The 115,343-nt window shown below is 55.2% G+C and carries 90 protein-coding genes (2 of these 90 running past the window's edge); 37 read left to right on the forward strand and 53 right to left on the reverse strand.

What is annotated here, in order from left to right:
- From SH661x_RS13590 to SH661x_RS13610, 5 genes are all read right to left on the reverse strand, one after another.
- Positions 1-277, reverse strand: the 5' end (the start) of a protein-coding gene (locus SH661x_RS13590) for a DUF1559 family PulG-like putative transporter (RefSeq protein ID WP_437222301.1). The gene continues 668 nt to the left of window position 1, outside the view; 277 of the gene's 945 nt are visible here — the first part of the coding sequence; it begins with the start codon at positions 275-277; its stop codon lies beyond the left edge, outside the window.
- A gap of 437 nt (positions 278-714) precedes the next feature.
- Positions 715-1,896 (reverse strand): transposase, encoded by a 1,182-nt coding sequence (locus SH661x_RS13595; RefSeq protein WP_437222303.1) that lies wholly within the window; start codon positions 1,894-1,896, stop codon positions 715-717.
- A gap of 85 nt (positions 1,897-1,981) precedes the next feature.
- Positions 1,982-3,418, reverse strand: coding sequence for a transposase (locus SH661x_RS13600; RefSeq protein ID WP_437222305.1), 1,437 nt, complete (start codon positions 3,416-3,418; stop codon positions 1,982-1,984).
- A 74-nt stretch (positions 3,419-3,492) separates the two neighbouring features.
- Entirely contained in the window at positions 3,493-4,476 is a 984-nt protein-coding gene (locus SH661x_RS13605) for a DEAD/DEAH box helicase (protein ID WP_437222307.1), read from the reverse strand.
- Entirely contained in the window at positions 4,461-5,315 is an 855-nt protein-coding gene (locus SH661x_RS13610) for a HamA C-terminal domain-containing protein (RefSeq protein ID WP_437222309.1), read from the reverse strand. The genes SH661x_RS13605 and SH661x_RS13610 overlap by 16 nt, the downstream gene beginning before the upstream one ends.
- A gap of 155 nt (positions 5,316-5,470) precedes the next feature.
- Here SH661x_RS13610 and SH661x_RS13615 point away from each other — a divergent pair, with 155 nt between their 5' ends.
- The 5 genes from SH661x_RS13615 (at position 5,471) to SH661x_RS13635 (ending at position 10,054) form a co-directional block, all read left to right on the forward strand.
- Positions 5,471-5,731, forward strand: a complete 261-nt coding sequence (locus SH661x_RS13615; protein ID WP_437222311.1) for a hypothetical protein — start codon at positions 5,471-5,473, stop codon at positions 5,729-5,731.
- Positions 5,732-5,980: a hypothetical protein gene (locus tag SH661x_RS13620; protein ID WP_437222313.1), complete on the forward strand. Its 249-nt coding sequence runs from the start codon at positions 5,732-5,734 to the stop codon at positions 5,978-5,980.
- A gap of 525 nt (positions 5,981-6,505) precedes the next feature.
- Positions 6,506-7,966: a UbiD family decarboxylase gene (locus SH661x_RS13625; protein ID WP_437222315.1), complete on the forward strand. Its 1,461-nt coding sequence runs from the start codon at positions 6,506-6,508 to the stop codon at positions 7,964-7,966.
- A gap of 18 nt (positions 7,967-7,984) precedes the next feature.
- Positions 7,985-8,404 carry an SRPBCC family protein gene (locus SH661x_RS13630; protein WP_437222318.1) on the forward strand — a complete coding sequence of 140 codons (420 nt, stop codon included), beginning with the start codon at positions 7,985-7,987 and terminating at the stop codon, positions 8,402-8,404.
- Positions 8,405-8,419: 15 nt separating this feature from the next.
- Positions 8,420-10,054: a UbiD family decarboxylase gene (locus tag SH661x_RS13635; protein WP_437222320.1), complete on the forward strand. Its 1,635-nt coding sequence runs from the start codon at positions 8,420-8,422 to the stop codon at positions 10,052-10,054.
- A 6-nt stretch (positions 10,055-10,060) separates the two neighbouring features.
- Here the strand turns inward: SH661x_RS13635 and SH661x_RS13640 are convergent, their stop codons facing one another.
- Positions 10,061-11,023: an antibiotic biosynthesis monooxygenase gene (locus tag SH661x_RS13640; RefSeq protein WP_437222323.1), complete on the reverse strand. Its 963-nt coding sequence runs from the start codon at positions 11,021-11,023 to the stop codon at positions 10,061-10,063.
- Positions 11,024-11,213: 190 nt separating this feature from the next.
- Between SH661x_RS13640 and SH661x_RS13645 the strand changes: the two genes are divergently transcribed.
- The gene (locus SH661x_RS13645) at positions 11,214-11,705 is read left to right on the forward strand and encodes a hypothetical protein (RefSeq protein WP_437222325.1); all 492 of its coding nucleotides are present in this window, start codon (positions 11,214-11,216) and stop codon (positions 11,703-11,705) included.
- Positions 11,706-12,906: 1,201 nt separating this feature from the next.
- Here the strand turns inward: SH661x_RS13645 and SH661x_RS13650 are convergent.
- From SH661x_RS13650 to SH661x_RS13680, 7 genes are all read right to left on the reverse strand, one after another.
- Positions 12,907-13,845 (reverse strand): DUF1559 family PulG-like putative transporter, encoded by a 939-nt coding sequence (locus tag SH661x_RS13650; RefSeq protein WP_437222327.1) that lies wholly within the window; start codon positions 13,843-13,845, stop codon positions 12,907-12,909.
- A gap of 200 nt (positions 13,846-14,045) precedes the next feature.
- Entirely contained in the window at positions 14,046-14,996 is a 951-nt protein-coding gene (locus tag SH661x_RS13655) for an ABC transporter permease (protein ID WP_437222329.1), read from the reverse strand.
- Entirely contained in the window at positions 14,993-16,555 is a 1,563-nt protein-coding gene (locus tag SH661x_RS13660) for a sugar ABC transporter ATP-binding protein (RefSeq protein ID WP_437222332.1), read from the reverse strand. Before SH661x_RS13660 ends, SH661x_RS13655 begins: the two co-directional genes overlap by 4 nt.
- Positions 16,552-17,520: a sugar ABC transporter substrate-binding protein gene (locus SH661x_RS13665; RefSeq protein WP_437222335.1), complete on the reverse strand. Its 969-nt coding sequence runs from the start codon at positions 17,518-17,520 to the stop codon at positions 16,552-16,554. The genes SH661x_RS13660 and SH661x_RS13665 overlap by 4 nt, the downstream gene beginning before the upstream one ends.
- The gene (gene rbsK / locus SH661x_RS13670; protein WP_437222337.1) at positions 17,517-18,455 is read right to left on the reverse strand and encodes a ribokinase; all 939 of its coding nucleotides are present in this window, start codon (positions 18,453-18,455) and stop codon (positions 17,517-17,519) included. Before rbsK ends, SH661x_RS13665 begins: the two co-directional genes overlap by 4 nt.
- Positions 18,452-19,528: a nucleoside hydrolase gene (locus tag SH661x_RS13675; protein ID WP_437222340.1), complete on the reverse strand. Its 1,077-nt coding sequence runs from the start codon at positions 19,526-19,528 to the stop codon at positions 18,452-18,454. The genes rbsK and SH661x_RS13675 overlap by 4 nt, the downstream gene beginning before the upstream one ends.
- Positions 19,525-20,532, reverse strand: a complete 1,008-nt coding sequence (locus tag SH661x_RS13680) for a LacI family DNA-binding transcriptional regulator (protein WP_437222343.1) — start codon at positions 20,530-20,532, stop codon at positions 19,525-19,527. Before SH661x_RS13680 ends, SH661x_RS13675 begins: the two co-directional genes overlap by 4 nt.
- Positions 20,533-20,676: 144 nt before the next feature.
- On the opposite strand from SH661x_RS13680, the gene SH661x_RS13685 reads away from it, so the two are divergent.
- From SH661x_RS13685 to SH661x_RS13695, 3 genes are all read left to right on the forward strand, one after another.
- Entirely contained in the window at positions 20,677-20,943 is a 267-nt protein-coding gene (locus SH661x_RS13685; RefSeq protein WP_437222345.1) for a hypothetical protein, read from the forward strand.
- A 635-nt stretch (positions 20,944-21,578) separates the two neighbouring features.
- Positions 21,579-22,103, forward strand: a complete 525-nt coding sequence (locus SH661x_RS13690) for a phytanoyl-CoA dioxygenase family protein (RefSeq protein ID WP_437222348.1) — start codon at positions 21,579-21,581, stop codon at positions 22,101-22,103.
- 236 nt (positions 22,104-22,339) lie between these two features.
- Positions 22,340-23,674, forward strand: a complete 1,335-nt coding sequence (locus tag SH661x_RS13695) for an aminotransferase class III-fold pyridoxal phosphate-dependent enzyme (protein ID WP_437222351.1) — start codon at positions 22,340-22,342, stop codon at positions 23,672-23,674.
- A 202-nt stretch (positions 23,675-23,876) separates the two neighbouring features.
- On the opposite strand, the gene SH661x_RS13700 is transcribed toward SH661x_RS13695, so the two are convergent.
- Positions 23,877-24,392: a sodium:solute symporter family transporter gene (locus SH661x_RS13700; protein ID WP_437222353.1), complete on the reverse strand. Its 516-nt coding sequence runs from the start codon at positions 24,390-24,392 to the stop codon at positions 23,877-23,879.
- A 79-nt stretch (positions 24,393-24,471) separates the two neighbouring features.
- The gene (locus SH661x_RS13705) at positions 24,472-25,404 is read right to left on the reverse strand and encodes a dihydrodipicolinate synthase family protein (protein WP_437222355.1); all 933 of its coding nucleotides are present in this window, start codon (positions 25,402-25,404) and stop codon (positions 24,472-24,474) included.
- 308 nt (positions 25,405-25,712) lie between these two features.
- Between SH661x_RS13705 and SH661x_RS13710 the strand changes: the two genes are divergently transcribed.
- The 4 genes from SH661x_RS13710 (at position 25,713) to SH661x_RS13725 (ending at position 32,045) form a co-directional block, all read left to right on the forward strand.
- Positions 25,713-25,856 carry a hypothetical protein gene (locus tag SH661x_RS13710; protein ID WP_437222357.1) on the forward strand — a complete coding sequence of 48 codons (144 nt, stop codon included), beginning with the start codon at positions 25,713-25,715 and terminating at the stop codon, positions 25,854-25,856.
- A gap of 43 nt (positions 25,857-25,899) precedes the next feature.
- Positions 25,900-27,348, forward strand: a complete 1,449-nt coding sequence (locus SH661x_RS13715; RefSeq protein WP_437222359.1) for a DUF1553 domain-containing protein — start codon at positions 25,900-25,902, stop codon at positions 27,346-27,348.
- The gene (locus SH661x_RS13720) at positions 27,341-28,816 is read left to right on the forward strand and encodes a DUF1501 domain-containing protein (RefSeq protein ID WP_437222361.1); all 1,476 of its coding nucleotides are present in this window, start codon (positions 27,341-27,343) and stop codon (positions 28,814-28,816) included. The genes SH661x_RS13715 and SH661x_RS13720 overlap by 8 nt, the downstream gene beginning before the upstream one ends.
- Positions 28,817-28,967: 151 nt before the next feature.
- Positions 28,968-32,045, forward strand: coding sequence for a c-type cytochrome (locus SH661x_RS13725; RefSeq protein WP_437222363.1), 3,078 nt, complete (start codon positions 28,968-28,970; stop codon positions 32,043-32,045).
- Here SH661x_RS13725 and SH661x_RS13730 read toward each other — a convergent pair.
- A protein-coding gene (locus SH661x_RS13730; protein WP_437221910.1) for an IS5 family transposase occupies positions 32,032-32,831 on the reverse strand; the annotation gives its coding sequence in 2 pieces (ribosomal slippage) (positions 32,032-32,492 and positions 32,492-32,831; 801 coding nt in all). The two genes, SH661x_RS13725 and SH661x_RS13730, sit on opposite strands and share 14 nt — an antisense overlap.
- 369 nt (positions 32,832-33,200) lie before the next feature.
- Between SH661x_RS13730 and SH661x_RS13735 the strand changes: the two genes are divergently transcribed.
- Together SH661x_RS13735 and SH661x_RS13740 are read left to right on the forward strand one after the other, a co-directional pair.
- Positions 33,201-35,588, forward strand: coding sequence for a DUF1553 domain-containing protein (locus tag SH661x_RS13735; protein ID WP_437222365.1), 2,388 nt, complete (start codon positions 33,201-33,203; stop codon positions 35,586-35,588).
- A 33-nt stretch (positions 35,589-35,621) separates the two neighbouring features.
- Positions 35,622-37,169, forward strand: a complete 1,548-nt coding sequence (locus SH661x_RS13740) for a DUF1501 domain-containing protein (RefSeq protein ID WP_437222367.1) — start codon at positions 35,622-35,624, stop codon at positions 37,167-37,169.
- A 470-nt stretch (positions 37,170-37,639) separates the two neighbouring features.
- Here the strand turns inward: SH661x_RS13740 and SH661x_RS13745 are convergent, their stop codons facing one another.
- The 9 genes from SH661x_RS13745 to SH661x_RS13785 all read right to left on the reverse strand — a co-directional run bounded on the left by SH661x_RS13745 (position 37,640) and on the right by SH661x_RS13785 (position 51,179).
- Positions 37,640-37,963, reverse strand: coding sequence for a hypothetical protein (locus SH661x_RS13745; protein ID WP_437222369.1), 324 nt, complete (start codon positions 37,961-37,963; stop codon positions 37,640-37,642).
- A gap of 640 nt (positions 37,964-38,603) precedes the next feature.
- A complete protein-coding gene (locus SH661x_RS13750) occupies positions 38,604-39,689 on the reverse strand; it encodes a DUF1559 family PulG-like putative transporter (RefSeq protein ID WP_437222372.1) in 1,086 nt (361 codons plus the stop codon).
- Positions 39,690-39,990: 301 nt separating this feature from the next.
- Entirely contained in the window at positions 39,991-42,783 is a 2,793-nt protein-coding gene (locus tag SH661x_RS13755; protein ID WP_437222375.1) for a family 78 glycoside hydrolase catalytic domain, read from the reverse strand.
- Positions 42,784-42,880: 97 nt separating this feature from the next.
- Positions 42,881-44,305, reverse strand: a complete 1,425-nt coding sequence (locus SH661x_RS13760; RefSeq protein ID WP_437222378.1) for a DUF1501 domain-containing protein — start codon at positions 44,303-44,305, stop codon at positions 42,881-42,883.
- Positions 44,306-44,364: 59 nt separating this feature from the next.
- Positions 44,365-46,377 carry a PSD1 and planctomycete cytochrome C domain-containing protein gene (locus tag SH661x_RS13765; protein WP_437222380.1) on the reverse strand — a complete coding sequence of 671 codons (2,013 nt, stop codon included), beginning with the start codon at positions 46,375-46,377 and terminating at the stop codon, positions 44,365-44,367.
- Positions 46,378-46,408: 31 nt separating this feature from the next.
- Entirely contained in the window at positions 46,409-47,800 is a 1,392-nt protein-coding gene (locus SH661x_RS13770) for a hypothetical protein (protein ID WP_437222383.1), read from the reverse strand.
- 78 nt (positions 47,801-47,878) lie between these two features.
- Entirely contained in the window at positions 47,879-48,949 is a 1,071-nt protein-coding gene (locus tag SH661x_RS13775; RefSeq protein WP_437222386.1) for an L-rhamnose/proton symporter RhaT, read from the reverse strand.
- Between the two features lie 30 nt (positions 48,950-48,979).
- A complete protein-coding gene (locus tag SH661x_RS13780; RefSeq protein ID WP_437222389.1) occupies positions 48,980-50,281 on the reverse strand; it encodes an L-rhamnose isomerase in 1,302 nt (433 codons plus the stop codon).
- Between the two features lie 4 nt (positions 50,282-50,285).
- Positions 50,286-51,179, reverse strand: coding sequence for an AraC family transcriptional regulator (locus SH661x_RS13785; protein ID WP_437222391.1), 894 nt, complete (start codon positions 51,177-51,179; stop codon positions 50,286-50,288).
- Between the two features lie 920 nt (positions 51,180-52,099).
- Between SH661x_RS13785 and SH661x_RS13790 the strand changes: the two genes are divergently transcribed.
- Entirely contained in the window at positions 52,100-52,357 is a 258-nt protein-coding gene (locus SH661x_RS13790; protein ID WP_437222394.1) for a hypothetical protein, read from the forward strand.
- Between the two features lie 208 nt (positions 52,358-52,565).
- On the opposite strand, the gene SH661x_RS13795 is transcribed toward SH661x_RS13790, so the two are convergent.
- The 4 genes from SH661x_RS13795 to SH661x_RS13810 all read right to left on the reverse strand — a co-directional run bounded on the left by SH661x_RS13795 (position 52,566) and on the right by SH661x_RS13810 (position 55,926).
- The gene (locus SH661x_RS13795) at positions 52,566-54,650 is read right to left on the reverse strand and encodes a recombinase family protein (protein ID WP_437222397.1); all 2,085 of its coding nucleotides are present in this window, start codon (positions 54,648-54,650) and stop codon (positions 52,566-52,568) included.
- Positions 54,651-54,685: 35 nt separating this feature from the next.
- A complete protein-coding gene (locus SH661x_RS13800) occupies positions 54,686-54,988 on the reverse strand; it encodes a hypothetical protein (protein WP_437222400.1) in 303 nt (100 codons plus the stop codon).
- Positions 54,985-55,470 carry a helix-turn-helix domain-containing protein gene (locus SH661x_RS13805; RefSeq protein WP_437222403.1) on the reverse strand — a complete coding sequence of 162 codons (486 nt, stop codon included), beginning with the start codon at positions 55,468-55,470 and terminating at the stop codon, positions 54,985-54,987. Before SH661x_RS13805 ends, SH661x_RS13800 begins: the two co-directional genes overlap by 4 nt.
- A 207-nt stretch (positions 55,471-55,677) precedes the next feature.
- Entirely contained in the window at positions 55,678-55,926 is a 249-nt protein-coding gene (locus SH661x_RS13810) for a DUF5372 family protein (protein WP_437222405.1), read from the reverse strand.
- 32 nt (positions 55,927-55,958) lie between these two features.
- Here SH661x_RS13810 and SH661x_RS13815 point away from each other — a divergent pair, with 32 nt between their 5' ends.
- From SH661x_RS13815 to SH661x_RS13830, 4 genes are all read left to right on the forward strand, one after another.
- Positions 55,959-56,240, forward strand: coding sequence for an integrase core domain-containing protein (locus SH661x_RS13815; protein WP_437222407.1), 282 nt, complete (start codon positions 55,959-55,961; stop codon positions 56,238-56,240).
- Positions 56,241-57,232: 992 nt separating this feature from the next.
- Entirely contained in the window at positions 57,233-58,846 is a 1,614-nt protein-coding gene (locus SH661x_RS13820) for a hypothetical protein (RefSeq protein WP_437222410.1), read from the forward strand.
- A 68-nt stretch (positions 58,847-58,914) separates the two neighbouring features.
- Positions 58,915-59,982, forward strand: a complete 1,068-nt coding sequence (locus tag SH661x_RS13825) for an IS110 family transposase (RefSeq protein ID WP_437222110.1) — start codon at positions 58,915-58,917, stop codon at positions 59,980-59,982.
- Positions 59,983-60,857: 875 nt separating this feature from the next.
- On the forward strand, positions 60,858-61,919 hold the full coding sequence (locus SH661x_RS13830) for an integrase core domain-containing protein (RefSeq protein ID WP_437222412.1): 1,062 nt from the start codon (positions 60,858-60,860) through the stop codon (positions 61,917-61,919).
- A gap of 399 nt (positions 61,920-62,318) precedes the next feature.
- On the opposite strand, the gene SH661x_RS13835 is transcribed toward SH661x_RS13830, so the two are convergent.
- From SH661x_RS13835 to SH661x_RS13860, 6 genes are all read right to left on the reverse strand, one after another.
- On the reverse strand, positions 62,319-63,812 hold the full coding sequence (locus SH661x_RS13835) for a LamG-like jellyroll fold domain-containing protein (protein ID WP_437222415.1): 1,494 nt from the start codon (positions 63,810-63,812) through the stop codon (positions 62,319-62,321).
- Positions 63,809-64,342, reverse strand: a complete 534-nt coding sequence (locus SH661x_RS13840) for a sigma-70 family RNA polymerase sigma factor (RefSeq protein ID WP_437222417.1) — start codon at positions 64,340-64,342, stop codon at positions 63,809-63,811. The genes SH661x_RS13835 and SH661x_RS13840 overlap by 4 nt, the downstream gene beginning before the upstream one ends.
- Positions 64,343-64,425: 83 nt before the next feature.
- Positions 64,426-64,890 (reverse strand): hypothetical protein, encoded by a 465-nt coding sequence (locus tag SH661x_RS13845; RefSeq protein WP_437222419.1) that lies wholly within the window; start codon positions 64,888-64,890, stop codon positions 64,426-64,428.
- Between the two features lie 280 nt (positions 64,891-65,170).
- Positions 65,171-66,148, reverse strand: a complete 978-nt coding sequence (locus tag SH661x_RS13850) for a DUF1559 family PulG-like putative transporter (protein WP_437231202.1) — start codon at positions 66,146-66,148, stop codon at positions 65,171-65,173.
- A 398-nt stretch (positions 66,149-66,546) separates the two neighbouring features.
- A complete protein-coding gene (locus SH661x_RS13855) occupies positions 66,547-67,290 on the reverse strand; it encodes an SGNH/GDSL hydrolase family protein (RefSeq protein WP_437222421.1) in 744 nt (247 codons plus the stop codon).
- Positions 67,291-67,444: 154 nt separating this feature from the next.
- Positions 67,445-70,015, reverse strand: coding sequence for a PVC-type heme-binding CxxCH protein (locus SH661x_RS13860; RefSeq protein ID WP_437222424.1), 2,571 nt, complete (start codon positions 70,013-70,015; stop codon positions 67,445-67,447).
- Positions 70,016-70,668: 653 nt separating this feature from the next.
- On the opposite strand from SH661x_RS13860, the gene SH661x_RS13865 reads away from it, so the two are divergent.
- Entirely contained in the window at positions 70,669-71,691 is a 1,023-nt protein-coding gene (locus tag SH661x_RS13865) for an IS110 family transposase (protein WP_437222427.1), read from the forward strand.
- Positions 71,692-72,017: 326 nt separating this feature from the next.
- Positions 72,018-73,454: a transposase gene (locus tag SH661x_RS13870; RefSeq protein WP_437222065.1), complete on the forward strand. Its 1,437-nt coding sequence runs from the start codon at positions 72,018-72,020 to the stop codon at positions 73,452-73,454.
- Positions 73,455-73,630: 176 nt separating this feature from the next.
- Here SH661x_RS13870 and SH661x_RS13875 read toward each other — a convergent pair whose 3' ends face one another.
- Both SH661x_RS13875 and ltrA (SH661x_RS13880) read right to left on the reverse strand, forming a co-directional pair.
- A complete protein-coding gene (locus SH661x_RS13875) occupies positions 73,631-74,278 on the reverse strand; it encodes a TetR/AcrR family transcriptional regulator (RefSeq protein ID WP_437222430.1) in 648 nt (215 codons plus the stop codon).
- A 1,268-nt stretch (positions 74,279-75,546) separates the two neighbouring features.
- On the reverse strand, positions 75,547-76,926 hold the full coding sequence (gene ltrA / locus SH661x_RS13880; protein WP_437222432.1) for a group II intron reverse transcriptase/maturase: 1,380 nt from the start codon (positions 76,924-76,926) through the stop codon (positions 75,547-75,549).
- A 523-nt stretch (positions 76,927-77,449) separates the two neighbouring features.
- On the opposite strand from ltrA (SH661x_RS13880), the gene SH661x_RS13885 reads away from it, so the two are divergent.
- Positions 77,450-78,511 (forward strand): DDE-type integrase/transposase/recombinase, encoded by a 1,062-nt coding sequence (locus SH661x_RS13885; RefSeq protein ID WP_437222435.1) that lies wholly within the window; start codon positions 77,450-77,452, stop codon positions 78,509-78,511.
- A gap of 346 nt (positions 78,512-78,857) precedes the next feature.
- Here SH661x_RS13885 and SH661x_RS13890 read toward each other — a convergent pair whose 3' ends face one another.
- Genes SH661x_RS13890 through SH661x_RS13905 form a run of 4 tightly spaced genes read right to left on the reverse strand, consistent with a single transcriptional unit; the run spans position 78,858 to position 83,660 of the window.
- On the reverse strand, positions 78,858-79,547 hold the full coding sequence (locus SH661x_RS13890) for an RraA family protein (protein WP_437222437.1): 690 nt from the start codon (positions 79,545-79,547) through the stop codon (positions 78,858-78,860).
- Between the two features lie 13 nt (positions 79,548-79,560).
- Entirely contained in the window at positions 79,561-80,862 is a 1,302-nt protein-coding gene (locus SH661x_RS13895; RefSeq protein WP_437222439.1) for an MFS transporter, read from the reverse strand.
- A gap of 3 nt (positions 80,863-80,865) precedes the next feature.
- Positions 80,866-81,783, reverse strand: coding sequence for a sugar phosphate isomerase/epimerase family protein (locus SH661x_RS13900; RefSeq protein WP_437222442.1), 918 nt, complete (start codon positions 81,781-81,783; stop codon positions 80,866-80,868).
- Between the two features lie 2 nt (positions 81,784-81,785).
- The gene (locus SH661x_RS13905) at positions 81,786-83,660 is read right to left on the reverse strand and encodes a glycoside hydrolase family 66 protein (protein WP_437222444.1); all 1,875 of its coding nucleotides are present in this window, start codon (positions 83,658-83,660) and stop codon (positions 81,786-81,788) included.
- A 320-nt stretch (positions 83,661-83,980) separates the two neighbouring features.
- Here SH661x_RS13905 and SH661x_RS13910 point away from each other — a divergent pair, with 320 nt between their 5' ends.
- The 10 genes from SH661x_RS13910 (at position 83,981) to SH661x_RS13955 (ending at position 95,564) form a co-directional block, all read left to right on the forward strand.
- Positions 83,981-84,622 carry a GntR family transcriptional regulator gene (locus tag SH661x_RS13910; protein WP_437222446.1) on the forward strand — a complete coding sequence of 214 codons (642 nt, stop codon included), beginning with the start codon at positions 83,981-83,983 and terminating at the stop codon, positions 84,620-84,622.
- Positions 84,623-84,684: 62 nt separating this feature from the next.
- Positions 84,685-86,850 (forward strand): alpha/beta hydrolase family protein, encoded by a 2,166-nt coding sequence (locus tag SH661x_RS13915; RefSeq protein ID WP_437222449.1) that lies wholly within the window; start codon positions 84,685-84,687, stop codon positions 86,848-86,850.
- Positions 86,851-87,239: 389 nt separating this feature from the next.
- Positions 87,240-88,421: a UxaA family hydrolase gene (locus SH661x_RS13920; RefSeq protein WP_437222452.1), complete on the forward strand. Its 1,182-nt coding sequence runs from the start codon at positions 87,240-87,242 to the stop codon at positions 88,419-88,421.
- Positions 88,414-89,196 (forward strand): SDR family NAD(P)-dependent oxidoreductase, encoded by a 783-nt coding sequence (locus SH661x_RS13925; RefSeq protein WP_437222454.1) that lies wholly within the window; start codon positions 88,414-88,416, stop codon positions 89,194-89,196. Before SH661x_RS13920 ends, SH661x_RS13925 begins: the two co-directional genes overlap by 8 nt.
- Positions 89,197-89,394: 198 nt before the next feature.
- Positions 89,395-90,405, forward strand: coding sequence for a DUF1559 family PulG-like putative transporter (locus SH661x_RS13930; RefSeq protein ID WP_437222456.1), 1,011 nt, complete (start codon positions 89,395-89,397; stop codon positions 90,403-90,405).
- A gap of 104 nt (positions 90,406-90,509) precedes the next feature.
- The gene (locus SH661x_RS13935) at positions 90,510-90,956 is read left to right on the forward strand and encodes a hypothetical protein (RefSeq protein WP_437222458.1); all 447 of its coding nucleotides are present in this window, start codon (positions 90,510-90,512) and stop codon (positions 90,954-90,956) included.
- 81 nt (positions 90,957-91,037) lie between these two features.
- Complete coding sequence (locus tag SH661x_RS13940) at positions 91,038-91,982, forward strand: fatty acid desaturase (protein ID WP_437222460.1); 945 nt, start codon at positions 91,038-91,040, stop codon at positions 91,980-91,982.
- 69 nt (positions 91,983-92,051) lie between these two features.
- Entirely contained in the window at positions 92,052-93,077 is a 1,026-nt protein-coding gene (locus SH661x_RS13945; protein WP_437222462.1) for an alpha/beta fold hydrolase, read from the forward strand.
- A gap of 32 nt (positions 93,078-93,109) precedes the next feature.
- Positions 93,110-94,411 (forward strand): type III glutamate--ammonia ligase, encoded by a 1,302-nt coding sequence (gene glnT, locus SH661x_RS13950; protein ID WP_437222464.1) that lies wholly within the window; start codon positions 93,110-93,112, stop codon positions 94,409-94,411.
- A gap of 310 nt (positions 94,412-94,721) precedes the next feature.
- Complete coding sequence (locus tag SH661x_RS13955; RefSeq protein ID WP_437222466.1) at positions 94,722-95,564, forward strand: IS110 family transposase; 843 nt, start codon at positions 94,722-94,724, stop codon at positions 95,562-95,564.
- Positions 95,565-95,986: 422 nt separating this feature from the next.
- Here SH661x_RS13955 and SH661x_RS13960 read toward each other — a convergent pair whose 3' ends face one another.
- Positions 95,987-96,880, reverse strand: coding sequence for a DUF2254 domain-containing protein (locus SH661x_RS13960; RefSeq protein WP_437231203.1), 894 nt, complete (start codon positions 96,878-96,880; stop codon positions 95,987-95,989).
- A gap of 42 nt (positions 96,881-96,922) precedes the next feature.
- On the opposite strand from SH661x_RS13960, the gene SH661x_RS13965 reads away from it, so the two are divergent.
- Positions 96,923-97,990, forward strand: coding sequence for an IS110 family transposase (locus SH661x_RS13965; RefSeq protein WP_437222110.1), 1,068 nt, complete (start codon positions 96,923-96,925; stop codon positions 97,988-97,990).
- A 909-nt stretch (positions 97,991-98,899) separates the two neighbouring features.
- Positions 98,900-99,427 (forward strand): hypothetical protein, encoded by a 528-nt coding sequence (locus SH661x_RS13970; protein WP_437222469.1) that lies wholly within the window; start codon positions 98,900-98,902, stop codon positions 99,425-99,427.
- Positions 99,428-99,441: 14 nt separating this feature from the next.
- On the opposite strand, the gene SH661x_RS13975 is transcribed toward SH661x_RS13970, so the two are convergent.
- Positions 99,442-99,666 carry a hypothetical protein gene (locus tag SH661x_RS13975; protein ID WP_437222472.1) on the reverse strand — a complete coding sequence of 75 codons (225 nt, stop codon included), beginning with the start codon at positions 99,664-99,666 and terminating at the stop codon, positions 99,442-99,444.
- Between the two features lie 210 nt (positions 99,667-99,876).
- Between SH661x_RS13975 and ltrA (SH661x_RS13980) the strand changes: the two genes are divergently transcribed.
- Complete coding sequence (ltrA, locus tag SH661x_RS13980; RefSeq protein WP_437222474.1) at positions 99,877-101,250, forward strand: group II intron reverse transcriptase/maturase; 1,374 nt, start codon at positions 99,877-99,879, stop codon at positions 101,248-101,250.
- Positions 101,251-101,753: 503 nt separating this feature from the next.
- On the opposite strand, the gene SH661x_RS13985 is transcribed toward ltrA (SH661x_RS13980), so the two are convergent.
- Positions 101,754-103,793, reverse strand: coding sequence for a recombinase family protein (locus SH661x_RS13985; protein ID WP_437222476.1), 2,040 nt, complete (start codon positions 103,791-103,793; stop codon positions 101,754-101,756).
- A gap of 18 nt (positions 103,794-103,811) precedes the next feature.
- On the reverse strand, positions 103,812-104,144 hold the full coding sequence (locus tag SH661x_RS13990; RefSeq protein ID WP_437222479.1) for a hypothetical protein: 333 nt from the start codon (positions 104,142-104,144) through the stop codon (positions 103,812-103,814).
- Between the two features lie 527 nt (positions 104,145-104,671).
- Here SH661x_RS13990 and SH661x_RS13995 point away from each other — a divergent pair.
- Positions 104,672-104,866, forward strand: a complete 195-nt coding sequence (locus SH661x_RS13995) for a hypothetical protein (protein ID WP_437222482.1) — start codon at positions 104,672-104,674, stop codon at positions 104,864-104,866.
- Between the two features lie 251 nt (positions 104,867-105,117).
- On the opposite strand, the gene SH661x_RS14000 is transcribed toward SH661x_RS13995, so the two are convergent.
- The 8 genes from SH661x_RS14000 to SH661x_RS14035 form a co-directional block, all read right to left on the reverse strand.
- Positions 105,118-106,428 carry a leucine-rich repeat domain-containing protein gene (locus SH661x_RS14000; protein ID WP_437222484.1) on the reverse strand — a complete coding sequence of 437 codons (1,311 nt, stop codon included), beginning with the start codon at positions 106,426-106,428 and terminating at the stop codon, positions 105,118-105,120.
- Between the two features lie 155 nt (positions 106,429-106,583).
- Positions 106,584-107,666 (reverse strand): hypothetical protein, encoded by a 1,083-nt coding sequence (locus tag SH661x_RS14005; RefSeq protein WP_437222486.1) that lies wholly within the window; start codon positions 107,664-107,666, stop codon positions 106,584-106,586.
- 199 nt (positions 107,667-107,865) lie between these two features.
- Entirely contained in the window at positions 107,866-108,855 is a 990-nt protein-coding gene (locus tag SH661x_RS14010) for a Gfo/Idh/MocA family protein (protein WP_437222488.1), read from the reverse strand.
- Between the two features lie 83 nt (positions 108,856-108,938).
- Positions 108,939-110,297 (reverse strand): Gfo/Idh/MocA family protein, encoded by a 1,359-nt coding sequence (locus SH661x_RS14015; protein ID WP_437222490.1) that lies wholly within the window; start codon positions 110,295-110,297, stop codon positions 108,939-108,941.
- 219 nt (positions 110,298-110,516) lie between these two features.
- Positions 110,517-112,658: an FAD-dependent oxidoreductase gene (locus SH661x_RS14020; RefSeq protein ID WP_437222493.1), complete on the reverse strand. Its 2,142-nt coding sequence runs from the start codon at positions 112,656-112,658 to the stop codon at positions 110,517-110,519.
- Positions 112,659-112,761: 103 nt separating this feature from the next.
- Positions 112,762-113,037, reverse strand: a complete 276-nt coding sequence (locus SH661x_RS14025; protein WP_437222495.1) for a hypothetical protein — start codon at positions 113,035-113,037, stop codon at positions 112,762-112,764.
- Positions 113,038-113,345: 308 nt separating this feature from the next.
- Positions 113,346-114,488: a DUF1559 family PulG-like putative transporter gene (locus tag SH661x_RS14030; RefSeq protein ID WP_437222497.1), complete on the reverse strand. Its 1,143-nt coding sequence runs from the start codon at positions 114,486-114,488 to the stop codon at positions 113,346-113,348.
- A gap of 38 nt (positions 114,489-114,526) precedes the next feature.
- A protein-coding gene (locus tag SH661x_RS14035; RefSeq protein WP_437222499.1) for a hypothetical protein crosses the window boundary here: on the reverse strand, positions 114,527-115,343 show its 3' portion. 437 nt of this gene lie beyond the right edge of the window; only the last 817 of its 1,254 coding nucleotides appear in the window; the start codon falls outside the window, past its right edge; it ends in the stop codon at positions 114,527-114,529.

Raw genomic sequence — 115,343 nt, forward strand, 5'->3', positions numbered from 1 at the left:
CCTGATCAACAAATGGCAGCAGGAAGACCGTGGTATTTGGGCCAGAGTAACCAGCATTTCCGGCAACCACGGTATTCATTGTCGGCGGGAAAATATTGTGTACGTCGTGATAGTTATGCAGCGCCAGGCCGATCTGCTTCAGGTTGTTTTTACACTGCGACCGCCGAGCTGCTTCACGTGCCTGCTGCACCGCAGGTAACAGCAAGGACACCAACACTGCGATAATGGCGATTACGACCAGCAACTCAATTAATGTAAAACCCGATCGCTTATTCATGGCAAATTCCTTCTAAGAATTGGAGGACACTTGAAGACAGATGTGAGAAATTAAGACTTTGCCTACTCAACATTGAAAGGAGAAGTGAACCCGCTGCTGCGGTAAACGACGGGTAGATGCATCTTCCGGATGTGCAAATTGAAGTTTCGGCGTAAAGGTCGAATGTACTGCATGCCCTGCCTGGGCAGGACGAAAGTGAGCCATCGTTTCGTGGGTTTCAAAGAGGCATTGAATCGAAGTGGTCGGTTGCACGGATTCACAGACATTATCAGGATCCACACGGGGAGGTGCATGGCGAACACATGACCGAAGCGGGTCGGACCGAAATAAGTCCGCCTCTGGTTGGTGGCACAACACCATCTGCAATTTAACGCACATACTCAAGCCTCGTTTTGGGATCTGACACCAGAGGCAGTCTTCCATCCACGCAAGGGGGCTCAACCCGAAATGTTCGGACATCGCGAGGCCAGAGCCGTTCTTCCTCGCAGCCACGTTCGTCTCGCTCCGCCGGTTTCGCACACATGGGCGAAGCTGCGTTCGACCTTCTCGCTGCGTTGACGCTGCAGGTCCTTTCCCTTGGCTCGACTCATGCGCTGGCGGTTGTTGAGCACTGCCTGCTGCACTTCCTCCGGCTTGTCCGTCCACGTGCGATTGTGTTGTGAATTGGGCTCGGGAATGTACGTTCTGAGTCCCAGCTGCGTGGCCTGCGTGATCGTCTCGTTCTTGTGATACCCCTTGTCGGCAGCAACCTCTTCAATCTCTTCCGGACTGCCAGCGAGAATCACGTTCTGCTGGGCATTCACCACGCTTTCGATGAGCGTGCCGGCATCACTGTTCGTCCCATGACACACCGTGGCGGAGAGGATGAACTCATTCTCCAGGTCGATCACATGCTCAGCCTTATAGCCCAGATGAGTGCGGCCATCTTTCATCTTCACGATGCGGGAATCGGGGTCTGACGACGATTCCCAGTCGGCATTGGAGACCTTCTTCTTCCCCTGCTGATGACGGGCTTTGTCGAACTTGCGGAGGTCGTCATCGCTGGGATCATCGTCTTCTTCGAGGAGCCCTTCCTCCTGCATCAGGCGTTTGAGGAACTCCTTCCAGTCTTCACCCGAGTCCTTTCTCACGATTGTCTTCATGGCGGCATTCGCCTCCAGCAACGTGGAGTCGACACCGGTTGATTTCAGCTTGAGAAGTCCATGTTCATCGATGATGCTGAGCACCTGCTGGAACACCTGCTGGTGAATCTCCAGCGGGAGTCGATCACGAATGCGTGTCAGGCTGCTGTGGTCCGGGGTCTCTTTCCCCAGCGGAATGCCCAGGAACCTTCGCAGCGAGAGAGAATCTTCGCACCGCCAGGCGATGCCTCTTTGGGAGTCGATCCCTTCAAAGTACCCGACCAGCAGCATGCGGAAATAGGCGCCCGGAGGGATCGACATGCGACCCGTGCTGGCGTAGAACGACGAGCAGAGGTCTTCGAGAACCTTGTCGAACCCAGCCTTGGCGAGGACCTGATTGAGCTTGTCATAAAAGACATGCCCCGGCCCTTTGGAGAGACTCGCTGTCGGAGTCCAGAACTCCTGCTGCTGCGACTCCTCCCGCTTCCCCAACGCCATCGGTCACCCTCCCTGAATGCCTGAAATCCGAACCACCGGCAATCTACCAGACCTGTCAAGCGAAGGGACGATTTTCAACGGGCAGCTAGCAGCCCGTTGAAGTTGGCATGATTTGGAGTTTCCGGGGTGTACGTGGTCGCTGTGGGGTCAATTGCCAGTTGATGTCTCGGAACGCCATCGGATGAGCTGTCCTTGCCTGGAGCGATCGCAGGCGGTTTCTCAGGGCGGCCCAGAGCAGCGTGCAGGTTCCCCAGAGTGCCAGCAGTGCCCTCTGTCCGCTTTGCAATCCTCTGGGTTTGCCGATGCCGAATGCTTTGAGCATGAGGAGGCCCAGGTTCCTCGCTGCCGTCACGAGCAGGTAACGCTTGTTGATCTTCTCCAATCCTCGCAGCCACGTTCGCCTTGCTCCGCCGGTTTCACACACATGGGCGAAGCTGCGTTCGACCTTCTCGCTGCGTTGACGCTGCAGGTCCTTTCCCTTGGATCGACTCATCCGCTGGCGGTTGTTGAGCACTGCCTGTTGGACCTCCTCCGGCTTGTCGATCCACTTGCGATGGTGTTGTGAGTTCGGCTCCGGGATGTACGTTCGCAGTCCCAGCTGCGTGGCCTGCGTGATCGTCTCGTTCTTGTGATACCCCTTGTCGGCAGCAACCTCTTCAATCTCTTCCGGACTCCCAGCGAGAATCACGTTCTGCTGGGCATTCACCACGCTTTCGATGAGCGTGCCGGCATCACTGTTCGTCCCATGACACACCGTGGCGGAGAGGATGAACTCATTCTCCAGGTCGATCACATGTTCCGCTTTATAGCCCAGATGAGTGCGGCCATCTTTCATTTTCACGATGCGGGAATCGGGGTCTGACGGCGATTCCCAGTCGGCATTAGAGACCTTCTTCTTCCCCTGCTGATGACGGGTTTTATCGAACTTCCGCAGGTCATCGTCGCTGGGATCATCGTCTTCTTCGATCAGCCCTTCCTCCTGCATCAGGCGTTTGAGGAACTCCTTCCAGTCTTCGCCCGAGTCCTTTCTCACGATTGTTTTCATGGCGGCGTTGGCCTCCAGCAACGTGGAGTCCACACCGGTTGATTTCAGCTTCAGGAGACCGTGCTCATCGATGATGCTGAGCACCTGCTGGAACACCTGCTGGTGAATCTCCAGCGGGAGTCGATCACGAATGCGTGTCAGGCTGCTGTGGTCCGGGGTCTCTTTCCCCAGCGGAATGCCCAGGAACCTTCGCAGTGACAACGAATCTTCACATCTCCAGGCGATGCCTCTTTGGGAGTCGATCCCTTCAAAGTACCCGACCAACAGCATGCGGAAATAGACGCCCGGAGGGATCGACATGCGACCTGTGCTGGCATAATACGGGGAGCAGAGGTCCTCGAGAACCTTGTCGAATCCCGCCTTGGCCAGCACCTGATTAAGCTTGTCATAAAAGACATGCCCCGGTCCTCTGGAGAGACTCGCTGTCGGAGTCCAGAACTCCTGCTGCTGCGACTCCTCCCGCTTCCCCAACGCCATCGGTCACCCTCCCTGAATGCCTGAAATCCGAACCACCGGCAATCTACCAGACCTGTCAAGCGAAGAAAGGAAATTCAACGGGCTGCTAGACCCAAACCACGATCCAAGAATGTACGTGCGACTGCATTGACTCGCGGTGGAGAACTACAAAAGATGAGGGTCGGTCCTTCGAGTTCGGAAGCAAGATTGGTTAGTCGTTCCATCTCGTCGCGTCCGTTATCGACGCGAGTTTGTTCGGACACCACCGTACCAAAGCGGGTTTGGTAAAAGTAGCACCCGTATTCACCCTCGACATTTGTGGGGACACGATCGATATTCGGTCCAAGTAAGTAGAATTGTGCGCCGCCCTTACGAAGCTTGTAGAAAGTTTGACTCAGAGCAACTGCCCGAGAGTCGTCGCGATCGCCTGGATCAAGTTTGTAGAACTCGTCGATTACGAAGAAATCGACCTGTGGCAATTGCTCGTATGCGACAGCCCTTTCTGCGGTAAAGACAAAAATATTCTTCGCCGCCGGCAGTTGGGTGAGATGCGTGACGACCTTGTACTCTTTGGAAAAGACGGCCAGTCGTCTTCGTGTCTCGTCAATCAGGGCTAGCGTCGGCACAATAATCGCAATATTCGAATACCGGCCACTGGCAATCATCGCGTCGATGATCTTGCTCTTTCCGAAGCTCGTCGGGGCGCTTAGGACTACGCTGTCGCCAGCGAGTAGCCGCTGATAAATCTTAGCCTGCTCACGGTGAAAAACGAGGTCGGATGGCATGTTGAGAGGCCGGTGAAATTCATATGCAATTGAATCCTTCAGGCCGAGCGACTCCGGATCGATGTACGGGAACAAGCCGACCGCCCGAGAGAGCGCGTCGAGAATTTCCTGATACGGTTCGAAGAAGTGCTGTTGGTCAAGGGCGCGGAGGACCATCTCCCTGGCCGTGTCACTGCCGTCGTCCACGTTAACCAATGCACTGATTGCCTTGAGAATCGCAAATCGATCGTGTCCGCTCTGTTTCAGAGATCGTAAAGCGTCTCGAAGTTGCGGGGTAGTTAGATTTTTTGCCATGCCTTCAGCTTCTCTTCAAGAACCGCGATCAGTTTTGTCTTTTCGGCCAATGGGAGCAGAAACAGATGGATTGTAATATTCTTCGGTACTCCCTTCTTAGCCGAAAGCGCTTGGAGGAAGCTTGCGTGATGCTTTTCGATTTCCGACTTGAAGCTGTCCACATATTCCTTCGTGCATGACTTATGTGCCGCCACGCATTCACTATCGTACGTCAACAGGACCGGAACGGCCGCCCGGTTGAACACTTCGTCCAAGCTGGTGTTCGGAGACAGGAGCTTTCTCAGCTTTTCCGCGTGCGGGATCGAGTTATCGATCTTGCCCGTTATCAAATTGAATTCGGACCGGAGATAGTCCGTGCCCAAATGGGTTTCGAGCTCAACAATGACATCCCGAATAGCTCGCTTGATGTCATTATAGAACTTGGCCTCTCCGAGCCATAACTCCATTTGTTCAGGCGGACCAACTACATGAACGGCGTCGAATCCCTTTACGGTTTCGTTGTTGGAAGACTTGTAGTAGATCTTAGAGATTACCGGAATCGAATTATGGACCTGGCGCACGATAGCGTGAAGGAAAAGTTCACCGAACTCGCCTCGGTTCGCAAACTTTGCGGTGGTGTAGACATGCTGAGCAGCTCTTCGCATCAGTCTGACCGAGTTGGCATGTTGCATCGCTTGCCACTCGGACGGCGTGAGTGCAAACTCTGGTAACCATTCAAAAATGTGATCACCAAGTTGGTCGGTTCGCCATTGATCTCGCTCATAGCCGACGCAGAGGCCATATAGGCTTGGGGCCAGGTCGATATTGTGAACCCGAACTTCCCAAAACGGTTCGGGCATTTGTATTGGTGGAGACGATGTAGACAATTAAGATTCGCTCGATAGACGGAGTTTCAGAAATGCAGAATAATGTTTTCAATCTGCAATTGAATCAACCAATGAGTAAGGTGAGGAAACTTGTTGCGACTTAAGAAATCCCGGCATAAACTCCCCCAATGCGGCCCGTTACCTCCGAAACCATTGGTCTTCTGGTCGCCCATCTCATTCCAGGGGTGATTGCTCAGTGGGGGCTGGGCAATGGGGTGCCGGGGTTGCAGGGGTGGGTTGGGGCGGCGGGGGGCGAGTGTCGGGCGGTGGGCGGGTTTCTGAACCTGACGGTAGCGTCCGTCGGGGCCGGGGTGACTGTCAGTACGGTGCGGTGGCTGGTGTGCGATCCGGTGCATCACTGGACCGGAATCCGGCAGCCGGTCGGGTGAATGTGGGACTTTCATGCCCGGACGGAAGGTTTGCAGGTACTGATCGAGGCCCATTACCGCTACTCCCAGTTCTATGCCAATTGTGTCGTGGCCATTCTCTTTGCTGCTGCCCTGTACTTGCTGACCGCCGGGTTTCATCCTCGGGAACAGCTGCCGGTCGGCTTTGTGTCGGTGCTGTTCTTTGCCGGGTCGCGGGATACGCTGTCGAAATACTACCGGCACGTGGACGGGATGCTGAAAACGAACTGAGCTGAAAGTTTAAGAATTCTCCCGGTCGCTGCAATTCTTCGCATACGATCCGGAAAAAGGGGCCGCGGACGACGCTACTTCTTCTGTCCCCGCAGCCTGTTCTTCTTCCTGTTGACGGGCGCGAAGCTTCTGCTGCTCGGCCTGCTGCTGTTTCCGTAACTTCTCCTTCCGGGCGGGTTCGTTCGTCTATAACTGGACCCCTTTGATATCGAGGAAAAATCAATTGCGAAGCGGGTTAGGATTTCCCAGTGTGTGAGCGACCCATCCCTTTTCACACAGGGGAACTTTTCCCCTTCCAGACAGACGCCAGGTTGTTGCACTGATGTTTCCCCCTCAGGAATCGCGTAAGGCACAACCCCTGATCGGACCAGGATGTCCTGCTTTTTCAATCAAACACCCCAGTTCCCCGGATAAAGCTTCTTTCGTTGGATATCGAACACCGATGACTCATCGTCTATATTAATAATGCCATGAATTTCAGAGCCGACTTCATGTTCTCGTTGCAGAAGATTGCAGGAACTTTCGATGGCGTACCGAGACTTCCGAGAATTTCTTGATTCACTTCGGTCCCAGGGGGAGTTGATCAAGATTGACCGTCCCGTTCAGATGGAGCTCGAGGTCGGAAAAGCCTTGCGAAAGTCCGCATCGGTCAACGGCCCCGCTCTTCACCTCAACTCTACCGGAACTCCGTTTCCACTTGTGGGTGGAGTCTACAACACCCGCAAAAAAGCCCTGATTGCTTTTCAGTCGACGGAAGAGCAAGTCTTTGACCGCATCCTACAAGGCCTTGCTCGCAGGATTGCCCCTGTGGTGATCGAGAATGCACCTGTCCACGAGAATGTCCTGACCGGCGATTCCATCGACCTCACGCGACTCCCGGTCCCTCGTTACAGCCCGGACGATGGAGGTCCCTACATCACCCCCGGGCTGGTTGTCAGCCAGGATCCAGAGACCGGAATCCCGGACGTTGGTCACTATCGCTTTGAAGTGATCGACAAGAACACGCTCTCCTACATGGCTCAGCCGAATCATCGTTTTGGCAAGCATATCGCCAAAGCCCGCAACCGCGGTGACAAGACGTTTCGGGCGGCTCTGGTCATTGGAGTCGATCCGATCCTCGCGTATACCGGGCCGATTCAGGTGCCGGATGACACCAACGACTTCGAACTTGCCGGTGGACTCAGAGGTGAGCCGATCGAGCTCGTCAAATGCGTCTCGATCGACCTGCAAGTGCCAGCAAGGGCCGAATTCGTCATCGAATTTGAGATCGACTTTACGAAAGAAGTTCTAGAAGGTCCGCTGGGAGAATATACCGGCTATTACACTCCCGCTTCCAAGAAGCCGATCGCTCGCGTGCTGGCCATCACCCATCGGAACGATGCTGTGTTTCAGTGCCTGCTGACAGGCGTTCCCCCGACAGAGAACCACATCCTCAAACAGCTCCCCTTCGAAGCGTCGTTCTACGCGATGATGAAGAAGCAATTCCCGACGCTGGAGAAGGTGGCTGTCCCCTCCTCGGGGGGAGTTTCGTTCTACATCGTCATGTCCATGCGCCCCCGATACGCCGGTGAAGCCCGCGCTGCGTTGCTCGCGGCCATGGGAACCAATCTTCGACCGAAAACTGTCATCGTCGTCGATCCTGATATTGATGTTCAGAATTCGACACAGGTGGAATGGGCCGTCTCGTTCCGGACTCAGCCGGCGCGTGATGTCATTATTGTCGATCGGCTTCCCGCTGGGCCACTTGACCCTTCGATCGACGATTCAATTCCGCTCGATGCCCGCACCGGATCTTCCATGGGGATCGATGCGACTTTCCCCTTCGGTTCGATCATCAAGAAGGCGATCGATGTGCCTGATGCGGGGACAGCGTGCGGACCTGCCCTCGCCGAAAAAGGACACGAATTTTTTGAAGTCGCCGACGTACCCGGCTGGCAGACTTACGATTTTCCGGAACTCGACCGACGTTCTCCCACTCCTGAGTAGCACTGAAACGGGGCCTCGATGCATTCAATCGAACACGAAATCAAAATTTCCACTTCACCCGATCAGGTCTATCGCGCACTCACATCCCCACAAGCGCTACGGTCATGGAAGAACAGCTCCGCGATCGGCAGTGGTGACCTGGGGAGTGTCTGGACCTTCCCCTATGAAAACGGGCTCGAGTTCCAATGGAAGATCGTCGTCGACAACTCGCACCAGGTGGTCTGGGAATGCGTCAGCGGTCCGGGGAACTCGCCTGGAACCATCGCTGAATTCACATTCCATCCTTTGGAGGATGGCCGAACGCTTCTGACCTGCCGTCACGCAGGTTGGCCGACTACCGAGGGCAATTACAGACGCTGCAATACCGCCTGGGCCATTCTGCTTCATCACCTCAAAACATATGTCGAAACGGGCCGCACTGCGCCTGCATTCACATAGTCTCCGGAGAGATTCATGCCTCAACAGAGCCTTCCTGATTTCGTCAACGCCATGGAAAAAGCTGGCCTGCTTGTCCGAATCCATGAGGAGAAGCGCGTTGACGAGCTCCCTCAGGTCATGGAGGACCATCCGCTGACTGCCGTGCTCGTGGAGAACGTTAAGGATTGCGAGTTCAAATTCCTGGCGAACGCATACTCCAATCAGGATCAGACAGCGTGGGCGCTGGGCTGCAAAAAGTCCGAATCCGGCCGTCTGATGAATGCAGCAGCGCAGGGACGAATTCCTCCTGTGATTGTGTCGAGCGCTCCCTGCAAAGAAGTCATCCTGACCGGTGACGAGGTCGATCTCACACGGTTGCCTCTCTTCCTTCATCATGATCGGGACGGACACGCGTATACGAACGACAACCTCGTCATCAGCAAGCACCCGGATACCGGGATTTACGACTGGGGAATCTATCGCAGCATGTTCCGCAGAGTGAACGAAAAGAACTTCGACATGACCTGCACATCGCACCGCCAGCGGCTCCATGCACAAGCTGCTCAGGCAAAGGGGCAGGATCTGGAGGTCGCAATCGTCATCGGGGGACCGCTAGTCGATAAGCTCGCAGCGATGACAAGCGTCACTCCTGATACGGACGATTTCGAAGTCCTTGGGAGCTTCTATGGTCACCCTGCTCAGCTCGTGAAGTGCGAGACGATCGATGTGCTGGTGCCGGCCAATGCGGAGATTGTCCTTGAATGCATTCTGATGGCAACCGAAGGCCTTTCGCACGATGAAGGGCCTTACGGAGAGTTCACCGGAATGTATGGAGGAGGCATCAAGCACAACTTTCGCGCCATCGTCAAGGCGATGACCTATCGCAAGAACGGGATCTACCAGCATGCCACGATCGGCGGCCGCCATCCTGGTAACACCGACAACATGCTGCAGCTTCCGGGAATCGAAGCAGACCTGTTCGGAGGGCTGAAACTTGCAGGAATTGAAGTTCTGGAAGTTCGAGCGCCGCTGGGAGGACTGTCCAACATCGCGTATGCGAGAATTCGCACGCACGGGGCAGGAGACGCAAAGCAGGCACTGGGTGTGATGCTGACATGCTCAAAGCAATCACTCCCCAAGATAGCAATGGTGTTCGATGAAGACATCGACATCTGGGATGACAATGCGGTCCAGTTCGCGATGGCGTTTCGCTATATGCCGCACCTCGACACAGTGATCATCCCGCAGTGCAACACGATGACGGTCGACCCGATGATCGGGACCGATGTGGCTCCGGGGACCGCGTCGAAGATCGGTCTCGACTGCACAATCCCACTGGGCCCGAATTTCGTCCGGTCGCACTTCGATCGAAGCGACATTTTTGTGCTCGGTGATCCTCCGCCGGACGTCAAAGAAATGACGGAAGAGCAGCTGACGGAATCAATGGCCCAGTTCATCAAGGAGCAGCCGCGAGCATGGAAAGAAGTCCTCCAGCATTTCCACGGGCAGCCGTACAGAACCATCTATCGTGCGTTCAGCAACCTGCGACCAAAGCTGGGACGCTGTAACGACGCACCGTGGTATCGTTATACGTTCGCGGATGGTGACTTTGCTTATGAAGCCTCACCACGCAAAGAAAACAACTTCGATGCCCGACACAGGACCGTCTGAATCCGCTCAGGTTGCTGATGACCAGATGGCAAATGCGGCCAGAGTCAGCAAATAGAATGTGACGACGACAATTGTCCCTTGCAGCGTGACAGCGAGTTTTCTTTCGCTCGGTGGTTCAAGCCACCATCGGAATGTTCGACCGGTCCAAGGAATCAGTTTACTCAGGACTGTCACACAGAACACATTTCCCAGGAAGATCGCCAGCCACGGGGGAACCCCGTTCGCAGCAAACACAGGGCGTGAAATCAATTTGTCCAATAAGAAGACGAGCGGGTATAGCACCAACAACACCAGCATGCTCATCTTCCATTCAGGGTGAGCATGTGAACCGCTGTCAATCTGAAACCACTCGTCAAAGGCCGAACGAGTCAACCTCAGCTTCGTTTCCTCTGTCAGCGTGCGCGCCTCGCGAAGCAGTTCTTTCCGAACTGGAGAATCAATCCATCGCCGCAGGTTTTCGGAAGTATCGAAGCGGAGGATCACCAGCCAATCTCGTGCGGACGGAGCATAGGGCGGGGTGAATCGATACCCGCGAAATCCTGGAGCGTTCGCATGTGCTCGCGCGATCCGCTTCTGCCATCGCTGATATGCCAGTTCCTGCCCCGGCTTCACCTTGGTGGTAATCAGGGCCGAGACTCCAACCTCACGATGAGGACTTTTCGCCGGAACGATATCGACTTCGTCAATTTCGATTTCGGTTGCAGCTGCTGACTCCAGCGACGAAATCCGCGCGGGCGAGTTGAGCCATTTCAATGCGGCCGGTGTGCTGTCGAACCACTGCACGACGATCCACTGAGGTTGTGCGGGGAGGCTGGGAGGAACAACCGTTTGATCCAGGAATCCTTCGGCGGAGGTGACCGCCTCAAGGAGTTCCTTTCCCCAGGCTTCGACGCGGTCGATGCCCGTCCGAGGTGTCAGACGATAAATGATCACCGCTTCGTGGTTGGTGAAATTGATCGTTTGGTCCATTGCCCATCCCAATTCAATTGCTGCTCCCCGGCCTTTGATATCGATGAAAGAGTATTTGCAGGTGAAGGCGGGATTTTCCAGTGTGGGAGAGGCCCAACCTTTCTCTCACAGGAGAACCTTGCCATGCTCTTTCCTGGAATTGATCAACATGCCCGTCAGCAGACTGTTTCACTGCGTGATCAGAGCGGTGATGTCTTGCTCGCTCGAGGAATGCGGCAGGTCAACATCTGCAGCACGACAGAACAAGTCCTTTCCGACCGTGAAGGCGATTGCCTGGCTCAGAGAGATTGCACTCTCCCAGATCGATCGACTGGAGATGAACGTCTTGCTGGCGGATCTGGTTCAGATCCCGCGAATTCACGGAGACTCTCATGGCTCACGGTCTTCGAACCAACAGATTGCCGAAGACATCGCCCAATTTGAATGGACGTTGCGAGAAGTTTGTTGGCAGAATCAAATCGAAATGCCTGTCCAAGTTCATCATCTTTGGCGAGCGACATCTGGATTATCTCGTCGCGGAGGTCAGCGAGTATTACAACCGGCATCGAAGTACATGTGCCGCGGGCACCTGCCGCACGTCAGTGACGATCCTAATGAAGTCGAGACGCTGCGACTCGACGAGATCGAAGTGAAATCGTTTGTCGGCGGGCTCGTGAAGGGATCTGAGCGCAAGGCGGGTTGACGTCGGCGGACTTCTCATCGCCTTTAACCACTGCAACCGGTCGGCGATTCAGAGCCAGGAGATTCAGTCCGCTCCCAGAGAAGGGGCATGGTCGATCAGGCCTTTAGGAACGCAGAGGGTCAACGGACATTTGACCCGCTCAGTTTGCGGCGACGACTGTTCGTCGAAACTCCTTTGTCGTTGACATTTTTGCGTCGCTTCCATCGATCGAAAAGCGCGCTGTGGAAAGTTCCCATTGCAGGCTGTGCCGCCGCAGGTCGTGCGTGATGGTGTTAACCAGCTGAATTTGAACGGGACTCGCATTCCATCGAGTGCCAGCTGCATGATCTATGAAGGATCATGGTCTGCTATTTTGACGTCAAATCGAAATCCAGTTTCTGTCGACCGTTCGTTGACACATCCGCCGTCAATGTCGTTTCGGTATTGAATTTCGCGGGAATAATCTGGCCGCGGACTGCAATCTTGTCCCCCGGCGTCACTTCCATGAATCGACCAGGGATTGGGCGAAACGAGGTAACTTGAACTTTCTTGGACCCGGGTTCGCATCGGCCCTCGTAAGCTCCATCAGTAATCTTACAACTCATCACCTGGGCGATCCCGTCCTCCGGCAAGAAGAGAATCTCTCCCTGGTCCAGTGGTTGACCGTCGAACGTGACGTTGCCCGAAACTGAGACCTTCCTTGGCTCGCTCGAATTCAGGCATCCCGTCATCAAGAGACAGACGACCATCACTTTCAGCAGGCGACTTACAACGAACATTCAGGGCCCCCCTTCAGGATTGAATAACAAGAATAGAACTTCCAACAACGGAGAAGTGCCGAGCGAAAGTCCATCAATCCCCCACTGTCTTCTGGGGATTGATGATCATGCGTCAAGAACTTCGTTGATGAGCGGTCTCAAGTCTCGCCCATCGATTTGGCTTTTCGGCACTGAGTGCGCGTAGAGAGACGAGTGGCCGACGACCGCACTGCCGGCAGCTGGATCGCTGCCGAAGACAGTGCGGAGTGGGAGCACGGTCGTCAGGGGGCAGTTCCGTTCTCCCTGTGAACTGACCCCCTCACGCGGCAATTCAGAGATCTCGTTACGAAACGAACGTGCCTTAGCCCCCCGTCTCAGGGGAGTGCGGCGGCGATTCTGGGTGATTCATTGCTCGAAAGCTCTGTTGATCGCCGCCTGAACGCCCCTCTTTCGTGAGATTTGCACTAGTATTCTCCAATGACTTCTGATCCAGCCCGAGTCCCCAGAGCCTGCGTGACCACCTGGGATGTATTGTTGGACACGAATCGCACGGAGCCGTCAGCGAGCAGAAAGTGTGCACCACCCACATGCTGGCTGCGTGCGTACTGCACGACATGGTCATAGGAATTCGGAACGCACGGAGCAAACTTGGTGTCTATGCACAGAAACACATAGTCTGAAGCGGTTGTGTTTGGAGGGTAGAAGCTGCTGAACATCCCCTCGCCGGTATACGTGTTGTAATACCGACCTCGGAAATCGTCCGCGGTCGTTGTGTCGGGAACGACCAGGATTTCACTGGCCATGACCGTATTGGATGTTCCGTCGATCACATCCCGCAGGCGTGTCTTCGACTTGACATAAAACATCCCATCCAGTTGCTCTCCCCCACCGATCGCTCCAAAGTATTGCTGTGCAGAGCCACATAATACGACATTTCCATGAAACCCATGCTGGGTGTAGCCGTTGTAGTCATGCATACCATGGCTGTGTGAATCGATCTTCCCGGCACCCGGATCGGTCGGACACATCAGCGTGGGGATGATCGTATTTCGCCCTGCGTAAATATATGTCGACGTTCCAAGCGTCGACGTGAGGAGATTGTAGAGTGGCGCCTGATCCAGATACGGCAGGACGCCCAGAATCCAGCCCATGCGGATCGGCGTGACGTCGTCCGCTGCGAAACGACTGAGCTGGCCCGCGGGGAAGCAGCCAACGCTGTCGTGATAATTGTGCAGTGCGAGTCCCATTTGCTTGAAATTGTTTTTGCACTGGGAACGACGCGCAGCTTCTCTTGCCTGCTGCACGGCAGGCAGCAGCAGTGCCACCAGCACTGCAATAATTGCGATCACCACCAGCAACTCGATCAACGTAAACCCGGAACGCGAATGTCTAGAATACAACATGGAACGCACCTCTCAAGTTAAATAAGTGAGACAGACGGACAGTAGTTTCAGTTCCTCATGAAGGGCGCCAAAGGAAGCTCCGTCGTTCTGATGAATAAAACAACGGAATCCTGTTGACTCAGTTCGTTTCGAATGACTCCCGGTTTTCAATACCTGATCTTCTGCACCCAGACACATTCTCCATGGCGGCTCCGTGCATGTTAAAGACGGAATCGATGACGCAATGCATCGACGAGCACCGCAACGACAATGACGACCCCCGTGATCATCTGTTTGTTCGCATCGGAGATCCCCAGCTGTGCCAGTCCGGATTGCAGGACTGAAATCATCAAGACTCCAATGAATGTGCTGAGCACACTTCCGCGTCCGCCCATCAGGCTGGTTCCGCCAATGACGCAGGAGGCGATCGCTGCGAGTTCCAGACCGATGGCTGCATTGGGGTCGGCACTGGAAAGTCTGGACGCTTGTGCAATCCCCGCGAGTCCGCACAGACAACCACTCAGCATGAAAACCGCAATCGAATACCGCGCTGTGCGGATCCCGGACATGCGTACCGCTTCTGCATTGGTCCCGATCGCGATGCAATACCTTCCAAACACGGAATAGGAGATGATCAGCTGTCCGAGCAGCACAGCCGATGCAGCAATGAGGAAGGCAGGCGACAGGTGCAGGGATGCAAGAGGTTCGCCAATCCATTCCACCTTTGATCCGATGTATTTGGTTTGAGAGTTCGTGATGGCTTTCGTGGCACCACGGGCGATTTCCAGCATCCCCAGCGTCACGATAAACGAGGGGATTCGGAAGCCGACGGAAATCAGCCCGTTGATCAGTCCGCACAATGCGCCGCTCAGAACAGCGACTGGAGCTGCTGCCGACAGGGACCAGCCGGAATCGACCATCAATGTTCCGAGAACCGCCGATGAAAGTGCCAGAATCGAACCCGCGGAAAGATCGATGCCTCCCGTGATCAAAACAAACGTCATCCCGACCGCCATCAGCGTCAGGTCGGGAATCTGATTGGCAATCGATGTGAAGGTGGACCTTTGAAAAAAGTTCTCGCTTTGGAGGCTGAAAACAAGAATCATTACCCCCAGAACCAGGCAGAGCCCTCCGGAATTGACCAGCAGATTCTTGATCTTTTGATGGTTCACACTACGGCCCTCCGTTCCAGATATCCGGAGAAGGCCGCACGCATCATCTGACCATGAGAGAAGTCCGGACGGGAGAAGGTTTCCACCAGTCTTCCGTTCGACATCACGGCGATGCGGTCACAGGTTTCGAACAGCTCTTCCAGGTCACTGCTGACAATGACAATCCCCTTTCCTTCATCGGCCAGGGATTTCATCAGCTGATAGATCCGTCGCCGCGCCGGAACATCGATCCCTCGGGTCGGTTCGTCAAACAGAAAGACCTTGGCATTCGTTGCCAGCCAGCGCGATATGACGACCTTCTGCTGGTTGCCTCCGCTGAGCGTTCCGACCGGCTGTTCGATGCTTGTGCAGCGGATGCCCAACTCTTCCCGATTGCGTTCGGTCGAATCAATTTCCTCGCGAGCACGGATTAATCCCAATCGGCTGAAGCATTTTTTCACCACAGCCAACGTTCTGTTCACGCGGATCGATTGAGACAAAAGCAGCCCGTTGGACTTTCGATCTTCCGTGACCATGGCCAGCCCAGCTGCGACCGCTTCACTGGGATGGCGGAACCGGAATGCATCGAGTTCATCCGGAAATTGAACGGTCCCGGACGTGGCGATGTCCGCACCGAAAATGAGGCGTAAGAGTTCCGTGCGTCCTGAACCGATGAGTCCCGAAATCCCCAACCGTTCCCCTTTTCGTACCTGAAACGAAACATCCTTGACTGGCCCGCCGGAAAGGTTGTCGACCTTCATGGCCCAGCTTGTCGCGTCATGATTCAATGTTCTTTTTGTCGGGACGAAGCGGTCCACGGCTTTGACGACGTGCTGCTCGCGTGACACGTCACCTACCATCAGTCCGACCATTTGATCCGTGTTGAGTGTCGAGGTCTGGTAAGTCCCGACAGTGCAGCCGTCCTTCAGCACAGTGATCCGGTCAGAAAGTCGCGACACTTCATCGAGTCGGTGACTGATATAAACAATGCCCACACTTTGCGACCGCAGCCGATCCAGCCATTCAAATAACGCTTCCGATTCAGCAGCGCTCAGTGCGGCTGTCGGCTCATCCAGAATCAGCAATTGACACTGGCGATCCAGCGAGGCTGCAATTTCGATCATCTGCTGCTGGCCGACGCCGAGAGTTTCCACGAGCGCATCCGTCCGAATCGTCTTCAATCCGAGTCGATCTAATGCGATCCTTGCGAGGCTGTGCAGCTCTGGATAATTGATCAGGCCTCCCTTTGACGGAAGACGCGTCAACAGGAGGTTCTCTGCGACACTCAACGTCGGAATCAGATTGAATTCCTGCTGGACAATTTCGATGCCGGACTGTTCTGCCTCGCGTTTGTTTCTGGGAGCGTAGTCTTCCCCGCGGAACGTCATCTTTCCAGATGTCGGGAGGACAAGCCCAGCGATCGTCCGGACCAATGTGCTTTTCCCGGCACCGTTCCCACCGACGAGCGCATGAATTTCTCCGGACCGGACTTCAAATGCACAGTCGTTTAGAACTCTGGCGTCTCCGTAGGTTTTGGAGACCCCATGGACTTCCAGAAGTGGGAGCGAGATTCCGTTCATTTGGATAACGACTCCGCCGTGACCAGATCGACCGGAGTTTCAACATTCTCGACGACATTGCTCGGGTCGTTGAGAAGTTTGAGGGCATTCTGAATTCCGTAGACTGCCAGTTCGCCGCCATGCTGATCGGCAGTCGCCAGGATCTTCCCGTCGCGAATCGCCTGTTGAACTGCCGAGATGTTGTCGAAGCCCACAATGAGCACATCGCCTGTCCGGTTCATCGACTTGACCGCTGCCATTGCTCCAAGTGCCATAGAATCGTTCGCAGCCAGGATTCCCTTGATGTCGGGATATTCACTGAGCACCGAAGCAACAATCGTGTTGGCTTTGCTCATTTCCCACTCAGCGGACTGATGGCTGACGACGTTCATCCCGGCCTCTGCCATCGCCTCCTGAAATCCGTCGAACCGCTGCTGACCGTTGAATGAGGTCCGCACCCCTTCAATGATGCAGACTTTGTCACCTTTGGTGAGATGACCGGCAAGATAGGTTCCCACCCGCTTGGCCCCCGCTTTGTTGTCAGGCCCAATGCACGGAATCACGACGTTTTCTGCTGCCAGGACTTCAGCATCGAGGCGATTGTCAATATTGACGACCACGACACCGGCCTTTTGAGCCCGACGCAAGACTGAAATCAATGCTTTCGAATCGGCGGGAGCAATGACAATCGCATCGACTTTGTTTGCGACCATCTCTTCCACAAGGGCGACCTGCCGGCTGAGGTCACGCTCATCTTTGATCCCGTTGACGATGAGTTCAAAGTCATCCGCATGCGCGGCTTGATAGGTCCTGGCTTCTTCAGCCATGGTTGAGAAAAATTCGTTCGCCAGGGATTTCATGATCAGGGCGATCTTCGGCTTTTTCTTTCCTTCGATCGCTGATCTCTCTTCTCGGGGGACTGCAACCCCGTTGGAGCATCCCAGTGCGATGATGCAGATGAGCATGCAGATGTGCAGCTTCTTCATGGATGTGTACTCCAGAGCTGTTGAATCTCCGCACGATGGCCGATGCTGGGCTGGGCTCCAAGACGGGATGCGGTCATAGCACCTGCGGCGTTTCCCCAACGGACAGCCTCGTCAAGATCTCCCGTTTCAACCCAGCGGACAGCGAGAGCTCCGATAAACGAGTCCCCGGCAGCTGTCGTGTCGACCACCGTCGTCTTGAACGCCGGATGGAGACGGCCGCCGTTCGTGTCGTAGAGATAAGCTCCCTTCCCACCCAGCGTCACAACGACATGTTTCGCCCCGAGTTGGTGAAGGATCCGCGCTGCCCGGTCGACATCATGGAGAGTCTCAACCGGGATTCCTGCAAGCCGGGCCGCTTCCTGTTCGTTGGGGCAGATCAAGTCCACGTTGAGCAGTTCATCAGGGAACGATTCCGAGACCGGTGCCGGGTCCAGGATCACGCGGACACCGGCGTCCCATCCCATCTTGATGACAGCCAGAACGGTTTCCATTGGAACTTCAAGCTGAAGCATGACCACATCGCAGGAGAGGATGACGCTCTGCAGAGCCTGCACATCCTGCGTGCTCAGACGTTCGTTCGCGCCACCGAAAGTCACGATCTGATTTTCGCCGCTCTCTTCGACGGTGACGAAAGCCAGCCCGCTGCCGCAAGCTGTTGTCTCCTGAACATGCTCGCAATTCACCCCGCAGGACTGCAGCGAACTGATCAGATTGCTCCCGAACGCGTCGTTTCCAACGCGCCCGATCATAGACACGGCGCCACCTGCCCGTGCTGCGGACACCGCCTGATTCGCTCCCTTTCCGCCGGAATTCTGCGTGTAGGATCGCGCCGCGACCGTTTCTCCCGGCTTAGGGAAATTCTGACATTGAAGGACCAGATCCATATTGATAGAGCCAACGACGGCAATCCTCGGTCGGGAAATGGAATTGATCATTTGTCGGTTTTCTCCAGCGACACTGCCCAAGTCTGATGAGGCGGTTCGCTGGAAAGCAGTGTCAGCGCCTCAATCACTCGCCCCTTCTGATCGTCGCGGAGAATGAGGTATCGATCCCGACCGTTCTCCATCGGCTCAAAATTTGTGTAGACATCTTCCACGGTGACGCGACCGGGGGGAGAGAGGTCGAAGTATCCATGGTTCGGACGAACAGCGACCAATACGGATGTTAAATCCCAGGTCGGTCGATCGTGTGGAGGAGGGATGTATGCAATGTAGGCGTCCGAAACCGGATGATGTTTCACATACTGATAATCCTGCTCGATGCTTTGATGTGGGTAAGGAAGTTGCAGGCCGATCTCGAATCCGCTCCAGAGAATCTGTGTCGGCCAGGCAGCGAACAGCGACTGCGCGGATGTGACTTCCTGGTTCACGTTGTACTCGCTGTAGCGCTCCAGGACCCCAGTCTGGCTGTTAGGGATCTCCGTGAACGCTCCCGCCATCACAGAAAGGAGACGAACTTTCTTGCTGACGAGATCCGTGCCGTTGAGAGGGCTGTGCTGATCACCGTCTGACTTCAGAAGATCTGCGAGATTCGTGGAAAAACCGACCTGACAGATAACAACCGTTCCGTCTTCGGCGGCCGCGAGTGTCTGTCTCAGCAGATCGACCGCAGCAGGGGCGTCTTTCCCCGAGGAGAGGTCGTGCGGATAGCGCTGCTGGCCGCCCTCCTCGATTTTTGCCAGACCGTTGAATCGACCCTGCTGAGGAGTCACGCCGCTGCGACAAACTCCAATGGGAATGTTACCGCGTCCGTAAAATGTATTCACGCAGTCTGTAAACGGTGCGGCCAGCTCATGGTCTTTCGTGATCGTCACAGCCAGAAGTTCACATTCCCCTCGCGACTGTAATGCGTGAATCATCGCTAACGCGAGAACGTCATCGCAGTCATTCCCGATATCCGTGTCGAAGATCAGAGGAATCGGCTTCTGCACAGGTTCGGCGTGCGAAAGGTGCGAATTCACAACCCCCAGAATCACGGCGATGACGGGCGTGAAACTCCAGTTTCTCATTGCAGTACCCTTCCGACCGAGGCTCGGGACACCAACCGAACAGGAATTTTGTGTGTCCTCTTTTTCGTCGTTGTTTTCGACTGCAGCTCCTCGATGACCAGCTCGGCTGCTCGACGTCCCAGTTCCGGAACGTCCTGCACGATGGTGGTTAACGGGACCTGCATGAATTCCGCGAACGCAATGTCATCGAAGCTGATCAAAGACAAATCTTCGGGAATTCGCCGGCCCATTTCCGCCGCCGCCCGGATTGCTCCCAGGGCGTTGGGAGTACTCATCGCAAAGAGTGCGGTAATCTCCGGAGACTGCGTCAGAAGTTGCCGAGCGGACTGATATCCGGATTCAAACGTAAACTGATCTCCAGCCACAAAGGCGGGATCCAGCTCTTCCCGGACCTCCTTGAGCTCCATTTGGGCTCCCTGAAGTCGCAAGTCGCAGGGCAACGTTCCGGGAAGTCCCCTTAAGATCCCGATCTGCCGATGCCCGTTCTGAAGCAGAACCTTCATTGCGAGCCGGGCTCCTTCCAGATGATCAGACGTCACCTGGACCATCGATGAGCCGACACAGCAGCGATCGACCACAATCAGCGGAAGACCACTCTTTGAAGCAAGTTCCAGATGTTGAAATTCGAGTCCGACCGGGCACACCACCAGAGATTCCACATTTCTTGAAATCATCTGGTCGATGAGATCGCGTTCCTTGTTTACAGAGCCGTCGCTGTCAGCCATCACAGTCGAAAAGCCTGCCGATTCAATTGAGATCGTCACGGCACGAGTGATCGCGGAGAAGAACGGATTCGAAAGATCCGGAACAATGATTCCCAGCAATCCGGTTCGCCTGGATCGCAGCGACCGGGCCACTTCACTGGGACGAAACCCCAGTTGCTTCGCTGCATCTTTCACGAGCTGAGCGGTGGACTCACTGATGCGATTCTGACTCGCCAGCCCGTTCAAAGCACGTGACGCTGTCGACACACTCACCCCGGCCGCATGTGCGACATCACTCATCGTCGGATTCGTGCGTTCTCTCGCCAATGCCCCACACACTTTCAGTCAGAAGTCGCTGAAACCGCATGCACAATCGATTGTGCACGCCACAATACATGAAATGCATCGGAGACGCAAGTAACATCAACGGTAGTTGATGAAAGTTTGAAATGTGAATCTCTGCCTTTCGATATCGATGAAAGGGGAACTGCAAGTGGGAGCAACAACACGGCCCGGTGGCTCCTGGCCCAAGTCACGTACCAGGTTCTCCGCAAGGCCGGCCGGCTGCGGGAATGGTACAAGAAGATCAAGAGAAGGCGGGGCTGTGGCGTGGCTCGAGTCGCGGTGATGCGGAAGCTGGCGACGGTGATCTGGCACATCCTCAGCAAGCAGCAGAGTTATTTTGAGTGCCGAGCCAATGCAGTGGCCTGAACCTCTCAGAAGTGAATCTGCATCCATGACCCCGTTCCCCAAGGAGACCAGACCAAAACCTTCACCCCGGTTGTTCGATCCAGGACGGCAGCACAAACCAGACATGGTGATGCATGACGGGGATACCAAACTCAACCTCGAATTCTGAACTGAGGCTACGAGAAGTTTGTTGGCACGATCAAATCGGAGTGCCTGTCAAAATTCATCATCTTTGGTAAGCGACACCTGGATCATCTCGTCGCGGAGTTCAGCAATTATGACAACCGGCACCGAACTCTCGTCGAAACCTCTTTGCCGTCAACGCTCTTTGGTTGACGACATCAATTGGACAGCGTCGCCCTCGCAGCTCACGTTGATCATCTTCGCCGACCAAAATTCGAACGGCGCACGTATCGATTTTCATTGACTCTAAAATGAACGCAGTTATACGGACCGAACCGGTTACGCCAGTCGAATGAAAGTGCCACGCGAATGGAGTTTGCGCAAGTAACCGGATTGACACGGGTTGCGGTTCGTGTCAGTTCCGTTTTTGCCTGCTGGTGTCAAGATCCTGCAGAGTCGCCGGGAGGAAATCGTCTCGTGAGTGCGACCTCGTTCCATCAACCTGTTCAGTCGTGGCGACCCGTGCTGAGGCAATGTGCAGTTCTGGCGGGATTGCAGTTGATCGCGATGTGGGAGAGCCGGCCGAGGCACAAGGGGCCGAATGGTTTAACAAACCGCCTCGCACTGAGCATGTCACGCCTCCGCATCAGGACAACTTCTACTTCTGCCTCGCACCTGCACAGGTCCTGACGATGTGGCTGGCACTGGATGACGTTGATGATAAAAACGGATGCCTGCGATATGTTCCCGGGTCGCATCTACGGGGCATCCGGCCGCACAATCGAACAAAAACGCTCGGGTTCTCGCAGGGGATTGTGGACTATGGCGACCGGGATCTGGAGATCGAAGCAGCCATCCATGCCCAGCCGGGTGATGTGCTGATTCATCACGGCGATATGATTCATCGGGCCGAGGCCAACCGCTCAAACACTCGCCATCGCCGCAGCTTCGCCATGGTCGTTCGCGGCCAGAGTTGCCGTCGCGATGAAGCCGCTTACCAGCGTTACCTCGACGCGGCCACTCTCCACCATCAGAACATGGGCCTGAATGTCGTCTGAGTTTTTTTAATTGGTGCGTATCAAGGGACGCTGGAGTCTCCTGAGGATCATCGCAACTCGCGTTCAGTTGCACGCCCGACGTGTGCAGCTGAACGTGAGTCGACCGAGTTCATCGGGCTCAACGGTGATGTCACTTCACTGTCTGGATGCGGGCTGCCTGTTCTGTATTTCTCGAGCATCGAAACGATCTGCTCGATCACTTCAAAAACTGAGTCCGCGAACTCGAACAGAGAACAATGCCTGAAAACCAGAACCCCCACTTTGGAAGATCCACCTCCCTGTATGAAGAAGCTCGGCGGATCATCCCGGGTGGAACGCAGCTGCTCAGCAAGCGGCCTGAATTATTCGCCCCGGGAAAGTGGCCGGCTTACTATGCCTCTGCGCAAGGCTGCGAAGTTGTCGACCTGGATGGGCGGAAATATCTGGACTTCACGCCCAACAGTGTCGGGGCTTGCCTGCTGGGATATGCGCATCCTGAAGTGAATCGCAGGGTCATCGAGCGAATCCATCGAGGGACCATGTGCACTCTCAACAGTCCGGAAGATGTGGAACTTGCGAAAGCCCTTCTGAAAATTCACCCCTGGGCCGAGCAGGTGCGTTTTGCCCGTTCGGGTGGAGAGGCACTCGCCATCGCTGTGCGTCTGGCAAGGGCTGCGACAGGACGTGATCAGGTCGCGTTCTGCGGGTATCACGGCTGGTGCGACTGGTATCTCGCTGCAAACCTCGGCGAAGAGAGTGCTCTGGACGGCCACCTCCTTCCGGGGCTGAGTCCGAAGGGAGTTCCCCGCGGCCTGAATCAGACTGCACTGCCGTTCGCCTACAATCAGTTGCAAGAACTCCAGCAGATTGTGCAGACGCGGAAGGGCCAACTGGCCGCCGTCGTCATGGAACCGACTCGCAGTCACTCCCCCGAAAAGGGGTTTCTGGAAGGTGTCCGCCAGTTGTGTGATGAACACGGAATCCGACTCATCTTCGATGAAGTAACGACCGGATTCCGGTTCCGCCTTGATGGAATTCACTTGGATTATGGGATTGTGCCAGATGTCGCTGTCTTCGCAAAAGGAATGGAGAGCGGTCATCCAATTGCAGCGATCATCGGCCACCGCTCAACGATGGAGGCCGCCGAAGAGTCATTCATTTCGAGCACTTACTGGACTGAAGGGGTCGGGCCGACAGCCGCGCTGGCCACGATCTCGATCTGTCAGGATCAGGATGTGGCGGGACACATCCGGATGATCGGCCAGTTGTTTCAATCCTCTCTCAGTTCAGCTGCAGCGAAGGTCGGAGTGCCGTTCCTCGTGGATGGACACCCTGCTCTGACAAAGATCGGTATTTCCCATCCCGAGCAGGACGCCCTGATGACGCTCTTCACAATTCGAATGCTAGAGCGAGGTTTTCTCGTCGGCAGCGGGTTCTATCCAACTTCAGCACACCAGCCGCACCACGTGGAAGACTTTGTTCAATCAGCGACTGCAGTCCTGAATGAGTTAGTCGTTGCCATGGAGAATCATGACGTGATGCAACGCATTGGTGGGCAAGTCAGGCAGACTGGTTTTAAACGGCTGATTTAGTTGACTGGCCGATCACCCTGGGGCCTTTGATATCAATGAAAGAGCAATAGCAAGTGGGCGATGGATTTCCCAGTGCGGGAGCGGAAATCACCATGGTCGTACCGCTGAAGATCAGCGCACACGGCAGCACGTCAGTCCAGATCATCGCCTGAATCCCCCCGATGGATTTGCAGATCGCAGCGATAACTCCAACTGCTGGAATTCACCAGTACAGGTCCGGGTCGGGGAACACCTCAAGGTCGGGGCCTTTCACACGATCCAAAGTCATAGAAGCTGCGAAGGCGACCATACTCATCCAGCCCAGACGCAGCAGCAGGAAGAGACTCGCCCCGATGACCCCGATCCCAGTGTTAAATCTCAGTTCCAGATACTCGTAGGCGCTGGTCAGTCGCAGCCGCATATAGAAGGGGATCGACAGCTGGATGATGACAATCGCCGAGAGTGGAATCGCCAGGTATCCCAGGAAACAGCCGATCCCATGTCTGACCACTTCTCCCGGAGTTCCCAGGTGTGTCAGGGTGGAGAAGAGAGTCGCCATGATGCTCAGGCCGACGGCAAACCATGGCACGTTCCGACCGCCGACAAAAAAGTCATCGGTTGAATGCTGACGGCTGCCGAACCACAGGGCGATTCCGAACGTCACCAGCATGTCAGCGGCGATGGTAATGAAGTCGAGGAGCTTCAGACCTGATTCAACAGGGATACCACTTTCCGCCATGTGGAAAAGTCTTCAGGGTGTCGGTGAGATCAGTGATTCATTTTGCGGGAAGCAAGGAGGTACTCGGGACCGATCATGTTCAGGCCCCGGACCAATGTGGCAGCTCGGCCTGCATTCTGTCCCGATAACGTTGAAATGCCTGGTCCGACGCCCCCCGATCGGGAGGCAGCAGCCGCAACGGGAACTCTGGATCGGACAGCTTGCAGAGAAGCTTGTCGTAAGCCCCGTCCATATGGGCGCCGTCCTGTTCCACAATCTCAAGAATGATCGATCGATGATGCAGCAGTTCATCCCGATGCTGCGCCAGTCTCCGGTTGTCCTGCTGGGACAGTCCCAACTCGAACATCTGTCTGATCAGGGGGATGTTTGTCGAGCTCAAAGACAACAACAGGCTGGCCTGCAGCCCCGTCAGCGCTGCCTGAACCCAGTTCACTTCATTGAAGAAATGGCCCAGTTGCGGTGCGATTTGAAGGGTATGGGCCATCTGGGCTTCATCCAGTCGTGTTGCCCATTTGACGCCGATCAGATTGGGATAGCGTTCTGCCAGCTCGCCTATTCTGTCTGAGTCAAGCAGACGCAGGCCCCGGGCGACGTTGTAGAACAGAAAGGTGCAATCAGGATTCCGACCGCAGACATCGTGGAACAACGTATCAACTTCGCTGTCGGTCACCCGTCCCCATGAAGGAAGCGTGAATTGAAAACTGTCGAAGCCGAGACTTCGTCCCAGTTCAATTCGCTCCTGCAGCTGTGCAACTGAATTGGCGATCAGTCCCAGTTGACGCAGTTGCAGTCTTCCTTCCGTCTCTTCCTGGAAGATTCTCGCGGCTTCGCTGAACTGGCTGTTGGTCAGGGCGTGACCTTCCCCAGCTGTCCCGAACAGGTAGAGTCGCTCAATGCCCGTGGCAAGCAGGGCTGCGATGGAACGACGAAAGATGGGGACATCCAGTTGGTCGTCCTCCGTCCATGGGAGACAACAGGTGGCCAGAATGCAGGGAGGAAGTCGTGCGGTCATGGGGTTCCGATCGGCATATTTGTCGGGATGCAGGCTGCTATCAGTTCAACTTCTTCACAAGTTCAACGAACGATCTGTCAGAGCACGAAGTGTGAGCGAGTGGATTCTTAACACAACGCAACTCGATCCACTTGTTCACGGGGCATTCTCTGAAAAAATCAAACTGTAGTATCATCGTCAGCTGCCCACTGAAATCCTCCCTTTGATATCGCAGAATCTGACCTCAAAAATGCCCCGCCAGACGGACCTTAGTGCTGTTCAACGGATGCGCAACTCGTCTCCACATTAAAGATTGTGACGATACCGATATGGGCTTCATTTTTCACCCGTTGCTCGCCCTGATCGCCTCTGCCACGGATCGCGAACTGGCGAAGTACATCCAGTTCCTGAAGGAAGAGAACAAGATTCTCAGAGCGAGAGTTCCCGGCCAGATTCACACGAATCCGAGATGAGCGGGGGCGGCTGATTAATTTCGGCAAGGCATTGGGGAGGGCCGTGGAAGAACTTCTGACATACGACCCGACCCAGCGACATTTCGCCATCTACATCCTGCGGACGCCGCTTATTCTGACACCGGACGATGAGATTGTCTTCGTCATGCTGCAGCGCAGTGCAATCGATCATGCCAACATTGGCCGCTTTCGCGTCTCCACGACTGATCAACCTGGCGATGTCATCAGTGTTAAGGAACCGCTCCCCTTGGAGTCTCTTGCTGTTCTGAATTTAGACGGTCCCACCCAGATCGATAACTCGTTGCGGAGTCGACTGCGGGACCAGTATCTCGCTGATCATCCTGCGTATCAACAAGCCGAAGCAGAGTTGAACTCGGCAAAGCAACAGTTATCGGAAATCAAAAGCATGGCAGGCCCGCTGAATGTCATGGTGATGGCGGAGCAGAAAGAACCTCGTACAACGCATATCCTGGAACGGGGAGTCTGGGATCAGCGGGGGAATTCCGTCACGAGCGGACTCCCTGCCGCGATTCTGCCGTGGCCCCAGAGCCGATCCAAATCGCGACTGGATCTGGCGAACTGGCTGATCTCGCCGGACAATCCCCTGACCGCCCGAGTGATCGTGAATCAGCTTTGGCAACTGTGCTTCGGAGTCGGACTCGTACGGACTCCGGAAGACTTCGGTTTGCAGGGAGAGCCACCCACGCATCCTGAATTACTCGACTGGCTGGCCGTTGAACTGGTCGAACACAACTGGGACCTGAAGCATATTTTACGCCTGATCGTCACCAGTCAAACCTATCAGCAGAGCAGCCAGATCTCTCCCGAGCTACTCGAGCTGGACCCCGAGAACCGGTTGCTTGCACGGGGGGCCCGGTTTCGACTTCCCAGTTGGATGCTGCATGATGCGGCGCTGCGCTCAAGTGGCCTGATGAATCCTTCTCTGGGTGGCCCTCCCACCAAGCCCTATCAGCCGGAAGGAGCTTGGGAAGAGCAATCCATGGGCAAGTTCCAGTATCGCCCCAGCCAAGGCACGGCTCAGTTTCGTAGAACGTTGTACACGTTCTGGAGACGTTCCGCGGTCCCCACATTCTTATTTGATACTGCCCAGCGTCGCGTTTGCGAGGTCACATCTCGATTGACCAACACGCCGTTGCAGGCATTAACACTGCTGAACGATCTCACGATGCTTGAAGCCTCTCGTGAACTAGCCAGGTCTGTCATGCGACGTGAGATGGATTCGACCACAAGATTGAATACGATCTGTCAGTCCATTCTTTCTCGCGACGCTACCCCCGCGGAGTCGGAGGTGCTTTCCAAAAAACTGGAACAAGCACGCGCGTACTACCGTGCATCTCCGGATCAAGCGCAGCAGTTTTTGAACTTTGGCCAGGTTGAACATCGCGACGTCTCGTCCAACGAAGAGGTTGCCGCGTATACCGTCGTGGCGAGTCTGATCTATAATCTTGATGAGGCATTGACGCATGAATAAGTCGTCGAAATCGGCGTTCGACCAGGAACAATCTGTGGCGGACATCTCTCGCCGATACTTTCTGGGCCAAGGAGCCGGAGTGAGCCTGGGAGCGATGGCTCTTGGATTTTTGAACCTTGCACAGGGAGGGGCTGCCACGGGGAGCCAGACCGGGCGCCGCGAAGATCTTCCGCATTCAATTCCATCCGCCAAACAAGTCATTTTCTTGACCCAGTCGGGGGGCCCCTCTCAACTCGAACTCTTCGACCACAAACCGAACTTGCACAAGTTGGCAGGAACGGAACTTCCTGAAAGCGTTCGCCAAGGCCAGCGCCTGACGACCATGACCGCTGGCAAACAACAACTCGTCGTGCCTTCCAAGACAACTTTTCGTCAATACGGAGCCAGCGGCGCGACAGTGGGAAGCTGGCTGCCTTACACCGCTGGAGCGGTCGATGATCTCTGCTTCGTAAAATCCATGGTCACCGATCAGATCAATCACGCGCCGGCGATGACGAAGATGCTCACCGGACATCAGTTGCCCGGCCGTCCGAGTCTCGGGGCCTGGACCAGTTACGGCCTCGGAAGCGAAAATCGAAATCTGCCCGACTACCTGGTCTTAATCTCCAATCTGAAGCGGGCCACTGATCAACCGCTCTACGACCACTACTGGGGAAGCGGTTTCCTTCCGTCTCGATACCAGGGAGTGAAACTGAGAAATGCCAAAGACCCGGTTCTCTATCTCAGCGATCCTGCGGGGTTGCCTCCACAGCTGAGGCGACTCATGCTGGATGGACTCACCGAGTTGAATCAGATGCGTTTTCAGCAGGCTGGGGATCCTGAGATTGAAACCCGTATCCGCCAATATGAAATGGCATGGAGGATGCAAACCAGTATTCCGGAACTGAGTGATCTGAGTGATGAAACGGAATCAACGTTCGATCTCTATGGTCCGGATTCCCGACGCCCGGGGAGTTATGCTGCGAACTGCATTCTCGCCCGGCGCCTGGTCGAACGGGGAGTGCGGTTTGTCCAGCTGTTTCACCCTGACTGGGACAATCATAACAGGATCGTCTCATCGTGCGCTTCCCGCTGCCGCGACACCGATCAGGCCAGTGCGGCCCTGGTTACCGACTTGAAGCAACGCGGGCTGCTGGATGAAACCCTTGTTCTCTGGGGAGGTGAATTCGGCAGGGGAGTCGCTGGCCAGGGAGAATGGGACAGTCCGGATGTCGGACGCGATCATCATCCCCGTTGTTTTACTGTTTGGTTGACCGGCGGCGGTATCAGGCGCGGGATCACTCATGGGGCGACGGATGATTTCAGCTACAACGTCACCGAGAATCCGGTCCACGTCCGTGATCTGCATGCCACAATTTTACATCTCTTAGGAATTGATCATCAGCAGTTCACCTACCGGTTCCAGGGACTCGACTACCGACTGACAGGGGTGGAACAGTCACGGGTCATTCACGAATTGATGGAATGATCTAATGCCTGAAGCCTATCACAGGACAGCGTTCTCCGTTTCTCCCGCCGATCCGAGTGCCTGCTGATCTTCACCGAGTTTTGAGCTCATGTGTCTATCCCGGGATAAGACGGTAGCGGATAACGACATTCTCACTTCGAAAGCAGGCGTGATGACGAAATATTCTCGATTGCAAGTTCAGTCCTTGTGCTGGGCTGTGGCTGTACTTTCATCGACGGCGATCGCCTTCGCCGATGATTTGCCCAAATGGGTCTGGCAGGGGGCTGAGAACCAGCCGATCACCCTGCACATGCGTAAGGACTTTTCCGTCGACGGTGACATTAAGTCCGCATTGATCGCTGCCACCGCGGACAACCATCTCACGATCTGGGTGAACGGTCAGCAGGTTCTCAAGGGGGATGACTGGCGCCACCTCGAATCAGCAGAAGTGACCGGGCAGATCAAACCAGGTCACAATACAATTGCAATTCAGGCGGTTAATGATGAGGGCACAGGCGCACTTCTGGCTGCCTTGCGAATCACTCACACAGACGGCGGAGTGACTGACATCGCCACAGATGGCAGCTGGAAAGCATCAGCGGATGCATCCGAGAAATGGCGTGAGGCGGAATTCGACGATCGACATTGGGGTGCGGTGCAGGTGCTCGGGCAGGTTGGAGACCCCTCACTTGCATGGTCGAGTTGCATCACCGAGTCCGTGATTTCTCGAGGACTCAGTGGATATGATGAAAGTGTCTATTTGCCGGTTGTTGCCAGGAATGTAACAACACGAGAAGGTTTTGTAGTCGAACAAGTCTTCGATGTGCCACGTCCAATGGGTTCTTGGGTCGCATTGACGAAAGATGATCGCGGTCGTCTCATCGCCTCCGCTCAGGAAGGCCAGGGGCTGTTCCTTATCCAACCGGGAACCGAAGGCCACCCGACAACAGTAAAAAAAGAGCCTGTGAAGCTCTCTGGTGCGCAGGGTCTGTGCTGGGCCTTCGATGCACTCTATGCGGTCGTGAATGGTGGACCAGGATCCGGCCTGCATCGACTCAAGGATACCGATGGGGACGGCTTGCTGGATGCAGATGAATTTCTGATGCCCATTCCCGGTGGAGGAGAACATGGTCCCCATGCGGTGATTCCATCTCCGGACAAGAAATCACTGTTGGTCATCGCAGGGAATCATACGAAATTGCCAGAAGGGATCACCGGGAGTCGAATCCCGCAGAACTGGAGCGAGGACCTGTTGTTGCCACGTCGTTGGGATGCACACGGACACGCCGCAGGCATTCTGGCTCCCGGCGGCTGGATCATCAAGGTCGATCTGGAAGCGAAACAGCGGGAGATTATCAGTATTGGCTTCCGCAACCAGTATGACATTGCATTCAACGCAGACGATGAACTCTTCACCTACGATGCTGATATGGAACGAGATCTGGGGTCTCCCTGGTATCGTCCCACGCGCGTCTGCCACGTCACGAGCGGGAGCGAATTCGGCTGGCGCAGCGGAACCGGAAAATGGCCGGCCTACTATGAGGATTCGCTTCCGGCGGTCGTCGATATTGGCCCTGGTTCTCCCGTAGGCATCGTCTTTGGAGAAGGAGCGAAATTTCCTGAGAGGTACCAACGGTCTCTCTTCCTGCTCGACTGGACTTACAGCACGATTTACGCTGTTCATATGACTCCCAAAGGAGCAACCTATCATGGAATCAAGGAAGAATTTCTGAACGGTCAACCGATGCAGGTGACTGATGGAATCATTGGAGATGATGGGGCCTTGTACTTCACAACTGGGGGGCGAGGCACGCAGTCTTCGGTGTATCGTGTCCGCTATCTCGGGGACGAGCCGACTTTTCCAGTCGATCTAAAAGCCTCTGAAGGAATCAAGGCAAGATCGTTGCGACATCAGCTGGAAGCATTTCACGGCCAGCCAGGTGCTGACCTCGAACTGATCTTCGCTCATCTCGGAAGTGAAGACCGCTTCATCCGATATGCGGCGAGAATCGCCTTAGAATCTCAACCCGTAGAGAACTGGGGCGAGCGTGCGCTCGCTGGTCGGAATCTCTCCGATCGCGGGATGATTCTGGCCATGATTGCATTGTCGCGGCAGGGGAAGACGGAAGATCTCCCTGCGATTCTGGAAGCTCTCGGGAAAGTCGATTTCGCCAGGCTCGATGAACAGGCTCAACTGGCATTCCTGCGCGCTTACGAACTGGCGTTCACTCGCCAGGGAAAGCCGGATGAAACTTGGCGGCAGAAGGTGATTGCGAAGCTGGACCCGCTGTACCCTGCGAAGTCATATCCGCTGAATGCGGAGCTGGTGCAGTTGCTGGTTTTTCTGAACGCACCGCAGGTTGTTTCGAAGACGCTGGCTGTCATGGATCAATTGGGACCGGAACCGCTGCAGGACTGGGCTCATCTCACGAATCGAAGTCAGCGATATGGGAGTAATATCGGCCAGTTGCTGGCGACGAGACCTCCCACTCGCGCCGTTCATTTTGCCTTTGTCTTAAGAAATCAGCAGTCCGGTTGGACGTTGCCCCAGCGGCAACGCTACTTCCAGTTCCTGATTGATGCTGCGAAATCTTCAGGCGGCGACAGCTACACAAAGTCGATTTCGCAGTTCCGCGAAGATGCGTTGATGAACTGCTCTCCGAGTGAAAGAATCGCGGTGGGCCCCATCGCGAGTGTCTCATTGCTGGCTCCTCCTCCACAAGTGACTCCGCCGGTCGGCCCGGGGCGAAAGTGGAACCGTGAAGAGGTTATCGCGAACTTAGAAGGTGAACTTCACAACCGGAATTTTAAACACGGCCGCAATCTCTTTTTTGCAACCGCGTGTGCGAAGTGCCATCGTTTAAACGGTGAAGGGGGAGCGATCGGCCCAGATCTCTCTACCGCTGGAAAGAAATTCCCACTGCCGGACCTGCTCGATGCGATCCTCGAGCCGAGCAAGGTGATTTCGGATCAATATGCTTCACATCAGGTGGCGACAGTCGAAGGGGAAATCGTGCTCGGCCGCGCAGTGGAGATCGGTAACGAGTTGTACGTCTTTACTCCTGATGCTGACGCCCCTCCGAAGATCTTTAAGAAATCGGAAGTCGAAGAAATCCTTCCATCGAAAATCTCACAGATGCCGGTCGGTTTGATTGACGGTCTGAATCCCGAAGAGCTCAAAGATCTGTTGGCGTATTTGTTATCAGGGGCTGACCCTAAGGGCGTCCGGACAAAACCTATTCAGCGATGAGATATCTCCAGGTGATGAGCGAGTTGGCGATGTCATGGAACGCTTGGTGCACTTCCTCCAGCCTGTCCCAGCGAATCCGCAACCTGCGGAATTGTTTGAGCCAGCTGATGGTCCGTTCAATCGGCCAGCGGGTCGCACCCAGAGACGAGTCCTGCCGCTGACCTCGTTTGGGAATGAAGGTCTCAATGCCAGCCAGTCCCAGCAGGTCCCGAGTTGCCTGGCAGTCGTAGCCTTTGTCGGCGGTCACACTCCGTGGGCAATCCAGGGGGCGTCCCCGCTTGCCACCAATCTTCGGGTACCTCAGAAACACCAGTGGCAGAAGTTGTTTCAGATCATGAACATTGGCGGCCGTCAGGATGTTCGCCAGCGGAATCCCATTGTGAGTGGTCATCAGGTGAGACTTGCTGCCGCAGCGACCACGATCCGTCGGATTCGGTCCGGTTTTTGTCCTCCCAACGGGGCCTTGATCAATCCGGCATCGACGAGCACGTCCGCCAGTTCCAGACGCCCGGCTGCGTTCAGCACGGTGAGGAGGTGGCGATGAATGTCCTGAAAGACTCCCAGGTCGATCCACAGCTTGAGACGTCGATAGCAGGTCTTGTAGGAACACCCCAGTTCCAAGGGCAGGTCCTCCCAGGCGATGCCGGTCTTGAGCACGAACAGAATGCAGGTGAAGACGGTCCTGTTCTCCGCTGGCGGTCGGCCGCCTTTGACAGAGAACTCGTAAGTCGGAAAGAACGGCTCGATCTCGTCCCACAAGTCATCACTCAGCAATCGGGTGGCCATATCAGTTCCTCCGTGAACGGGAAAAACCAGACCTTCCCAAAATTTTCAAACCATGCCAACATTAGTTTTGTCCGGAACCTCTAAGTCGGACGTTTACCAAAAAAAGTAAAACACTCCACGCGGTCCAATTGATCTTAATGATCAAAACAACCTCGTCACAAAGGGAGTTTCGGCGAGAGTTCGGCGCCAGTACTGTGCGATTCAGAATTCGGTTGATCCGCTGCGTCCATTCACAAAAGTGCGGATTCACAGACGGTAGCTTTCGGAAGACTGATTGTTTGTGCTTCGATGGCATTTTACTCATTCAAAGTTCCTGAAATGATTCGCCGAATACTTTTTGCGATCTCCCTGGCAGGAGGCTCAGTGGGGGTGCTGGATCTGCTTACAGCTCAGACTGCTGGGGCAGAAACGGATGTATTACCGGCTGAGGCTCAAGTGATCGATTTTCAGACTCAGGTGCGTCCGATCTTTGTAGAGTATTGCACTGGTTGTCACGGCCCCTCGGAACAGCAGGGAGGATTGCGGCTGGATCATCGTAAACCTGCCCTTCAGGGAGGAGATTCCGGGGAAGTCATTGTGCCGCACGAGAGTGGCAAAAGTGAGCTGATCCGCCGCATCCAGTCGAAGGATGAATCCGAACGGATGCCGCCTGTTGACGGGGGAAACGCCCTCTCTCAAGAAGAAGTCAGTCTGTTGAAAACCTGGGTTGAACAGGGAGCGCTCTGGCCGGAGGAGTCCGACTCGGTCAAGGTGACGTCCACTCACTGGGCTTACCAACCCAGAAAGCATCTGCCCCCACCCGCCGTGAAACGACGTGCCTGGGTCCGAAACCCGATTGACCAGTTTGTTCTTTCTCAATTGGAAACCGACAGCCTTTCTCCCTCGCCTGAGGCAGATCGATACACACTGATGAAACGGCTTTCCTACGATCTGATCGGGCTTCCACCGACTCCCGAAGAAGTGGATCAGTTCGTTTTCGATTCCGCTCCGGATGCTTACGACAAAGTCGTCGATCGCCTGCTGAATTCACCTCATTTTGGCGAACGCTGGGGGCGTCACTGGCTCGATAAAGCCCGCTATGCCGATTCAGACGGGTACGAGATCGATAGTCCGCGCCCGGATGCGTATCAATTCCGGGACTGGGTGATCGCAGCCATTAATAACGATCTGCCATTCGATCAGTTTACTGTGGAGCAACTGGCTGGAGACTTACTCCCATGCGCCACGCCAGCTCAACGGATCGCCACCGCATTCCATCGCCAGACGTTGACGAACTCCGAGGGAGGAGTGGACCAGGAAGAATATCGCGTGCTGGCTGTCATTGATCGTACGAATACGACCGCCGCCGTCTGGTTGGGACTGACTGCCGGCTGCGCTCAGTGCCACTCGTACAAATATGATCAGATCACGCAGGCGGAGTATTACCAGCTCTTCGCTTTCTTCAACAACGCTGATGAAATCAATCTCGAACGGTCCCTGGGAGCGGAGGCGGAGAAGCGGTACGAGTTGCAGTTGATCCAGCACGAAGAAGCCTTGGCGACACTGAAGACTCAGTTGGAAGAATTGCAGCAGAGGCAGCAGACAGAAACAGGATTGGACGAAACTAAAGAGCTGAAAAAGCTTCGCGGCGAGATCGAACAGTTGAGGAAGAAGGCTCCTCAGAAGCCGCTTGAAAAAATTCGAGTGCTGGGTGAACGGTTGGACTCTCCTCGCACGACTCATCTGCTGCGCCGCGGAGATTTCCTCCAGCCGGCTCAGCCAGTGCATCCAGGCACGCTGGCTGTCCTGCATGCACTCGCTCTTCGTGATCCAAGCCGAAGTGCCGACCGTCTCGACCTGGCCCGCTGGATCACCTCACCGGAGAATCCTCTGACACCGCGTGTTGCTGTCAATCAGATCTGGGGGCATCTGTTTGGTCGTGGAATTGTGCGGACCATGAACGATTTCGGAACACAAGGAGAGCGACCGACACACCCCGAACTACTCGACTGGCTGGCCGATGAATTTCTTCGGCGGGGTTGGTCTCGTAAAGATCTCATTCGGACCATTGTCGCGTCATCCACTTATCGACAGTCTTCCGCTCATCGTCCGGAACTGGAGCAGGTCGACCCTACGAATCAGTTGCTGGGACGGCAGAATCGATTTCGAGTGGAAGGGGAAATCGTCCGAGATCTGCATCTGGCTGCCAGCGGACTGCTGAGTTTGAAGATTGGCGGCCCCAGCGTTTTTCCCGCCATGCCGGACGATCTGGCAGCGCTCAGTTATGCCAACAGCTTTAAATGGAGCAAGAGCCACGGAGAAGACCGTCAGCGGCGGGGAATGTATACGTTTTTCAAACGGACCGTCCCTTTCCCGGACTTAATGACTTTTGACTGCCCTGACTCGAATGTCACCACGATTGAACGCAGAACTTCGAACACACCGCTCATGGCGTTAAATACGCTCAATAATGAAGTCTCCATGGAGGCTTCACTCGGGATGGTCCGGCGCGTGTGGGCCTCGAATGTGGAAACTGACACGGATCGGCTGACACTGGCTTTCCGATTGTGCGTAACACGCCCCCCATTCAGTCATGAACTGCAGGCTTTGGAGTCGCTGCTGAACGATTGCCGTTCCTGGTACCGTGATCATCCTGCGGAAGCTGCAAAGCTGGTTCAAGGCAACTCTCTGGATGGAGTCGATGAAACCGAGCTGTCTGCGTGGACTGCGACTGCCCGCATCGTGATGAACCTGGACGAGTTCATCACGCGTGAGTAGGCAGGTTCCTTTGTTGATACAAAGAAAAGTGAAATGACTGCCGCTGAAAACCATGCCCTGCATCAATATGTCGAAAAGACTCGACGTGATTTTCTCCTCTCTTGTGCAGGCGGCCTGGGAACGATCGGTCTGGGGGCATTGTTGTCGGACGATGGTGTCCTCTCGCCCAGCTCCGTTCTCGGCGGCGATGCAGCGGTCGCCCCGCTCTCTGCAAGAGTGTCGCACTTTGCTCCCAATGCGAAATCCTGCATCTTTCTCTTTTTTGAAGGGGCTCCCAGCCAGCTTGATCTCTTTGACAATAAACCAAAGCTGCTCGAACTCCATGGCCAGCCGATCCCCAAGTCGTTTTACGAAGGAGTCCGGTTCGCTTTCTCTGATCCCAGAACAGCAACGCTGATGGGAGCTGGAAAACGGACCTGGCATCGTCATGGTGAATGTGGAATGGAGTTGTCGGACCTGTTGCCGCACATTGGATCGGTCGCGGACGATCTCTGCCTGATTCGGACCATGCACACCGACCAGTTCAATCACCACCCCGGTCAACTGATGATGCAATGCGGGCGAGGCTCTTTCGGGCTGCCAGTGATGGGGGCCTGGGTCAACTACGGGCTGGGAACAACCTCGCAGAACTTGCCGGGATACGTCGTTCTCACCGCCGGGCGGGGAAATTCCGGCGGGGCGACCATCTGGACCAGCGGATTTCTTCCCAGTACGTACGCTGGTGTTTTGTTCCGCAATCAGGGAGATCCCATCCTCAATCTAAGTACTCCCCAGGGAATTCCCACAACCTTGCAACGTCGAGGACTCGACACATTGCAGGAGTTGAATTCGAGCCGGCTGGCCATCCAGAACGATCCTGAAATCGCGTCCCGAATCGCAAATTACGAACTCGCCTTCCGGATGCAGTCGGCAGCTCCGGAGCTGATCGATCTCTCCGGCGAGACGCAGCAGACGCTTGAGATGTATGGTCTGACCCGCCCGACTCCCAAAGCCGTGGGAAATGCTGCAGGAGGCGGAGAAACCTATTCCATCTTCGCCAGGAATTGCCTGCTCGCGCGTCGCATGGTGGAGCGAGGTGTCCGATTCATCAATCTCATTCACGCTTCCTGGGATCACCACAGCGGCCTGGATGTGCAGCTCCCCTGGTGTGCGGGAATGGCGGATCAACCCATCGCAGCATTGATTCAAGACCTGAAACAACGCGGTCTGCTCGATGAGACGCTGGTTGTCTGGGGAAGCGAATTCGGACGGACCCCCTTGGGTGAAAACCGCGTGGGCCGGGAGGCCAATACCGGTCGAGACCACCACCCGCAAGCGTTTAGCATGTTCCTCGCCGGCGGAGGAATCAAAGGAGGACAGGTCTATGGCGAAACGGATGAAATCGGCTGGAATATTGCCAAAGATCCTGTTCACGTGAATGACCTGCAAGCGACGATTTTGCATTTATTCGGGCTGGATCATTTGAAGCTGACATATCGCTTTCAAGGACGAAACTTTCGCCTGACCGACGTGGGCGGGCACGTTGTCGAAAAATGGCTGAACGGTCCAACGCAGCCCTCGACCAGCGCGCTGTCCAGTTAATGTAAAGGACTAAAAACGATCGGCGACAAAGCACATTCGACCGCCGGAGAGATCTGGATCGCAATTGAGTTCATCAGCATGCTTACTCCAATTCGCGTAGCGACGTGCGACCGTTGCGGCCTGCAGATCATCCAATTGATCGGTTGTTGTAATTTGGAATGGGTCAGATGGAAAAGTTGCCACGAGCTGCTCCCCTGATAACCGGCTACCTTCGCCTGAGTGCAATTGCTGATGGCTCATTGCGGGAAGTTCCACTTGACCCCCGGAAAACGTGAATTTCGGTTTGATCGGGTTTCACAGCAATCCAGCAGTGTGCGACTCTCTCCTGGCAGCCGCTGAATGCAAATTCGAAGAGCCTCAAGTTCGTGCTGGCTTTCGTCTTCGCCGACCTGTCTTTCAGCAACGTGTCGAATGTGCTCCGCGAGCTGTCGGACATACTCCGGACGATCGCTCAACGCCTGTTTCCAGCGTCAGTGTGCGGTCCGACGAGTAATCATCATCACGGGCGGTCGTAAGTCGACCTGGAAGCCACAGCGATCTGTGCCGTTCATGTACTCAATCGAGACTTGCTGGGGGATGTCATCAACCAGCTCGGGCCATGGCGCAAATCGAACTGCCATCGACCGCACGAAGGCATGCTGTTCCACCATCTCGATTGGCTGCAGCGCCGCATTCTGAGCCTGCTGCCGCCGTAAAAACTCGACGACAGCCTGGTTCAGCTTGCGTGCTCCATTGGGACCGGGGCGATGCGGAATCACACAACCCGCTTCGAGACCGTCGGATGAGAATATCACCCCTATTCGCCGGATGAACCGAAATTCCTTTATCGTTGACGTTTTTGGGGCGTTTACATCAATTGGACGGCACGGTCCCATTTAGTTCACCAGATCAAATGGAATTTCCACGGCATCGCCGGGAGGTAACGTCGCAGTGAGCTCACTGCGAGTGTTAAATCGTTCTGGAAGAAATTGTTCGACGACGAATTTCTGTTTCGCGACTTCTTCCTGCCAGCGAGGCGATGCATTCGGACCTGCTTTCAGATTCGAAGGCACTTCGCGAAAGGCGAGAATGCGAACAATCGCGGGGCCATTCCAGGCTCCTTGGGGGGCAGAAACAGAATAGTGTCCGTCAGAAATCTCTGTCGAAAATCCACCTTGAGATTCTTGACTTGTCGGAACAAATGAAATCGCACCACGTTTCAGTGGCTGACCGTTCAGTTTCACTGTCCCGCTCACCATGATCTGCTTCGTGGCAGGCCGACTGCAGCTTGGCGCCGAGATTGACAGGATTCCCGAGACGCAAAGTCCGATGAAGATTCTTAGAATGTGCCTAGGCTTTGACATCTTGCAGTGATCCCCGATTGCTGAAAGGAATGACTCGCTCAGGGCGTTCCTGCGATTTTGCAGGAACGCCGCCGATCATGAGTTTGACAGCTCAAAACTCAGACGGAACTTCGCTGCCGTCCACGGATCCCAGTGCCCCCCAGACTCCATAGGGGCTGCGCCCAGAGGTGACCGGGGCCGCAGTGAGATCACCCGTACTCACGTTCTCGGACACGAATCGAACGGCACCATCTCCCATGAGAACTTGGACTCCACCTGTATGCAGGCTGCTCGGCGGCGACAGGTAGTTAGTACCTGAATACGTGGAGTCCGTCGAACAGCTCGGCCCGTTCGGAGGTAAAATCGTATTGATGAATCCTCCCGCGACTTCGCCGTTTGCCCACCATTCGCCATGCGGTTCATTACTGATCACCGCACCTCCCGAAGTGTCATATTGTCCGTTCACGACACGGGACATGCACAGCGAAGGAGTGGTATTGACGCCGGCAACGGGAAGAAGAGTTCGCCCCAAGGGGGAAGTTGTGCTTCCCAGATCCCGCTCGCCGCAGAAAATGCTATTGCTGAGGCCATCAGTGATTTCGGAAAACGATCGGGCATAACGAAATCCGAAAGCACCTCGCAACTTGTCGTCCGTGCTTCGCTCGTTTCTCAGGTCATCTCCTGTGCTGAATTTGTAGCTCCGATCCGGAATGGAAGGGATGTATTTTCCTGGGGGTGAGCTGGGGCACAAGAAGACTGGAATCGCACTGACTGATGCAAACACTCCTCCACCGTGGGGGACTCCTCCTTGTTGTGGAGTAGAAGAAATATTGTTCCACAGCGGAGCTTGATCCAGGAATGGAAGAAGCATCACAAAGCCGCTTAATAGCTCGCGATTTGTGGTCAGGTCACTGACAGGACCAGATCCGCCAGCACCCGGTGGAATGCGTCGATGCGTATCCGCGTAGTTGTGAATCGCGAGTCCGAGCTGTTTGAGATTGTTCTTGCACTGGCTCCGGCGGGCGGCTTCCCGCGCCTGTTGAACCGCGGGCAGCAGCAATGCGATCAGCACTGCGATAATCGCAATAACCACCAGCAGCTCGATCAAAGTAAACCCGCCAGACTTGCAACTTCCCTGTGACGACTCACTGTCGCCATGAAGGCGACTACGAATGACTCCAACTGAATGCGAATTCATGACGGAACCTTAATGAGAAGAACGGAAACATGGGAACTCTTGAGAGATGATCGAATTCAATGTCAGGCCACCCCAAATGATGAGCCCGCCAGGTAAGGTTAACGATGTCGGATTCAAAACACCTGCAAACTATAAATTCGGTGACTGAAACGCAGAGTAAGGTTTCTCGAGAGGTAAGCGAAAACGACATCCTTTCGCGCATCTTTTCCATCCCACTTGCTCGTCAGGGGAGTGGAGCTGCGGAATGTTCTTGATCGCCACTCGCGAGTCGAACTGGAACTCAATGTCAGGATTTTTGTTCTCATCGATCGTTGTTGACTGAAAATGCATACGTCCCCGAATCGATTGTTAAATCGATGGTTGAATCCCCACGTTGCAGGGCGTGGATTCCGGCGGGACCTGGGTGGGGACTTCCCGAAGTCCAGATCATTTGTCCGCTTTCCATGACTGAGGCGTGTTCGAGTGATCCGACTGGCAACTTGACGTCAGCGACTGTTCCCGGGGGAATCGTCACTTGCAACTCGAACGTTTCCGGCTGCGACCGCCATGCCACGTGAAACCGGCCCTGAGGTGTCTGCTGGGTGGAACTGGCACTGATCATCCCTCCCACAACTTGCGGATGAATCTGGACCCGTTTGTAACCGGCTTCGGTGGGGGCGAGTCCGGCGAGTTCCTGGTGAAGGAATTTCGACGCGTTGCAGAACATTTTCATATTCAGGCTGTGAGTGTGCTGCGTGTTCGCATAGGCCCCGCCGAAGCTCTCCCAGATGGATGTTGCTCCTTTTTGAATCTGGTCTCCCCAGCTGGGGTACGTGGTCTGGGTCGCGAGGCGAAACATGACGTCCGACCGGTTGTGTCGTGACAGAGCTTCGGACACTCCGCGTGTTCCGATGATTCCTGTCGAAAAATGATCGTCCTTTTCTTCAATCGCGTGGATCAGTGCCTGCAGCACGTCGGCCTGAAACTCCGCAGGGACGATCGCCATCTCGAGCGGGACTGCGAGAGATGCCTGGCTTCCGGTGCCGTACACGTTCGTGGCGGCATTGAAGAACCGGCTGTGAAAAGCGGTCTGAATTCGCTTCGCGAGATCTACATAATGGGCAGCATCATCAGTGTGCCCGAGCATCTGTGCCATCTGCTGCAGAACGGTGACGACCCGAAAATAATAGCAGGTGGTCGTCAGATCAGCGGGCGTCCGCAAGGGGAGATAGCTGCCGCTGCCATCGTCCTGCGGCTCCATATGGTCCCCCAGAACACTCCCGAGAATGCCGTCATCTGCCTGTGATTCATACCACGCAACGAGTCTCTTCAGCGGCTCGTAATGCTCTTCCACGATCCGCTGGTCCCCGTAATACCAGTACATGTACCACACCAGCAGCGGATAGGTGCTGGTCCAGTCGGGGGCGCCTCTCCAGGCCTTCGACTCCGGCAGTCCCGGAACTCTCCCCAGATGAATGGGACAGATCACCGAGACATCACCATTGGGGCGCTGGGTATCACGGATATCCTGCAGCCATTTCGTCCAGAAGGCCGCTGTATCGAAATTGACAAAATATTCCTCAGCCACGAATCCGGTGTCGCCCAGCCAGCCCATCCGCTCGGGACGTTCCGCGGCATCCTGTGGAATCCCCTGAAAGCTGGTCGCCAGAGTCCACTGAATATTGGACTGCAACTGGTTGAGCAGTGGATTCGAACATTCGAACGTGCCCGAAATTTCCACAGCATTGCGAACGTGTCGCCCCACGAGTGTTTCCAGAGTGGGCGTCCCTGGAAAGCCTCTCATCTCAACATACCGGAACCCGTGAAGTGTGAAGCGAGGTTCCCAGACTTCGTCCGCATTCCCCCGCAGGGTGTATTGATCTGTCTGCGTCGCGGCATAGTGGCTGCGGGTGTCGAGACTTCCATCGGGGAACACTGCTCCCGCATGTCGCAGTGTGACCACCCTTCCGCGATCACCAGTCACCTTAAGTTGCGTCCATCCGCTGAAGTGCTGTCCAAAATCAAACAGGTACACGCCGGGTGCCGTCTCTGTCAGTTTCACAGCGGGGAGACTGCTGACGACGCGGCAAGGGGGCAGCATTTGAGCGGACAGATTCGGACTGGGAACCTCCACTTCGATGGCCGGTCGCCAATCGGAAGTCAGTGCGGCCGGCGTGTTCCAGCCTCGGGATTCCAGACGGGCATCGTAGTCTTCCCCGAGGCAGATCTCGTTGGCCGTGACCGGCCCGGGGTGAGATTGCCAGGTGTTGTCTGTCGCGATGACCGTAGGCTCCCCTTCTGGATGCTCAATGATCAGCTGAGCGAGCAGGCGAGGTCGATCTCCGTAAACCTGCCGACCGGGCGGGGTACGATCAGCACTGTACCACCCATGCCCGAGCATCGCTCCGAGGGCATTTTCCCCAGGCTGGATGATCTGCGTGACGTCATGAGTGACGTAGAGAACGCGGTCGGTCAGGGGCCAGGGTTGGTCATTTGTGTAATACGTACTGGATGGATCAAGGACATGATCTCCCACTTTTTCTCCATTCAGATACGGTTCGCAATATCCGATCCCGGAGATGTACAGTACGGCACGGCGGACAGGCCGATCGAGAACGAACGACTTGCGCATCAGGGGCGAACCCTCCTCAGGCGACGCAATCCACTTTGCAGCCCAGTCTTCGGGATCGAGCAGCCCGGTCGAGAACTTCGCCGGGGCACTGTATCCGCTCGCGACATCTTTGACATCCCAGACCCGGACCTTCCAGTGCAGAGCCTGCCCGCTGCGCAGTTCATTTCCCTGATAGGGAATCAGGCTGCATTTCCCGGAGTTCACTTTTCCGCTGTCCCAGAGGTCGCCCCGGTCGGCCGCCAGCAGATCCGGAGATGAGGCGACAAGGATCTGATACGCGGTCTGCCGCTGGGAACGCCCGGAGGATTGCAGCTGCCAGCTGAGGCGCGGCTGAGGCACATCGATCCCTTGTGGGTTCTCCAGAGATTCACAGCGCAATCGCGAGGGCAGCTCCAGACCGCAGGCAGATTCAGACCCCGCGAGTTCCGGGAGAGAACTTGCGATCACCAGGATAATCAGTAAGCAGCGGGCGGGGACTTTCATATCGATCATTCATCACGGGGCGTCGACGTCCCGTTTCATCAACCTGAATGTGAGACGACTCGCCACACACGGAGTGTGCGGGGCGCACAGGAGTCCTTCATGCGAACAATTCCAGAACAGGTTTCCCGAGGCCATCCTTCGTGACATAAAACGGTCGCTGTTCCACATCCAGCGAGAATTTCGGAGAGATCCCCAGGGCGTGATACATCGTCGCGTGCAGGTCGGTGACGGTGATGGGATTCTCTACCACGGCAAACGGGGCTTCGTCATCGGTTCGTCCATAAAGGGCCCCTTTCCGGATCCCTCCTCCGAACATCAGGACGCTCCCCGCTCCGGTAAAATGGCGGTGCAGGCCATAGTATTTCGGTTCTTCAATGACCTCGGGCTGCACGATCTGATCGGGGACGCGGGCATCGGCCTTCCCTTCAATGAGCATGCTGCGGCTGAATTCACTGGCCAGGACAATCAACGTTCGATCCAGGAGCCCTCGCTCCTCCAGGTCCAGCACCAGCTGGGCAACGGGACCATCAATCGATTTCTTCATGTCGACCAATCTCGTGTGGCCATTGTCGTGATTGTCCCAACCCAGAAACGGAACAAACTCCGTCGTGACTTCGATGAATCGTGCTCCTGCTTCCGTCAATCGGCGAGCCAGCAGACACCCCAGCCCGAACTTTCCGGTGTTGTACTTTTCGTACGAATCAACCGGTTCCAGGGACAGGTCAAACGCCTGACTGGCCGGTGATTCCAGCAACCGGTAGGCACTTTCCAGGGATTGCAGCAACGCATCCCGCTGAAGGTCAGCGGTGTTGTTCGATGCTTGTTGCAGGGCGACCATCCGGGCGTAGATGTCCCGTCGGGCGCGGAACCTTTCGCGGCTCATGCCTGTGGGAGGACGCACGGTATTCACCGCCTGCTGGGGATCTGGAACTCGAAACGGTCCGAATTCTGTTCCGAGAAATCCTCCGGTTTGGAAGGCTTTGAGCTCTTCTGCTTCGCCGTTTCCTTCATAGGGCTGCCCGATGTCGATGAATGCAGGCATGGCCGGATCCCGCGGGCCCAGGATCTTCGCCAGCCAGGCCCCCAGATGCGGGGCCGCGACCGTCATCGGCGGCTCGTAGCCCGTGTGCCAGTGGTACTGATGCCGTGCATGAAGAATCTTCCCCATCGTCGGCACGATATGGGAACGGATGAGAGTTCCGCGATCCAGCACACTGGCGATGCGTTCCAGACCAGCACTGATCTGGATTCCATCGACTGCGGTTTCAATCGCCGGAAATGTGCTGGACACCTCCGAGCTCTTCATTCCCGCTTCAAACGGGGTATAACGTTTTGGATCGAACGTTTCGGAATGGGCCATGCCCCCTGCCATCCACAGCAGGATGAGTGTATCGGCTTTCGCGGTCGGGGCGGAAGCGGCGTCCGCCCGAAGTGCGCGGACACCACGTGGGCTCACAAGCCCGGTTGCCAGACTCGTGCCGAGGGTCGATTTCAGAAATTGACGGCGATCAAGCAAACTCATCAAAGGCCTCTCTTCATCCAGTCTCACGGTGTCGAGTTCAATGAGGCATCCGTTCTGACTCATTCGATCAGCTGAAATTCCGGAAGCATGGTGATGATCCAAAGAAAGTCCTGAAGGCCTTCTGCGCGCACCGGGTTGCCCAAGCATTCCAGTGCGATTCTCAACTCATCCGGTGATGGTTCCCGCCCCAACGCGGTGAGGAAGAGATCATTCACCAGCACCGAGTCCGGCAGCGACCGCTCCTGCCAGTGACTACTCCCCGCCTTCAAGATGGCATCGAGAGTCTTGCCATTCGTCAATTCCAGCGCCTGCAGCGGAGTGGCCAGCGACTCGCGACATGTGACGACCTGCTCGCGATTGGGCCGGCCGAATGCGGTCTGTAGCGAGTCCGCATCGACCAGCCCGGCGCGAATGCGAAGTTGTGAAACCGCTTCGGGAGACCGCTTTTCCAGTTCGGTGCGAACCGCAGCCAGTTGACCTCCCTGACCACGGCCATCGCGTTCCAGCATGCCGGGTGTCTCTTGAGGCCAGACCCCGGTCAGCTGAGACACCGCATCGGCAAACTGTTCCGAGGACATACGGCGTTTCAACGGCCCCTGAAATGGACCGTCTGTCGCAGTGGATGCCGTTGCGACAGAGGCCCGCTGATAAGCTTGAGAGGTACAGATGAGTTGGAGCGTCCGCTTCAGATCGTAGCCATGTTCCGTGAAGTCACTCGCCAGCCAGTCCAGAAGATCAGAGTCAAACGGCTCTTCGTCCATGTTGTCGAGCTGAGAAATGATTCCGCGACCGAACAGCCGCTCCCAGAGCCGATTGACAATCGTTCTGCTGAATCGTCCGTTGGCGGGAGAGGTGATGAGTTCCCCCAGTTGACGGCACCGATCGGGGACCGCAGCCTCCGGATCAATCGTCCCCAGTTCCGGAAACAGGATGGCGGGTGATGCCGATTGGCCTGTGGGTTTGTCGCAGTGATGAATCTCCAGTGGGGATTCGCTGAAGATGGACGCCATGCTGTAGGAGTCGCTGAGCTTCCAGGAGTCGACGAAGCTGTCGTGACAGGAAGCGCATTTGAGGTTGGTTCCCAGAAAGACCTGGCTGATGGTCTGGGCTGCCTGCATTTCGGGGATCTGACTGGCGTTGACCACTCCGCGCCAGCGAATCCCTTTCGTGAACCCTTTCGTTTCCGGCGTGGGCTGGATCAGCTCGCGGACAAACTGGTCGTAGGGCTTGTTCTCGTACAGCGCGGCGAACAGCCACCCGGTGATCTGCACGCGACCGCCATCGATAAACCCCGTGCCCCGATACGAATTCCGGAGCAGATCGTTCCAGAACGTCATCCAGTGCAGGGTGAAGTTGGTCTGGTCATCGAGCAGCTGGCGGATCAGTTGATCCCGCTTCTGGGGATGTTGGTCTTGTTCAAAGTCAACCAGCTGATCCGGGCTCGGAAGAAGTCCAACCAGGTCCAGAAAAACACGTCTCATGAACACAGAATCCGAAACGGGTGCTTCCGCGGGAATCCCGTGACGGTCGAAATACGGCTGTAACAGCCGATCGATCGGATTCGCATCATCAGAGAGTGCCAGGGGGAGTTCGGGATGACGAGGAGCCAGGCTGGCCAGCCCCTGCCGCGCTGTCAGTGGTCCCTCGAAATCCCACGCCAGCCCCTGGTCGATCCAGCCTCGCAAGAGACCGACCTCGCTGTCCGTCAGATGCTTTCCTTTCAGCGGCATCCTGCGTTCGGGGTCTGCCCCTGCGACCAGCCGGATCAGGAGACTTTCCTCACTTCGTCCTGCGACGACAGCCGCTCCAGAGTCTCCCCCTTTCAAGAGATCGTCTCGAGAAGAAAGCTGCAGATTCCCTTCGTGGCGTTCCCTGGAATGGCACAGGACACAGCGACGAACCAGAATCGGCATGACATCCCGCTGAAATTGAACTTCACCACTCACGGGAGCGGGCAGCTGAAACGCGTGCGCTGCATCCTCCTCAGCAGCAGCCTGGAAGGCGAAACAACACAGGACAGCCAGCACCAGGGCTGCGAGTCGAGTCAGGACGCTGGTCGAATTGTCCGGCATTACCGATCCCTTGCTTGAGCAATCCGCTCTGTCAAATCCGAGTAACTCGAAATCGCATTGCTTCCGCAAGCGACTCCAGCTGGGGGCCGAGATGTCCGATCCCCAGAGCGACATGATGCGAAGGTCCTTGTTGACACCAGGCATCGAAGAACTGGTGGAGCGGCTGATTCAACCGCACGCGGCAGTTGGGGTTTCCGATCCGCAGAATCTCGCCCGGAATGACTTCTCCTTCCGTGTAAACGAGCTTGAACGTCTCGCCGGCATCAAACTGCGTCAGATTGACCAGTGTGACCGGCCCCTGTCGGACCTGAAAGTCGATGCCAAGTCCCTCTCCCGATTTGCCGTGATGAATGTTCAGATGCTGCAACCGGGGCGGTCCATCAGCGACATTGATATTGCTGGGACCGTCATGTCCCATCATCACGAAGTTCTCTTCGTAATCCATGGAGAAAAATTCAAGGAACATCCCCCCGGCACCAAGCAGGTCCAGAATCTTCATCGCCATTGCAGTGCGGACATCACCCTCGGTGACTCCCGGATGCCCCATGGAGCTCAGCCGGGAGACCGCGAGCGCCGATTCAGCACGAAGACTGGTGATCGACGGCTTTTCACCCCACCAGTAGTATCCGAATGCTGAAATCCCATGCCGACAGATCACTTCTTCGTAGGCCACCGCGAGTTGGGCAGACTGACGCAGATGTCCGTTCGTGACGGTGGAGTCGACTTCATAAAGTTCACGCAGTCGGCTGTACATCTCCTCCAGCTGTCCGGCCGAGACTCTGCGGGTCGCTTCTTCAATCTCTTCGACTTCCGGACGAACCAGCATATGTCCTGTCGCGCGGAGCAGTCGGTGTTCGTCCAATGGCATATCAACCATATGAGTATACGTCTGGCCGATCAGGCCGACACGCTGCTGGCGAAAAGCTCGAGCTGCTGCCGCGCCCTGGCAGTCCGCCCGCAGTTCATCCCAGAGTCGGCGCGAGTTGAATGGTCCACTCCGCACGCGAAACTTCCGGTTCATGGCAACCAGCCCGGCGGCGTATTCTGGAACACAGCATGGCCCCTCATGGTGGAGATACTCCGCCGTGTCCGCGGATTGATAATCGTACGCCGCATCCTCGTGGGCGTTCACCAGACGAATCGGCACATCCAGACCTTCGACGGCCGGCAGCACGCACATGCCCGGCGTGTAACCGAACGGAAAGACCAGAAGAATGTCCGGACGTTCGCGTTGAAGATAGTCCCCGGCAGCGCGAGCCTTCTCCGCGGTATCCACAAGTTCCGGAGCCACAACGTTCCCGATTTCCGAAAGTTGCTGGCGGAGTTTGGCGTACATGCTGAGCCCCCGTTCCCGCAGCTCCGGATACTGTTTCCAGTAATAGTAATGCCCTGTCGGAAGCAAGCCGATGAGGGGTCTGGGCATCCGGACCGTCAAATCCCGGTGGAGTCCCGCATGACCGTTGCGGTCGAATTTTGTGACAAGTTGCGTCATAGGTGACATTCAAAGCTCTGGGCCGATGGGAAGCGTGAAGACTGTCAGAGAGTTGCCGTATCCGACAATGATCGTGGATGCCACGAGCACACACAGACCACAGTAATTCAGGAGTCGGGTGCGTGATGAGGTACCCGACCATTCGCGGAACCAGATCCCCCACAGATTGCTGAAGACGATCACGAACGACATATGAATCGTCCAGCTGGAGAAGTCGTAGCGCCCCATCTGTGTTGTCGCCATGCCGTAAAAGAAGAATTCCAGATAGGCAATCGTCCCCGCCAACGCAGAGAACACATAGTTTCGCCAAAGCGGCGCCTCACAGCAGTGGACATAGTCGCTGATCGTTCCATTGTGAAAGTTCAAAGCCAGACACCACGTCAGGTTCAACAGAAAGCCCCCGGTAAACAGGACAACAAGCACCGGTGCATTGCGATGAAACGGATCTGTTCCCAGCCGTTCGGCAGCCTCGCCAATCGGCTTTCCAGACATGATTGCCAGTGCAAAGCAGGCACTCATCACTCCCGCGAAAGTGGCGACCCAGATCCCTTTGGAGTAACGAGTGCTTTTCTCATCCGCTCGATCGATTGCCAGCTCCTGTTCGCGCCGACTCCCTGCAATGGTGCACAGAACGATCCCTCCCAGACAGACCGTCAGACCGGTCAGGAGATAAGTTCCTGAAGAACTGCTCAGCAGCGTCATGAAAGTGCCGTCACACAATGGAGGAATTAATGTTCCGAACACCGCACACGTCCCCAAAGAGATCGCCATTCCCAGGGAGATTCCCAGGTAACGGATCGACAGACCGAATGTGAGACCCCCGATTCCCCACATCGCTCCCATCAGGAAAGTCATCGCAATGCTGCCCGGAGGGGCTGTCCTCAAGACGAGGATCAGATCAGGCACCGTGACCCACGCAATGAGCCAGGGCATGATGATCCAGGTCAACGTTCCGCCGACAATCCAGTAACTTTCCCATGCCCAGCCGCGTACCTGCTTGTAGGGAATGTAAAAGCTGCCAGCCGCCACACCGCCGATGGCGTGCAGCAACACTCCCAACGAAACACCCTGCAGGCTCATAGAATCTCAATTCAAGGTTGGACGATTCATCTATGACAGTTCGGCGACCTGCAATCGCGACCCGCGCGCGATTGCTCCTGCACGGCGGCTTGTCACCTGTTCTTCATAACGTCTCACCACATCAAACCATGCCCAGCCGACGGGAACATTTTGTCGCGTACAGTACTCATTCCAGATGATCCCCCAAGGAAGTTCCTTCTGATGTTCCAGGAATGCCAGTCGTGCGGTGAAGTCGCCAGACTGTTCCATTTTTCGAAGGGTTCCGATCGGTTCCAGCAACGCTTTCAGAAATGACTGAAGTGCCGCCCGTGCTCCGATGACCCAGGCAGCCACGCGGTGGATGCTGGCATCAAAGTAATCCAGACCGACAGCCACACGGTCGAGATAGCCTCCGCGGACGACTTCCTGTGCGACCGCAGTCGTTTCATCATTTTGAACAACGACATGATCGCTATCCCAGCGCACTCCTCGACTCAAGTGCAGCAACAATCGACGGACGTACCGCAGAATTGATGAAATCTTGTCCGCGATCGACTCGGTAGGATGGAAGTGCCCCTGGTCCAGACACAGCATCGTTCCATGCTGAATGGCGTACCCAAGATAAAATTCGTGGGAGCCGGGAACGAAAGTTTCTGAACCGATGCCAAACAACTTCGATTCCACGCAGTCTTGCATTTCCCCGTTCTGAAATCGTTCTGCGAAGATGGCATTTAAGGAATCTTCCAGACGCTCACGCGATCGTTTCCGGTCGACGACAAAATCTTTATAGCCATCGGGAATCCAGACATTATTGATGCACTCGCCGTCGAGTGATCTTCCGAAGTGGGCTGCAATCCGTCTGGATGCGATTCCGTGATCAATCCAGAATTGCCGCACTTTCTCGTCATGGGCCGTGAGGGTGAAACCATCCTCTGCAAGTCGATGGGCGAAGAACGTCGGGTTGAAATCAATGCCGTACCCTCTTTCCTGAGCCCAGTGCAACCACCGCTCAAAATGTTCTGGACGGATTTCGTCCCGGTCCACAGGGGAACCGGACTGCTCAAGATACATTGCATGCAGATTCACTCGACACGGCCCCGGAATCAGGGAGCACGCGGCATCCAGGTCGGCACGCAGCTCATCAGGTGATCGTGCGCGTCCAGGATAAGTGCCAGTCGCCAGAATGCCGCCCCCCTGAATCGCATGTTCTTCAAAGCCGTTGACATCATCTCCCTGCCAGCAGGGGAGTGAAACCGAGATCGTTTTGAGATGATCGATCGCGCTGTCTGTGTCGACGCCAAGATCAGCGAATTGCTGTCGCGCGATCCTGTAATGGTGGGCGAGTGACGCCATAACATCAATTCTTTGTCTGTGCGCTGCCGCGCCACTGACTGGGGGAGATACCGGTCAGGCCGCGAAATGTTTTCGAAAAGTGGAACTGATCGCCAAATTGCAGCTTGGCTGCGATCTGTTTGATCGACATGTCCGTGCCACTGAGTAGTTCCTTGGCCTGTATCACACGCATCTGAATGGAAAACTGACTCGGTGAGACCCCAGTGTGCTGGCGAAATACCCGTCGAAACTGGGCCTCACTTAAATGGCATCGTGCTGCCAGTTTTTCGATAGACACAGGTGCTTCAAAAGAGTTTGAAAGAATCTGCTTTGCCTGTCTGATGGCCAAAGCGTGTCGATCGCCCCGCACCCCAATACGCTCGGTCGCCAGAGCCATCCCGAGAATTGACATCACTCCGCCCGAAAGCACTTGTTGCATTCCCGGAAGTTCATCCCGGACAGCAGTGAGCACAGCTTCGCATGTTCGCTGAAGATCACTGCTTTGAAAGACCCGGAGAATCGGTTTCTCAGGGGTGATGATCCCCTGTTCAACCCAGCGATCTGCAATCTCACCCACAAAGCCGAACCAATATTCCTGCCATCCCACCTGGGGGCATGGACGGTAGCGGTGCCAGTCTCCCGGGAACGTCAACAACACCGTGCCTGCGGTGATTCGATGGGAACCACCCGCTTCAGATTCGAACTGGCCTTCACCTACAGGCAGATACAGAAGTTGATACTCCGAGAGCACCCGCTTTTGCGGCCAGGAGAACTGATAAACGTCCGGATGTTGAGCCGGGGGGTATGAATCGTGCGGCCCAATCGCCATCGCACCGACGCCTGTGACATTCAACCCCCACAGCTGATCATGAGGACTCACATGCAGATATCGAAAGTAATCCTTGGTGATTTTTGACATGCGATGCGCCCTTGTGCACGCCGGTTGATAATCTGGGGCAGGTTCGGAAGCACTTGGATTGATGCTCGGATTGATGTTTGCTGCTATTTTCACAAGGCGAACAGCACGATACTCTCTTTAAGATCCAAAGCAATCTATATCGGTGTGAATGATTGCCTTAGACATGTCGATGCGCGTTTTTGACATGCCCGGCCCCGCTGCAGAAGTTCCATTACGAAACGGAAGCCCGATTCTGCCTTGCTGAAAACTCTTCTTGATTCGGAGGAATCGATGCGCTAGAGCTCCGCTGTGATACCGGTTAAAAAGCTATTGCGAAGTTGAGCCGGCTTTCACGCTGTGGGAGTGTCCCACCCCTTTTGTCACAGCCGAACCACCACATGCTCTTTCTTCCTATCGATTAACACGCCCGTCAACTGACTGTTTGACTTCGCGACCACAGCGGTGATGTCCTGCTGGCCCTCAGGTGTTCACGCAGAAAACAGTTCATTGCCGCCGTGAAGCCTTCGATTCCGTAGGCCATCGCTCTTACAGGGGTTTTGTCGCAGCTCTTCTTGGCGATAAGTTTTTTCTGGAATGCCACTTCGGACGACCGTGAACGCAAGCTGACAGGCTCACTCGGTTTCCAGGAATTCGAATGGTTTCTAACCATTTCGAATGAATTCTGTATCACTCTATCAGGGAAGCGAGGAGATTCCTGGGCCTCCTGACCACCTGCACCCTGCATGAGATGCCAGTCGAGGGACTTGAATCGATGCTCTCAAAGCATCCGATTCTCGTTCGCCAGCCACTCGAATCAGCCCCCTCGTGACAGCTCCAGAAACCCGGTTTCGATCCAATGATTTTTGCCCAAAACCCAGTCCAAGGTGCTGTTCAACGAAATTGCAACACCGTTCCAAATTACAGATTGCCACCATACCGATATGGGCTTCATTTTTTACCCGTTGCTCGCGCTGATTGCCTCTGCCACGGATCGCGAACTGACCAAGTACATCCAGTTCCTGAAGGAAGAGGAAATTCAGCCTGGACCGGATCGAACCAGCGACTCCTGGTCCAACTTCCTGGAACGCCACAAAGAGACATTGTGGGCGACCGACTTCTTCAGCGTGACGACCGTGACCAGACGAGGCCTCAGGGTATGTACGTCCTCGTCTGGCTGTGCGTTTCGACTCGGGAAGTGATTGTCTCTGAATCCACAGAACATCCGACGTCAGCCTGGGTGTGCGAGCAAACAAGGAAGTTCATTGACGAGACGGCGGGACGAGAGCACACACCCGATATCGTGATGCACGACCGTGACACCAAGTTCACCCGGGAATTCACGGATACCTTGAAGGCTCATGGTCTGAGGACGAACCGACTCCCGAAAACCTCGCCAAATTTGAAGGATCATGTGGCATCATGCACCTCATTGTTACGGTGGGGGTTGAGTGGTGGAAATCGTTGTCGTTCTGAGAGTTTCTGGCCCTGGCTTTTGACGGGTGTCGCGGCGTCGGGCGGGTCGTACAGGCATTCCTGCTTATCGTTATAAACGTGGCGTTGCAGAAGTCCATGGTGCGCCCAGATTCTGATCGTCTGCGGAGCGACATGAAGCTGAGTGGCGAGTTCTTGATGCGTCAGTTTGCCGGCAGCGCGCAGTCGATCGTAATGGGTTTTCAGGTGATAGACCTTGCAGAGCCGGACGACGATCCGGGTGGTAAAGAACTGTCGTTCTCCGGTCTGGAACCCGCTCGCGTTCAACAACTCCGCCACTTGGCCGGGAGGATGTTCATCCAGCAGGCGATCGAGTTCGCGGAGCACCTCGGTGGAAGTCTGACGGGCTTTGCCGGCAGAGAGGGCGGGCTGGACTAAGAGGGTTCGGGTAGAACCTCCTTTCAATCGAACCTGCACCGTGATCTGCTCCCCTTTCAGCAGTGTGACGTCTTCCACGAGCAGGCGAACCATCCGTTTGCGGTCCTGATAAAGCGTGTGCGGATCGTTCCAGACCGCCGGAAAGTCACTGGCCAGTTGCCGCACTTTCTGGCGCGTCTGTTCATCCAGCAGCAGGCGGTCCCGGGCCGATTGACTGGTGTACTCTTCCTGAGCTGCGCTGAGCTTCCGCAATTTTTCATTCCAGTCTGCTTCTAGTGAATCGGCAACGAGCCGATGCCGTGGATCGACTTCCATGTATCGCTGGCGGGCCAGGTCCGCTTCGTACTGGGCCCGCTGCACGTGCTGCTGACGAAGCCGGTCGACTTCCTCCAGGCGTTGCTCCAGTTCCTGCTGCACCGCCAGGGCAACTTCCAGCGTGAGCGGCGTCATCAGTTCCAGCAACAACGCGCTCACAGCGTCATCAATGACCTGACCGGAGATCGCCTGGCAGGGGGACGTGGCATGTTCGATCCCGTCGCGCTGGCAGACATATGTGGGCAGTTCCCGGCCGTGTCGGGTGTGATAACGCAGCGTCATGCGTTGACCACAGATTCCGCAGACCGCCAGTCCCTGCAGCAGTGCTGGTCCTTGTCCGGGAGGACTGCGTCGTCGGTCGCGGCCATAAGCCTGAGAACATTCCCGTAGCCGCTGCAGGTTCTGCTGGAACTGCGGCCAGCTGATGTAACCGGGATGGGCATCGGGAATGACAATCTGCCAGTCCTCCGGATTGAGAGCAACCGGAGTTTTTCGCGAGCCGATCTTGTCGACCCGATGACGGCCATAGACATACGTCCCGGAGTACCGTGGATTGTGCAGCACCTGCAACGTCCGGCTGTGTTCGAGTGGTCCCCAGAGGATCTCTCCTTTCCGGACCCCGCGCTGCAGTTGGCGGGGGAACAGCAGTCCCTGTTCGCGGAAGAACCGCACGACGGCCGTCGCCGTTCCCAATCGGTCATAGGTCTCGAACAAGAGCTGCAAGGCCTGCTGGACCTGCTGATCCGGATTCAGGATGACCCGATCCTGATGATCGCGGATCAGCCCGACGGGCAGCAGGAAGTTTAACTCTCCCCGGCGGGCCTTGTTCAGCAACCCGCCCTGCAACCGCGCCCGCAGGACATGCAGTTCCGCTTCGCTCATCGTCCCTTTGAGTCCCAGCAGCAGGCGGTCGTTGAAGTGGCTGGGATCGTAGAGGCCGTCCTCATCCAGAATCAGTGTTCCGGAGAGAGCACAGATTTCCAGCAGTCGGTGCCAGTCACTGGAATTGCGGGCCAGCCGGGAGACTTCCAGTCCCATCACCATGCCCGCCCGTCCCAGGCCCACTTCGCTGACCAGCTGCTGAAAGCCTTCCCGGTCAGTGGAAGCTCCCGACTCTCCCAGATCGCTGTCGATGACGGTGATCTGCTCGGCGGGCCAGCCCAGCGCCACGGCCCGTTGCCGCAGTCCATACTGCCGCTGGGTACTTTCGGTGTTCTCGATCACCTGCCGGAGCGTCGACTGGCGGACATAAAGATAAGCGTTCCGCTGCAAATGCTCGGCGGTCACCTTCTGAGCTGTCAGGGACATGATCGCACTCCTTCCTGGGGAATTCGAACAGAGAATCAGGCCAATGCCGGCGTTTGCCGCAGCAGCATCTCGACCAATGCCGACGTCAACTGTTGCTGCAACAGGTCGGAAAGAGGGACGCTCTCCAGTGAGGTCTGCTGTCCTGTCACAGGAACACTGGCCGCTGGCGATGGACTCGCTGCTTCTGCTGACCAGGCTTGCATCCAGGCTGCCAGCCCCCGGGTCAACAGCAGGTTCAATCCCCACCGCTGCGAGGTGAGAGCAACTCCCATGAGCACCTGCTGGCGCAGTTGTTCGTAATGTTGGAGACCCGTTTCAAGAGAAGGAGACGGGATCACCTCCCTTCCGGTTCTGTCGAATGCCCTTTTTTTCGCTCCCGCAGGAGCGCCCGCTCGATGCTGCGGGGATGAACCGAGATGTCGAACTCGCGCTGGACCAGTTCGACCATCTCGCCGGCACGCAGTGCCGCATTCCGGGCCTGTTGCTGCTGCAGAAACTCGACGACATCCTGGTTGAGTTTGTGTGCTCCCTTGGGACCGGGGCGATGCGGAATCAGTCCCGGCAACCCCTGCTGCTCGAATAGGGCCAGTGCCTGGTAAAACGCGGTTCTGGAAAACCCGAAACGCCGGGCCGCTTCGCTGACCGAGAGTCCCTCCAGCTGGACACGGCGGAGCATCTCGTACTTCACCTGCACCAGGTCGCGGGGATCGAAGAACTCGTGAGCGAGGAACAACTCGTCGGCAACATCCTCCGGCGAAGCGTGCAGTGCTCCCCACTTCCGCAGCGCCTCGATCTTGACCTCTTCCGCCGACCTGCTCATGGCCTCCTCCTGAGTGATGCAGGGAATGTGTTAATGCAATTATGCCTAACATACTTGGCGTGTCAATACGAATTTGTGCGTATCTGCAACGAGCATCTGCAATTGAATGCGACATTGACCTGATCATTGACCATGTCATCCCACACCTGTGCGGCAAAATCCCGTGAACAGATACGGCAGAATTACATTGACAGGAGAGGGGGCTGCTCATGACTGCACCTCCTGCAGTCGAACCAGCAGGTCGGCCAGCTCCAACAGTTCACTGAGGCGAAACGCAGACCGCCCGCCGGCCAATTCCACAAACGGGTTCACCGCCGCAAGCGACGTCCACGACAGCGGTACAGAGATCAGCCGCTGATCATCGTGGTAGAAATACACCCGCTCCTCACCCCAGTTCTGGCGAAACGCCACCAACCGAAACTCACGGCCGGAGAAGGGATGAAACGGATGCACCACCTGAAAAGTTCCACACGCACCATCACAATCCGGTGCAATTGACAACGTGTGTAAACGGACGTTGTGAGCGATTCATTGAAACAATCAAGCTGGAATGCCTTTCCAAGTTCATCGTTTTCGGCAAACGACACCTGGATCATCTCGTGGCGGAATTCTGCGACTATTACAACCACCACCGCAGCCATATGGAGCGGGATCATCTCCCGCCAGTCAGGGAAGAACCAGTGGAAACACAGACGATCAGTCCTGCTCAACTCGAAGTTCGGTCGTTCGTGGGGGGACTGGTCAAAGGGTTCGAGCGAAAGGCGGGGTAATTCAAACCGCTTCCTATCCGCCCCCTGACACGATCTAAACGGAAGTCTGGCTCTACTGAAATGAGCCTGACTCGACGTCGATGATGGGCAGATTTCAGGTTCAAAACAACGGAAGTTCAGAAATCTCGCAAACTCATCTTGAAATTCTTCGGACCGAATTCAACAATCAGTTGGTTCTGGAGAGAACTTGATCGCGTTGTCCGGTGACGAAATCTGAATCGTCATCAATGCTAAACAGGATGCAGGGCAGCGGTCACTGAGCAGGATGCTCAAACTCGCTGTTCCGACTGCACCCCAGCAGGATCGACGTGAGACGCAACATCACGATTTCGCAATCGTCGCGTCTCGAAATCCGTCCTTAGCCGGGTGTTCCGCTGGTCGCTTCCTGACGCCTCGATTCATTTCGGTTCGAGGTTAAAATGACTCATCAAAAACAAATCTCTTTGAAAATCGGGGATGAATCACGATCGCCTTGCGGCGTCCATGATTCTCCCGATCCACCCGCATCGCAAGTCCAGGAAATCTTGCTTGGTTGGCCTGTAGGGAGAGTCGCTCTCAACGAGTCCGATGCAGCAGACTGCATTGGCGTCAAACGGCATGTTCTTCGTGACGCTCGGCTGCGGCTAAAGCTCGATCACGCAGCGGTGGGACGCAGTGTGACCTACACCGCTCAGCAGCTTCAGGCTGCCCTGAGTCGCATGTCAGTACCCCGTATTCGCTGATCTGCATAACTCATTTTCTTTTTTTCTTTCCTCTTCGAACACCATTCCTGAGTGTTCGAACATCTATCTATCCGAATGAGGATTAAAATGTCTTACCATAGCATCAACAATTGCAAACACATCTCTTCTCGAGCTGATGGCAATCACTCGTCGCAGGAGCATACTGACGATTCGACAATACCTCGGCATGACCAGCAGACCGAAAGGTCTCCGGCCCCCTCACTATGGAGCCACCCGGTCGAAGTGAGATCGGTGAGAATCCCAATCCCCGTGACATCGGGGCAGATTCAGTTAAAAATTGGCTTCTGCGTCGATGATCGAGAAATCGTTGCTGAATTCAGTTACGAGGCATTAAACGATGAGAAGCTGTTTCTCAATTCGGCTCCTCCGGGATTCGCCCTAACGCCAACCCCTCGCGCTTTCGCTCACCTGAGGCAGCACCTGATGCGAAGCATCGTCCACGCCGAATGGGAGGCTATTGTCGCCACGACTGGATGGTACATCTGGGATGGTCAGTATGTGTTCGTCAACGGTGAAGGTGTGATCCGTTCCGATACCCCAAGAATCCCTTATTCCGACGAAGGTGCCACCGGAACATCGCAACTGCAGAATCTCATTGATGTTGACCGAGCTTGTTCCGATGTTCCGATTTTGGTGAAGGAGAAGCCCAAGATAACTAAAGTGACTCTCGTGAAGTCGGAGCAGCTCTCGCGATATCGACTCTTAACATCGGAAACTCCTGAAGAAGCCCGCGATGCCGTGAAGAGAGTGCTCGACTTACTGAGCGTTGGCGATGCACTCGTGACCTACATAGCGATTCCACTCCTGTTCCTTGCGGCAATTCGAGATCCCCGATTCGTGTTATTTTTGTACGGCCAGACGGGATCGTTGAAGACAGTCTTCAGCCTCCTCTTGCTCTCATTTTTTGTGCCCGGAGCGAAAGAGGCTGACGGTGCCAGTTTCAAGTCGACGGAAAATGCAATTCGAGCCCGTTTCTTTGGCTCAGGCAACGTGGCCGTAGTGATTGACGACTTTATTCAAATTCCTGGCAGCAGAGGCGTTGGAGAAGAGGCCAAAAAGGCAGAAAACCTCATCCGATCAATTGTTAACGGAACGGGGAAGGAGCGGAGCTTCAGCGACGGAAGCCTGAGGCCCCACGACAAGCCGCGGGGTTTGGCCATCATCACCGGCGAACAGCTGCCAGATGGCCTTGATTCATTGAAGCACCGGATGGTGGCTCTGGAAATCGACGAGAAGACCTTCGAGACGGCCATCGCGGGCCCGCGTCCCAATCTGATGGACACCTTTCAAGATGATGCAGAGTCTGGTGTCTTCGCACAGGCGATGGGGGATTTTCTGAAATGGGCGGCTCCCCAGCTGGAGCAACTTCACGCAATGTTCGAGTTGGATCCGAAAGAAATGGAGGACATCAGCGACGTTCATCCTCGACTGGTCGACGCCGTTCGTGACATCCTCGTCGGCGCAAAATTTCTACTCTTTTACGCTCTTTCGATTGGGGCTTGTGATTTAGAAGACTTCGATCATCACTATAAAAAAACTGTCAATGCATGTCTGGACCTGGTAGGACGAGCGACATTGGAAGCCCTCGATTCCAAACCGACTGAAGCTTTCCGACATCTAATTCAGGCTGCCTTGGCCTCGCACCAATGTTATATCGAGATTGAAAATATGGAATTCTATCTGGAGAACAAAGACTGCATACCTCCGGAGCTATTGGGGTACACATCCCATGAAATTTGCATCGAGTCGAAAGATCGCACGTCCGAAGATTCCGACACGGACGTGGAATATACGACAAAAACGATCTACAAGCCCCATGGGAAGCGTATTGGAACGATCCCTTTGATATCGATGAAAGAGTAATTGCGATTGGGAGCGGAATTTCCCAGTGTGGAAGTTTCCCAACCCTTTTCTCACAGGAGAACCGCGTCATGCTCTTTCTTGGTATCGATCAACATGCCCGTCAATTGACTGTCTCACTTCGTGACCAGCAGGGTGATGTCCTGCTGGCCCGTCAGGTGTCTACGCAGCCCGAGAAGGTCCTGGAGTTCTTTGATCAGCTCACGCGGCGGTGTGCTCAGAGCGAGGAACAGTTCATCGCCGTGGTGGAGGTCTGCGGGTTCAATGACTGGCTGATTCGCATGCTGCGGGACTACCGCTGTCACAAGGTGATCCTCATCCAGCCGGAAGAACGTAAACGCTGTAAGACGGATCGGCGTGATGCAGCGGCCCTGAGTGAACTCCTGTGGGTGAACCGGGATCGGTTTCTCGAAGGCAAACCCGTTCGCGGCCTCCGGCAGGTGACCATCTGCAGCACGACAGAACAGGAGAATCGCAAGCTGAGTACGCTTCGCAAAGAAGCGGGTCAGACTCAGACACAGCTGGTCAATAAGATCAAGCACATCCTCCGGCGGCACAACCTGCAATGGGAACTGCCGACCAAGACTTTTCCGACGGTGAAGGCCATCACTTGGCTCAGAGAGATTGCACTTCCCCAGATCGACCGGCTGGAGATGAACTTCCTCCTGGCGGATCTCAAGCAGATTCAGGAGAGACTGCTGGAGTTGGAGAAGCTGATCGCCCAGCGGGGTCGTGACAACCCGAATGCCCAGCTTCTGAAGTCCATGCCGGGAATCGGTGCGTTCACAGCGATCTCGCTGGCTGCCGGGATCGGTGATGTGAAACGATTTCCCCGAGCCAGAAGCCTGGCGAACTACTGGGGACTGACTCCCGGCTGTCGCAACAGCGGCGAGAACAACCAGCGGCTGGGGAGGATCACCAAAGCCGGCAACAACACGGCCCGATGGCTGCTGGCCCAGGTGACGTATCAGGTGCTCCGCAAGGATGGTCGGCTGCGGGAATGGTACAAGAAGATCAAGAGGCGACGGGGGAGCGGGGTAGCTCGAGTCGCGGTCATGCGGAAGCTGGCCACGGTCATCTGGCACATCCTCAGCAAACAGCAGAGTTACTTTGAGTGCCGGGCCATCGCAGCAGCCTGAAGTCTTCAGCAGTGAATCAGCATTCATCACCATTTTGACCAAGGAGACCCATCAAAAAACCTTCACCCGGTTGTTCGATCCAGGTGAGTCAATTCACCTGAGATCCCTCCCGATCAGTCCAGCTCGCACGGAACCGTGGATGTCGCTGCTGAACATGAAAAGGTACAGCAGAAGGACACGTCCCTTTGAATGGAGCAGACTCTTCAGAGAGGAATTCGCATCTCGATAATTCCGCGTCTGCTGATCACAGCAGAGCGATCCCTGAGAATCAGGGCTCGTGCCTCGCGAAGGAATGTGTGGGGAGCAATCGCGTTTGAAAAGAACGATTGCAACATCCCGTAGCAACGACAACCGGTGAGATGATCATTAACAACAACACGCAACCCAGTCCACACACCATGAACTTCAAAACAAAGCCCGGAACTTTGCGGATCGCACTACAGACCCGCACCAGGAAATCTCTTTCCCGCTTGACAATCTCTTTCAGGAACGGTTCCGTAGCCGGCGTGCGTAAGTGAGTCAAAAAGGCCGTAAAACACTGTGATTTCAAGAGGTTATCTCAAAAAGCCTGCTTTTGCAAACTGACGCAAACAGACTCATTCAGACGCAAACAGAAGTAGTACCAGGCCAGAAAAGTAGTACCAAGTAGTACCGAAAATTGGCCGCTTCAGAGCGTTCTAAAAGCAGGTTGAATCCGACCGATTCGACGCTCTCCGGATCCCGTTCCTGATCCAGATCTCAGCTTCAATCAGCATTCTTCAGTCGAGGTTTGACACCGCAGAATCCGACCTCAAAAATGCCTCGCCGGAAGGACCGTAGTGCTGTTCAACGGATGTGCAACTTGATTCCAGATTAGACATTCGGACAATAGCCCGATGACGTTCATTTTTCACCCCTTGCTCGCACTGATCGCCTCGGCCACCGACCGGGAACTGGCGAAATACATCCAGTTCTTGAAGGAAGAGAACAAGATCCTCAGAGCGAGAGTTCCCGGCCAGATTCACACGAAGCCTGCCGAGCGTGAGAGGCTGATCAAGTTCGGCAAAGCACTCGGAAGGGCCGTGGAGGAACTGCTGACGATCGTGTCTCCTTCAACTTTCTACCGCTGGCTGAGGGAGGAGGCCGTTCCAAAACGGAAGAAGACTCCCAAGGGTGGGCAGAGGAAGCCCAGAGAGATCCGGGAACTTGTGATCCAGATCGCGACGGTGACGGGATTTGGCTACAGCCGGATCCTGGGAGAACTTCGAAAACTGGGGATCAAAAAGATCAGTCGGCAGACCGTCCGGAACATCTTGAAGGAGGAAGGAATCCAACCCGGCCCCGATCGAACCAGCGACTCATGGACAAACTTTCTGGAACGTCACAAGGAGACTCTCTGGGCCACCGACTTCTTCAGCGTGAAGACCGTGACCAGACGAGGCCTCCGGGACATGTATGTGCTGGTTTGGCTGTGTGTTTCGACTCGGGAAGTGATTGTTTCGGAATCGACAGAACATCCGACCTCAGCGTGGGTTTGCGAGCAAACAAGGAAGTTCATCGACGAGACTGCAGGGCGAGAGCACAAACCCGATATCGTGATCCATGACCGGGACACGAAGTTCAGCAGGGAATTCACGGAGACTCTCAAGGCTCACGGACTGAGAACGAACAAACTTCCGAAAACCTCACCGAATCTGAATGGACGCTGCGAAAAATTCATCGGCACGATCAAAACAGAGTGCCTGTCGAAGTTCATCATCTTTGGCAAACGGCATTTGGACCATCTCGTCGCGGAGTTCAGCGATTATTACAACCGGCACCGAAGTCACATGTGTCGGGGACATTTGCCGCCGGTGAGAGAGGAACCGAAGGAAGTCGAGACGCTACGACTCGACGAGATCGAAGTGAAATCGTTCGTGGGCGGGCTTGTGAAGGGGTTTGAGCGGAAGGCTGCTTGACCCAGAGCGTTCACCGTTTCCTGATCAGGCGGCAACAACTTTCGAGCCGACCTGCCACCATCGAACCTGCCAACGTGTCGTTGGGGTGGCATCTTCGTGTGCACCAGTTTGTCGTGCAGATCATCGTGCGCACTTTTGATTTGCAATTTTTTGTCCCAACTGCTGCTCCTTTCAGAACTTCTCCTTGTTCACATCAATTGGACCGAAGGGACGACGACGCACTGAGACTCTCCGTGATCGACCAAAACTGCATGGACGCAGAGGGTCACCCTAATTCTGACTCGCTCAGTTTTTGGCGCTGATTTCTCGTCGAGACTTCTTTTTCGTCAACATTTTAGCGTCCATGACATCAACTGGACAGCGCGATTCAAGGCGCAACACTCAAGCCCATAACAGACTCTAGCCGTAAGGATTACCCGCATCATAAAGCTCTTGTATTTCCCGATCACTCAGGGCTCGACCAAGTATCACCATTTCATCGATACGGCCACTGAGTCGGCGATCATAAGTGCCCCAGTTGCCAATCTGCGCTGCGCCTAAAAGCCCGGGATGAGCAGTGTCAAATTTCACTTCTCCATCCTTCTGGCCATTGATGTAAACCCGGGCCACTTTTTGCTCCGAATCGTAGACCACCGCCAGATGAACCCAACGTCCTTGATCAAACAAGTCGGATGTTTGCGACTCGATTTCGTGAGAATGCGCCCGGCTTCCCAGAACTCGACGGTTGTCTCGAATTGCCAGTCGCATGCTTTTCGACTGCGTCACCATCCAGTGCAGTGCGCCTTGATCTTGAGGGCCGAACCAGCGATTGGTGTGCAGAATCGAATGCAACTCCTCTGTCAGATGATCCAGGCGTGTCCATACCGCCATCGTCAGCTGCGGATGGGGCTGATCTCCTCCAATGTCCAGCTTCAAATGATCGCCTACGCGGACGAATTCCAATGCACAGGATCCCGGCCAACGTCCCTGGACAAGCTGAAACCTGCCATCAAGCGTCGATCCCAATTCAAAATCCTGCAGCATGATCAGCGACGGATCCCGCCTCAACCGCGTCAGCATGGATTCTGATTTCGTTTGCTGCCCCAACTGGATCGCTGCGTGTAACGAGGCAATCTCATTGGGTTGGATGAATGCACCTGATCGCAAAGAACGAGACGCTTCCAAGCCTGCATGCATATGGACAGCGTCTCCGTGAAAGAGATTCCGGTTTTTGCCTCCGGCCTGCACTTCAGCGATCACTTCCCCCTGAAAGACATGAATCTCTGCATCTCCCTGCTGAGAAACGTCCACACCAAATCGCGTCCCCAGATCGATTGCGTTCCCAGAGGGTGTCAGCACGGTAAATCGCTTCGCTGAAGGGGGCACATCAGCTGCCAGTCGTCCTCTCACCAGATTCAAGCGATCGCTGGATTCGAATCGCAACTGCGCGGGAGCTTCGATCACGACTCGAGCTTTTTTGGCCGTGATCAGCGAGACAGTTCCGCTGTTGAGGAAATGCCAACGACCATCGAGTCGCATCCCTTTCTGAAGGCTGTTGTCACCCACACAGCTCTCGACCACTGCAAAATGATTTGGAGCAGGTAGCCAGAGTCTCCACGGGCAGGTGATCAGCAGCAGAATCAGGCAGGCTAGCGACCACCATGCGACCGGCAGGCGCCTCCGTCCGTCGTGCCGGTGTGCAGCGTCCCGCTTGTGTGGCAAATCCTCCAGGGGGGCGTGCGAAATCTTCCCGACCAGGTCCCTGATTCCAGAGTCAAAGTATTTCAGCTCCAGAAACCGATCCCGCGAACGCTCATCATCTCGAATCAATTGATTCAACTGCTCGACTTCTGTCGCAGAAGCCCGGCCCTCAGAGTATCTGTCGACCAACTCGTCGAAGACGGAAAAATTCATGGTAGATGCTCCTCCGAGTGTTGCTCCCGCTGCATGCATTCCAAAAGTTGATGACGCATTCTACGTACCCACTGATAGAAGCCGGAGACAGAGCGGCCGCTCATCCTGGCGGCCTTTTGGATGGAGACTCCAGGCTGATATGCGGAAATCAGGAATTTTCGATCCTGTTTTGGAAGCTTCTGAAAACAAAACTCGAGCGCAGCGAGTTTTCGATGAAACCGCTGTTCCTGCTGTTCGGCGGCGACCGCGAGCAGGTTCACAACGTCGTTCGCCAAAACCACCCGATTTCGTCGAAGATCTCGCAACCGGGAAAGAACTTTGTACCGGCAAATCCCGAATGCCCATGACTTGAAATTGTAGTCCGGCAGCAGGTCGTCAAACCTCTCCCAAAGCACGACGGCAACTTCCTGTAGAACGTCTGCAGCATCGCTGTGTGTCGGAACAAGACTTCGAACATAAGCCCGAATGGCCGGCTCGTGCTGGGTAAACTCGCGAGTAAATTCTGCGTGTCGATCAGCCTGAGTCTTCACGGAACGTCCTCAATTTTCGACTGCCTTTGCCCTGTCGACTCAACCGAAAAGTCGTGCGTTTGGAGGTCTTCTTTCGCATCGCACTAACGGGAAGAATCGCTCCCAGGCCGTCCATCAGACTGTAAATCATATCTGAGTGATTTCATCCCTGGAACAACTTCGACGACAAACCCCGACGTTAATGGATTCCCGTATTTTTCCGGAATGAGGGCAGGGAGGACTTTTACGTTCTCACCGGGTAATGGCATTTTCCTTGCCGATTCAGAATCCATGTCATATGACGTTATTGCGACCGTGTACGTTCCGACACGTACCCCCGGAGAAGAGACCGTTGTCACCATATGGAATGCTCCATTCCGGATCGTTCCAATCGCAGCATCCCCATTGATCGGATCTTTTGGGACAAACTTGACATCTCCCTGTTCCAGCGGCTTCCCGTCGTAGCTAACAGTTCCAGACACTGAAACTAAATTTGGAAGTGGATCAGTCACTCTTCCACAGCCGGGTATCACTAGAAAAAGGACTGCCATCAGTGTTTCATATTTCATGGTAACCCTTGATTTTCCTCGCGTTGAATCGCCACATGGGTTTTTCAAGAACCCTGACACAGAGCACCATACGAGCCAAACAACAAAAGCGGCATCAGCCTATTGAAAGCCGTGTTTTTTAAGGGGTCTTGCATTTCGACGCGAGCTGAGAGCTTGTTTTGAAATTTCAACGAATCCGCATTCGGGAGGGCGACGCTCCTGTGGAGCAGCAAAAAAGTTCACGCGATCTTACGTCCGCGGCTTGGCAAGAGCCTCGCCCTCTCACTTTTCAAGCACGTCCTTAGTATTCTCCGAGAACCTGCCCGTCCTGCTTGTTGCCAAGGTAGTTCAACGTCGTGAAGTTCATATTCTCACTAAGAAATCTGACGCTGCCGTCTCCCATGAGAGCATGAGCCCCTCCGGTATGAGCACTCGCCATTCCCCCATTTTTTCCAAGCGCACTTGGATAGGTGTCTGTGGGAACCGCGCCTGCGTTGGTCGCCACTCGAACCGGGCTGTTAATTCGAAAAGCCATCGATACCCCATATGCCATATTAGAAAACATACCCATATAACCATTTCTTTCTGGACGGGCTTCCCCGAGCAGAAGCGTATTGCTAGTCCCATCTGTAATGTCTCGAATTCGGCAGGAATAACCCCAGGAAGTCGCCCCAGAGCCAATAACCAGGTTGCCGACCCCAAAGATCCCCGACTTATACGTGACTTGTGACCCGGTGGCAGCCACCGAACAAGAGGGCGGCATGCCATTTGTACCGCAATCCGAAGTGTTTAAGTCGTTATAGGCAGCTGGTCCCCAGCTGCAGACATATGCTGCCCCATGTTGGTTGCCAAAGGTACCATCGTAACTCCCTTGCTTGGATCCATCAGGATTGCTTGGGCAAAGTTGAAAGCCCCAAGGCCTCTGAAGGATCTCGAGATTCGGGGAGGATCCCGGCTTGACACTGAAGTTCAATCCGTTGTACGCAGCCGCCTGATCAATAAACGGGAGAATGAAGCAGTTAAATGTGTGGCCTTCGCCATATTGTCCTGTGCCCGCAATATTTGATGACCCCATCGGAAAGGTGCCATGAGTGTCGTGATAGTTATGAGTCGCTAGTCCAAGCTGTTTCAGTTTATTTTTGCACTCACTTCTGCGTGCAGCTTCGCGGGCCTGCTGCACGGCGGGAAGCAGCAGGGCGATCAGGACTGCGATGATGGCTATCACCACCAACAACTCAATCAGTGTGAACCCGCGTCTCAGTCGTTTGGAAAACGGCATGATAAAGCTCCAGGAGAAGTTCGAATCAGTGAAGATCGACAAAAATAACGCATCTGTTTTTGCCGCCGAGGCGGAAGTGATCTTCATGGGCAGGAGAAGATCGAATTGATTCCAAGCCTGGCCTCATCAGCAGTGGACCACCAAAAGAGAGAAATTGAGCGGAAATTAAAAACTCAACCTCGTCCAATTTCCGCCAATCTCAGAATTTGCTGAGTGTTTTTTTGATTTCACTGAATCCAGAACAGCATCAGTCGCCACAAAACAAACGCAAGTGGACTTCAAATCAAGACTTGCAACATCCCGAGCTGAACAAAAAATTTCGAAATTTGGTTTGCAAATATGGACCCGCCGTTCAGGAGCTTCTCCACAGGGTGACCTATCTTTCAGCGAAACACCGATCAGTCCTGTGGGATCAGCTGCAGCTGAGGCCACCTTGCAAGAACAGCCCGTTCCCATTCCTGCGCCATTCGCTGATGACCGCGATAAGTCGGATGAATTCCATCCCAGATCCAGTACTCGGCAGGTGCTTCCTCGACGGCCTGATCGAACGCCATTTGAAAGTGAACGACCGCAGCATCGTATTTTTGCGCCAGCCTTTCGACGATGACAGTCCGCTGTTTCAGACCATGAGACCAGTTATTCCAGTTGCTTTTGACTCCCCCGACCGGTAATCCGAACGGTTCGCAGAGCACCAGCTTGACGTTTGGGAGTGACTGTCGGGTCTGTGCCAGCAGTTCATCATACGTCTGCTCGAATTCGTCCATCGGAATCTGGCTGTCCTGATCATTGACTCCGATCAGAATGCTTAAGACATCGGGCTTCAGATCGAGGGTGTCCGCCTGCCAGCGTTCTTTCAGATTTCGAATTGTATTTCCACTGATTCCGCGATTGACAAAGTCGAGGTTGAGCACGGGCATTTCGCCCCCAAATTTCGCAGCGATCAAAAAGGCATAGCCGTGACCGAGAATATGATTGGGGTCGGAAGTCCGGCCGCGGTTTCCATCGGTGATGGAATCTCCCTGAAAGAGAATGCGGCTATTGGGAGTAAAGATGGCCGGCACGGAAGTCCTGGGAGCATCGGCCCATAACGTCAGTGACAGAGTTACGATCAGAAAAGGAGCGGAGAAGTGACTGCAATTCATGATGTTGGGTTCTCTCGAATTTCTTTGTCCAAAGACCTACAAAAACCACATCGGGAAGTTGTTCCGTCTGTTTCTCCCGACTATGTGGGGCACAAAATGACTCTGTGCAGAACCTCATGACGAAGGTCATGGCCTGAGGTAAAGCTGAAGTCAGTTACTTCAGGCTGAGCAGGAAGGCGATCAGGTCGCGGAAGTCGGCGACTGTCAGAGACTGCTCGAGTCTGGTCGGCATCAGTGACTGGTCCGAGATGCGATGATCTTCGATCTGATCCTCCGGAATGCTGATCGTTTCGCCTTTGGAGGTGATCAGCTGCATTTGGCCAGGTCCGCGGTTGATCCACAGTCCAGCTACCGTCTTGCCGTCCGCCGTTTGCACCAGATGCTGAGCGTACAAAGGTCCGATTTCGCGAGACGGTTCCAAAATCGACTCAACGAGTTTCTCGCGAGTTGAGCTGCGGGCAATCTGGGAGAGGTCTGGGCCGACGAAGGCACCTCGCCCCTGGATCCGGTGACAGGTACTGCAATTTGCCTGGCTGCCGAAAAACACTCTGCGGCCGGTATCGACATCGCCGCTCATTTTCGTCGCTGCCTGCCATTGAGCCAGCGTTTCTGGACGTGACTCGCTTTCACGTTCATTGACCGGAGATGTGGCACGTTGGACCTCCAAGTTGACGCCTGGTGAGGGATCACCGAGCAACTGTTGAAGCGACTCTCCGGCCCCTCGTCGCCCCAAGCCCCAGACAGCTTCGGCGCGCAGTCGCTCAGGCTGGCTCTTGTCATTCGCAAGCTTCTGCAGGACATCATTGATCGACTCGTCGGGGACATCGATCAGCCCTCGCACTGCTTCCAACCGCAAAGACTCATCACCAGATAAGCTGATCTCGATCAGCTGTGGAGTCAGTTTCTGCCGCTGTGGAGGACTCAGCATGGCAGCCGCCAGTTGTCGGACCGATGCCGGTCGGGCAGAATCAAACAGGAATTTCTCCAGGACCTTTCCTCGGGCGACTTCATAGACAGTTTGTGCCACCGGTCGTCCCTGGCGGGATGCCGCTGGATCGGCGAGGAGCTCTGTCGCGCCCAGATAGGCTCGAAACACTCGACGTGACGGTGGAACTTGAGTGAGGGCTGCTTCCATCTCCGATTGCAGTTCCGTCAGGCAGGCTTCCCCAATCCACGCGAGGGCGATAATTCGAACATTGTCTGAGGAATCCCGTAAGGCGCGGACCAGAACCTCTCGTTCATAGACCTTGACCGTCGGGCTCAGGAATCTCCCCGCCATGCCTGTCCAGTCTTCTGCTGAGCGTCGTAGCGCGAGCAACGCTCCGGCGCGGAGTGCGGGGTCTTCTGATTGAGTGGCCATCAGAACGCGATCACGAAATACCGGTTTTGCCGACTGATGAATCGCGGTGCTTTGAAGAAATGGGTCATCTGAAGCGAGTGCGGTCAGCAGTTCGTTCAGTTTGACCTCAGTCGTAATGTCGCCAAGGAGATCGCTCATCTTCTGCTGAGTAGCGTTTGGAGTCCATTCTGTTGGAGCCGGAAGAGGGGCTATTGTTTCTACGCCTTCACGAGCTCGAATTCGCCAGATCCGCCCCTGCCCGTGAACGGGGTAAGAGGCACTGACCCAGTCAGTGACGTAAATGTCACCCGAAGGGGAAGTGGCGATTCCTACTGGGCGGAAAAGCTGTCCTCCTTTGACAAAAATCTCCGACTTGGAAGCAAATGAAGCTCCTCGCGGCTGTGGACGATAAAGCTCCAGTTGATGTTCACCCCAGGACGTGACAACCATCGCGTCCTGGTAGCCTTTGGGGAGCGCCGCTCGATCAAGCCGGCAGATGCTGCACGGTGCCTCGCCTGTTCCCGACGTCATTGGAAGCGTTCCTGGAAGTTCCCCATCCCAGGCCTGAAAGGGATGCTGCCCATGACGTCCCAGACGGTAACGATATCCATAGTCGCCACCAGCAATGATGTGGAGCAGTCGACATGGCGGTCGGCCATCAGGGTCGTTATCGGCGGCAAAGAGATTTCCACTGCGATCGAACTCCAGACCAAATAAATTCCAGGCTCCTCGTGCCATCAGTTCAACCTGGCTGCCGTCGTAGCGCGAGCGAAAGACGTTCGCCCCATCCCCGCCGCTCCCTTTCCATCGAGACCCGTCGCTTCCCTGCAATGTGTAATCCTCGCCGAGATTTTCTCCCGTTCCCAGGTAAAGCCAGCCATCCGCACCAAAGGCGATTCCACTCAGGCCGTTGTGGGGATAACTCGCAGTCGTTTCCAGAATCAACACTTCAGTGCGTCGCTCGGATTGACCATCCTTGTCGTCGTCATGCAGGATGATAACGCCGTTGCGATGAACCAGATAAAGTTCTCCATTTGGCGAAAACGCCAGCGTCATCGCATGACGGAAGCCTTCTGCAAAGACAGTGGGCGGCCCCAGCGTCCCATCAGCCTGCATCGTGAAACGCTTCACCACATCCGAATCGCGTCCCTGATAGTTTTCATTCCGTTCATGGGTGTGCGACTCGACAACGAAGAGAGTTCCATCTCTGTCAACCGCGAGGCCAATGGGAGTGACAATCTCCGGCTCCGAAGCCATCAACTCGATTTCCAGACGGTTATCACTCAACTTCGGGATCGCAATTTCTGCTGCAGCTCCTGAGCAAGTGAAGAACGCGAATCCTGCGTAAACACACACGCGACCGACAAAACGATCAATTGAGCACATCAAAAATTCCCAACGCCGATAAGAATTTAACTGGACTAAAACTCGACGTAATTCTTACGTCCAACGGTTTGAAGCAGAAGTGTACAGGTCCTGGCGTGGGAGTTGTCTACAGTGTTGCGGAAGTTTCAGATATCATTACGTTAAATACACCATTCCGCAAACCTCCATGAATGAACGACTTGCGATTATTCGACTTCCAAGAAGAAGCGTTGAGAGTCGGGTAAGAGCAGTGGAGTAACTGTTGACGATCGTGTCTCCGTCCACCGGCACCGAAGTCACATGTGCCGAGGGCATCTGCCACCGGTCAGGGAAGAACCGGAAGAGATTGAGACATTAAGACTCGATGAGATTGAGGTGAAGTCGTTTGTGGGTGGGCTTGTGAAGGGATTTGAGCGAAAGGCGGGTTGAGGCCGCTGTGCGGTAACTCAATAAGCTTCAACAGCTCTCCTGTACCAAAACTAACTGCGACAAGGATTTGCTGGAATAGCGGCATCTTCGTGTATAGCGGTCACTCACTCAGTTTCGTTTGCTGACTTTCTTTGGCTATTTTCCGCTCTAACTCCTTTGATATCGATGAAAGAGTATTTGCAAGTGGGAGCTGGATTTTCCAGTGTGGGGGTGTCCCATCCCTTTTCTCACAGGAGAACCGCGTCATGCTCTTTCTTGGTATTGATCAACATGCCCGTCAGCTGACTGTCTCACTTCGTGATCAGAGTGGCGACGTGCTACTCGCTCGCCAGGTGTCTACGCAGCCGGAGAAGGTCCTGCAGTTCTTCGATCAGCTCACGCGTCGGTGTGCTCAGCGTGATGAACAGTTCATTGCTGTCGTCGAAGTCTGTGGTTTCAACGACTGGCTGATCCGGATGCTGCGGGACTACCGGTGTCACAAGGTGATTCTGATTCAGCCGGAAGAACGTAAACGCTGCAAGACGGACCGGCGCGATGCAGCGGCCCTCAGTGAACTGCTGTGGGTGAACCGGGATCGGTTTCTGGAGGGCAAGCCCGTGCGGGGGCTGCGGCAGGTCACCATCTGCAGCACGACAGAACAGGAGAATCGCAAGCTGAGTACGCTGCGGAAGGAAGCCGGTCAGACGCAGACGCAGCTGGTCAACAAGATCAAGCACATCCTCCGCCGGCACAACCTGCAATGGGAACTGCCGACCAAGACCTTTCCCACAGTGAAGGCCATTGCCTGGCTCAGAGAAATTGCGCTTCCCCAGATCGATCGGCTGGAGATGAACTTCCTCCTGGCGGATCTCAAGCAGATTCAGGAGAGGCTGCTGGAGCTGGAGAAGCTCATCGCCCAGCGAGGGCGTGAGAACCCCAATGCCCAGCTGCTCAAGACCATGCCGGGGGTTGGTGCGTTCACTGCGATCTCGCAGGCTGCTGGGATCGGCGATGTCTCTCGTTTTCCCCGGGCCAGAAGTCTGGCAAACTACTGGGGATTAACACCTGGCTGTCGCAACAGCGGTGAGAACAATCAGCGGCTGGGGAGAATCACCAAGGCCGGCAACAACACGGCCAGATGGCTGTTGGCTCAAGTCACGTATCAGGTGCTCCGCAAAGACGGCCGACTCCGGGAATGGTACAAGAAGATCAAGAGGCGACGGGTATGCGGTGTGCCTCTCCAAGTTCACCATCTTTGGCAAACGGCACCTGGATCACCTCGTCGCTGAGTTCACAGAGTATTATAACCAGCACCGAAGCCACATGTGCCGGGGACATCTGCCACTAGTGAGCGACGAACCGGAGGAGATCGAGACGCTACGACTCGACGAGATCGAAGTGAAATCATTCGTGGGTGGGCTCGTGAAGGGGTTTGAGCGTAAGGCTGGTTGACGTCGGCGGAGTTCTCATCGCCTTTAACCACTGCAAAAGGTCGGCGATCCAGAGCCAGGAGATTCGGTCCGCTCCTAGCAGCCCGTTGAATTTCTCTCTGGCGGTTGACAGTGTTGGTAGACTGCCGGTGGTTGGGGTTTGAGGTCTTCAAGGAGGGTGGTCAATGGCACTGGGGAAGCGTGAAGAATCGCAGCAGCAGGAGTTCTGGATGCCGCTCCAGAACCTCTCGAAAGGGCCGGGGCATGTCTTTTATGACAAGCTCAATCAGGTCCTCGCCAAGGCTGGGGTCGACAAGGTTCTCGAAGAGCTCTGCAGCCCGTTTTACGCCAGCACGGGTCGCACGTCGATTCCACCGGGGGTCTACTTCCGCATGCTGCTGGTGGGATACTTTGAAGGGATCGACTCGCAGCGAGGCATCGCCTGGCGGTGCGAAGATTCGTTGTCCTTGCGTCGATTCCTGGGGATTTCGCTGGGGAAAGAGACCCCCGACCACAGCTCGCTGACTCGCATCCGTGATCGGTTGCCGCTGGAGATTCACGAACAGGTGTTCGTGCAGGTGCTCAGCATCATCGATGAACACGGCCTGCTGAAGCTCAAATCAACCGGTGTGGACTCCACCTTGCTGGAGGCCAATGCGGCCATGAAGACGATCGTCCGCAAGGACTCGGGCGAAGACTGGAAGGACTATCTCAATCGCCTGATGCAGGAGGAAGGACTCATCGAAGAGGGAGAGACCCCCAGCGACGACGACCTGCGGAAGTTCGACAAAACCCGAGCCAGGCAGGGCAAGAAGAAGGTCTCCAACACGGACTGGGAATCCCCTTCAGACCCCGATTGCCGCATCGTGAAAATGAAGGATGGTCGCACTCATCTTGGTTATAAAGCCGAACATGTAATTGATCTGGACAATGAAGTCATCCTCTCTGCCACGGTCTGCCATGGAACGGACAGTGATGCCAGCACACTCATCGAAAGTGTGGTGAATGCCCAGCGAAACGTGATCCTCGCAGGCAGTTCCGAAGAGATTGAAGAGGTGGCTGCCGACAAGGGGTATCACAAGAACGAGACGATCACGCAGGCCACGCAGCTGGGACTGCGAACCTACATTCCCGAGCCGAATTCACCGTATGACCGCAAGTGGATCGACAAACCCGAGGACGTGCAGCAGGCGGTGTTCAACAACCGTTGTCGGATGAATCGAGCCAAGGGAAAAGATCTGCAGCGACAACGCAGCGAGAAAGTGGAACGCAGCTTCGCCCACATCTGTGAGACCGGCGGAGCGAGGCGAACGTGGCTGCGAGGACTCGAGAAGATCAACAAGCGTTACTTGATCGTGGCGGCTGCGAGGAACCTGGGCCTCCTCATGCTCAAAGCATTCGGAATCGGCAAACCCAGACACCTGCAAGGCGGAATCAGGGGACTGCTGGCACTCTGGGGAACCTGCCTACTGCTCTGGATCGCTCTGAGAAGCATGCTGCACTCACTGACAGCAAAGAAAACACTTCAGGCGAGGCTCCAGCACCCCAACTGGAAATCCAGTCCACATCAAACATTCACCCCCAGACAACTCAAAATCACCCCAACTTCAACAGGCTGCTAGAGAAAGGGCGTGGTCGATCAGACCTGTAGGAACGCAGAGGGTCAGCGTAATTCCGACTCGCTCAGTCTTCGGCACCGGCTTTTTGTTGAAGCTCCTTTGTCGTCAACGCTTTTTTTCGTTTACATCAATTGGACAGCGCGCGGTCTGGAAGCGACTGACCTGACTAATATGGCTGATCATGGCGCTGAAGATCCGGTGCCTGTGGCCGTGGCGGCCAGAAAGACCGTCCACCTCTGATTGAACAATTGTCGGGGTGTGCGTCGGTCGGGGGCTGATTCATCCTGGAGACGGACACGGTTATTGGCCCCTTCCAGGAGATCCACGAGGATTTCACAGACGATCGACGGATTGGCGGGTTTGAGGTCCCCTGCGGACTGTGCCGCGACAATCGCCTCCACCAGCGGTTCCAGCGAGATTTTCGCCCAGTCTCCCAGCCGCTTTCGCAAGTCCGGAGAAAACGCTGCTTCCGCACAGACCGACAGGTAGAAGGCGGAATAGTCCCGCGAAGACCCGAACTCGAAGTACCGCAACGCCGTCCGTTGCAGGGATTTCAAGGGATCTTTCGACATGGCTGCCGCTGAGGACAGGGCGTCACGGAACTGCTGAATGTCCCGTTCCACGACCGCTTCGAGCAAGGCGGCCTTATGGGGATAGCGACGATAGATCGTGTGCTTGGAAATGCCCAGTGTCGCGGCAATTTCCTCCAGCGAGCTGTTCGCCACACCTTTTCGACAGAAGACCAGACGCGCCCCATCGAGCAACCGTGCTTCGATCGCTTCCGCCTCCGCTCTGGTCGGCCTTCCTCCCGATTTGCGTGCTTTCATGGGTGTCTGGTCTTTTCTCAGAGGTCTTGTAAACGGCACGATGACGTTGCGTTTTCTAATTGAATGGAATAAAAGCACGATATCGTGCTGATCAGCACACTTCACGTACCAGGTCCTCCGCAAGGATGGCCGACTCCGTGAGTGGTACAAGAAGATCAAGAGACGACGGGGAAGTGGCGTCGCTCGAGTTGCGGTGATGCGGAAGCTGGCCACGGTGATCTGGCACATCCTCAGCAAACAGCAGAGTTATTTTGAATGCCGGGCCATCGCCGTCGCATGATGCCGTCAGCAGTGAATCCGCATTCATCACCCTGTCACCAAGGAGACCCATCAAAAAACCTTCACCCGGTTGTTCGATCCAGGTGAGTCAATTCGCCTGAGATCCCTCCCGATCAGTCCAGCTCGTACGGAACCGTGGATGTCGCTGTTGATGAGAAACGATTCAGCAGAAGGACACGTCCCTTTGAATGGAGCAGACTCCTCGGAGAGGAATTCGCATCTCGATAAATCCGCGTCTGCTGCTTGCAGCAGAGCGATCCATGAGACCATGGATCGTGCCTCGCGAAGGAATGTGTGGGGAGCAATCGCATCCGACAAGAACGATCGCAACATCCCGTGGCAACGACAACCGGTGAGATGATCATTAACAACAAGACCCAGCGCAACCACAGAACATGAACTTCGAAACAAAGCCCAGAACTTTGCCGCTCGCATTACAGACCCGCACCAGGAAAATCTTTTCCCGCTTGACAAACTCTTTCAGGAACGGTTCCGTAGACGGATTGCACTTTTCAGTTCGAGCGGTCTCAAGGCTCGGGACAGCTTGATTTTACGCTATTGGTCACGTTTCGCATAGCGTTGCAAAACCATACATTCTGACGCGAGTATGCTCCGTAATTGGCTCGTTTCTCCGTAATTTTCCGTAGAGAACTTTGAGCGATCTCAGCACGGTTTTTGGCCTGAACAACTGTGTCTCCTGGAGACTCAATCCAGCGATTTTGGGACGTCGGATCGTGCCTGTTTTTCGGACTCTTACGGCGTTCCAATGTGGCCTCAAACCACTGTCTCTTCGAGGCCGCGTTTTGACTCACGGATTCAGGTCAAGGTGCGGTGTAGAGTCGAGAGGTGGCGCGGTGGTTGAGGTGGGCCTAACTGTATCCGGCCCTTTCGGTTGCCGGTGCCTCAATAGCTTCACCATGCTCCGTTTCCACCTCCCGCTCGTCAAACCGGACGTGCGGATCTCCTGCATCCGGCTTTCGCAGGAACCATCACGAGTTCTCAACCCACGGAATCTGGGTCTTGCGAGTCCGGAGATGAACCAGACCCAGCTCGTCATGCAAACGTCCTGCAGAAAGTATCTTGCGGACGCCACTACGAGCCTGATGCTTTCTCCCATACCAATACCGCACGCGTCGAATCGTATGTCGATCAATTGCTTGATAGACATGGGCCGTATCTCCCAGACAGAAATAGTTTGCCCAACCGGTCAACATCCGGTTCAGATGCCGGACCCGGTCGGACATTCCCATCAATGTCCATCTTCGGCTGGTCGCTTCGCTGATGGCTGCCATCAGACCGGCCACCTTCTGCTTGGAAGGCTTTGGTCCGAGATAAGCCCCACCTGTGCGATGCGAGTAGTGCCGCTGGATCGTGTATCCCAGAAAGTTGAACCCTTCGTCGGGAAGACGACACAGTCGGGTTTTGTCTTCATTGACCGTGAGCTTCAGACGGAGCATCAACTGTCGCATCGCGACCATGGCATGCCTGCCAAGGCCGGGTGGACAGCAGATGACAAAGTCATCCGCATAATTCACGATTCTTCCACAAAACCGCTCGGCATACCCGAGTTGTTTCCATCCCAGTACGAAACGACGCATGTAGAGATTGGAAAGCAGGGGACTGATCGGGGCGCCTTGTGGCGTACCCCGGCCCTCGTCCCTGTTCCGAGTGGATCGAATCACCATTCCCCGCTCGTTGCGTTCCTCGACGGCACACACCAGCCACATCTTGATCAGATGCAGCAGGCTGCCGTCGACGATCCGTCGGGCGATGCAACGCATCAGCTCCGCGTGGGGAATTGTATCGAAATAGCCACTCAGATCTGCATCCACAATGTCACGATGACCGCGTTTGATGGTTCGCATCAGCTCGGTGATCGCGTCTAATGCGCTGCGGCCACGACGGTAAGCGTATTGCTCCGGCTGGAGATCCGCTTCGAAGATCGGCTCCAGAAGCAGGACCACCGCCATCTGCACCACGCGATCCCGAATGGTCGGGATACCAAGAGGACGCAGCTTGCCATTCGCTTTGGGAATGTAGACACGACGGACAGCTTGAGTACGGTAACTCTTCGACTGCAAGTCGTACGATAATTGGGCCAGCCAAGGTTCCAGTCCCGACGCTTCGATGTCCTCGAATGTCTGGTCATCCACACCCGCTGCTCCGCCATTGGCTCGGCAACAGCGGTAGGCAAACTCCAGAACATCCTCGCGGCACACCTTGTCGTACAGGCAATAGAACCGGAAGGCAGGCGATTCCTTCGCCTTGATGTGGAGCGATCTTTGCAGCTTCTGAATCCTGATGGGAGTTGCCAGGCTCACGCCAATCTCCTGATCCCGCGCCGCACGTCCCGCTCGGTTTCCTGCCAAGGCCCCTTCCCTCCACTGGCATTACCCGGCTTCATCGGTACTACGGACCTCTCCGCCACCCTTTCCAGCCAGACCTGCCCCTCACGGGATGTCTGTTGACAGTCGTCACCTGACGCTGAAGAGGGCTTCCCGTGTTGCACCTGAAATCCTTGTCAACATGCTGTCGTCAATACCCCGGCAGGATCGTGAATCATACTGTCGCTCTGGGCCACTGTTGCCAGCAGTCCTTCGCTCCACGATGGCAGCCTTCCCCTTCGTTGTAGAGGGTCGGCTCCTGCGGCATGCTTTTCGAGGCCTGCTCGACGTTCACTCGCGTTACGGCCTGCTGACTCGCCGATCGCCAAAAGCGACCGTTTCCGAAGGCTTCAGCAGCTTCGTTACCTCCACTGCTGCGTCGGCTGCTACCGGCTGGAGCGACCAGTTGCCGGACGGGACTTTCACCCGCAAGATCCCAGGGCCTTTCCACGGCGCACACAAGGAATGTGCAACACCGTTCCTAATTACCGCTTGCGACCATAATCGAATGACCCTGATTTTTCATCCACTGCTTGCCCTGATCGCTTCGGCCACCGACCGGGAACTGGCCAAGTACATCCAGTTCCTGAAGGAAGAGAACAAGATTCTCAGGGCGCGGATTCCGGGTACGATCCACACGCGGCCAGAGGAACGGGAACGACTCCTAAAAGTCGGCAAAGCCATCGGTCGGGCCATTGAAGATTCGCCGACGATCGTCAGTGTCAGCACGTTCTACCGCTGGCTCAGGGAAGAGACCGCTCCCAAACGGAAACAAAACCCGAAGGGAGGCCAGAGAAAGCCCTGGGAGATTCGAGAACTGGTCATCCAGATCGCTTCGGTGACAGGGTTCGGATATTCCCGCATCCTCGGTGAGCTTCGAAAACTGGGGATTAGAAAGATCAGCCGACAGACAGTTCGGAACATCTTGAAGGAGGAGGGGATTCAACCAGGGCCAGATCGAACCTCTGACTCCTGGTCTAATTTCTTAGAGCGGCACAAGGAGACTCTGTGGGCGACGGATTTCTTCAGCGTGAAGACCGTAACCAGACGAGGCCTCCAGGACATGTATGTCTTGGTCTGGCTGTGCGTTTCCACTCGGGAAGTGATTGTCTCGGAGTCGACCGAACATCCGACGTCAGCCTGGGTCTGTGATCAAGCGAGGAAGTTCATCGACGAAACGGCGGGACGAGAGCACAAACCCGATATCGTGATGCATGACCGGGATACGACGTTCAGCCGGGAATTCACCAACACCCTCAAGTCTCACGGACTGCGAACGAACAAACTCCCGAGAACCTCACCGAATCTGAATGGACGCTGCGAAAAGTTCATCGGCACAATCAAATCGGAGTGCCTGTCGAAGTTCATCATCTTTGGTAAGCGACATCTGGATCATCTCGTCGCGAAGTTCAGCGATTATTACAACCGGCATCGAAGTCACATGTGTCGCGGGCATCTGCCGCCGGTTCGAGAAGAGCCGGAGGACATCAAGACACTCAACCTTGATGAGATTGAAGTAAAGTCGTTTGTCGGTGGGCTGGTGAAGGGGTTTGAGCGGAAGGCTGCCTGACGTCGCAGAGTCTGCTTCGCTGTTAGCCACTCCAAGTTGGCAGGCGATCCAGAGTCTAGGGTATCGTTCGAGACGCAGAGAATCTGCATAGTCGACTATCTCTGAATCGATGCAGAGGGTAGTTGAGCAGTTATTCATGCGTGAACTTCTGGGGCTTTTGGAATGCGAGTCGGGGGATTCGTATTTCCGTCCAATCCGCATGGATAGGAAAGCAACTTTGAGGAGAGTGTTCGTGGATGATGGCTGGACCATACGACTTGTTGCAGCCCCAGCGAATTCAAGACTCAAGCAATGTTTTCAACAGCGCAGACTGATGTCTACAACCGATATCAGAGGGATTCACCGTCTACATAATGCCGAATCGATCAAAAGCATCGCGAGCGCTCATGCCGGATTCGAGTGCTTGCTTCACGAGGCGCTCGCCGTGAACTTTTTCAAGGGCCTTGGAGAGCACATCTCTTTCGGCGTGACGCGGAATGACGCAGACGCCATCTCGATCGGCAAATAGAATGTCGCCGGGGGCGATTTGTGCCGCTCCACATTGAATCGGCACGCGAAAGTCAACAACGTGACCACGCGGCAGTTGGTCTTGAGCATAAGCACCCCGAGAAAAGACCGGAAAATTCAGAGAAAGAATTCCCTGAGAATCACGGTGGTATCCATCCAGAATCGCCCCGGCGGAATTCAGATATCCCGCGCGAATCGACATCAGTTCGCCCCAGACAGCATAGCTTGGCGATGCTCCTGAACACACATAGATATCGAATGGCTTTAAGTCATCCAATGCCTCGAACATGAGGCCAAATGCTGGTAACTCAGATTGAGACGGTGCATCGTCGCCGACATCCTCCGGGAGGTCAGCCTCAAGCACGGGCATGGCTCTCCCGACGATCATCATTTCAGGGTTCATGGGACGAATGGCTGCTGGAAGGAACTGCCGGCGCAGTCCCATCCCGTCCATGACATCGCCAATTACCGCGGAAAACAGATCGCGCCGGATCTGTGCGAACAGCTCGTCATCAGACTTCAATTGCATAGGAAAGGCCAGTTTATCGTGGTTGAAATTCCGGGATGCGGGGAATCAGTTGCAGCACCAGGAACAGGGCAAGTAACGGGAGAAGTCCCGCAAGAACAAAGACCGGCGTATAGGAGTAGTGATCAACGACTTCGCCGGTCATCCATGTGAAGAGGATTCCCCCCAGTCCAGCGCATGCTCCCGAGAATCCTGACACGGAACCCGTCAGGCGCGAGGGGAACAGGTCGGTGGGGAGAGTCAGTAACATGGTGCCCCATGCCGAGTAAGACATCACAGCCAGAGAAATAAAGAAGATGCAAATGCGAACATCTGAGGCAAACCCTGCCGGGATTCCGGCTGTCATGCCGATGGCGCCGCATGCGAGAATCAACTTGCGGGCGGAATTGATTGACCATCCTCGTTGGATCAGCTTGCCGGAGAGCCATCCGCCTCCGAGATTACCGAAGTCGGCAGCGATAAACGGAATCCATGCGAATCTGGCAATCTCATCAAGACTCATCTCGCGAGCATCAGCAAGATACTTAGGCAACCAGTAGACGTAGAACCACCACGTGCAGTCGGTGAGAAATCTCCCTAAGGAAATGCCCCAGACATTGCGGCTTGTGAAAATCTCCTTCCAGGACCTTTTCGAAACCTGAGAGACGGAAACCATGGCTTCATCATTGCTCGCAGGGCGTCCATGATCGCGGATCAGTTTGAGTTCCGCGGGAGACAAGCGAGGGTGCGTTTCGGGCGAGCGGTAGATCCAGAGCCACAGGCCGACCCAGAACAAGGCCATCGTCCCCGTCGTGAAGAATGCGCTCTGCCAGCCATAGTGGATGATCAACCAGGCAATGAGCGGAGGGGCAAGAATTCCCCCCAGTCCTGACCCGCTGTCGAAGATCGCGACCGCGAAGCTGCGTTCCCTGGGAGGAAACCATTCCGAAACGGCGCGCGTGGCGGCGGGCCAATTGCCTGCCTCACCCATGCCCAGCAGAAAGCGGCTCGCTCGAAATGACCAGAGGCCGACCGCGAATCCATGCAGAATTCCCGCGACCGCCCACCAGGTGGCAAACAAAGCCATGGCCCGCCGAACTCCAATCCAGTCCACGATGCGGCCGGAAACGATCTGCATAATCGTGTACGCAGCGACAAATGAATTGACGATGGATGAATAATCCGCATTGGAAAAATGAAATTCCTCAGTCAGGGCGGGAGCGGAAACCGAGAGGCATAAGCGGTCAATATAATTAATCGTTGTTCCCAGAAAGCACGTCCCCACAATCCACCATCTGAGATGGGGAATGTATCGCGACGGTTGAGGCTCGGCAGTCAACGGTCAGACCTCCAGCGTGAGATTCAAGTCTTTCGCGATCGATTTCAGGCGATTAACTGACCGTCGATAGCCGTCGAGCAATCCATCTGTGAGCCCCAGATCGATGCCCAGGTAACCGTCATAGCCGGACGCCTGCAGGCTTCTCAGGAATTCCGGCCAATCAATCGATCCTTCGCCGATCGGGACGTGCTCGGAGTTCACAGGATCGTTATCGGCGATGTGGACATTGGCGAATTTTCCCTGCAGTTTTGCCAGCGCCAGCACGACGTTTTCACGTTGGGCTGAGAAATGCGCGGTATCGAAATTGGCCTTGAAGTTTGGTCTTGCCACATCATCGATCAAGCGTAGCAATGAATCCACGGAACAGATCACTTCTCCGACGCGCGGCTCCATGATCACCGTTCTGTCATATTCGGCGGCAATATCGGCACACTGCCTGCACGAATCGACCAGCGCTCTCCAGACTTCCGGCCAGCTGAAGCCAGGAGGCAATCGGAGGGCGGTGACATTTTCGAATTGATAGGCACCATCCGACGACAGTTGATAAGGTTGGCGTTCACGGTATTCGACGGGAGGAGCATAACTGGCCAGATGCAGGGTTTCCGCTCCGAGCAGGCTGGCCACTTCTGCCCCCATCCGGAATCCGTCGAGTGCTCGCCTGCGTACCGATTCATCCAGGCTGACCAGGTTCGGATCGACGACACAAAAATTATGAACATGTAACCCGCAATCCTTTACGCGCGCAGCCAGTTCCTTTCGGCGCTCATACACCGCAAGCAGATTCTCGGGGCCGAGCCCCTCCAATTCCATGAAGCGAAATCCGAGCTCTCGAATTTCCGGCAGCGATTTCATGGCATCATCCACGGAATGCGGATAACCATATTTGAAAATCGTATACAGGTAGGTGATGCTCAACTTCATGTTTATTTCTCCTCACTGGTCTGATCGAGAATCAAAACGGAATAGATGTGCAGCTGGGGGATCTCGACTTCCGTTCCCCGCTCCGTGGAAGAAAACACTCGCAGGGCTGCCTGCTCCTGATCCGGAGAGACCTGCCTGACCTGCTGAAATGCTTCCGGCAGAGTCAGCTTGATGGGGCCGGTCGGTTCGAGCGTATAGTTGAGAAGATGCACCAGCGTTCGAGCCGGGTTCGACTGCGTGGTCACGTTGAACAGCACGCCAGGCGGAGCCTCCAGCGTCGGACCGGGCTTGGGGGTCGCCGCCGTGATGGCTGCCGTCAGAGCAGCGATGTCTTCTCGACCGCGATAAGGGATGATTTTGGCAATGAAAGGAGAAGCGACCGGTTTGCCGGTTTCGTCCTGGCTGGCGGCGGATTCGATGGCGATCACGCTTTTCCCTGCCATCCCAAACTGGCTGAGAGCCGTCCATAGCGAGGAATGAACCCTGCTCCCCAGAAGGAGGACAGTTTGATACTGGCTCAATTGCTCCGGGCGGACATTCGTGTCGTATTGCACGTTGAACAACAGCTTCCGGGCTGCCAGCCCTTCCAGCAGTGAAATCTTTGGGTCTCCTTCGCTGATCACAGCCAGCACGTCGGCCTGCGACCGGGCACCGACATACAGATCTTCATGTTCGGCAAAGAACCGGTTGTAGATGCCGATGGCCTCCCAGGATTTCATCATCTCCGGCTCTTGAGTCCATAACCGAAATGCCGTGCCCCCTTCGATGAACAGTTCATGGGCCACGCCGAACATCATCGGTTCCGCCAGGGACAGCTGGCAGCGTTTCGGAGCGGGCAAGGCAACCATGCGGCCGTTCCCGCTATCGGGCTCTCCCGCGGCGCTTTCCCGGCGGCCATTTTCCACCATCACGGGCTTCCAACCATCGCTGAGCGCTTCGTGAATCCGAAGCAGTCCGACGTTATTCACCCAGTTCGCCTCGATATATGCCGGGTCCCGCATTTCTTCCGGAGTCTTGCCTTCTTTTTTGTAGATCCCCGGTTCCCGGCCATCTTCGGTGGTGATGCAGTTGATCATCCGGTTGATCTGATAACCGTCTCCATGAAAGTTCGCCATGATCAGGAAGTCAGGCTTGCGGCTCGTCGCATGTTGTTGAATCTCTGTATAAAGCTCCGGCAGACGACTCCCGAAGTTATTGTCATACATGATGCCGTCGGCACCGGCGTCGATTGCCAGATCGATCCGGCCCAGCAGATAAGCCCGCCATCCGGGATGTTCCAGATTGGCCATATAGCGGGCGGGCGACGCACCATAAAGAACCGGCTTGCCGTTCTTGTCGAGACTTGTCCATTCCCTGGATTCGGGATGAACCCGAAACATGTCATTCCAGAACATGTTGGCCACAGATTCATAGGCCATGACATGAATACCCTGCCGATGGCACTCAGCAATGTAGGCGCGAACCTGCTCTTGATGACGGCGTTCCGTTTCATTGGAAAACCCAACGCTGAACGTCACCCAGACGAGATTGATTCCCGCCTGCTTGAGCAGGGAAATGGTTTCCGGCTCGTACCAGTTCGTCATGGGATAGACGAGATCAGGGTTTGCAGTTGGGGCAAACCCCGTCCACCCGGACAGGATCGCCTTGACTGTTTCAATTCGCCCCCCATCCCAACGGCTGAAACGGATTTTTCCGGGCTGTGCCCAGTCCGGCACAGTATTACGGGCCGGCCCCGTCCAGCTCTTTGCCTGATTTCCGGATTGCTCCGAATTTCCCGTGGGAGACTCAAGTCCTCCCCCTTGGCCCAGTGCGGTTGTCGCTCCAACACTGGGAATCGCCAACGCCACAGTCATAAGGCTCAACAGCAGTCTGATCATGAAAACGCGCCTTTGCCACCTGAAGAAACAACGGAACTTATTGTGAAATAATCTGTTATCGCAAATCGAAAACGCAGGTTTTGGAACGGGTATTCCCCCGTCGAGTTCTCTTCCTCATGGATCGCCAGAAAAATCCTGCCTCAGCGTCTTGACAATAGTTTAACGTTAATCTACAAAAGTTCAACGTTCATAGGTGGGAAAACTGAAATTTCCACAACTTGAATCTCTATCCAGCTCGCATGGAGTCTGTTGTGTCCAACATGGAATCGTTTCATTCATTGAGTGATGTTCGCTCATCTGCTTTAGGGACATTGCCGCGCATGTCTTTGAAAGATCTGGCGGTCCTCCGCATTCGCGAGGCCATTGAGTTGGGGGAATTGACTGCGGGGACGCAGGTCAAGGAACTCGACCTTGCAAAGAGGCTGGGGGTCGGCCAACCGACGATTCGAGAGGCCCTGCTGGAATTGGAATTTGTTGGATTTATCGAGAGAGTCGGGCCTCGCAAAACCCGCGTCACCCATCTTTCTCGCCAACAGATCGGAGACATTTATCTCGTGCGTTCCCGCCTGGAACTTCTGGCTGTCGAGTTGCTGGCTGCCTCTTCGGGCAGGAATCTTGATGAGTGCCGCCAGCGTGCGCAGGAAATGAAGGAGCATGCGGCCGCGGGAGACGTGAAATCCTTTTATCAAGCCGACCTTGAATTCCATCGTGCACTTTGGAAGGCCACTCGAAATGAAACCATTTCAGAAGTGCTGGAGCGGCTGGTTCCGAAATTATTTGCCTTCGGCCTCATTCAGCACGTGCAATCAACGCCGGAGGTGCTCAAAGAAGTGGCGGATCTGCATGGGCAACTGCTCGACTTGATCAAGGCGGGAGACGTCGCGGAAAGCCAGCGGTTAATGCAGTTATCAATGGGCAGGGCCTGGCTGGACGACATCGATCTGGCGGACGCCACCGATTGAGTTTCACCAAGTCGGCGAATTGGCGAAAGAGTCATTGTGAGCGTCATCATTCAGGAGTGAGTGTGCGTACCGGCTTGCTATTACTGATCGCTGTCGCGGTGATGGAAGGAGCACACACTGCGTGCGCGCAGCCCCCTGCAGCCTGGATGGCAGAGCCGATTCTGCTGCCGCAAGCCCGCAGCAGCCAGATGTATGCTTACGTGAACGCAAATATTCCGCCGTTGCCGGAATTTGAGACGCTTGATGAGTGGCAACGCTATCGTGCTGAAACGAAAGCCCGCATTCTCCGCTTGCTGGGGATTGATGACATTCTGGAGAACCACCGGCTGCGGGTGATGAGTCGGGGTCACCTGGATCGGGAAGACTGCACGATCGAAAAGATCTGCTACGAAAGCTATCCCGGAATGTGGGTCTCGGCCGTTGTCTGGGTCCCTAAAGGGTTGTCCGGAACAGCACCGGCAATCGTCAGCATTTCCGGACATACATATATCGACAGTAAAGCGGCAGATTATGTCCAGGCCAGGGCGGAAAATCTGGTTCGACGTGGATTTATCGTCTTGTCGTATGACTATTTCGGCTGCTTCGAGCGAGACCGCCTGGATGCAGCGGGGAAGGGGCTCGCTGCGGCGCAAGATCACATTCACTCCTTGTTTTCCTATACGCGGCGGACACCCACCGGCATCGAAGTTCTGGATGGCATCCGCGCAGTGGATTACCTGCTGTCGCGTCCCGACGTCGATCCGACACGCATCGCTTTTACGGGAGAGTCGGGAGGAGGCAACAGCACCTACTGGGTGGCGGCTCTGGACGAACGCGTTTCCTTAGCTGTGTCGGTTTCAGCGGGAGGCAGCTATGAGCAATGGATCAAGAACGACTTGAATTACGACTGGCATCAGCGTCCGCCGGGGCTCCGCGCCTTTGCCGATATCGGCACGCTCTATGCCATGACAGCCCCTCGTCCGCTGCTCATCGTGAACGGAACGCCGGAACTGGCGGAGTTCGCCCAGACCGATGCCCACAGATCCTATGAATATGCCAAACGGATTTATGCCCTCTATGGTCGGGAAAAGGCGATTGCTTTTGAGACTTCCAGCACTGGCCATGGCTATCAGGCGGACAAGCGGATTCTGCTCTATGACTGGCTGAATCAGTGGTTTTTCCAAGGCAAGATTCCTCTGGGAATCATCGACCTTCCCTCGCAGCCGGAGCCCGTCCAGAACTTGCGAGTCGGCCTGCCCGAGGAAAATCTATCCATCCCGGCATTGGCCGAGCGTTGGCTCGCGGAGGCAAATCCCGAAGTTCCGCTACCGACGAGTACGAATCAAGCACGGCAGTGGCAACAGCAGGCTCGCCTTGGGCTCGAAGTGTTATTGCACTGGCAATCTCCTGAGTCTTCCCCTGATGTGGTAGATACATACCACTCTAACGGAGCCGCAAATCGGTATGACGAAGCAGGCTACCACGCCGAGCGGCTCTTGTTCGAAGTGGATGGCGATCTGCAGATCCCCGGTGTTTTTGTGCGTCCGGTCGAAGAGAAGAAGTTCAAGACCGTGATCCTGCTGGACCGCCGCCGGGCAGCGAACCAGGAAGCAATTCCGTTGTTGGCCGCCGGATATGCAGTACTGTTACTGGATGTGCGCGGAACCGGCGAGATGGAATGGGGAGGAGGGCGAACGTCCAACTGGGCGAATTTCGTCGGCCGTCCCGCCATCGGACAATGGGCTGAAGATATCTCCCAGGTAACCACGTACTTGCTCTCACGCTCCGACGTTTCGCATGTCGCTGTCTCCGGGCGCGGGCTCTTCGGGAAAGCGGCGCTCTACGCTTCCGCATTGGATGAACGGATCTCCGCTGTGGCGGTGACACTTGATACTGTTTCTTATCGAGCTGAAGCCATTAGCGGGCTGACCAACATTTATGCGGACGTCCCACGCATTCTGGAATGGGGTGATACTCCTCAGCTGGCTGCTTTAGTGGCTCCGAGGCCGTTGGCGATTTTCGGATCTGGGGTTCCGGTCTCAGATAACGGCGAACAGATAAGCTATTTCTCACCACTTCCCCGATGGAAAACCAGTGAAGCCCAGGTCGATGAATCCAAACTCACCGAAGAATTTGACTGGACAACGAAATTCTACGGAATCTTTCAAGCTGCCATCCGGTTTCAAACTGGATGCCGAAATCCTTCCGTTGAGAAAGAACTCGTCTCTTGGATGAAGCAGAATTTTTAGATCGCAGTTCACCACCGGAGTGTTGAATTACGTCCGCGTTTTTTTTCAGAGACACTTGGAATCCGTTGTCATGCTATTAATTAGGTGCCAGTCATGAACGGGAAAGCACTGCAAATTCACGCCAGCGATAACATTGCTGTCGCACTGACTGAAATAGATCGTGGCGGAGTTGTCGAGACCTTTGGACCGAAGTCCAGAGCATTGGTGACCGCCGTCCAACCGATTCCGTTTGCTCACAAAATTGCCCTTGATTCGATTCCCTGTGGAGCGGCGATTTTGAAATATGGCGTTCCCATTGCCGTGGCGACCACTGAAATCAGCTGCGGTGAGTGGGTGCATGTTCATAACGCCGTCTCTCCCCTTTCACAGACCAGGCATGAGGTGGGACAATGAACGAAATCTGGGGGTATCAGCGGACGGTCGGCCCGCCGGGGATTCGTAATCACATCGTCTGTATTCATACGGTCGAATGTGCTTCTTTTGTTTCCCAGCGGATTGCCGCGATCGATTCTCGGGTTCAGTCGCTCGGATTTCCCGGATGCTATTCGAACAGCTATGCCTCCCGGCTGATGGCAGCCCTGGGGGGCCACCCGAATGTCGGCGCGGTCCTGCTTGTCAGCCTCGGCTGTGAGGGAACCAATGCCGGGGAACTGGCAGAGGAGATCCGAAAGCAAGGGCGACCAGTTGAGGTCCTCAAGATCCAGGAACATGGAGGAACTGAATCTTCGATTCTTCGCGGGCACGAAATTGTGAAAAGATTGATCGCGGAATTGGAGTCCATACCCCGGGTCCGGATGACGATGGCCGACCTTGTTGTCGGAACGGAATGCGGCGGGTCAGATGCGACATCTGGAATCGCCGCCAATCCGGCCGTCGGTACAGCTTTTGATCGCCTGGTCGATGCCGGAGCAACCGTGCTGATTGAAGAGACGTTAGAGATGATCGGCTGCAGTTCGATCATCGCCTCACGGGCTGCGAATCCCCAAGTGGCCCGGCAACTTGCCCTTGCCATTGATAAGGCGGAACGCTTTTCCCTCAAAGCGGAACAGGTCTCAATTGCCCCCGGCAATCACCGCGGAGGGCTGACGACCATCGAAGAAAAATCAATGGGAGCCTTTGCGAAGTGTGGAACGCGCCCGATTTCTGGCGTGGTAAAAGTTGCGGAATCTCCTCCAGGCAAAGGTCTCTATGTCCTGGATTCGGTTCCGGATGAATCTTCGTTTTCATTTGGCTACAGCAACCCGAACGATTCGGAAGGAATTCTCGATCTGATCTCCTGTGGCGCGCATCTCGTGGTGTTCACCACCGGTCGAGGCAGTGTGATCGGCAGCGTGATTGCGCCAGTGCTGAAGGTGTGCGGAAATCCCCAGACATTTCGTCACATGCGCGATGATTTGGACATTAATGCCGGTCGAATCATTCACGGAGAAGCGTCCGTCCAAGAAATCGGAGATGAGATTTTCGCGGAAATCGGCGCTGTTGCAGGAGGACGCTTAACGCAAGCCGAAAGGTTGGGACACGAGGAGTACCATATCCCTTACAAGTTTCAGGAGCTGTGTTCCTATGCCTGACAATATCCTGTCAGAACTGTTCTCGCTGGCGAATCGCAAGGCCGTCATCATTGGCGGGACCAGTGGAATTGGACAGGCGATCGCGCTGGCTTTTGCCCGCGCAGGAGCGGACGTCGCCGCTGTCTCACGCAGCCGCGACACAGTTCACAAAGTTGCCGGCGAAATCGAATCTCTGGGGCGCAAAACAGTTCGCGCCGTTGCGGACGTGACCGATGCCGAATCGATGAGTGCGCTGGTCGCTGCCGTCCAGTCTGGCCTGGGAGACGTCGACATCCTGGTGAATTGCGCGGGCATGCACAAACGGATTCCTTCGCTGGAGACGTCGGATACCGACTGGAATCGGATCTTTGAAGTCAATGTCTTGGGGACCTTTCGGGCCTGTCGATCGTTCGCCCCAGCAATGATGGAACGCGGGCAGGGGTGCATCATTAATATTGCCTCCCTGAGCACATTCGTCAGCCTTCACGAAACCACAGCCTATGGGGCCAGCAAGGCGGCAGTGGCAAATTTGACACGCTCACTTGCCTGTGAGTGGGCCGGTCGGGGAATCCGTGTGAACGCGATCGCCCCGGGGCTGTTTAGAACACCAATCAACGAAAAAGTGCTCACTGATACGGCTCGGGTGGAAGCCTTTCGACAACATACACCACTCATGCGGCTGGGAAATCTCAATGAATTGATCGGAGCGGCGATCTTCCTCGCATCGCCTGCCTCTTCCTTTGTGACCGGAGAAGTGATTGCAGTCGATGGCGGTTTTCTCGCGAAGGGAATCTGATCGGAATTTGCTAAGGCAGAAATCGAATTATCGAATCTGCCGTACGTATGAGTTTATAAAACACAATCTCCGTTACTGATCGCTCGCTCGGAACGGAAAAATCATTTCCTTTTTATCTCTCGGTTTCAAGATCCTCACTATGTCAAGGTGCGGGATATCTATTCTCTGTTTCTCTTTTCACCGGATCAGGAGAGTCGCATGCAACGTCAACGTTTGGGATTCACATTAATTGAATTGCTGGTAGTCATTGCCATTATCGGGGTGCTCGTGGCGCTGCTGCTCCCTGCAGTGCAGCAGGCGCGTGAGGCTGCCCGCCGGTCGCAGTGCAAAAACAACTTGAAGCAGATCGGGCTGGCCATACACAATTATCACGATACGCACTCTGTCTTCCCGTATGGGGGAAGCGCGGATCCCAATTACACGTGGGGAGGACAGAATACCGGCCATACTGTTTACAATTGGCGATCTTTTGTTTTGCCTTATGTCGATCAGGCCTCGCTGTACCAACAAATTGCTACAGAGATGCAAGCTGCGGGGCAACCAATTGCCAAAGATCAAAGTATCAATGTCCGCGACAACGCAGCCGCATACAGGGCTGCCTTCCAGGCATTGTCAGCCCAAAAGACGATTCTTTCGCTCTACCAATGTCCCAGCGACCCGAATGCATCCAAGCAGACGGCTAGCAATCCCACGAGCGGATGGTCTCCCGGCCCCAGTGCGGGAGCTACCGCCAGCTATTGGGGTTGTGCCGGTCCTGAAGCAGCGGCCGGATACGGCTGTTTGTACTGCACAGGTAGCTGCACGTGCTACCATTCGAGCCCATATGGATATGCCGGGTCTGACTTCGCAGAGGGAGCTTCCGGAATTTTTAGCTTAAGAGCTGCAAAAGTTGGCATGCGTCATGTTCTGGACGGGGCTTCCAACACCTTGTTGGTCGGCGAACAGCGAAATGGCAATCCTAACGGAAATAATCTATGGGGATTCCGCCAGTGGATGGATGCCTGGTCAGTCACCTCCACCGTTACCGGAGTCAACCGTGAAATTACCAGTGCAAATTATTATGGGCAAGGCTTTGGCAGCACGCATGTTGGAGGAGCCCATTTTGCCATGGCCGATGGCTCTGTTCGCTTCATTAGTGAGAACACATCCTTGGTCACATTCAACGCCTTGGGATCAAAAGACGCCGGAGAAGTCCTCGGGGAATATTGATTTCTGCACAAAAGTCGCTTCCCCGGCCACTTCGAAACCGATGGGAAGCGACTTCATTCTAAATTCTCATCACAAACTACTCATTATTGGGAGATTGGAAAGCCGTGAAGACTGCTCTGCATTCAAATGCGGTATCTTTGATTGTGTTATTTGGGATCGGTTTGACTTTCTCTGGATGTTTTTCAAACCCCGATCGACTCATTCCTGTATCCGGTTCGGTGAAATATGGAGGAAAGCCGTTAACGTCCGGAATTATTATCTTCACGCCAGCTGATGAATTGAACGGAACGATTGCAAGCGCGGAAATTGAAGCTGATGGATCCTTTCATCCACAGGTCTCGCATTCAAACCGCGGAATGAAGGCCGGAGAGTACCAAGTCTCCATAACTTATCTTCCTAATTTCGCGCAATTGACACCGAACCAAATGGTGCAGAAGCAAAAAGATATTCTTTCAATCCCCAAAAAATACAGCGATCCTCGGACGTCTGGCCTGAAAGTGACCATTCAGAAGAAATCCGCGAATCAATTGGAACTCGAACTTGAAGATTGATATCATTGAGGTGCCGGTGCGCTCGTCGGCATTTTTCCATTGGCAGCTGGCTTGTCTTCATTAAGTCAGCAAGGAGAACGCATGGAGTCTGTCGGAGCGCAGAAACCCGACTTGATCGACATGGGGACGTCGGGCTTGGCGGGGCGGAATGTTTTGGAGATGGGGGTGGTTCGCGCGCTCAGCAAGCGTTCGGATTTCTCCGGCCTGGTGCGGTTTGCGGTGCATCTGGGGGTGATGGGGCTGACCGGGGTGCTGGTTTATTTCGCCATGCCGCACTGGTATCTGCTCATTCCAGCCATGGTGCTGCACGGCTTTACCATCGTCACCATGTTCGCCCCCATGCATGAGTGCGTCCATCGGACTGCGTTTGACAGCCGAATTCTCAACGAGATCTGTGGCTGGATCGCCGGCCTGCTCAGCTTTTATAACTTCACATATTACCGCTACTACCACACTTGGCACCATCGCTTCACTCAGGATCCAGAGAAAGATCCGGAGTTGATGGACCCTAAGCCTCGCAACCTCTTCGAATACATCGTCGAGGTCAGCGGGGTGATGTTCTGGCTGCCGCGCCCCTGGTTGTTCCTGAAGCTGGCCTTGGGACACACGCAGGCATTTCCGTTCATCCCCGAGAAAGGTCGCAAATCTGTCGCCCTCTCGGCCGGATTTCAACTGGCTGTCTATGTGGCGGGGATCGTGCTGATCGCAATGGGGCACTTGGAACCGTGGTTCTACTGGTTTTTTCCCGCCGTCCTGGCCCAGCCGTTTTTGCGGGCGATCACGCTCGCGGAGCATACCGGCTGCAGCCAGGATGAAAACGGTCTGACCAATACCCGCACGACCCTGACCCTCTTTCCAGTCCGGCTGTTGATGTGGAACATGCCGTTCCATACCGAGCATCACCTGTATCCTTCGATCCCCTTTTTCCGGCTTCCCGCTGCCCACCGTGAAATCAAGGAAAAGCTGACCCATCTGGCTCCCAGCTATGTCGCTGCAAATCGGGAGATTGTACGACAGCTGAAGTGAGGAGTGGGGAGGAGTTAGGGGCTAGAAGCTAAATAGTTTCCCTGGGCAATGACAAATGACTATTGATAAATGACAAATTCCTCCCCAACCGGCAGCGTTTTCACATTGCGTGACTTTACCCTGCAGTGTGGACATGTCCTGCCGGACACCCGCCTGGTGTATCAGACCTATGGAACGCTCAATTCCCAGCGGTCGAACGTAATTCTGTACCCGACATCCTACGCGGCCCAGCATCCTGACATCGAATGGCTGATCGGCCCGGAGAGGGTCCTCGATCCGACTCGCTATTTCATCATCATTCCGAACATGTTTGGCAACGGGTTTTCGACTTCACCCAGCAATCAACCTGAGCTGTTCAACGGATCAGAACGACCCGTGTTTACCCATCTCGATAACGTGGCAGCTCAGTACCGTCTGCTGCAGGAGCAGTTCGGCATCGAACAGCTGGCATTAATTTACGGCTGGTCGATGGGGGGACAGCAAGCACTACACTGGGGAGCTTTGTTTCCAGAACGCGTGCAACGGATCGCTGCGGTCTGCACCTCTGCGAAGACGACTCCGCACAATCACGTATTTCTAGAAGGCCTCAAGGGAGCCCTCACCGCCGACCCCGCCTGGAACGGCGCGCACTTCACCAGCAAACCGGAGCGTGGGCTGCGGGCCTTTGCCCGGATCTATGCGGGCTGGGCTCTTTCACAGGCTTTTTATCGAGAGCGACGTTATCTCGAACTGGAATATGCATCGCTCGAAGATTTTTTGCTGCGTGATTGGGAAGCCAGTTTTCTGCGCCGAGATGCTGCCAACCTGCTCTCAATGATCGAGACGTGGCAGCGGTCAGACATCAGCGATAACAACATTTTTCGTGGCAATCTCCAGGCTGCGCTGGGGGCCATTCAGGCGAAGACCTTCCTGATGCCGGCCAGCACCGATCTGTACTTCACGCCCGAAGACAGCTTGGCGGAACTGCGGCACTTGCCACATGCCGAGTGTCGGCCGATCCCCTCGATCTGGGGTCATCGCGCCGGCAACCCTTTCAAAAGTCCTGACGACGAAAAATTCCTGCGTACTGCTATTGCCGAGTTGCTCAGCGCTTGAGCCACCCGGAGAATCCTGCGTCCTGAGAACTCATGTCCCTGCAACAGCAAGCCGAGAAACTCGGCATCCGCTATTTCCTTGTTTCGTATTCAGATCTGTTCGGAACCTCGCGGGCCAAGCTGGTACCGGCTGCCGCGATCGATGCGATGTGCGAAAAAGGTGCGGGGTTCGCCGGGTTCGCCACCTGGCTCGATCTGACTCCCGCCGATCCGGACTTGTTCGCCATTCCGGACCCAGCCAGCTTGACACAGCTCCCCTGGAAGCCGGAGATCGGCTGGCTGGCAGCGGATTTGTGGATGAATGACAAGCCGTTGCCTCAATCTCCACGGCAGGTGCTGAAACGGTCTTTGGCGAAAGCGGCCGAGCGGGGCTACGAGCTGCGGACCGGAGTCGAATGCGAGTTCTTTCTGCTCACACCCGATGGCCTCTCTCCCGCCGATCTTCGTGACACCCAGGCCAAACCCTGCTATGACCAGCAGGCGCTCACCCGGCGGTATGATCTGATCTCCGAAATCTGCGATGCCTTGCAGGTGTTGGGCTGGGAGCCGTACCAGAACGATCACGAGGATGCCAACGGGCAGTTTGAAATCAACTGGAAATATGAGGAAGCGCTGCGGACCGCCGACCAGCAGACGTTCTTCAAGTTCATGGTCAAAACCTTGGCCGAGAAGCACGGGCTGCGGGCGACGTTCATGCCCAAGCCGTTCTCTCAACTGACCGGCAATGGCTGCCATATCCATGTCTCGATGTGGGACCGTGAACGGCACGTGAACCTTTTTGACAACGCTGAGGATGGACTGGGACTGACTCCGCTGGCTTATGAGTTCATCGGCGGGGTGCTGCACTCGGCTGAGGCGCTCTGCGCAGTACTCAATCCGACCGTAAATTCATATCGCCGCATCCGCGCAGCGGTGACGTCTTCGGGAGCCACTTGGTCCCCTAACACGATCACTTATGGCGGCAACAACCGCACGCATATGATCCGTATTCCGGACTCCGGGCGGTTTGAACTGCGGCTCCCCGACTGCGCTGCGAACCCTTATCTAATGACGTCAGCAATCCTGGAAGCGGGGCTGGACGGCATCCAGCACCACCGCCACCCTGGTCCTCCGCTGGATGTCAACGTCTATCAGAATCAGACCCGTGCGGACGATCTGAAGCACTTGCCGGACAACCTGCTGGATGCACTGCGAGCACTGGAATCCAGCCCTGTGCTGATCAATGGCATGGGAGAAGAGTTCGTGGCCGCATACCTGAAACTACAGCGATCTCAATGGCAAGACTTCGCCAGCCACGTCTCCAGCTGGGAAACATTGCATACGCTCGACTGCTGATTATGGAAAACTTAAACGGCTCATCCGGTGAATTGGGGTGTTGTCATTCTCCGAGAATTTCGAATCGGGTTGTAAGTAGCGACAGGATGCAAACCTGGAACAGTTCCCGGTCTCGGTCGCCATACGCTCGTCTCTGCAGCGGCTTGATCTTGCTGTTCACCCTGACTTCAAAAATAGCTCTCCAGAAGGACCGAAGTGCTGTTCAACGGATGTGCAACCCTTTGATATCGATGAAAGAGTAATTGCGATTGGGAGCGGAATTTCCCAGTGTGGAAGTTTCCCAACCCTTTTCTCACAGGAGAACCGCGTCATGCTCTTTCTTGGTATCGATCAACATGCCCGTCAATTGACTGTCTCACTTCGTGACCAGCAGGGTGATGTCCTGCTGGCCCGTCAGGTGTCTACGCAGCCCGAGAAGGTCCTGGAGTTCTTTGATCAGCTCACGCGGCGGTGTGCTCAGAGCGAGGAACAGTTCATCGCCGTGGTGGAGGTCTGCGGGTTCAATGACTGGCTGATTCGCATGCTGCGGGACTACCGCTGTCACAAGGTGATCCTCATCCAGCCGGAAGAACGTAAACGCTGTAAGACGGATCGGCGTGATGCAGCGGCCCTGAGTGAACTCCTGTGGGTGAACCGGGATCGGTTTCTCGAAGGCAAACCCGTTCGCGGCCTCCGGCAGGTGACCATCTGCAGCACGACAGAACAGGAGAATCGCAAGCTGAGTACGCTTCGCAAAGAAGCGGGTCAGACTCAGACACAGCTGGTCAATAAGATCAAGCACATCCTCCGGCGGCACAACCTGCAATGGGAACTGCCGACCAAGACTTTTCCGACGGTGAAGGCCATCACCTGGCTCAGAGAGATTGCACTCCCCCAGATCGATCGGCTGGAGATGAACTTCCTGCTGGCTGGTCTGCAGCAGATTCAGGAGAGACTGCTGGAGCTGGAGAAGCTCATTGCTCAACGTGGTCGTGACAACCCGAATGCCCAACTGCTCAAGACCATGCCGGGGATTGGTGCGTTCACTCGCCGGGGACATTTGCCACCAGTGGGCGACGAACCGGAGGAGTTCGAGACGCTCTGCCTCGACGGGATCGAAGTGAAATCGTTCGTTGACGGGCTTGTCAGAAGCTTCGAGCGTAAAGCAGGCTGAAGCTGCGGAGTTCTCATCGCTTTTTGCTAAAGCGAATTGGCAACGGATTCAAAGCTTGGAGTTTCGGTCCGCTCGTAGTAACTCTGCGTGATCGATCAGTGTTAAATGGACACGGAGGGGCAACTTGATTCCGACTCGCTCAATTTTCGGATCCGACTTTTCGTTGAAACGCTTTTGGAGTCAACGTCTTTTGTCAAATACATCAATTGGACAGCGCGAGCTCACGCAGTTAAACGGCGTCGTCTGATGGTGAATTGATCTAAAACTGTGCTGGTTCCTGTGCAATGCAGGCCGATGAGGCCAGTCGAAGTCGACACAATCATTTCGCAGCTGTAAACACCTAGCAACTCCCGTAATTAATCCATTCAACGGATCCTGGTTGTTGCGAGCTTCCTCCCCCTGAACCAAACAGTCCATCTGCCTTAAGAGATTTCCTGCTTTTCTTCTGAGGCAGACGCGTGCTCACGGCATGGAGCATCGAGAACCTTGAACAGGCATACCGACGCGGCCTTAACGCCCTCGCCATCTTGCGGCGATGGAATCGTGCTTAGAGCGACGTCCGAGATCAAGTCCGCTTGATACCGCAACATCGTCATTCGCCGGACGCTCACCGTTTGGCCAGCGATGGTCTCCAATGCCTGAAGCTGTCGCGTGAGGACAGCGACGTTGCCGCCAGCGTTCTGCCGGATCTGGTCGAATGCTTCGGCCAACAGGTTCTTAAAGCTTGGGCCGCGGGCGATGACACGCAATTCACCCTGGTCAAAGCGGTGGGGATTCGAAATCCGACGGACCGCGAGCTGGGCGAGGATTGCCCCCAGGTAGTCTACACACATCACAGCGGTCGTCGTGTCGTTGATTCCCGGCGACAGCGCTTTCATGGCGATGTCAACAATTTGTCGGATGCCGAAAGCGGCATCTTGCTGAACAGTGCGATGGCGGCCGATGACATAGATCTCGTTCAGCTCGGTCGCCAGATCCTCGTCCAAAACGTCCGAACCGGCAACAGACACCAGAGGGCTGCCTTTGACGACGAACTCGCCGATGCCGCGTTCCATTCGCAAAATTGTCCCATGCGCTCGGGCCAAAGCCAACAGCGAGTCCTCGTCGATACTTTCGATGTAACCGGTCTTTTGTGCCTTGACGGTTGACCAAGTCTGCTCTCCGAGACCCGTCTCCGGGATCCCATCCAAGTCTTCATCGAAGTTTTCCTCCAGTTCTTTGGGAAACAAGTGATCGATCGCCGCGATTGTCTCTTGTGCTGCCGCCCCTTTGATATCGATGAAAGAGTAATTGCGATTGGGAGCGGAATTTCCCAGTGTGGAAGTTTCCCAACCCTTTTCTCACAGGAGAACCGCGTCATGCTCTTTCTTGGTATCGATCAACATGCCCGTCAATTGACTGTCTCACTTCGTGACCAGCAGGGTGATGTCCTGCTGGCCCGTCAGGTGTCTACGCAGCCCGAGAAGGTCCTGGAGTTCTTTGATCAGCTCACGCGGCGGTGTGCTCAGAGCGAGGAACAGTTCATCGCCGTGGTGGAGGTCTGCGGGTTCAATGACTGGCTGATTCGCATGCTGCGGGACTACCGCTGTCACAAGGTGATCCTCATCCAGCCGGAAGAACGTAAACGCTGTAAGACGGATCGGCGTGATGCAGCGGCCCTGAGTGAACTCCTGTGGGTGAACCGGGATCGGTTTCTCGAAGGCAAACCCGTTCGCGGCCTCCGGCAGGTGACCATCTGCAGCACGACAGAACAGGAGAATCGCAAGCTGAGTACGCTTCGCAAAGAAGCGGGTCAGACTCAGACACAGCTGGTCAATAAGATCAAGCACATCCTCCGGCGGCACAACCTGCAATGGGAACTGCCGACCAAGACTTTTCCGACGGTGAAGGCCATCACTTGGCTCAGAGAGATTGCACTTCCCCAGATCGACCGGCTGGAGATGAACTTCCTCCTGGCGGATCTCAAGCAGATTCAGGAGAGACTGCTGGAGTTGGAGAAGCTGATCGCCCAGCGGGGTCGTGACAACCCGAATGCCCAGCTTCTGAAGTCCATGCCGGGAATCGGTGCGTTCACAGCGATCTCGCTGGCTGCCGGGATCGGTGATGTGAAACGATTTCCCCGAGCCAGAAGCCTGGCGAACTACTGGGGACTGACTCCCGGCTGTCGCAACAGCGGCGAGAACAACCAGCGGCTGGGGAGGATCACCAAAGCCGGCAACAACACGGCCCGATGGCTGCTGGCCCAGGTGACGTATCAGGTGCTCCGCAAGGATGGTCGGCTGCGGGAATGGTACAAGAAGATCAAGAGGCGACGGGGGAGCGGGGTAGCTCGAGTCGCGGTCATGCGGAAGCTGGCCACGGTCATCTGGCACATCCTCAGCAAACAGCAGAGTTACTTTGAGTGCCGGGCCATCGCAGCAGCCTGAAGTCTTCAGCAGTGAATCAGCATTCATCACCATTTTGACCAAGGAGACCCATCAAAAAACCTTCACCCGGTTGTTCGATCCAGGTGAGTCAATTCACCTGAGATCCCTCCCGATCAGTCCAGCTCGCACGGAACCGTGGATGTCGCTGCTGAACATGAAAAGGTACAGCAGAAGGACACGTCCCTTTGAATGGAGCAGACTCTTCAGAGAGGAATTCGCATCTCGATAATTCCGCGTCTGCTGATCACAGCAGAGCGATCCCTGAGAATCAGGGCTCGTGCCTCGCGAAGGAATGTGTGGGGAGCAATCGCGTTTGAAAAGAACGATTGCAACATCCCGTAGCAACGACAACCGGTGAGATGATCATTAACAACAACACGCAACCCAGTCCACACACCATGAACTTCAAAACAAAGCCCGGAACTTTGCGGATCGCACTACAGACCCGCACCAGGAAATCTCTTTCCCGCTTGACAATCTCTTTCAGGAACGGTTCCGTAGGACGATCGCCAGAAATCCTGCAACACACTGTCTTTAATCATGTTGCGACGATAACCGCTTGTGGAGCAATTGCTTAAAACCGACCGTGAGTTTGTCGAGTTTGCCCGTAGTTTGTCGGCGTGTGGGTTGATAAAGGTACATCCGTGTGAATTTCACATGACGTAAGTTGGAATTCGGCCTCCGTATCTCACTCACAACTCTCGCTCTTGCCGAACGATCCCTCTGGCTCCTCGATCTGAGGGTTTAAACCCCATCGCTTTCTGCCGCTTTTCGGACCTGTACCAGCGTCTGATCGGGGCCTGGAAAATCCAGTTTTCAAGGCCTCGTTTTGACTCCCGGAATCAGGTCAAGGTGCTGTACAAGGGATGTGCAACACCGTTCCTAATTACCGATTGCGACAATAATCGAATGTCCCTGATTTTTCATCCACTGCTTGCTCTGATTGCCTCCGCCACCGACCGGGAACTGGCCAAGTACATCCAGTTCCTGAAAGAGGAAAACAAGATCCTGCGGGCGAGGGTTCCAGGTGTGATCCATACACGCCCCGAGGAGCGAGAGCGGCTCCTCAAGTTTGGCAAAGCCATCGGTCGGGCCATTGAAGAACTCCTGACCATCGTGTCCCCCTCGACGTTCTATCGCTGGCTGCGAGACGAACACGGAACTGCGAAACGGAAGAAGAACCCCAAAGGTGGCCAGCGAAAGCCTAAAGAGATTCGGGAATTAGTTTTGCAAATCGCTGCGGTCACTGGGTTCGGGTACACGCGGATCATCGGAGAATTAAGAAAGCTCGGTATCAAGAAGATCAGCCGGCAGACAGTGAGGAACATCCTGAAGGAAGAGGGGATCCAACCAGGCCCCAACAGGACTTCCGATTCGTGGACCAACTTCCTGGAACGCCACAAGGAGACGCTCTGGGCCTGTGACTGTGCGCCATGACAAGGTGTGAGTTTTCAGCGGGTGCAATTCCCGCCCGGCAACTGGTCGCTCCAGCCGGTAGCAATCGGAGCGGCGGTGGAGGTAACAAAACCGTCGAAGCCTTCGATGTAAAGGGTCGCATTGGCGATCCCGCGAGCATTCAGGCCGTAACGTAAGTGAACACCGAGCAAGCCTCGAAAACCACAATGCGGAAGCCGACCCGCCAGTCGCACGGGGAAGGCCGCTGACATGGAATCCATGAGCGATTTTGATTCCATGTTTCCGCCGGGGTAAGGGTGACGGCATGTCTGCACAAGGAAATTTCACGCAACATGGGAAGCCCCAGCGGTGAGGGAGAGGCCCTCAACTGGTAACCCGTGAGGGACAGACCGGTCCGTCTGGGGTGACGGAGAGGCTCGTAGTACCGCTGAAGCCGGGTAATGCTGGTGGAGGGAAGGAGCCTTGGTTCAATGGGTAACGATGAACGCGGCGAGAGCCGGGAGATTGGTGTGAACCTGATAACTCCCCCCTGTACGGTTCGGAAGTTGCAACAAGCGTTACATTCCAAAGCCAACAGATCGCCTGACTGCCGATTCTATCTGCTGTACGACAAGGTGTATCGAAGAGATGTGCTCGCGATGGCCTATGAACGCTGCCGTGCCAACGGTGGCGCTCCCGGCATCGACGGACAGACCTTCGAGAACATCGAACTCTACGGTCGAGAACGGTGGTTGGACGAATTGGCGGAAACTCTGCGGACGAAGACTTATCGTCCCCGGGCCGTTCGCCGGGTGTATATCCCCAAGGCGGACGGGAAGCAGCGGCCTCTGGGCATTCCCACGATCACCGATCGTGTGGTGCAGATGGCGGTGGTGCTGGTCTTGGAGCCGATCTTCGAGACGGACCTGCAGCCGGAGCAGTATGCCTATCGGGCCGGACGCAGCGCCCTGGACGCCGTTCAGCATGTCCATCGACTGCTGAAAAGCGGGCATTGCCAAGTGGTGGATGCGGATCTGAGCGGATACTTCGACAGTATCCCGCACGCCGACCTGATGAAGTCCGTAGCCCGTCGCGTCAGCGACCGGCACCTGCTGCACCTGATCAAGGCGTGGCTGGAAATGCCGGTCGAGGAACTCACCCTTCGGGGTAAGCGACGGCGTACAACGGAGAATCGGGATCGTGGGCGGGGGACGCCGCAAGGTGCTCCGATCTCGCCATTACTGGCCAATGTGTACATGCGTCGCTTCATTCTGGGGTGGAAGGTTCTCGGACACGAACAGCGTCTGCGAGCGCACATCGTCAATTATGCTGATGACTTCGTGATCTGCTGTCGCGGCACGGCCGATGAGGCCATGACCGCGATGCGGTCGATCATGGAGAAGCTGAAATTGACGGTGAACGAAACGAAGACACACATCTGCCGCCTGCCTGAGGAGACATTTGACTTCCTCGGGTATACGTTCGGCCGGTTTTACTCGACCCGCAACGGCCGGGCCTATCTGGGCCTCCGTCCGTCAAAGAAGTCGGTAAAACGTATCTGTCGAACGATCTCAGATCTCACCGGCTGCCAGCGAACGCTCATCAGCGCAGACAGAACCGTGGAACTGCTCAACCGCACCCTTCGTGGCTGGGCGAACTACTTCAGTCTGCGACTGGGTCCCCTGACCAGAGCGTACGATGTCGTCGATGCGCATACGAGACGGCGGCTCCGCCAATGGCTGCGTCGGAAGCATCGGGAACGGACCTGCGGAAATGGCCGCTATTCGCGAGAGTACCTTTATCAGGAACTCAAGCTCCTCGAACTCCGTCCCAACCGACACCGCTTCTGGAAAGCGACCGAGTGAATCCATAGTCCGAGAGCCGGATGCGGGAGACCTGCATGTCCGGTTCGATGAGCGGGGTGTGGAAACGGAGCATGGTGGGGATACTGAGGCACCGGCAACCGAAAGGGCCGGAAACAGATAGGCCCCACCTCAACCACCGCGCCATACCTCGACTCTACTTTTCAGCGTGAAGACCGTCACTAGAAGAGGCTTAAGGGAGATGTATGTGCTGGTCTGGCTGTGCTTCTCAACCAGGGAAGTGATTGCGTCAGCATCAACGGAGCACCCGACCTCGGCTTGGGTGAGTGAACAGGCCCGAAAGTTCATTGATGAAACGGCAGGGCGGGAACATAAGCCTGACATCGTCATGCACGACCGGGATACCAAATTCAGTAGAGAGTTCACGGAAACGCTGAAGGCACATGGTCTCCGCACGAACAAACTTCCGAAGCGAAGCCCCAATCTGAATGGACGCTGTGAAAAGTTCATCGGCACAATCAACGATGTGGCATGTTGATGCCCTTTCAAAATGAGATGGAATCGACTTTCCCGGCGAGGAACAGCTCGAGTTTCCGGATCGTCTGGGGTGTGTCCGGGAACAGGTATGCTTTGTAGGTGGCATGCTTTTTCATTTTGATCGTCCCGTTACGGATGCGGTCATAAATCCAATGTGGACGAATTTTCAGACGCTGGGCCAGTTGGTAGGGGCGGAGATAGCCGGGGACGATGTGTGGCTGGCAGAGTTTTTCCTGATGAAAGATGCCGTTGAGCTTTCTCAGGCGAGTCACTGTGGAGGGGAGGACGACATGGCTGCGGGGAGAGCGATGGCCTGATTGCGTCAGGGAGGTTGCGATCTGCTTGTCCGTTTTCCCTTGCCGGGCCATGGTGACAATGATCTGCCGGATCTCCTCGAAATTGCTGAGTTGCTCGAAGCGACCCACCGTGGTGGGGATTGTCACCTCGGTCACATCTCCGCCACGCCAGACGACACGGATTCCCACCTGGTCATTGTTCCGCTTCAGGACCACCTTCTCGATCAGGCTGCGGAGCAGAGATTTTTTCTGTGACCAGGAAAGCAGTGGCTCCTGCCAGAGTTCCGGGAGCCGTGGCCCGATCTGTTTGAACATCTCCAGCAGTTCAGACGGAATGGTCCAGTCTTCCTGCTTTTGTTGCTGAACCTCCAATGCCTCTTCGGCGTGCCGAAGTTCACGCAGTGCGGTCTCCCAGCGTCGCTCCAGTTCCCCGGTGACCAGTCGATTTTCCGGGTCACTGTGTCGATACTGCCGCTCCACCAGACGGGCAGCATGGCGGAGGCGTTCGATCTGCTGCCGTTGTCCCCGCAGGAACTCCTCACGACGGGAATCCGCTTCGACCAGAGGACGGTTTGACAGGTCAATATCCGCCATCGACAGGGCCTGGAAGAAGCAGTCCAGAACCTGGGCATCGACCGCATCACCCCAGACCACCTGGCAGATTGGGTCGCCCGCCGTCGAAGCCCGTTGCATGCAGGTGTAACAAGGCTTTCCTTTGTACTGCACCGTCATTTTCCGACCACAGTGGCCACAGTAGGCGATCCCCTGTAACAGAATCTTGCCATCCCGGGGGACACCTCGGGAGCTGCGTTTTCGGTATTCACTGTAGTTGTCACGGAGCATGGCACCGATCTTCTCGAAGTTCTCCCAGGAGACGTAAGCAGGATACCGGTCCTTGAGGAACACCTTCCATTGATGGGCTGCCGTCACATCCCGTCGTTTGGTCGCAACACCATTCTCATAACGAATTCGTGTCCGCCCATAGGCAAAGGCTCCCGCATAGGCGGGATTCCGCAGCACGTCGACGATCTGGGTTGTCGTCGGTTCCCGCCACTGAATCTCGCCGTAACGATCCCGCCGGGGAATTCGCAGGTTCCGGCCTTTCAAGACCCGCAGGACTTTGGGAGCGGTCCGTTGCTCCAGCATGGCCAGAAAAATCAATGTCAGTCGGTCCTGAACTTCACGATCGGGAGTTTTGATCACCTCACCCAGATCGGTCCGTTCCAGTCCGGTCGGCAACATCACCGACAGGTCGCCCCGCTTGGCTTTATTCAGGATTCCCGCAGCCAGGCGGGCCCGGATCGTATGCAGTTCCAGCTCGGAAATCTGTCCCTTCAATCCCAGCAGCAAACGTCCATTCACGGACGCCGGATCATAAACGCCGTCCCGATCGGCGATCAGGCAACTGGCCCGTCCGCACAAATCGAGCAGCTGATACCAGTGGGAACAGTTGCGGGCCAGCCGTGTCGCATCATAGGCGATCAGAATCCCGATCTGCCCCAGTGCCACCTGCGAGACCAGTTCCTGAAAGCCGACTCGTCCTTCCGTCGTCGCACCGCTACGTCCCAGGTCGGTGTCGATGACATCGATACTGGCGTCAGGCCACCCGAGATCGCGGGCCCGCTGTGTCAACGCATACTGCAATCGCAGGCTTTCCTGATTGGTCAGGACCTGCTGCGGTGTCGACTGGCGGACATAAATGGCGGCACGACGAGACAAGTGGTTGGGCAGAACCAATTCGGAAGTGTTCATTAAGCATCTCCTTGAGGATCAGGTTGATTTCCGTGACGATTTCCGCCTGGAGCGACTGCGGGAGACGCTGCCAGACTTCTTGAGGGGCGATGGACACAGCTCGTACTCCTTCACGAGGGCCAGAAATTCCCTGATGGAACTTATGGAGAGTTTCGAGCGGGGAGCCATCCGCTCCAAGACGGAAAGATTCGTCGCCTCGCGAAAGATCTTCAGCCGATGGTCCCCCTGATAGACCACGTAGACACAGGCGGAATGTGTGTCCCCTCCGGTGACCGTATGCACCGGAAACCGCCGCCCAAAGAGCGGGTGACACGGATCGGTCACCTCAACCTCTTCCAAAACTTGCCCCACTTCAGGGGCATTCAGAATGGACTTCGAAATCGGAATGCCTGTCGACGTTCATCATCTTCGGCAAGCGGCACCTAGACCATCTCGTCGCGGAGTTCGGCGACTATTACAACCGGCACCGAAGTCACATGTGCCGAGGGCATTTGCCACCGGTCAGAGAAGAACCGGAGGATGTCGAGAAGCTCAGGCTGGATGAGATCGAGGTGAAGTCATTTGTCGGTGGGTTGGTGAAAGGGTTTGAACGTATGGCGGGTTGACGTCGGCGGAGTTCTCATCGCCTTTAACCACTGCAAAAGGTCGGCGATCCAGAGCCAGGAGATTCGGTCCGCTCCTAGAGAAAGGGCGTGGTCGATCGGACCTGTAGGAACGCAGAGGGGCAACTGGATTCGGACTCGCTTAGTTCCCGGCACCGACCTCTCGTCGAAACCTCTTGGCCGTTGACGCTCTTTGGTCGATCACATCAATTGGACAGCGCGGGATTTCCCAGTGTGGGAGTTTCCAAATCCCTTTTCCCACAGGAGAACCGTAGCATGCTCTTTCTTGGTATCGATCAACATGCCCGTCAGCTCACTGTTTCACTTCGGGATAAGAGCGGGGACGTCCTGCTTGCACGTCAGGGAACTTCTCACAGCGATCCCCATCTCCTGTTTCCGGCTATGAAGTCAGCTTACGATCTCGACACTGCTGTACGATCGACAGGCATCAAAATTTATTTCCGCAATTAGAATTCGCCTCATTGTGGAGCTTCGACCTTGTCCTGACATTCTGACGGTCCTGTCTATCACTCTTCCGCCGACTTCCAGAATTCATTCACTTCGCAGATCTGTTCAGATTTCCAGGGCTCCATGTCCAGACCGTATTTGAACCAGACAGGACCGCAGACACCCCATTTCCGCGTCTCGCTCGTCAAAGTATAGGGGCATCCTGTGTTCACTCATGCCGATCCTGACTCAACGGAATACAAAAGACGATCGAGTTACTGCCTGATCGCACAATGAGGGTTTGCTTGCTGGAAATTATCAATTCCATCGCTGGTGACGTCCGCCCGGAAGATCACCAGTTCTTTCAGCCTCTGCAATTCACCCAGCTGTTTCAGTCCCGAATCGTCAACACCGGTTTCAGCCAAATTGAGCGATTCGAGTTTTGTCAATTTCACCAACTCTTTGGCGGCATCCGAATTCACGTCGCGGCAGCCTTCGAGATTCAGTGACTTCAGGCCCGCAAGCGGAGTCAATAAAGCGATCCCGTCGCGATCAATGCTCGCGTTCCACAAATCCAGATTTTGCAGATTCTTGAAGCTGGAAATGTGAGCAACGCCTGCATTGTTGATGCGTAGTTCGCTCAGATCTAACGTTGTGAGCGTTTCCCGAGCGGCGGCCAGCGAATCGAGTCCAGGACCGCTCACAGCGGTATCCCGCAAGTTCAACGTGACCAGCGGCATCTCGGAGAAGTGAGCGAGACCAGCGTCTCCCACCGCTGTTCTCATCAGATTAAGCACACGCAGCTTCTTCAAAGTCAGAAGCGGGACCATTCCGTCATCGGCCACGCTGCAATCTTCCAGGGAAACCGTGCGAAGATTCGTCAATTTCGCCAATGAGTTCATTCCCAGATCGGTCACTGAGTAGGAACGAAGTTTGATGTCCGTCAGTTCGGTAAGACCTTCCAGATGAGCCAGACCCGCATCAGTCACCTGCATGCAACCACGAAGATCGAGCAGCTTCAGTTTCTTGAGCTGGGAAACCTGTTTCAGCCCTTCATCGCTGGTGCGCGTGTACAGCAGATGAAGCCGCTCCAGGTTTGGAATCAGTTGCAGTGCTGCCAGCCCCGCATCATCAACATTCGTGCAACGTCGCAAGCCCAGCTCTTGCAGACTCCGCATCTGCTCTACAAATTTCAATCCATCATTGGAGATGGAAGAATTTTCCAGGCTCAAAACCTTCAATGAGTGCAGCTTTGTGAACAAGGCGGCCTGCTCATCACCGACGGCGGCGTACTTGCAATCAGCGGCGACCACCTGTCCGGCAGGATTCTTTTTCAGGGTCACGCCTAACCCTTCGAGTTCTCGGACAACTGCCTCATCATCCGCTGTACCAGGAGTCACGGAGGAAGCTGTCGCAGGGGCAACCGCCACAGGGGAAGATTCTTTTTCCGTGACCAAACGTTCGACTTCGTCAGCGGGACGTCCGAATGAAAAATCCTTGGATGCTTCCCCGAAGCATCCAAACGTGACGGTCAATAGAAATACTGGTACCCAATGCTGCATCGACAGTGGAACGAAAATCTTCATGCAAGTGAACTCAGCAGTTCCAATTTCATCAAACTGGAAACAAGGGGTCAGATGACAGGAAATCGCTGTCAGTGGAAATCACACGATTCTCGGCCAGACCGGAACGTCTGGCCTGCTTCAACAGGCTGAATGAGGGCCAGCACGGAAAGAGAGAGTCATTTCTCTGTTCCAGATTCTCTGAGTTCTGGAATCGTTGGATAGCGGGCCTGACCATCAATCAGCGCCAGCACGCAGATCGCCATTCGGTCCAGATGGGTTTTGCGATCAAACGTCAATGCTTCGCGTGCCGTTTCTGCTTCGAACTCGACAATACTTTCGGGCGCGGCTGTCCTGGCTGCGATCAACCAGCGTTCGATCGGGCCGCCGGTCCGATTCTCATTGAGAGGGGCGTGTTGGGCAATCAGAGTCGTCCAGAGTTGTGGATACTGTTTGGGAATGTACGCGAGTGCATACAGGTTTGCTAAACCATCGGGATAGGCTCCGGTTCCTGTCTGCGGCAGACCTCGATTGTCGACGACAAACGCAAACTTTCCTTCTGCAAGGAACAGCGGGGTCGAGTCTGCGATGCCATCCGCAAGTTTTTGGGCCTGCACCGCCTCTTCTTTCAGGCCGATTGCGTCAAAGTAGCCGACTGACTCTCTTAACCCGGCATGAGCCTCGCAGGCATCCATGAGATAGTGCATGGGATAATCGTCCCTCGCAATCGGCAAGCCATTGCGTTCCGCCTGGGGCGACAGGTGGACCGCGCCGGTTCGACGGAGAAGCTCCTGTTTTCTGCCGATGACGTCATTCAAGGCCTGCAGGGATCGGATGGCGCCCTGTTGAATGACCGGGGAATTCGTTTCGGATCGGGCAAATGTCCGCGCGGCTGCCAGCAGATACAACCCCGCATATGAATCAATGGAGTCGTAATCATCCCCTTTCCGGGAAATCTTCCCGAAGCTTACAAGATTGCCCCTGTAGTTGAACGCTATTCCCTGCGGTTCTTCGATGTGTTCCGCGTACCAGATAAGATACTTTTCAACTCTCCTGGGGTCATCGTCTTGAGAATCGGGAGCGACAGCCAGTAATGCAAGGACCGCTTCCAGCGAAAAATACTGCTCCAGCCAGACTTCCTGACCGCCAGCGGTCATCCGGAATGGCCCATCTTCCAATTGCCGATCGCGAATCAGTTGACGGCAGTGTTTCACCGCGGCAGCCGTCATCGGGGAGAGGACTTCATTCCGGTCATCCGCCATCAGTGATCTCGATGCTGAAGTACCGCAGCAGAAGAGGCTTAAGATAATCGCGATACGTCCAAATTGAACCGGTATGGTTTTCATTTCAGGAAAGATCATCTCTGTCTTCGATCCCCGGTTCTGGTTGGGCGGAAGCTGTTCGCCGGGAGGTTCCGGTGAGAAGGTATTCAGATTTCTCACAAGCCATTTCTGAGGATTCTCAGCGGGGAAGCGTCTCTAATTTCACGGAACATCCGCCGTTTTCATGGCTCTGATCGGCCGCCTCCATGAAGGCGAGGATTTCCAAAGTCTCTTCCGGCGGGACCGGTGAAATACCGGTTTTGAAGAACTTGACGATTTCGATTAGCAGTAGGTCGTAATTGACGCCGACAGGACCGCCGATGAATTTGTCACTTCCGTATACCATGCAGCCGAATCCCCCTTTGTTTTTGGGAAGCCTCGTTCCGCGAAAGGTCCCGATCCTCCCGTCTTTCCACCGGCCAACGACGACATCCTGCTCATCGGTATGGGTACTGGTGACAGATTCACATCCCGGTCCCATGACCGCATACAGAGTCTCCACTCCGTGGATGCCATACCAGAACAAAGTGGGATGGTGGGGTTCTGTGGAACAAGGGCTGTAAGCATCGCACCCAAAAATCTTTTCCTGCTCCTTCCACTGAACGACCTGAGTGGCATATCGCAATGAAGATGACGAAAAGCACGGGACATTTTTCTGTTTGGCAAGTTCAAAGATCGCCTTTCCATCACTGAGCGAAGCCGCCAACGGTTTGTCGATGAAGACCGGCCTTCCCGCGAGGATCACCTCTTTCGCCTGTTCGAGGTGGATCCGACCGTCGATGCTGTTAATGATCACCACATCCACCTGATTGAGCAGGCTGCCGATGCTGTCGGCCACCTGAACCCCAAACTCCGAAAGTTGCTCGGCGTTCTTTTTGGCGTAATTGATGCTGATCGGCATGTCCGAACTGCCACCAGGAAACGCTGCCACCACTCGCACTCCTTCCATGCCCAGCTTTGCAGGGCTGGCGTTGAGTGATTTCGTAAACGCCTGTGAATGAGACGTGTCTGTCCCGATCAGTCCGACCCGGATGACCTTGTCCTCAGCGATGCCAATTCCAGCTTGCGGGAAGTAAAGCTGAGCTGCGATCAGACAGAAAAACGCTTTCAAAGAGAACCGGAACGACACAACAGACTCCTGTTTCATGGTCGAAAGAACAGCCACAGCCGGAAGGGCATGGGGCGGAAATCTCCAAAGAATTGACCACGGGGTCAGATCAGGTATTTTTTCCAGTCGTCGCGATAGTCCTTATTCACGATGGACTGCAGCTCAGGGGCATTCGGAGTGGTCATGGTCTGGGCATCCCATTCAATCCGGCGGCCTTCTCCTGTCGCAGCATCGAAGATCGCCAGATTGCCCAACAAAATGGTTTCCGTCAGCGGACCTGCATACTCCGCGAAGTTCGACATTGCCTGTGAGCGCTCGCCGAGGATTGCCTGATGAAATTCTGCAAAATGTCCGGGAGATTTCTCATAATCGACTTTGGGCAGTGGAACTTCTTTACCCTCTTTGTCGAACAGTTTAACCTGCTCGGAGTAGTCACCCAGGGCAAACATCGTTAAGTCTTCGCCAACCAGAACGGAACCCCGCATTTTCCCGTTCTGGTTATCGACCTTGATTCCCGACTGAAGTAATTCGGGTGGCATATTCCCTCCATCGTACCACCAGACTGGGAGGGATCCTTCTGCTGACGGATTCGCAAACTCGAATTCAATCACTGATTTTTGAGGATAAGAGTCGCCGTTGTGTCCGGTACAGGTTGCTCGAATCGACTTTGGATTGGAGAGGTTCAATCCTGCAAACGGCATGTTAAACGTATGGCAGGCCATATCTCCCAGTGCACCGGTTCCAAAGTCCCAATAACCGCGCCAGGAAAAGGCATGATATCCATTCGCATAGGGACGAAGCGGGGCCGCTCCCAGCCAGAGATCCCAACTGAGGTGTGGAGGAATCTTGGCTGGTGCCGGTCGAGCAGCTCCCTGGGGCCAGGAAGGACGATTGGTGACAACATGAACTTCTTTGACTTTGCCGAGAATTCCCTGTTTCAACAAGACAGCAGCATGGCGTAAAGCGCTATTCGCTGTCCCCTGATTCCCCATTTGCGTGGCGACGCCGGTTTCTTTCGCAATCTCTGAGAGACGGCGGGCTTCCCAGACAGTGTGCGTCAGCGGTTTTTGGCAGTAGACCGCCTTTTTCATTTTCATCGCCTGAGCAGCCGCGGGGGCATGCATGTGGTCAGGCGTTGAAACGGTGACTGCGTCGATCTTGTCCCCCAATTGATCAAGCATTTCGCGAAAGTCTGAAAATTTCTCAGCATTCTCAAATCCGGCTTGCTTGGATTTCTTCTCCAGCGTTCGAGCATCGACGTCACAAATGGCCACAATGGCACCGAGATTGGCTGCATCCGCCGAATCGCTGTTCCCTTTGCCGCCAACACCAATACATGCATAGCTGACCTTGCTGTTAGGAGATTTTTCTTCGGCACGCGAGACTTGATTTCCCACCCACCAGGCTGTTCCCAGCGCAGCGCCGGCAGACAGAAATTCACGACGATTCGAAAGCGGTAACATCAGATCTCCTTTGAATTGAAATCAAAAAGTCATTGCTGAAATTTCACTGTTTCGCCCTGCATATCACCAATGCATGCAGAGAATCCTTCATCGACGAGTTCACCATCGCATGCCGATCAGCATCCTCTCCGAAATAACTCTCAAACGTGCCATTTTTCGGGCAGGACTTGCGGGGGATGGAGTCATACAGGGATTCGGCACTACGCTGTTCGGTGCCTTTTATTCTTTCGGCAGAAGCTGGACAGCGTCAGCCACGACATAACCGTCTGCGTCGTGATTGCTGATCCTGACGGTGACCACATCACCCGCCTGGCAGTGAATGTTCCCGAGTGGAAAGAACCCGCCCTCAAGACGGGATCCGTCCCGTTGATTCACGCGGGTGTGATTCTCTTTGCCCTGAATCGTCCAGGTGACAAGAGCATTGGTGGCGCGATTACTATCCGTCACATAAGACATCCGCAAAACGTAGTCACCAGACTTGGGAACTGTCAGCCGATAGAGCACCGATCTCTTGCCCAGTCCAAAGCGACCATCGTGAACATAGCCATCGCCGATGAACCCCGCATTTGAGCTGCTTTTCTTCCAGTCACCAACTTTTTGAGCATCTGTGTCGTCAACAACGATTCCGGGAAGGTGTTGTGCATGGCGAATCACCAGGCCAGATTCGGCGCTGTCCAGATCGAGAACTTGATTGTCTGCCAAAAGTTGCCGGCGCAGTTCCTGATAAGGGACCTGATGCAACGGCCTGTCTCCGTCAAGAGATTGACAGCACATCGTTGCAGCGGACTGGCCGAGAATCATGAAGACCGGTTCCATGCGAATGGAGCCGAAGGCAATGTGCGAAGCTGACAGGCAGACCGGAACCGCAAGGTTCTCACACTCTTCCGGTTTCGGAAGAAGAGAGCGGGCGGAAATGGCATAACACCCTTTCGGACTGACCTGGACATCCCCTTCATTGCGAACATTTCCTTTCTCATCCACATAACGCTGGCAATTGTGGGAGTCCATTGTGTAAGACCCCAGGCCGACACTGTCCTCGCAGATTCGTGTCCGACGGCAATCATGCTCGGTATGAACGTACATACCAATCATGCGGCGTGCTTCGCGGATATAGCACCAGAACGGAAAATGGCCTGTTTCCGTAAATTCATCTTTCGCATATCCCCAGACAGACGCTTTCTCACGAATCTGAGCAGGCACTCTGGGGTGATATGCCAACGTCCAGAGAAAGCCCTGAACATAGTCACGATGCTGCTGCAAGATCTGTTCGCGTGTCTCGTCGTCGGCATCCGCATAGGCATGGTTCATCCCGATCCAGTCCGTGGAGACCGCGCAGTTGTTGTTTAAATCCGTCTTTCGATTGGGCATCATCCCGATGCTCAAGGGAAGCCGCAGATCACCCGCCTCAAAGTTTCTCAATAACAATTCGTGCTGCAGTGGATCGTAATTCTCGGGCTTTGAAAACGGCACTCGGTTCTCTGGCGCATCGGTCATGCAGATCCGGTAATTGTAAGCCTGAATCAGGGCATCCGCGGAACCATCCGGACCGGGGGCAGTTGCCAGAATTCCCGGTAGCAATCCGCTTTTCGTATCGCCTGGAACAACATATGGATCCACCGGCTTTGTAAATTGATGGGCCTTTGCTCTACCGACTTGTACCCCACTCAGGGTCTCATCATAGACGGCATTTGCTTCACGTCCGACATAGTAGCTGACTCCCGCGGCCGCCAGCAGATCTCCTTCATAAGTGGCATCGATAAATCGGTGTCCGAAAAACTTCTTTCCTGATTTCATCTCGATACTGACAATCCGACGGTCCTTCTTTTCTACCCCGGATTTTCGATTGAGTCCCTCTCCGAGCAGATATGGAATCCGCTCTTCGCGAAGCCATACAAGGAACACCTCCTCCGCAACATGTGGCTCAAATGTCCACATGCCGTCACTACTATTGCGGTACGATGAATTGTCCTCCTGCTGCTCCTGCTTCCAGACAGAAGACTGCCCATAATACCGTCGCACCCGCTGATAGAATTCTCGGGAGACCCCCCCGATGGCCACTTTCTTGCCTGAGTCGGTTTGTCCCAGGCCGCTCACGGTGAGGCCTCCCAGATGTTTTCCAGGCTCGATCAGAATTACGCTTTTTCCCATGCGGCGGGCTTGAATTGCCGCACTGACTCCTGCTGAGGTCCCTCCGTAGATCACCACGTCATACTCTGGTTCTGCAGTCGAGGGGGGAACCGCTAACAACTCCGAAGAAGGATCGGAAGAAAGAATTGAGAACGCAGCCATGTCAGCAAAAAGCACCATGGCCAGACTGAACGCTTGCAGCCGTGTCATCCAGCAACAACTTTTTTGATTCATCACAAAATCCTCTCACTGTAAATCTGAAGTGTTCCGACTGAACTCAGCGCGCACAGGGAGCCCGAAATTGGCCTCTTGCCTCCTCACGGAGAGTGATTCCACCTTACAGAGGAATTTTTGTGGCAGTTTTTAAGACATTGATGTCCAGCATGTCTGAGCCACCTTCCGGAACGACTACTTTCACAAAATAGGTTCCCTTGACTGGCGGTTCACCACCTTCATTTGCGGATCGATCGGCGAACTCAATTGAGTAAATGGTGACGATTACAAGATGTTCCCCCGACATTGGCCCGAGGGCCCGCTCGATCTCGTATTTCCCGTCCTGGATGGTCGCTTCCACCCCCGGTCGAGTGCTCCCAGCCTCCATTGGCGGAGTCATTGTAATTGATCCGTGCGAGATAGGATTTCCTTCTATTGTCACCTTTCCACCGATCGCAACTCGATCAAAGTGATCCCTCGAGGAGCAGCCAAGAATCAGGATTCCCGCCAGCAGTATTGTCCTGCTTGAAAATGAGATAATTCCACGTCGCACTCGAATTCGTTGAACCACACCTGTCAGCCTTGCTCTAAAATTGTCAACTGCGATTTTTGTATTCAAATCGAACATCAGATCTGGAAACGATGACGACTTACCACAATTCATTATTCACGGTTCTGCTGCTTCACATTTCCAGATTGACAATCGCATCAATATGGCCCTGGCAAGATGCCCTGAGAGATGTTGCACAGGCTGTTGTACGTTAATCCATTCACATAGTTGCTGATGAACTGCACCGATCCGTCAGCAAACAGAAAGTGAACTCCTCCGACATGCTGTGACGAGAATCCGGACTGTGAAGCACTGGCAGAAGCTGCAGCAATCAGCCTGTTGGGAATGTGGGCGATGCTCCCGACCCCCAATCCATCGGTATAAGCACAATTGTTGCAAGTCGTCACCATCGTCCCCTTGCTTCTTGATACAAAGGTATTTGCGGCATTCGCTGGGTATTTGGTCCCAGTCGAACCATAATATTCGTAGGTACGCTCTCCAATCATAAATGTCGATGAAACTCCGTCAGTCATGTCCCGAATTCGCGTGGGGTGATCGGGCCGAAACATCCCGTTTGATTCTTCAACGCTGCCGAACGGCGAAATATTACTACCGGCGTCTTGCTGCCAGTTCACACCAGGATAATTCGATGTTGCGACTGGCACTAATTCGCCCGCGACTCTTGTGGCGGGAACACGATTTTCGTTTAATTTTGGTCCTGTGTCGCTTGGGCAGCGAAAGCCTGAGATCGATGTCTGAAATGCAGTTCTCGCATCTCCGGTGTCACTGAGAGCATCGACAGCAATTCTTCCGGAAACGTTCAGCACGTTATAGGCAGCAGACTGGTCCAGAAACGGGAGAAGATATGCCGTCCAGTTCCATTGGGCACGGCCATCCACATTTGAACCGGCAAATCCACTTGCACCAGGAGGGCCGCTTTTCGGTTTGTGTTGGCTCCAGTCACTGATGGTGGCAAACGGAAAGGCATTATGGACTTCGTGATAATTGTGCATCGCGATGCCGAGTTGCTTCAAATTGTTTTTGCACTGGCTGCGTCTGGCCGCTTCTCGTGCCTGTTGCACTGCCGGCAACAGCAATGACACTAGAACTCCAATGATCGCGATGACAACGAGCAGCTCAATCAATGTGAAACCCCGATGAACGGAACGATCCATCTCATGCTCCTGTTTGAAAGGTAAAATAAAATCAACGAGCACAGTTCTGCAAATAGTCACGATCGATGTGTCGTGACAAAACACGAGTACTAAAACCAAATCGATGATAGCGCTGTCTGGCAGCAATTCATTCAGGTATCAAAATCAGTCGGGGTGTAAATTGATTATTCTTCGCTGGCCGGTGCGAAGGGGGGCAGACCGACAATCATGACCGGATCGACCAAGCTGTTGTCGTCCATGGCATCTTGAATAAAGATCGATTCAATCGAATCGCCTTCGGGGACTCCCATTTCGGAAAGATCAATCCCAGTGGCAATGACTTTGTAATCCAGAACAGTCTCTCTTGGTTTCATGGGAAAGTCGTGAAGATTTTCCAGGCGTAACGCCGATTGCCGCGACTCTTGAAACACAAAAGGCGCGAGCAGCTTCGACTCAGGAGAAAGCATTCCCAATTGATACGAGGTGACCGTGATGGGGCGATACCCCGATTTCAGCTCAAGGGGCCTGACATGAAATTTGTCTCCTTCAACCGGATCGACGAGGAGTTGAGCCTCAAAGAAAAGAATATCTGGGCCCGGATTGTTGATGATCGGACGACGAAATGTCACGGTCATGCCTGGGGTCCACTGCTGAGGAACATCGGTGTTCTCAGGAGTCATCACCACCGATGTCGTCGGCTCAGCTGCTCCCCCCGGATTGACGACGCCGGACTGGAGACTGCTATTATGAGCAAGAAGATCTCTTCTCTCTCTAGTGTCCCCCTTGGGGTGAATCAGATAAATTCCGCCCCGTCCCGGCCCCGCACAGAAGGTCGTGACATCCCCCCCGATCAATTCGGCGAATGAATACTGAATCGCCTTTCCTGCACGCATCACCTTGACGCTTTCCAGGCGCTCAATCTCTCCCGCATCATTTTCTTGACCTTGAAAGTCAATCAGACGATCTGGAAGGAATCGCGTATAGACCGGCTCCGAAAATGGA

It is taken from the genome of Planctomicrobium stercoris (genome assembly GCF_051465655.1).
Classification (GTDB): Bacteria; Planctomycetota; Planctomycetia; order Planctomycetales; family Planctomycetaceae; genus Planctomicrobium.

Coding starts and splice junctions, on each gene's coding strand:
- SH661x_RS13595 (WP_437222303.1), bottom strand. CDS start 1,896: ATGGCGTTGGGGAAGCGGGAGGAGTCGCAGCAGCAGGAGTTCTGGACT.
- SH661x_RS13600 (WP_437222305.1), bottom strand. CDS start 3,418: ATGGCGTTGGGGAAGCGGGAGGAGTCGCAGCAGCAGGAGTTCTGGACT.
- SH661x_RS13605 (WP_437222307.1), bottom strand. CDS start 4,476: ATGGCAAAAAATCTAACTACCCCGCAACTTCGAGACGCTTTACGATCT.
- SH661x_RS13610 (WP_437222309.1), bottom strand. CDS start 5,315: ATGCCCGAACCGTTTTGGGAAGTTCGGGTTCACAATATCGACCTGGCC.
- SH661x_RS13615 (WP_437222311.1), top strand. CDS start 5,471: ATGCGGCCCGTTACCTCCGAAACCATTGGTCTTCTGGTCGCCCATCTC.
- SH661x_RS13620 (WP_437222313.1), top strand. CDS start 5,732: ATGTGGGACTTTCATGCCCGGACGGAAGGTTTGCAGGTACTGATCGAG.
- SH661x_RS13625 (WP_437222315.1), top strand. CDS start 6,506: ATGGCGTACCGAGACTTCCGAGAATTTCTTGATTCACTTCGGTCCCAG.
- SH661x_RS13630 (WP_437222318.1), top strand. CDS start 7,985: ATGCATTCAATCGAACACGAAATCAAAATTTCCACTTCACCCGATCAG.
- SH661x_RS13635 (WP_437222320.1), top strand. CDS start 8,420: ATGCCTCAACAGAGCCTTCCTGATTTCGTCAACGCCATGGAAAAAGCT.
- SH661x_RS13640 (WP_437222323.1), bottom strand. CDS start 11,023: ATGGACCAAACGATCAATTTCACCAACCACGAAGCGGTGATCATTTAT.
- SH661x_RS13645 (WP_437222325.1), top strand. CDS start 11,214: ATGTCTTGCTCGCTCGAGGAATGCGGCAGGTCAACATCTGCAGCACGA.
- SH661x_RS13650 (WP_437222327.1), bottom strand. CDS start 13,845: ATGTTGTATTCTAGACATTCGCGTTCCGGGTTTACGTTGATCGAGTTG.
- SH661x_RS13660 (WP_437222332.1), bottom strand. CDS start 16,555: ATGAACGGAATCTCGCTCCCACTTCTGGAAGTCCATGGGGTCTCCAAA.
- SH661x_RS13665 (WP_437222335.1), bottom strand. CDS start 17,520: ATGAAGAAGCTGCACATCTGCATGCTCATCTGCATCATCGCACTGGGA.
- rbsK (WP_437222337.1), bottom strand. CDS start 18,455: ATGATCAATTCCATTTCCCGACCGAGGATTGCCGTCGTTGGCTCTATC.
- SH661x_RS13675 (WP_437222340.1), bottom strand. CDS start 19,528: ATGAGAAACTGGAGTTTCACGCCCGTCATCGCCGTGATTCTGGGGGTT.
- SH661x_RS13680 (WP_437222343.1), bottom strand. CDS start 20,532: ATGAGTGATGTCGCACATGCGGCCGGGGTGAGTGTGTCGACAGCGTCA.
- SH661x_RS13690 (WP_437222348.1), top strand. CDS start 21,579: ATGTGCAGTTCTGGCGGGATTGCAGTTGATCGCGATGTGGGAGAGCCG.
- SH661x_RS13695 (WP_437222351.1), top strand. CDS start 22,340: ATGCCTGAAAACCAGAACCCCCACTTTGGAAGATCCACCTCCCTGTAT.
- SH661x_RS13700 (WP_437222353.1), bottom strand. CDS start 24,392: ATGGCGGAAAGTGGTATCCCTGTTGAATCAGGTCTGAAGCTCCTCGAC.
- SH661x_RS13705 (WP_437222355.1), bottom strand. CDS start 25,404: ATGACCGCACGACTTCCTCCCTGCATTCTGGCCACCTGTTGTCTCCCA.
- SH661x_RS13710 (WP_437222357.1), top strand. CDS start 25,713: ATGGGCTTCATTTTTCACCCGTTGCTCGCCCTGATCGCCTCTGCCACG.
- SH661x_RS13720 (WP_437222361.1), top strand. CDS start 27,341: ATGAATAAGTCGTCGAAATCGGCGTTCGACCAGGAACAATCTGTGGCG.
- SH661x_RS13725 (WP_437222363.1), top strand. CDS start 28,968: ATGACGAAATATTCTCGATTGCAAGTTCAGTCCTTGTGCTGGGCTGTG.
- SH661x_RS13740 (WP_437222367.1), top strand. CDS start 35,622: ATGACTGCCGCTGAAAACCATGCCCTGCATCAATATGTCGAAAAGACT.
- SH661x_RS13750 (WP_437222372.1), bottom strand. CDS start 39,689: ATGAATTCGCATTCAGTTGGAGTCATTCGTAGTCGCCTTCATGGCGAC.
- SH661x_RS13755 (WP_437222375.1), bottom strand. CDS start 42,783: ATGAAAGTCCCCGCCCGCTGCTTACTGATTATCCTGGTGATCGCAAGT.
- SH661x_RS13760 (WP_437222378.1), bottom strand. CDS start 44,305: ATGAGTTTGCTTGATCGCCGTCAATTTCTGAAATCGACCCTCGGCACG.
- SH661x_RS13765 (WP_437222380.1), bottom strand. CDS start 46,377: ATGCCGGACAATTCGACCAGCGTCCTGACTCGACTCGCAGCCCTGGTG.
- SH661x_RS13770 (WP_437222383.1), bottom strand. CDS start 47,800: ATGCCCAGACCCCTCATCGGCTTGCTTCCGACAGGGCATTACTATTAC.
- SH661x_RS13775 (WP_437222386.1), bottom strand. CDS start 48,949: ATGAGCCTGCAGGGTGTTTCGTTGGGAGTGTTGCTGCACGCCATCGGC.
- SH661x_RS13780 (WP_437222389.1), bottom strand. CDS start 50,281: ATGGCGTCACTCGCCCACCATTACAGGATCGCGCGACAGCAATTCGCT.
- SH661x_RS13785 (WP_437222391.1), bottom strand. CDS start 51,179: ATGTCAAAAATCACCAAGGATTACTTTCGATATCTGCATGTGAGTCCT.
- SH661x_RS13790 (WP_437222394.1), top strand. CDS start 52,100: ATGGGCTTCATTTTTTACCCGTTGCTCGCGCTGATTGCCTCTGCCACG.
- SH661x_RS13795 (WP_437222397.1), bottom strand. CDS start 54,650: ATGTCCCTGACAGCTCAGAAGGTGACCGCCGAGCATTTGCAGCGGAAC.
- SH661x_RS13805 (WP_437222403.1), bottom strand. CDS start 55,470: ATGAGCAGGTCGGCGGAAGAGGTCAAGATCGAGGCGCTGCGGAAGTGG.
- SH661x_RS13825 (WP_437222110.1), top strand. CDS start 58,915: ATGCTCTTTCTTGGTATCGATCAACATGCCCGTCAATTGACTGTCTCA.
- SH661x_RS13830 (WP_437222412.1), top strand. CDS start 60,858: ATGACGTTCATTTTTCACCCCTTGCTCGCACTGATCGCCTCGGCCACC.
- SH661x_RS13835 (WP_437222415.1), bottom strand. CDS start 63,812: ATGAATTTTTCCGTCTTCGACGAGTTGGTCGACAGATACTCTGAGGGC.
- SH661x_RS13845 (WP_437222419.1), bottom strand. CDS start 64,890: ATGAAATATGAAACACTGATGGCAGTCCTTTTTCTAGTGATACCCGGC.
- SH661x_RS13850 (WP_437231202.1), bottom strand. CDS start 66,148: ATGCCGTTTTCCAAACGACTGAGACGCGGGTTCACACTGATTGAGTTG.
- SH661x_RS13855 (WP_437222421.1), bottom strand. CDS start 67,290: ATGAATTGCAGTCACTTCTCCGCTCCTTTTCTGATCGTAACTCTGTCA.
- SH661x_RS13860 (WP_437222424.1), bottom strand. CDS start 70,015: ATGTGCTCAATTGATCGTTTTGTCGGTCGCGTGTGTGTTTACGCAGGA.
- SH661x_RS13865 (WP_437222427.1), top strand. CDS start 70,669: ATGCTCTTTCTTGGTATTGATCAACATGCCCGTCAGCTGACTGTCTCA.
- SH661x_RS13870 (WP_437222065.1), top strand. CDS start 72,018: ATGGCACTGGGGAAGCGTGAAGAATCGCAGCAGCAGGAGTTCTGGATG.
- SH661x_RS13875 (WP_437222430.1), bottom strand. CDS start 74,278: ATGAAAGCACGCAAATCGGGAGGAAGGCCGACCAGAGCGGAGGCGGAA.
- SH661x_RS13885 (WP_437222435.1), top strand. CDS start 77,450: ATGACCCTGATTTTTCATCCACTGCTTGCCCTGATCGCTTCGGCCACC.
- SH661x_RS13890 (WP_437222437.1), bottom strand. CDS start 79,547: ATGCAATTGAAGTCTGATGACGAGCTGTTCGCACAGATCCGGCGCGAT.
- SH661x_RS13900 (WP_437222442.1), bottom strand. CDS start 81,783: ATGAAGTTGAGCATCACCTACCTGTATACGATTTTCAAATATGGTTAT.
- SH661x_RS13905 (WP_437222444.1), bottom strand. CDS start 83,660: ATGATCAGACTGCTGTTGAGCCTTATGACTGTGGCGTTGGCGATTCCC.
- SH661x_RS13910 (WP_437222446.1), top strand. CDS start 83,981: ATGTCTTTGAAAGATCTGGCGGTCCTCCGCATTCGCGAGGCCATTGAG.
- SH661x_RS13920 (WP_437222452.1), top strand. CDS start 87,240: ATGAACGAAATCTGGGGGTATCAGCGGACGGTCGGCCCGCCGGGGATT.
- SH661x_RS13925 (WP_437222454.1), top strand. CDS start 88,414: ATGCCTGACAATATCCTGTCAGAACTGTTCTCGCTGGCGAATCGCAAG.
- SH661x_RS13930 (WP_437222456.1), top strand. CDS start 89,395: ATGCAACGTCAACGTTTGGGATTCACATTAATTGAATTGCTGGTAGTC.
- SH661x_RS13940 (WP_437222460.1), top strand. CDS start 91,038: ATGGAGTCTGTCGGAGCGCAGAAACCCGACTTGATCGACATGGGGACG.
- SH661x_RS13945 (WP_437222462.1), top strand. CDS start 92,052: ATGACAAATTCCTCCCCAACCGGCAGCGTTTTCACATTGCGTGACTTT.
- glnT (WP_437222464.1), top strand. CDS start 93,110: ATGTCCCTGCAACAGCAAGCCGAGAAACTCGGCATCCGCTATTTCCTT.
- SH661x_RS13955 (WP_437222466.1), top strand. CDS start 94,722: ATGCTCTTTCTTGGTATCGATCAACATGCCCGTCAATTGACTGTCTCA.
- SH661x_RS13965 (WP_437222110.1), top strand. CDS start 96,923: ATGCTCTTTCTTGGTATCGATCAACATGCCCGTCAATTGACTGTCTCA.
- SH661x_RS13970 (WP_437222469.1), top strand. CDS start 98,900: ATGTCCCTGATTTTTCATCCACTGCTTGCTCTGATTGCCTCCGCCACC.
- SH661x_RS13975 (WP_437222472.1), bottom strand. CDS start 99,666: ATGGATTCCATGTCAGCGGCCTTCCCCGTGCGACTGGCGGGTCGGCTT.
- ltrA (WP_437222474.1), top strand. CDS start 99,877: ATGGGTAACGATGAACGCGGCGAGAGCCGGGAGATTGGTGTGAACCTG.
- SH661x_RS13985 (WP_437222476.1), bottom strand. CDS start 103,793: ATGAACACTTCCGAATTGGTTCTGCCCAACCACTTGTCTCGTCGTGCC.
- SH661x_RS13995 (WP_437222482.1), top strand. CDS start 104,672: ATGCTCTTTCTTGGTATCGATCAACATGCCCGTCAGCTCACTGTTTCA.
- SH661x_RS14000 (WP_437222484.1), bottom strand. CDS start 106,428: ATGAAGATTTTCGTTCCACTGTCGATGCAGCATTGGGTACCAGTATTT.
- SH661x_RS14005 (WP_437222486.1), bottom strand. CDS start 107,666: ATGGCGGATGACCGGAATGAAGTCCTCTCCCCGATGACGGCTGCCGCG.
- SH661x_RS14015 (WP_437222490.1), bottom strand. CDS start 110,297: ATGTTACCGCTTTCGAATCGTCGTGAATTTCTGTCTGCCGGCGCTGCG.
- SH661x_RS14020 (WP_437222493.1), bottom strand. CDS start 112,658: ATGAATCAAAAAAGTTGTTGCTGGATGACACGGCTGCAAGCGTTCAGT.
- SH661x_RS14025 (WP_437222495.1), bottom strand. CDS start 113,037: ATGACTCCGCCAATGGAGGCTGGGAGCACTCGACCGGGGGTGGAAGCG.